Origin of the sequence: Streptomyces sp. Alt3 (genome assembly GCF_030719215.1) — a bacterium.
GTDB classification, from domain to species: domain Bacteria; phylum Actinomycetota; class Actinomycetes; order Streptomycetales; family Streptomycetaceae; genus Streptomyces; species Streptomyces glycanivorans.
This window is the reverse complement of record NZ_CP120983.1, coordinates 4,339,713-4,455,055: the sequence shown is the minus strand read 5'-3', so window position 1 is coordinate 4,455,055 and position 115,343 is coordinate 4,339,713. Positions and strand designations below refer to the sequence as shown.

95 protein-coding genes, 2 tRNA genes and 2 pseudogenes (1 of these 99 only partly in view) are annotated in these 115,343 nt (G+C 70.8%); 37 read left to right on the top strand and 62 right to left on the bottom strand.

Annotation, left to right across the window (positions count from 1 at the left end; all coding sequences use genetic code 11):
• The first annotated feature begins 108 nt into the window (after positions 1 to 108).
• The 3 genes from P8A20_RS19620 (at position 109) to P8A20_RS19610 (ending at position 3,752) form a co-directional block, all read left to right on the top strand.
• The gene (locus P8A20_RS19620; RefSeq protein WP_147958823.1) at positions 109 to 1,815 is read left to right on the top strand and encodes a bifunctional 3'-5' exonuclease/DNA polymerase; all 1,707 of its coding nucleotides are present in this window, start codon (positions 109 to 111) and stop codon (positions 1,813 to 1,815) included.
• A 140-nt stretch (positions 1,816 to 1,955) separates the two neighbouring features.
• Positions 1,956 to 3,011, top strand: a complete 1,056-nt coding sequence (locus P8A20_RS19615; RefSeq protein ID WP_147958822.1) for a DUF2804 domain-containing protein — start codon at positions 1,956 to 1,958, stop codon at positions 3,009 to 3,011.
• 36 nt (positions 3,012 to 3,047) lie between these two features.
• Positions 3,048 to 3,752: a phosphotransferase gene (locus P8A20_RS19610; protein ID WP_147958821.1), complete on the top strand. Its 705-nt coding sequence runs from the start codon at positions 3,048 to 3,050 to the stop codon at positions 3,750 to 3,752.
• On the opposite strand, the gene P8A20_RS19605 is transcribed toward P8A20_RS19610, so the two are convergent.
• Together P8A20_RS19605 and P8A20_RS19600 are read right to left on the bottom strand one after the other, a co-directional pair.
• A complete protein-coding gene (locus P8A20_RS19605; protein ID WP_147958820.1) occupies positions 3,737 to 4,381 on the bottom strand; it encodes a response regulator transcription factor in 645 nt (214 codons plus the stop codon). The two genes, P8A20_RS19610 and P8A20_RS19605, sit on opposite strands and share 16 nt — an antisense overlap.
• A gap of 7 nt (positions 4,382 to 4,388) precedes the next feature.
• Positions 4,389 to 5,678: a sensor histidine kinase gene (locus P8A20_RS19600; protein ID WP_147958819.1), complete on the bottom strand. Its 1,290-nt coding sequence runs from the start codon at positions 5,676 to 5,678 to the stop codon at positions 4,389 to 4,391.
• Between the two features lie 134 nt (positions 5,679 to 5,812).
• Here P8A20_RS19600 and P8A20_RS19595 point away from each other — a divergent pair, with 134 nt between their 5' ends.
• Together P8A20_RS19595 and P8A20_RS19590 are read left to right on the top strand one after the other, a co-directional pair.
• The gene (locus P8A20_RS19595) at positions 5,813 to 6,553 is read left to right on the top strand and encodes an ABC transporter ATP-binding protein (protein WP_147958818.1); all 741 of its coding nucleotides are present in this window, start codon (positions 5,813 to 5,815) and stop codon (positions 6,551 to 6,553) included.
• Complete coding sequence (locus P8A20_RS19590; protein WP_306103948.1) at positions 6,547 to 9,015, top strand: ABC transporter permease; 2,469 nt, start codon at positions 6,547 to 6,549, stop codon at positions 9,013 to 9,015. Before P8A20_RS19595 ends, P8A20_RS19590 begins: the two co-directional genes overlap by 7 nt.
• A gap of 53 nt (positions 9,016 to 9,068) precedes the next feature.
• Here the strand turns inward: P8A20_RS19590 and P8A20_RS19585 are convergent, their stop codons facing one another.
• The 3 genes from P8A20_RS19585 to P8A20_RS19575 form a co-directional block, all read right to left on the bottom strand.
• Positions 9,069 to 10,286, bottom strand: coding sequence for an FUSC family protein (locus tag P8A20_RS19585; protein WP_306103947.1), 1,218 nt, complete (start codon positions 10,284 to 10,286; stop codon positions 9,069 to 9,071).
• 251 nt (positions 10,287 to 10,537) lie between these two features.
• Positions 10,538 to 11,194 carry a response regulator transcription factor gene (locus tag P8A20_RS19580; protein ID WP_306103946.1) on the bottom strand — a complete coding sequence of 219 codons (657 nt, stop codon included), beginning with the start codon at positions 11,192 to 11,194 and terminating at the stop codon, positions 10,538 to 10,540.
• Positions 11,191 to 13,605 carry a sensor histidine kinase gene (locus P8A20_RS19575; protein ID WP_306103945.1) on the bottom strand — a complete coding sequence of 805 codons (2,415 nt, stop codon included), beginning with the start codon at positions 13,603 to 13,605 and terminating at the stop codon, positions 11,191 to 11,193. Before P8A20_RS19575 ends, P8A20_RS19580 begins: the two co-directional genes overlap by 4 nt.
• 304 nt (positions 13,606 to 13,909) lie before the next feature.
• Here P8A20_RS19575 and P8A20_RS19570 point away from each other — a divergent pair, with 304 nt between their 5' ends.
• The 3 genes from P8A20_RS19570 to P8A20_RS19560 all read left to right on the top strand — a co-directional run bounded on the left by P8A20_RS19570 (position 13,910) and on the right by P8A20_RS19560 (position 16,071).
• The gene (locus P8A20_RS19570) at positions 13,910 to 14,275 is read left to right on the top strand and encodes a hypothetical protein (RefSeq protein ID WP_147958815.1); all 366 of its coding nucleotides are present in this window, start codon (positions 13,910 to 13,912) and stop codon (positions 14,273 to 14,275) included.
• Between the two features lie 201 nt (positions 14,276 to 14,476).
• Positions 14,477 to 15,316: a hypothetical protein gene (locus P8A20_RS19565; protein ID WP_147958814.1), complete on the top strand. Its 840-nt coding sequence runs from the start codon at positions 14,477 to 14,479 to the stop codon at positions 15,314 to 15,316.
• 311 nt (positions 15,317 to 15,627) lie between these two features.
• Positions 15,628 to 16,071, top strand: coding sequence for a peptidoglycan-binding domain-containing protein (locus P8A20_RS19560; RefSeq protein ID WP_147958813.1), 444 nt, complete (start codon positions 15,628 to 15,630; stop codon positions 16,069 to 16,071).
• A gap of 139 nt (positions 16,072 to 16,210) precedes the next feature.
• On the opposite strand, the gene P8A20_RS19555 is transcribed toward P8A20_RS19560, so the two are convergent.
• From P8A20_RS19555 to P8A20_RS19505, 11 genes and pseudogenes are all read right to left on the bottom strand, one after another.
• A tRNA-Thr gene (locus P8A20_RS19555) sits at positions 16,211 to 16,284 on the bottom strand.
• Between the two features lie 98 nt (positions 16,285 to 16,382).
• A pseudogene (locus tag P8A20_RS19550) lies at positions 16,383 to 17,913 on the bottom strand (alpha/beta hydrolase).
• A 112-nt stretch (positions 17,914 to 18,025) separates the two neighbouring features.
• Positions 18,026 to 19,231 carry a DNA polymerase III subunit delta' gene (locus P8A20_RS19545; protein ID WP_147958811.1) on the bottom strand — a complete coding sequence of 402 codons (1,206 nt, stop codon included), beginning with the start codon at positions 19,229 to 19,231 and terminating at the stop codon, positions 18,026 to 18,028.
• Between the two features lie 156 nt (positions 19,232 to 19,387).
• Entirely contained in the window at positions 19,388 to 22,498 is a 3,111-nt protein-coding gene (gene tmk, locus P8A20_RS19540; protein ID WP_306103944.1) for a dTMP kinase, read from the bottom strand.
• A 308-nt stretch (positions 22,499 to 22,806) separates the two neighbouring features.
• Positions 22,807 to 25,674: a type I DNA topoisomerase gene (gene topA / locus P8A20_RS19535; RefSeq protein ID WP_306103943.1), complete on the bottom strand. Its 2,868-nt coding sequence runs from the start codon at positions 25,672 to 25,674 to the stop codon at positions 22,807 to 22,809.
• Positions 25,675 to 25,954: 280 nt separating this feature from the next.
• On the bottom strand, positions 25,955 to 26,152 hold the full coding sequence (locus P8A20_RS19530; RefSeq protein WP_030122939.1) for a hypothetical protein: 198 nt from the start codon (positions 26,150 to 26,152) through the stop codon (positions 25,955 to 25,957).
• Positions 26,153 to 26,601: 449 nt separating this feature from the next.
• Positions 26,602 to 28,104 (bottom strand): DUF7059 domain-containing protein, encoded by a 1,503-nt coding sequence (locus P8A20_RS19525; protein ID WP_147958808.1) that lies wholly within the window; start codon positions 28,102 to 28,104, stop codon positions 26,602 to 26,604.
• A gap of 209 nt (positions 28,105 to 28,313) precedes the next feature.
• Positions 28,314 to 28,940 (bottom strand): small secreted protein, encoded by a 627-nt coding sequence (locus P8A20_RS19520; RefSeq protein WP_147958807.1) that lies wholly within the window; start codon positions 28,938 to 28,940, stop codon positions 28,314 to 28,316.
• A 280-nt stretch (positions 28,941 to 29,220) separates the two neighbouring features.
• A complete protein-coding gene (locus tag P8A20_RS19515; RefSeq protein ID WP_306103942.1) occupies positions 29,221 to 31,671 on the bottom strand; it encodes a sodium-translocating pyrophosphatase in 2,451 nt (816 codons plus the stop codon).
• A gap of 788 nt (positions 31,672 to 32,459) precedes the next feature.
• Positions 32,460 to 32,909, bottom strand: coding sequence for an ATP-binding protein (locus P8A20_RS19510; protein WP_147958806.1), 450 nt, complete (start codon positions 32,907 to 32,909; stop codon positions 32,460 to 32,462).
• Positions 32,910 to 33,114: 205 nt separating this feature from the next.
• Complete coding sequence (locus P8A20_RS19505) at positions 33,115 to 33,468, bottom strand: STAS domain-containing protein (protein WP_003967428.1); 354 nt, start codon at positions 33,466 to 33,468, stop codon at positions 33,115 to 33,117.
• A gap of 79 nt (positions 33,469 to 33,547) precedes the next feature.
• Between P8A20_RS19505 and sftH the strand changes: the two genes are divergently transcribed.
• Positions 33,548 to 36,115 (top strand): DNA 3'-5' helicase SftH, encoded by a 2,568-nt coding sequence (gene sftH / locus P8A20_RS19500; RefSeq protein ID WP_306103941.1) that lies wholly within the window; start codon positions 33,548 to 33,550, stop codon positions 36,113 to 36,115.
• 137 nt (positions 36,116 to 36,252) lie between these two features.
• On the opposite strand, the pseudogene P8A20_RS19495 reads toward sftH, so the two are convergent.
• The 7 genes and pseudogenes from P8A20_RS19495 to ssd all read right to left on the bottom strand — a co-directional run.
• Positions 36,253 to 36,486, bottom strand: a pseudogene (locus tag P8A20_RS19495) (Rv3654c family TadE-like protein); the annotation flags it as partial.
• Between the two features lie 47 nt (positions 36,487 to 36,533).
• Positions 36,534 to 36,956 (bottom strand): TadE family type IV pilus minor pilin, encoded by a 423-nt coding sequence (locus tag P8A20_RS19490; RefSeq protein WP_306103940.1) that lies wholly within the window; start codon positions 36,954 to 36,956, stop codon positions 36,534 to 36,536.
• The gene (locus tag P8A20_RS19485; protein WP_187282176.1) at positions 36,943 to 37,179 is read right to left on the bottom strand and encodes a DUF4244 domain-containing protein; all 237 of its coding nucleotides are present in this window, start codon (positions 37,177 to 37,179) and stop codon (positions 36,943 to 36,945) included. The genes P8A20_RS19490 and P8A20_RS19485 overlap by 14 nt, the downstream gene beginning before the upstream one ends.
• 247 nt (positions 37,180 to 37,426) lie before the next feature.
• Complete coding sequence (locus P8A20_RS19480; RefSeq protein ID WP_306103939.1) at positions 37,427 to 38,239, bottom strand: type II secretion system F family protein; 813 nt, start codon at positions 38,237 to 38,239, stop codon at positions 37,427 to 37,429.
• The gene (locus P8A20_RS19475) at positions 38,236 to 39,078 is read right to left on the bottom strand and encodes a type II secretion system F family protein (RefSeq protein ID WP_306105172.1); all 843 of its coding nucleotides are present in this window, start codon (positions 39,076 to 39,078) and stop codon (positions 38,236 to 38,238) included. Before P8A20_RS19475 ends, P8A20_RS19480 begins: the two co-directional genes overlap by 4 nt.
• 23 nt (positions 39,079 to 39,101) lie before the next feature.
• Positions 39,102 to 40,250: a TadA family conjugal transfer-associated ATPase gene (locus P8A20_RS19470; protein ID WP_306103938.1), complete on the bottom strand. Its 1,149-nt coding sequence runs from the start codon at positions 40,248 to 40,250 to the stop codon at positions 39,102 to 39,104.
• Complete coding sequence (ssd, locus tag P8A20_RS19465; RefSeq protein WP_306103937.1) at positions 40,247 to 41,386, bottom strand: septum site-determining protein Ssd; 1,140 nt, start codon at positions 41,384 to 41,386, stop codon at positions 40,247 to 40,249. Before ssd ends, P8A20_RS19470 begins: the two co-directional genes overlap by 4 nt.
• 498 nt (positions 41,387 to 41,884) lie before the next feature.
• On the opposite strand from ssd, the gene P8A20_RS19460 reads away from it, so the two are divergent.
• Complete coding sequence (locus P8A20_RS19460; protein WP_147958801.1) at positions 41,885 to 42,724, top strand: HAD family hydrolase; 840 nt, start codon at positions 41,885 to 41,887, stop codon at positions 42,722 to 42,724.
• Positions 42,725 to 43,185: 461 nt separating this feature from the next.
• Here the strand turns inward: P8A20_RS19460 and P8A20_RS19455 are convergent, their stop codons facing one another.
• A complete protein-coding gene (locus P8A20_RS19455) occupies positions 43,186 to 44,010 on the bottom strand; it encodes a Fic family protein (protein WP_147958800.1) in 825 nt (274 codons plus the stop codon).
• Positions 44,011 to 44,112: 102 nt separating this feature from the next.
• Here P8A20_RS19455 and P8A20_RS19450 point away from each other — a divergent pair, with 102 nt between their 5' ends.
• The gene (locus P8A20_RS19450; RefSeq protein WP_147958799.1) at positions 44,113 to 45,108 is read left to right on the top strand and encodes an ATP-binding protein; all 996 of its coding nucleotides are present in this window, start codon (positions 44,113 to 44,115) and stop codon (positions 45,106 to 45,108) included.
• Positions 45,109 to 45,137: 29 nt separating this feature from the next.
• Here the strand turns inward: P8A20_RS19450 and P8A20_RS19445 are convergent, their stop codons facing one another.
• Complete coding sequence (locus P8A20_RS19445) at positions 45,138 to 46,463, bottom strand: polysaccharide deacetylase family protein (protein WP_147958798.1); 1,326 nt, start codon at positions 46,461 to 46,463, stop codon at positions 45,138 to 45,140.
• A gap of 300 nt (positions 46,464 to 46,763) precedes the next feature.
• Here P8A20_RS19445 and P8A20_RS19440 point away from each other — a divergent pair, with 300 nt between their 5' ends.
• The 6 genes from P8A20_RS19440 (at position 46,764) to P8A20_RS19415 (ending at position 55,224) form a co-directional block, all read left to right on the top strand.
• Complete coding sequence (locus P8A20_RS19440; protein WP_147958797.1) at positions 46,764 to 49,280, top strand: SulP family inorganic anion transporter; 2,517 nt, start codon at positions 46,764 to 46,766, stop codon at positions 49,278 to 49,280.
• A 186-nt stretch (positions 49,281 to 49,466) separates the two neighbouring features.
• On the top strand, positions 49,467 to 51,434 hold the full coding sequence (acs, locus tag P8A20_RS19435; RefSeq protein WP_306103936.1) for an acetate--CoA ligase: 1,968 nt from the start codon (positions 49,467 to 49,469) through the stop codon (positions 51,432 to 51,434).
• Between the two features lie 536 nt (positions 51,435 to 51,970).
• A complete protein-coding gene (gene nhaA, locus P8A20_RS19430; protein ID WP_306103935.1) occupies positions 51,971 to 53,371 on the top strand; it encodes a Na+/H+ antiporter NhaA in 1,401 nt (466 codons plus the stop codon).
• A 39-nt stretch (positions 53,372 to 53,410) separates the two neighbouring features.
• Complete coding sequence (locus tag P8A20_RS19425; protein WP_306103934.1) at positions 53,411 to 53,941, top strand: phage holin family protein; 531 nt, start codon at positions 53,411 to 53,413, stop codon at positions 53,939 to 53,941.
• Positions 53,938 to 54,915, top strand: coding sequence for an alpha/beta fold hydrolase (locus P8A20_RS19420; RefSeq protein WP_306103933.1), 978 nt, complete (start codon positions 53,938 to 53,940; stop codon positions 54,913 to 54,915). The genes P8A20_RS19425 and P8A20_RS19420 overlap by 4 nt, the downstream gene beginning before the upstream one ends.
• A 105-nt stretch (positions 54,916 to 55,020) precedes the next feature.
• Entirely contained in the window at positions 55,021 to 55,224 is a 204-nt protein-coding gene (locus P8A20_RS19415; protein ID WP_015577750.1) for a hypothetical protein, read from the top strand.
• Between the two features lie 408 nt (positions 55,225 to 55,632).
• On the opposite strand, the gene P8A20_RS19410 is transcribed toward P8A20_RS19415, so the two are convergent.
• The 3 genes from P8A20_RS19410 to nth all read right to left on the bottom strand — a co-directional run bounded on the left by P8A20_RS19410 (position 55,633) and on the right by nth (position 58,751).
• The gene (locus P8A20_RS19410) at positions 55,633 to 56,838 is read right to left on the bottom strand and encodes a MarP family serine protease (protein WP_147958794.1); all 1,206 of its coding nucleotides are present in this window, start codon (positions 56,836 to 56,838) and stop codon (positions 55,633 to 55,635) included.
• Between the two features lie 91 nt (positions 56,839 to 56,929).
• Positions 56,930 to 57,667: an NUDIX hydrolase gene (locus P8A20_RS19405; RefSeq protein ID WP_306103932.1), complete on the bottom strand. Its 738-nt coding sequence runs from the start codon at positions 57,665 to 57,667 to the stop codon at positions 56,930 to 56,932.
• 187 nt (positions 57,668 to 57,854) lie between these two features.
• Complete coding sequence (gene nth / locus P8A20_RS19400; protein ID WP_147958792.1) at positions 57,855 to 58,751, bottom strand: endonuclease III; 897 nt, start codon at positions 58,749 to 58,751, stop codon at positions 57,855 to 57,857.
• Positions 58,752 to 59,004: 253 nt separating this feature from the next.
• Here nth and P8A20_RS19395 point away from each other — a divergent pair, with 253 nt between their 5' ends.
• Positions 59,005 to 59,679: a Crp/Fnr family transcriptional regulator gene (locus P8A20_RS19395; protein ID WP_014046869.1), complete on the top strand. Its 675-nt coding sequence runs from the start codon at positions 59,005 to 59,007 to the stop codon at positions 59,677 to 59,679.
• 122 nt (positions 59,680 to 59,801) lie between these two features.
• Here P8A20_RS19395 and P8A20_RS19390 read toward each other — a convergent pair whose 3' ends face one another.
• The 4 genes from P8A20_RS19390 to sp36 form a co-directional block, all read right to left on the bottom strand.
• Positions 59,802 to 60,632: an MBL fold metallo-hydrolase gene (locus tag P8A20_RS19390; protein WP_147958791.1), complete on the bottom strand. Its 831-nt coding sequence runs from the start codon at positions 60,630 to 60,632 to the stop codon at positions 59,802 to 59,804.
• Complete coding sequence (locus P8A20_RS19385) at positions 60,629 to 61,555, bottom strand: NUDIX hydrolase (protein WP_306103931.1); 927 nt, start codon at positions 61,553 to 61,555, stop codon at positions 60,629 to 60,631. The genes P8A20_RS19390 and P8A20_RS19385 overlap by 4 nt, the downstream gene beginning before the upstream one ends.
• A gap of 134 nt (positions 61,556 to 61,689) precedes the next feature.
• On the bottom strand, positions 61,690 to 62,160 hold the full coding sequence (locus tag P8A20_RS19380; RefSeq protein WP_147958789.1) for a RidA family protein: 471 nt from the start codon (positions 62,158 to 62,160) through the stop codon (positions 61,690 to 61,692).
• On the bottom strand, positions 62,160 to 62,318 hold the full coding sequence (sp36, locus tag P8A20_RS19375; RefSeq protein WP_019992579.1) for a Sp36 family protein: 159 nt from the start codon (positions 62,316 to 62,318) through the stop codon (positions 62,160 to 62,162). The genes P8A20_RS19380 and sp36 overlap by 1 nt, the downstream gene beginning before the upstream one ends.
• A gap of 72 nt (positions 62,319 to 62,390) precedes the next feature.
• Here sp36 and bagA point away from each other — a divergent pair, with 72 nt between their 5' ends.
• Positions 62,391 to 63,428, top strand: a complete 1,038-nt coding sequence (bagA, locus tag P8A20_RS19370) for an ATPase BagA (RefSeq protein ID WP_306103930.1) — start codon at positions 62,391 to 62,393, stop codon at positions 63,426 to 63,428.
• Positions 63,425 to 64,861, top strand: coding sequence for an ATPase BagB (gene bagB, locus P8A20_RS19365; protein ID WP_147958787.1), 1,437 nt, complete (start codon positions 63,425 to 63,427; stop codon positions 64,859 to 64,861). The genes bagA and bagB overlap by 4 nt, the downstream gene beginning before the upstream one ends.
• Before the next feature lie 49 nt (positions 64,862 to 64,910).
• Here the strand turns inward: bagB and P8A20_RS19360 are convergent, their stop codons facing one another.
• Positions 64,911 to 65,276: a WhiB family transcriptional regulator gene (locus P8A20_RS19360; protein ID WP_187282105.1), complete on the bottom strand. Its 366-nt coding sequence runs from the start codon at positions 65,274 to 65,276 to the stop codon at positions 64,911 to 64,913.
• Positions 65,277 to 65,674: 398 nt separating this feature from the next.
• Here P8A20_RS19360 and P8A20_RS19355 point away from each other — a divergent pair, with 398 nt between their 5' ends.
• Entirely contained in the window at positions 65,675 to 67,900 is a 2,226-nt protein-coding gene (locus P8A20_RS19355) for a transglycosylase domain-containing protein (RefSeq protein ID WP_147958785.1), read from the top strand.
• An 85-nt stretch (positions 67,901 to 67,985) separates the two neighbouring features.
• On the opposite strand, the gene P8A20_RS19350 is transcribed toward P8A20_RS19355, so the two are convergent.
• A complete protein-coding gene (locus P8A20_RS19350; protein ID WP_147958784.1) occupies positions 67,986 to 68,450 on the bottom strand; it encodes a GatB/YqeY domain-containing protein in 465 nt (154 codons plus the stop codon).
• Positions 68,451 to 68,529: 79 nt separating this feature from the next.
• Here P8A20_RS19350 and P8A20_RS19345 point away from each other — a divergent pair, with 79 nt between their 5' ends.
• On the top strand, positions 68,530 to 69,468 hold the full coding sequence (locus P8A20_RS19345) for a metallophosphoesterase (protein ID WP_147958783.1): 939 nt from the start codon (positions 68,530 to 68,532) through the stop codon (positions 69,466 to 69,468).
• Between the two features lie 110 nt (positions 69,469 to 69,578).
• Positions 69,579 to 69,652, top strand: a tRNA-Pro gene (locus P8A20_RS19340).
• Between the two features lie 354 nt (positions 69,653 to 70,006).
• Here the strand turns inward: P8A20_RS19340 and P8A20_RS19335 are convergent.
• On the bottom strand, positions 70,007 to 70,564 hold the full coding sequence (locus P8A20_RS19335) for an NAD(P)H-dependent oxidoreductase (RefSeq protein ID WP_147958747.1): 558 nt from the start codon (positions 70,562 to 70,564) through the stop codon (positions 70,007 to 70,009).
• A gap of 116 nt (positions 70,565 to 70,680) precedes the next feature.
• Here P8A20_RS19335 and P8A20_RS19330 point away from each other — a divergent pair, with 116 nt between their 5' ends.
• Positions 70,681 to 71,337, top strand: coding sequence for a TetR/AcrR family transcriptional regulator (locus tag P8A20_RS19330; protein WP_306103929.1), 657 nt, complete (start codon positions 70,681 to 70,683; stop codon positions 71,335 to 71,337).
• A gap of 10 nt (positions 71,338 to 71,347) precedes the next feature.
• On the opposite strand, the gene P8A20_RS19325 is transcribed toward P8A20_RS19330, so the two are convergent.
• Positions 71,348 to 72,553, bottom strand: coding sequence for a damage-control phosphatase ARMT1 family protein (locus tag P8A20_RS19325; protein WP_306103928.1), 1,206 nt, complete (start codon positions 72,551 to 72,553; stop codon positions 71,348 to 71,350).
• A 174-nt stretch (positions 72,554 to 72,727) separates the two neighbouring features.
• Here P8A20_RS19325 and htpG point away from each other — a divergent pair, with 174 nt between their 5' ends.
• The gene (htpG, locus tag P8A20_RS19320; protein ID WP_306103927.1) at positions 72,728 to 74,641 is read left to right on the top strand and encodes a molecular chaperone HtpG; all 1,914 of its coding nucleotides are present in this window, start codon (positions 72,728 to 72,730) and stop codon (positions 74,639 to 74,641) included.
• 359 nt (positions 74,642 to 75,000) lie between these two features.
• Positions 75,001 to 75,795 carry an SGNH/GDSL hydrolase family protein gene (locus P8A20_RS19315; RefSeq protein ID WP_147958743.1) on the top strand — a complete coding sequence of 265 codons (795 nt, stop codon included), beginning with the start codon at positions 75,001 to 75,003 and terminating at the stop codon, positions 75,793 to 75,795.
• A gap of 104 nt (positions 75,796 to 75,899) precedes the next feature.
• Here P8A20_RS19315 and P8A20_RS19310 read toward each other — a convergent pair whose 3' ends face one another.
• Positions 75,900 to 76,319 carry a nuclear transport factor 2 family protein gene (locus tag P8A20_RS19310; protein WP_261988603.1) on the bottom strand — a complete coding sequence of 140 codons (420 nt, stop codon included), beginning with the start codon at positions 76,317 to 76,319 and terminating at the stop codon, positions 75,900 to 75,902.
• A gap of 52 nt (positions 76,320 to 76,371) precedes the next feature.
• Positions 76,372 to 77,208 (bottom strand): class I SAM-dependent methyltransferase, encoded by an 837-nt coding sequence (locus tag P8A20_RS19305; RefSeq protein WP_306103926.1) that lies wholly within the window; start codon positions 77,206 to 77,208, stop codon positions 76,372 to 76,374.
• 89 nt (positions 77,209 to 77,297) lie between these two features.
• Between P8A20_RS19305 and P8A20_RS19300 the strand changes: the two genes are divergently transcribed.
• Positions 77,298 to 79,145, top strand: a complete 1,848-nt coding sequence (locus P8A20_RS19300) for a S9 family peptidase (RefSeq protein WP_147958741.1) — start codon at positions 77,298 to 77,300, stop codon at positions 79,143 to 79,145.
• A gap of 80 nt (positions 79,146 to 79,225) precedes the next feature.
• Positions 79,226 to 80,005, top strand: coding sequence for an SURF1 family protein (locus P8A20_RS19295; RefSeq protein ID WP_147958740.1), 780 nt, complete (start codon positions 79,226 to 79,228; stop codon positions 80,003 to 80,005).
• A 334-nt stretch (positions 80,006 to 80,339) separates the two neighbouring features.
• Here the strand turns inward: P8A20_RS19295 and P8A20_RS19290 are convergent, their stop codons facing one another.
• The 7 genes from P8A20_RS19290 to P8A20_RS19260 all read right to left on the bottom strand — a co-directional run bounded on the left by P8A20_RS19290 (position 80,340) and on the right by P8A20_RS19260 (position 87,221).
• Positions 80,340 to 81,836 carry a hypothetical protein gene (locus P8A20_RS19290; RefSeq protein ID WP_147958739.1) on the bottom strand — a complete coding sequence of 499 codons (1,497 nt, stop codon included), beginning with the start codon at positions 81,834 to 81,836 and terminating at the stop codon, positions 80,340 to 80,342.
• A complete protein-coding gene (locus tag P8A20_RS19285) occupies positions 81,833 to 82,408 on the bottom strand; it encodes a SigE family RNA polymerase sigma factor (RefSeq protein ID WP_147960356.1) in 576 nt (191 codons plus the stop codon). Before P8A20_RS19285 ends, P8A20_RS19290 begins: the two co-directional genes overlap by 4 nt.
• A 359-nt stretch (positions 82,409 to 82,767) precedes the next feature.
• Positions 82,768 to 83,832, bottom strand: a complete 1,065-nt coding sequence (locus tag P8A20_RS19280) for an aspartate-semialdehyde dehydrogenase (protein ID WP_147958738.1) — start codon at positions 83,830 to 83,832, stop codon at positions 82,768 to 82,770.
• Complete coding sequence (locus tag P8A20_RS19275; RefSeq protein ID WP_147958737.1) at positions 83,829 to 85,100, bottom strand: aspartate kinase; 1,272 nt, start codon at positions 85,098 to 85,100, stop codon at positions 83,829 to 83,831. Before P8A20_RS19275 ends, P8A20_RS19280 begins: the two co-directional genes overlap by 4 nt.
• Before the next feature lie 375 nt (positions 85,101 to 85,475).
• Entirely contained in the window at positions 85,476 to 86,135 is a 660-nt protein-coding gene (locus tag P8A20_RS19270; protein WP_124277692.1) for a DUF5063 domain-containing protein, read from the bottom strand.
• Between the two features lie 83 nt (positions 86,136 to 86,218).
• Positions 86,219 to 86,818 carry a recombination mediator RecR gene (gene recR / locus P8A20_RS19265; protein WP_014155423.1) on the bottom strand — a complete coding sequence of 200 codons (600 nt, stop codon included), beginning with the start codon at positions 86,816 to 86,818 and terminating at the stop codon, positions 86,219 to 86,221.
• Between the two features lie 61 nt (positions 86,819 to 86,879).
• A complete protein-coding gene (locus P8A20_RS19260; RefSeq protein ID WP_147958736.1) occupies positions 86,880 to 87,221 on the bottom strand; it encodes a YbaB/EbfC family nucleoid-associated protein in 342 nt (113 codons plus the stop codon).
• A gap of 357 nt (positions 87,222 to 87,578) precedes the next feature.
• On the opposite strand from P8A20_RS19260, the gene P8A20_RS19255 reads away from it, so the two are divergent.
• Positions 87,579 to 88,367 (top strand): SLATT domain-containing protein, encoded by a 789-nt coding sequence (locus tag P8A20_RS19255; protein ID WP_147958735.1) that lies wholly within the window; start codon positions 87,579 to 87,581, stop codon positions 88,365 to 88,367.
• Positions 88,368 to 88,471: 104 nt separating this feature from the next.
• Here P8A20_RS19255 and P8A20_RS19250 read toward each other — a convergent pair whose 3' ends face one another.
• From P8A20_RS19250 to P8A20_RS19240, 3 genes are all read right to left on the bottom strand, one after another.
• The gene (locus P8A20_RS19250) at positions 88,472 to 89,122 is read right to left on the bottom strand and encodes a putative DNA-mimic protein (protein WP_306103925.1); all 651 of its coding nucleotides are present in this window, start codon (positions 89,120 to 89,122) and stop codon (positions 88,472 to 88,474) included.
• 99 nt (positions 89,123 to 89,221) lie between these two features.
• Positions 89,222 to 89,935, bottom strand: coding sequence for a GntR family transcriptional regulator (locus P8A20_RS19245; protein WP_147958733.1), 714 nt, complete (start codon positions 89,933 to 89,935; stop codon positions 89,222 to 89,224).
• A 91-nt stretch (positions 89,936 to 90,026) separates the two neighbouring features.
• Positions 90,027 to 91,400 carry an aspartate aminotransferase family protein gene (locus P8A20_RS19240; RefSeq protein WP_147958732.1) on the bottom strand — a complete coding sequence of 458 codons (1,374 nt, stop codon included), beginning with the start codon at positions 91,398 to 91,400 and terminating at the stop codon, positions 90,027 to 90,029.
• Between the two features lie 178 nt (positions 91,401 to 91,578).
• Between P8A20_RS19240 and P8A20_RS19235 the strand changes: the two genes are divergently transcribed.
• The 4 genes from P8A20_RS19235 to dnaN all read left to right on the top strand — a co-directional run bounded on the left by P8A20_RS19235 (position 91,579) and on the right by dnaN (position 95,772).
• The gene (locus P8A20_RS19235; protein WP_147958731.1) at positions 91,579 to 92,202 is read left to right on the top strand and encodes a DJ-1/PfpI family protein; all 624 of its coding nucleotides are present in this window, start codon (positions 91,579 to 91,581) and stop codon (positions 92,200 to 92,202) included.
• Positions 92,199 to 92,693 (top strand): MarR family winged helix-turn-helix transcriptional regulator, encoded by a 495-nt coding sequence (locus P8A20_RS19230; RefSeq protein WP_147958730.1) that lies wholly within the window; start codon positions 92,199 to 92,201, stop codon positions 92,691 to 92,693. Before P8A20_RS19235 ends, P8A20_RS19230 begins: the two co-directional genes overlap by 4 nt.
• A gap of 103 nt (positions 92,694 to 92,796) precedes the next feature.
• On the top strand, positions 92,797 to 94,524 hold the full coding sequence (locus tag P8A20_RS19225; RefSeq protein ID WP_306103924.1) for a serine/threonine-protein kinase: 1,728 nt from the start codon (positions 92,797 to 92,799) through the stop codon (positions 94,522 to 94,524).
• Positions 94,525 to 94,653: 129 nt separating this feature from the next.
• Entirely contained in the window at positions 94,654 to 95,772 is a 1,119-nt protein-coding gene (dnaN, locus tag P8A20_RS19220) for a DNA polymerase III subunit beta (protein WP_306103923.1), read from the top strand.
• A gap of 23 nt (positions 95,773 to 95,795) precedes the next feature.
• On the opposite strand, the gene P8A20_RS19215 is transcribed toward dnaN, so the two are convergent.
• Both P8A20_RS19215 and P8A20_RS19210 read right to left on the bottom strand, forming a co-directional pair.
• Positions 95,796 to 96,284 (bottom strand): hypothetical protein, encoded by a 489-nt coding sequence (locus tag P8A20_RS19215; protein ID WP_306103922.1) that lies wholly within the window; start codon positions 96,282 to 96,284, stop codon positions 95,796 to 95,798.
• 175 nt (positions 96,285 to 96,459) lie between these two features.
• The gene (locus P8A20_RS19210; RefSeq protein WP_147958105.1) at positions 96,460 to 97,344 is read right to left on the bottom strand and encodes a glycoside hydrolase family 19 protein; all 885 of its coding nucleotides are present in this window, start codon (positions 97,342 to 97,344) and stop codon (positions 96,460 to 96,462) included.
• Positions 97,345 to 97,610: 266 nt separating this feature from the next.
• Between P8A20_RS19210 and P8A20_RS19205 the strand changes: the two genes are divergently transcribed.
• Both P8A20_RS19205 and P8A20_RS19200 read left to right on the top strand, forming a co-directional pair.
• Entirely contained in the window at positions 97,611 to 99,143 is a 1,533-nt protein-coding gene (locus tag P8A20_RS19205; protein WP_147958110.1) for a substrate-binding domain-containing protein, read from the top strand.
• Between the two features lie 143 nt (positions 99,144 to 99,286).
• Positions 99,287 to 101,464 (top strand): serine/threonine-protein kinase, encoded by a 2,178-nt coding sequence (locus tag P8A20_RS19200; RefSeq protein ID WP_306103921.1) that lies wholly within the window; start codon positions 99,287 to 99,289, stop codon positions 101,462 to 101,464.
• 75 nt (positions 101,465 to 101,539) lie between these two features.
• Here P8A20_RS19200 and P8A20_RS19195 read toward each other — a convergent pair whose 3' ends face one another.
• Positions 101,540 to 102,823, bottom strand: coding sequence for an adenylosuccinate synthase (locus P8A20_RS19195; protein WP_306103920.1), 1,284 nt, complete (start codon positions 102,821 to 102,823; stop codon positions 101,540 to 101,542).
• Between the two features lie 186 nt (positions 102,824 to 103,009).
• On the opposite strand from P8A20_RS19195, the gene P8A20_RS19190 reads away from it, so the two are divergent.
• Positions 103,010 to 103,846, top strand: a complete 837-nt coding sequence (locus tag P8A20_RS19190) for a diacylglycerol kinase family protein (protein WP_306103919.1) — start codon at positions 103,010 to 103,012, stop codon at positions 103,844 to 103,846.
• Positions 103,847 to 103,859: 13 nt separating this feature from the next.
• Here the strand turns inward: P8A20_RS19190 and P8A20_RS19185 are convergent, their stop codons facing one another.
• Positions 103,860 to 104,276, bottom strand: coding sequence for a GbsR/MarR family transcriptional regulator (locus P8A20_RS19185; RefSeq protein WP_371934439.1), 417 nt, complete (start codon positions 104,274 to 104,276; stop codon positions 103,860 to 103,862).
• Between the two features lie 283 nt (positions 104,277 to 104,559).
• Here P8A20_RS19185 and P8A20_RS19180 point away from each other — a divergent pair, with 283 nt between their 5' ends.
• Entirely contained in the window at positions 104,560 to 104,946 is a 387-nt protein-coding gene (locus P8A20_RS19180; RefSeq protein ID WP_187282100.1) for a hypothetical protein, read from the top strand.
• Here P8A20_RS19180 and P8A20_RS19175 read toward each other — a convergent pair.
• From P8A20_RS19175 to fbaA, 10 genes are all read right to left on the bottom strand, one after another.
• Entirely contained in the window at positions 104,929 to 106,134 is a 1,206-nt protein-coding gene (locus tag P8A20_RS19175; protein WP_147958728.1) for a cytochrome P450, read from the bottom strand. The two genes, P8A20_RS19180 and P8A20_RS19175, sit on opposite strands and share 18 nt — an antisense overlap.
• 9 nt (positions 106,135 to 106,143) lie before the next feature.
• Positions 106,144 to 106,812, bottom strand: a complete 669-nt coding sequence (locus tag P8A20_RS19170; RefSeq protein ID WP_147958727.1) for a response regulator — start codon at positions 106,810 to 106,812, stop codon at positions 106,144 to 106,146.
• On the bottom strand, positions 106,809 to 108,116 hold the full coding sequence (locus P8A20_RS19165; RefSeq protein WP_147958726.1) for a sensor histidine kinase: 1,308 nt from the start codon (positions 108,114 to 108,116) through the stop codon (positions 106,809 to 106,811). Before P8A20_RS19165 ends, P8A20_RS19170 begins: the two co-directional genes overlap by 4 nt.
• Before the next feature lie 73 nt (positions 108,117 to 108,189).
• A complete protein-coding gene (locus P8A20_RS19160) occupies positions 108,190 to 109,062 on the bottom strand; it encodes an alpha/beta hydrolase (protein ID WP_147958725.1) in 873 nt (290 codons plus the stop codon).
• 114 nt (positions 109,063 to 109,176) lie between these two features.
• Positions 109,177 to 110,373: a kynureninase gene (kynU, locus tag P8A20_RS19155; protein ID WP_306103917.1), complete on the bottom strand. Its 1,197-nt coding sequence runs from the start codon at positions 110,371 to 110,373 to the stop codon at positions 109,177 to 109,179.
• The gene (locus tag P8A20_RS19150) at positions 110,366 to 111,214 is read right to left on the bottom strand and encodes a tryptophan 2,3-dioxygenase family protein (RefSeq protein WP_014155398.1); all 849 of its coding nucleotides are present in this window, start codon (positions 111,212 to 111,214) and stop codon (positions 110,366 to 110,368) included. The genes kynU and P8A20_RS19150 overlap by 8 nt, the downstream gene beginning before the upstream one ends.
• Positions 111,215 to 111,372: 158 nt before the next feature.
• Positions 111,373 to 111,786: a DUF3151 domain-containing protein gene (locus tag P8A20_RS19145; RefSeq protein ID WP_147958723.1), complete on the bottom strand. Its 414-nt coding sequence runs from the start codon at positions 111,784 to 111,786 to the stop codon at positions 111,373 to 111,375.
• Between the two features lie 3 nt (positions 111,787 to 111,789).
• Positions 111,790 to 113,298 carry a DHA2 family efflux MFS transporter permease subunit gene (locus tag P8A20_RS19140; RefSeq protein WP_306103916.1) on the bottom strand — a complete coding sequence of 503 codons (1,509 nt, stop codon included), beginning with the start codon at positions 113,296 to 113,298 and terminating at the stop codon, positions 111,790 to 111,792.
• A 113-nt stretch (positions 113,299 to 113,411) separates the two neighbouring features.
• Positions 113,412 to 114,635, bottom strand: coding sequence for a MalY/PatB family protein (locus tag P8A20_RS19135; protein ID WP_306103915.1), 1,224 nt, complete (start codon positions 114,633 to 114,635; stop codon positions 113,412 to 113,414).
• Positions 114,636 to 114,691: 56 nt separating this feature from the next.
• A protein-coding gene (fbaA, locus tag P8A20_RS19130) for a class II fructose-bisphosphate aldolase (protein ID WP_147958721.1) crosses the window boundary here: on the bottom strand, positions 114,692 to 115,343 show its 3' portion. 380 nt of this gene lie beyond the right edge of the window; only the last 652 of its 1,032 coding nucleotides appear in the window; the start codon falls outside the window, past its right edge; its stop codon occupies positions 114,692 to 114,694.

Here is a 115,343-nt window from a genome sequence, read left to right as displayed (position 1 = left end):
CACCGGCCGCGGGGTGAAGGGGAGCGGCACGTCCGCCCGGTGAGCGGGAGCGGCATGTCCGCCGGGTGATCCGGGCCTCCTGTCAGTGCCGGGTGCAAGACTCGGCCCATGACCGAACGTTGGGCTCTGGCCGGTGCGGAAGGGGGCGGCGCACTCCTCGCGCCGCTCACCCGCGACGGCCTGCCCGCCGGTCCGGTCCTGGCCGAGCCGGATCTCGTCGAGGCGGTCCGCTCCCGCCCCGAGGTGACGCGCTGGGTCTGGCGTTCGACCGCCGGGATCTACCCTCAGCTGCTCGCGGCCGGCGTGCGCGTCGAGCGGTGCTACGACATCGAGTGCGCCGAGCTGCTGCTGCTCGGGCACGAGGGACGGCTCGGCGAGCCACGTTCGGCCGCGGCGGCGTGGGCTCGGCTGCGGCACGCCCCGGTACCGCCCGATCCCCCGCCACGCTCCGCGGAGCCGGGCTCCCAGTCCTCCCTCTTCGAACCGCGCTCCGGCACCGACCTGCCCTTCGAGGCCCTGCTCCAGGTCTACGCCGAGCAGCTGCGCCGCCACGCGGCGACGGAGCACCCCGGCAGGATGACGCTGCTCACGGCAGCGGAGTCCGCGGGCATGCTGGTCGCCGCCGAGATGAACGGATCCGGCCTCCCCTGGCGGGCCGATGTGCACCGCGAGGTGCTGGACGACCTGCTGGGCGAGCGGTACGCGGGCGGCGGTGAGCCCCGCAGACTGGCCGAGGCCGCGGACGAGGTGTCCGCCGCGTTCGGCAGACGGGTGCGCCCCGACCTGCCGGCCGATGTCGTGAAGGCGTTCGCACAGGCCGGGATCAAGGTGAGATCGACCAGGCGGTGGGAGCTGGAGGAGCTCGACCACCCGGCGGTGGAGCCGCTGATCCGCTACAAGAAGCTGTACCGCGTCTGGACGGCACACGGCTGGAGCTGGCTCCAGGACTGGGTGCGCGACGGACGTTTCCGCCCCGGGTACCAGCCGGGGGGCACGGTCAGCGGACGCTGGACGACCAACGGCGGCGGGGCGCTGCAGATCCCCAAGGTGATCCGCCGGGCGGTCGTCGCCGACGAGGGCTGGCGGCTGGTCGTGGCGGACGCCGACCAGATGGAACCGCGGGTGCTGGCGGCGATCTCCCGCGACCGGGGGCTGATGGAGGTGGCCGGACACGAGGGCGACCTCTACAAGGCCCTGTCGGACCGGGCGTTCCACGGTGACCGGGACCACGCCAAGATCGCGCTGCTGGGCGCGGTCTACGGACAGACCTCGGGCGACGGACTGAAGAACCTGGCGGCGCTGCGTCGACGCTTCCCGCAGGCCGTCGCCTACGTCGACGACGCGGCGAAGGCCGGTGAGGAGGGGCGCCTCGTCCGCACGTGGCTGGGCCGCACGAGCCCGCCCGCCGCGGGGGCGGGCGAGGACGGGGAGGCGGGGATCCCGCAGGAGAGCGAGGAGCCGCCGGCCGGCGAAGGCACCGGCACGCACGGATTCACCCCGGGCTACGCCTCGTCGAACGCCCGGGCGCGGGGCCGCTTCACCCGCAACTTCGTGGTCCAGGGCAGCGCCGCGGACTGGGCTCTGCTGCTCCTGGCGGCCCTGCGGCAGACGCTGGCCGCCGGGGACATGCGGGCGGAACTGGTGTTCTTCCAGCACGACGAGGTGATCGTGCACTGCCCGGCCGAGGAGGCGCCGGCGGTCGTGGAGGCGATCCGGGAGGCCGGGGAGGTGGCCGGCCGGGTCGCGTTCGGGGAGACGCCGGTCCGCTTCCCCTTCACGACGGCGGTCGTCGAGCGGTATTCGGACGCCAAGTAGAGCGCCCCGGGGGGGCACGTCCCGGAGGGCGGCCTCCGTCTGTCCGCCCCGCACTCCCGCGTCACGGGGCCTGCGGCACCAACGGGTCGGGGCCACGCCGTTTCCGCGGGCGCGGCTCCGTGCGGCTATAGGCTCCGGCCATGGCGACGCACGAGCACGAGATCACCGAGCCCGTCGACCTCTGCCTTCCCGACGGAAGCCTGAATCCGGCGGCGGTCGGCTGGTCCAGGACGCCTCTGCACCGGGCCAATCTGCGCGGCTGGGGCCGGACGAAGCGGTGGGAGTACTGGTGCGTGACCACGCCCACCCATCTGGTGGCCGTGACGGTGAGCGACCTCGACTTCCTGGCGCTGAACACGGTCTACGTGCTGGAGTTCGGCCCGGGGGGACGCGAGTTCGAGTGCTCCTCGATCGTCCCCGCGGCCCGGGGCGTCCGCCTCCCGGACAGCGTCGCCGGGGCGCCGGGCTCGGAGGACGTCGTGGTCGGTCCGGCACGGCCGACCGGGAACAAGGTGCGTGTCGAGATCCGCGACGAGAACGCCGGGACGCGGCTACGGGCCCGCTGCCTGACCCGGGAACGGCTGCCGCTGGAGGTCGACCTCCTGGTCTCACGGCCGGAGGGCCACGAGTCGCTCTCCGTCGTCGTGCCGTGGAGCGAGCAGCGTTTCCAGTACACCTCCAAGCACACCGCTCTCCCCGCCTCCGGCCGGGTGCGCGTCGGCAGCGAGATCGTGAAGTTCGGCGGGGAGGGCAACGAGACCTGGGCCGTCCTGGACCACGGCCGCGGCCGCTGGCCGCGCACGGTCGACTGGAACTGGGGTGCCGCGTCCGGCCGTACGGACGGGCACACGGTCGGCCTCCAGTTCGGCGGCCGCTGGACGGAGGGCACCGGGTCCACCGAGAACGGTCTCTGCGTGGACGGGCGTATCACCAAGATCGGTGAGGAACTGGACTGGCAGTGGTCCGCCACGGGCCCGCTGGCTCCCCTGGCCCTCCGCACCCCCTCCTCCGGCCAGGTGGACCTGACGTTCACGCCGTTCCACAACCGTGCCGTGCACACGGACGTCGGCCTGATCGCCAACCGCACCGACCAGCGCTTCGGGCACTACGACGGCCGGATCCGCACCGACGACGGTGAGGAGATCGCCGTGCGGCAACTCCTGGGCTGGGCCGAGGAGGTTCACATGCGCTGGTGACTCCCCCGGGTGGGACGGCACGGGTAGGTTTCCCCCATGGATATAGGCCCGCTCCTGGGCTCGGGACGCACCGCCGACGTGTACGCACTCGACGGCCCCTGGGTTCTGCGCCGTTACCGCCACGGCTTCGACGCCACCGGTGAGCTGGCCGTGATGTCGTACCTCGCGGCGTCGGGCTTCCCGGTGCCGCGCATCGGCCCGCCGGCCGAGGACGCGCTTCCCACGGATCTGGTGGTGCAGCGGATCACCGGCCCGACACTGGCCGAGGCTCTGCTGGCGGGCACGGTCACCGAGGACGAGGGCGCGGATCTGCTGGCGCGGCTCCTGCGGGAGCTGCACGCGATACCCGCGCGGCTCTCCCAGGACCCCGAGGACCGGATCCTGCATCTGGATCTGCACCCGGAGAACGTGATCCTGGCCCCCGAGGGGGCCAGGGTGATCGACTGGCTGACCACCCGTGAGGGGCCGCCCGCGCTCGACCGGGCCATGACCTCACTGATCCTGGCCCAGGTGTCCCTCGACCCCGCCTTCACCGCGGGCGCCCGGCTGCGGGACCTGCTGGCGGCACTGCTCACCCGCTTCGAGGCCGACGGCGGTGTGCCCGGCGACGCACTCGCGCGCGCCACCGCCCTGCGCGCTCAGGACCCGCAGCTCACCGCTCACGAGACGGCGGTGCTGGACGAGGCCTCCGCCCTGGTCGCGTCGCTCTCGGGCGGAGACCCGGCTCACTTCCGCAGGTAGGCCAGCACGGCGAGGACCCGGCGGTTGGTCGCATCGGTCAGGGAGAGGTCCAGCTTGGTCAGGATCGAACCGAAGTGCTTGCTGACCGTGCCCTCACTGACCGTCAGCGCCTCGGCGACGGAGGCGTTCGAGCGGCCCTCCGCCATCAGGGCCAGCACCTCCCGCTCCCGCGCCGTCAGCCGTGACAGCGGATCGCGCCGGTGCCGCAGCAGCTGGCGCACCACCTCGGGGTCGACGACGGTCCCGCCGTCGGCGACCCGCTGGAGCGCGTCGACGAACTCCTCCACCTTGCCCACGCGTTCCTTGAGGAGGTAGCCCACGCCCGTACCGTCGCAGGAGTCGAGGAGCTCCTCGGCGTACGCGCGCTGGACGTACTGGCTGAGGACCAGCACGGGAAGCCGTGGCCGGGTCTCCCGCAGGGCCACGGCCGCCCGGAGGCCCTCGTCGGAGAAGCCCGGCGGCATCCGCACGTCCGTCACCACGATGTCCGGAGCGTGTTCGGCGACGGCCGCGGTGAGTTCACCGGCGGTGCCGACGGCGGCCACCACCTGATGGCCGAACCTCTTCAGGAGGCCGACGAGACCCTCCCGCAGGAGCACACTGTCCTCGGCCAGCACGACGCGCAGCATCCAACCCTCATTCGACCAGGTGAGCGGGGGCGCGGGGGACATCGAGCCGCAGTACGGTCGGCCCCCCGGCAGGGCTGGACAGTAGCAGCCGTCCGTCCAGCACGGAGAGCCGGTCGGCGACCCCCTGGAGCCCGCTTCCTCCGGTGGTCGACGCGCCGCCCGCCCCGTCGTCCCCCACCTCTACGGTCAGCCGCTCACCGTCGTCCCGGCCCTTCACCCACGCCCGGCCGGCGCCGCTGTGCTTCGCCACGTTGGCCAGCGCCTCGCAGAGCGCGAAGTACACGGCGGTCTCCACCGGTCGGGGCAGCCGTTCCGGCAGGTCGAGGTCCACGTCGACGGGTACGGCCGAGCGGTCGGCGACGTCCTCGACCGCGGCGGCCAGGCCCCGGTCGGTGAGGACCTGGGGGTGGATGCCCCGGATGAGCTCCCTGATCTCCACCAAAGCCTTCCCCGCCTCCTCGTGCGCCGCGGCCAGCAGGCCGCCCAGCGGCTCCGGTGGACTCTCCAGCCTGGCCAGACCGAGCGTCATCGAGAGGGCCACGAGCCGCTGCTGCGCACCGTCGTGCAGATCCCTCTCGATCCGCCGGCGCTCCGCCTCGAAGGCGTCCACCAGCCGCATCCGGGAGCGCCCGAGCTCCTCGATGCGCGCGTCGAGCCCGTCGGCGCCCGGCATCAGCAGCGCGCGGGTCAGGGCCGCGCGCGCCACCGCCGCCCACCCGAGCGGGTAGGCGAACAGCGGCAGCAGCACCAGCCCGAGCAGCGCCGCCGCGAAGGCCTGCGGATAGGAGTGGGCCAGATGGAGCTTCAGCACCCGGACCTCATCGCCGCCGGTGACGGCCGCCATCACCACGGGCGTCGACAACAGCCCGCCGCACACGGCCAGTACACCCCCGACGATCAGGCCCTCCAGCGGCCAGAGCACCCCGGCGAACAGCAGCGCGTATCCGAACTCCCGCCAGGTGGCGCGCTCCCGCAGCCGCGTCCCCAGCCACGACGCCAGACCCGCCCGCGCCGGGGGCCTGTGCGGGTCGCCGAGCGGCACGGGGTCGATCAGCCGCAGCCTGCGCCGCTCGACGGCGGCCACCGGGACACCGATCAGGGCGAGCACCATCAAGAGCGGCAGACCGACGAGTACGACGGAGAGGGCGCCGCCCACCACCGCCAGCAGCAGCACCGACACCAGGACGAGAAGCCCTGCGGGAACGCTGCTCAGCAGATACAGAGCCGCGCGCCACGGCATGGCCCCGAGGAGATACCGGCGCCGCACGAGGGCCTGCCGGAGCGTGAGTGAGCTCATGGCCCGCACGCTAGACACCACGGCCCGGTCACCACCACCCTGCGGGCGGGGGGCCCGAGGTGGAGCCAGGTCCACCCCCAGGACTCCCCCTCGCTGCGATGTGGCCGCCGCGCGCCGCCGGTTGAGTGGGACCCATGAATCAGCCACCCGCAGCCGTCCGCCTCGACACCGTCACCCGGTCCTTCGGCAAGGGCGCCGACACGGTAACCGCACTGGACGGAGTCGAACTCACCATCCCCCGCGGATCCTTCACCGCGATCATGGGGCCGTCCGGTTCGGGCAAGTCGACGCTCCTCCAGTGCACGGCCGGCCTCGACCGCCCCACGTCCGGCCGGGTGTTCCTCGGGGACACGGAGATGACCGGACTGAGCGAACGGCGGCTCACCCTGCTGCGCCGCCGACGGATCGGCTTCGTCTTCCAGGCCTTCAACCTGCTGCCCGCCCTCACCGCCGAGCAGAACGTGGCGCTCCCCCTCCGGCTCGCGGGCCGCAGACCCCGGAGAGCGGAGGTGCGCGCGGTCCTGGAACAGGTCGGTCTCGGATCCCGGGCCCGCCACCGCCCCACCGAGCTGTCCGGCGGCCAGCAGCAACGCGTCGCCCTGGCAAGGGCGTTGGTGACCCGCCCCGAGGTGCTGTTCGGCGACGAGCCGACCGGGGCACTCGACTCCCGCACGGGCCGCGAGGTCCTGGAGCTGCTGCGGTCCATGGCCGACGCCGGTCAGACGGTGATCATGGTGACGCACGATCCGGTGGCCGCCTCCTACGCGGACCGCGTGGTGTTCCTGGCCGACGGCTCGATCCGGGACGAGCTGTACGCCCCCGCCGCCGACCGGGTCGCCGCCCGCATGACCGCCCTGGCGGTGGTCCCGTGCTGAGCTCCGCCCTGCGGTCGATGCGGACCCGCTGGGTCACGTTCGTCGGCTCCTTCATCGCCCTCGCCCTGGGGGTCGGCCTGATCGCCATGACCGGGCTGGCGTTGGCGGCCACCTTCGACGCGCCGGAACGCGGCCCGGAGCGCTTCGCCGGGGCTCCGGTCGTGGTGGCGCCGTCGGACACCCTCCGGGTCCCCACGGCCGTCGGGGAGCGCACGGCCCGGCTCACCGGCCCCCGCCCGGTGCCGCAGCGCCTGGCCGACGGCCTCTCCCGCCTGGGGCGTACGGCCGAGGACCGCACGTTCCCCGTCCGCCTGGGCGGCGCGGAAGCGGTGGGACACCCGTGGTCCGTCGCCTCCGCCACGCCCTACCGCCTCGCCTCCGGCCGTCCCCCGGCGGGGGCCGGTGAGGTGGTCGTGACCACGGGCGCAGGCGGGGGCCTGCGGACCGGCGACCAGGTCCGGATCACCACCCCCGGCACGGCTGTCGGGACACCTACGGTCGTCGGCACGGTGAAGGACGCGGGCTTCGAGACGGCGGTGTTCTTCGGCGACGCCGAGGCCGCCCGCATCCACCCGGCCGTCGACGCGGTCGCCGTGCACGCCGACGCGGACGCCGTGCGCCGCCTGGCCGGGCAGTTCCCCGGCATGAGCGTCCTCACCGGCGACGAGAGGCACCGGGCCGATCCGGACCCCGACCGGGACAGCGAGGCCCTGACCGCAGTCAACGCGCTGCTCGGCACGGCGGCCGGCATCACCGGTTTCGTCTCGGTCTTCGTCGTCGCCTCGACGTTCTCCTTCGCCGTGGCCCAGCGCAGGAGGGAGTTCGGGCTGCTCCGCACGGCGGGGGCCACGCCGGGCCAGGTGCGGCGGACCGTCGTCGTCGAGGCGCTCGTGGTCGGGGTCCTGGCCTCGGCGGCCGGCTGTCTGCTGGGTGAGGCCGCCGCGCCCCTGCTGGCCGGGCTGCTGGCCGACGAGGGTCTCGCCCCGGCCTGGTTCGCCGTCGGCGACGCGACCTGGCCGCTGCACACCGCCTTCTGGGCCGGGCTGGGTGTGGCCCTCGCCGGGGTCGCCGTGGCCTCCCACCGCGCGGGCCGCGTCCGTCCCGTGGAGGCGCTCCGGGACGCGGCCGTGGACGCCGGGGCGATCCCACCGAGCCGCCTGCTGGCGGGTGCGGCCGTCCTGCTGACCGGACTCGGGCTGCTGGGCTGGTCCCTGGTCACCGACCCCGGTGACGCGCTCAAGCGGAAGGCGTACATCCTCCAGCCCATGTGGATCATCGTCGGCTGCGCGCTGCTCGCCCCGCTCCTCGTACGCCCGCTGACGCGCCTGCTCACCTGGCTGCCCGCCCGGCTGCCGGGTGCCACCGGGCTGCTGGCCCGGCAGAACGCCTCGGTCTCCCTCCGCCGGACCGCGGCGGTCGCGGCACCCGTGCTGATCACCGTCGCCCTGACGGGCTCGCTGCTGGGCACCGTGGCCACGATCGACGAGGCCAGGGCCACCGAGGTGGCGGCTGTAGCCGGCGCGGACCTCGTGGCGGGCGGGGACGGCCCGCTCGACCCACGCTTCGTGCATCGCGTACGCAAGCTTCCCGGAGCCGTGACCAGCGCTTCCCGGTCCACCGGGGTCACCGTCCTGGAGGAGGGCACCGCGCTCATCACCTCGGAGGCGCGGGCGGCCGACCCGGCCGGGCTGGCCGCGACCGCGCGTCTGCCGCTCGTCGCGGGCCGGATCAGCGACCTGGACGACGGTTCCGTCATCGTCAACGAGGAGTGGGAGACACGGACGGTGGGGCGGCGCGTGAGCGTCTGGCTGGGCGACGGCCGCAAGGTCTCCCTCCGCGTCGCGGCCGTGATGCGGACCGGCACCGGGAGCAACGGGGTGTACGTGACCCCTGCGAACGCTGCGGGCGCCCCCGTCGACCGTATCGACGTCAAGATCTCTGAGGGGGCCGACCGTTCGGCCGTACGCGCGCTCCTGGAGAAGGCCGGCCGCGACACGGGCACCCCGGTCATGACCCGGGACGCCTGGCTGGACGCACACGATCCGCGCACCGGCGGGAACACCCGGGCCGGTCTGCTGCTCATCCTGGGCATCGCCCTGCTGTACACGGGTATCGCCCTGGCGAACACGCTGGTCATGGCCACCTCGGACCGGGTACGCGATCTGGCGGTGCTCCGCCTCACCGGGGCCACGAAGACGCAGGTGCTGCGGCTGGTGGCGGTCGAGGCGCTGATGGTGGTGGCCGTGGGCGCGGTCCTGGGAGCGGCGGTGGCCGGGCTGAACCTGCTGGGGGTGAAGGGCGCCCTGGAACTCCTCGCCGTGAGCTCCCCGGTGGTCGTCCCGTGGCCGGCCCTCGGCGCGGTACTGGCGGCGTGCGCCCTGGCGGCCACGGTGTCGGCCGTGCTGCCCGCGCTCGCGGCGCTGCGCACCAGGCCGGTCGAGGTCGCGGGCGCCCGCGAGTGAGGGGACGGCCGCTTCCGGCTTCCCCGCCACCCGCCCGCCCGGTCGCGGAGGGCCTACCGGAGGGTGCTGCCCGGAGTACGGTCCGCTTGCTGCGCGACGTCGAGGAGGACCTGGCTGGTGTACCGGAACTCCTCCAGGAGCCGGGTCGCCTCGGTCACGAGGATGCCGTACGGCGCCGAGGGGTCGGCCAGGGACAACGACAGCCGGCGGGTCTCCTCGACCACTTGGTCCCTGCGTGCCTCCGCCTCGTCGGTGAGCCGCTCCAGCCGTTTCGCCTGCGGGAGGAGGGTGGTCTCGTCCAGCGTGATGAGCACCTCGGCCACCGCGCCGACGGACTCCAGGAAAGCCGCGTACCGCTGCAGGAACGGCCCTCGGGCCTCGTCCTCCGTACGGGACCGGTCGAGGCCGCGGGTGAGCGAGGCCACCTGATAGAGCGTGCGTTCCAGGGCTCCGAGCACGAACTCGTAGCCCTGGAAACCGGGGTGGCCACGGTGGCGGCGCAGCAGGCGCCGGGGGTTGAGCAGGGCACTTTCCTTGGATGTCAGGAGCCCCGACCGCGCCTCCCCGATCATTTCCCCGGTGCGTGCCGCGCGTGTCCGCCAGCCGCCGGTGGTCTCCTCGTCGGGGACGCCCTCCGCGAGCACGGGATGCATGTCGGCGAGCAGACCGTGGAGGGTGTGGGCGAGGCTGCGGATGCCGTACTCGGCGCTGCGGTGCCGAAGCGGCGGGGCCACGAGGACGTTGACGGCGGTCCCGATCGCACTGCCGATGAGGACCAGCAGAACGATCTCCCCCAGGGCGCGCAACCGCTGGGGGTCCCCGGACGCCGAGGTGTAGGTCGAGAAGGCGAAGAAGGCCGCTGTGGCGACCTGCGGCCCCTGGACGCCGAGGAGGGTCCAGCGCCCGATCGTCAGGGCGATGAGGGCGACGAGCACGAAGGTCAGCAGGTCCGGGCCGGCGAGGAACCCGAGAGCGGCCTGCACCAGCACCCCGGCGACGACGGCGCCGACGTAGCGCAGTGACTGGACGACCGAACGGTAGACGGTCACCTGCATCATCAGCACCGCGGAGAACGGGGCGAACGCCGGTGACCGGGCGTCCAGGACGTCGTAGGAGATCAGCCATGCCAGGGTGGCGGCGAGGGTGCTCTTCGCGATCATCAGCAGCGTGTCGCGCTCGTCCCCGGAGGAGGACAGGGCGCTGCGCCACCACTGTGCGACGGCGGCGAGCCGCCCCGTGCCCGACCGCTCGGTCGTCGTTCCTCCGGCCATCGGTCCCCGCGTCCTCCCGCTCCGGTCACGCCGTGCGCACCCGGGGTTCCTCGCCGCTCCCCGGCACCCCTGGCCGGGATGCCGCACGGGCCCGGCGAACCGGCTGCGCTGCCGCTCGCGCTCCATTCACGTGCCCGGCGACACCTGATTGAAGCGAATCCGCGAGCGAGGCCGGGCCTCCCCCGCCGAGGGCCGCCATCCGATTTGCGTCGGGTACCCATGCGCTGTTCGCGTGGCCGGAGGTTCCGCGCTCAGAGGTCGTCCACGTCGACCAGCCCGTCCTGGATGGCGCGGGCGACCAGGCTCGCCTTGGTCCGCGCGGGGCGGCCGACGTTCGCGTACTTGATCCGCACCCGGTCCAGATACGAGTTCACCGTCCGTACGGAGATGCCGAGACGCTGCGCGACCAGTTCCTTCGACTCCGACTGGAACCACTCGATGAGCACGTTCTCCTCGCGTACGGAGAGCTGGGGACGGTCGGCGCGGGTGTTCGTCCCCAGCGCACCGGCCAGCGCGGGCGGCATGTAGGGCCGCTCGTCCGCTGCCGCCAGCGTCGCCTCGACCAGGTGGTCCCGTCCCTCGCTCTTGGTCAGAAAGGTCGCGGCTCCCAGGTCCAGGCAGCTGAGCGCTGTCTTCTCGTCGTCCCGCATCGAATAGACGACCACCTGCCGTCCGGCGTCGACAAGTCTTCGAAGGCTGCCGAAGGCGGCACCGCCCTCGCCCAGTTGCAGATCCAGGACGACGACATCGGCCGTGCTGCCGGGCGCGGTCCAGGCTTCCCCCACCGAGCTGCCGGCCGCGACCACGGTGATGGGCCGCCGTGACGCGGCGTACCACGCCTCCACGCCCGCGAGGATGGCGGGATGGTCGTCGACGACGACCACGCTGACCGGTGCGTTGTCAATCATGTCTGGTCAACTCCGGAGACCGCCGGTCTTCTCCAGCCGGCTTCCACCCACACACTTCCGCCGCGCGTCGTTCTCTCCACGGTCACCTCGGCCACCGTGGTGCGGCCGTGTGCCCGAGCCGCCTCTCCCGTACCGGGGCCGCCGGCACAGTCCTCGCTGACCACGCTCACCCGTACCGCGCGGGGTGTCCACACGACGGTCACCCGCGCGGTGGAGCGGGTACGGCCCAGCGTCACCGCCACCGGGTCGACGAGCTCCCTGCGTACCTCCACGGGCACCTCCCCCGGCCGTCCTCGTACGGCCATGTCCACCGTCACCCCCTTGTGCTCGGCCACCTCGACGCACGCCCGCAACTCGTTGAGCAGCGGGTCGGACACGGCGTCCCCCTCGGCGAACAGACGGCGCATACGGGCGGCTTCCACGCCGCACTGGAGCCTGACCTCCTCGTCGTGCGGGCTCAGCGCACCGTGGCCGAGGCCCACGAGCAGCGGCACCGTCGTCGCGGTCAGGGCTCGGTAGCGCTCCTTGTGATCACGCTGCATGTCCTCGTGGATGCGTTCCCGGGTACGCAGTTCCTCCTCCAGCGCAGCCGCGGTCCCCGCTGCCGGCGCCGTGCCCTGGAGCAGGTGGCTCATCAGTACAGCGACGGAGAGCTGGAAACCGCAGCTGGCTGTCGTGGAGATCCCCATGACGGTCCACTGGGTGACGGTCGGCGCCCCGAACAGGAACACGGCGGCAGCGTTGAACAGCACGTGCGCCCCGAGGAACGCCGCGTACGCCTTGACCCGCAGGTCTGCCAACAGGAACAGCGCGTGCCAGCCGACCACTCCGAACGCCCAGTCCGGCGCACCGGTCGACTGCTCCGGCGGCAGCGTGAACGCGCATACCGCAGAGACGGCCAGCACCGAGCCCAGGCTCCACCCTCGCACCGCCGGGGGGATCCGCCTGCCACGCAGCAGATAGGCGGCCCCGAGCACCGCGACGGCGGCAAGGCAGACGAAGGCGGCCGTCTGTGCCCACGCGGGGCGGTACACGTCCTGGTGGACGACGAGCCGGCGCAGCGAGATGGTGAACTGCCACACCAGGCTGATCAACAGCACGGCCAGTTGGGTCCCGTGGAGGAGCCGCCCGCGGATGAAGCGGACGTCGGCCGTGTGCCGCACCCTGGCGCGGGGCCGGCTCGGTACGCCGGGCGTTTGCGCTCCGTCCCCTGCCCGTGACACCCCGGCCTGGCCGTGCCAGCGCCACTGCACGCGGGTCCCGGTGCCCGGACGGGAGGTGACGGAGGCCGAGCCTCCGACCGCGTGCATCCTGCCGATGACGGAACCGGAGATGCCCCGGCGCCGCGCGGGGACGGACTCCGGGTCGAAGCCCCCTCCGGCGTCGGACAGTTCGACGACCGCGCCGCCCGCCTCCGGCCAGGCCCTGAGCTCCGCCTCCCGCACCCCGGCATGGCGTGCCACATTGGTGACGGCCTCGCGGACCCCGTTGAACATCGCGAGCCCGGGGCCGGACGGAATCACGAGCGGCCCCTCGATGTGCGTCCTGAGCCGCACCCTGGTCCGTCCCTCGCCCTCGGGCACGCAGCCGAGGAGAGCCACGAGGTCGACGCTCCCCGTCTCGAATCCGGGCATGGCGGACATCGCCTCCAGATCCTGTCTGGCACGTGGAGCCAGCCACGACCAGTCCCGGCCGTCGCCCTGGGAGACCATCAGCAGCGTCGCGCTCGCCGTGTCGTGCAGGGTCGCCAGGTACTCACGCTCGGTCGCCCTGCGTACGGCGGCGACCTCCGTCTCCCGGCGCGCCGCCGCCCTGACCGCGGCCGCCCGGTCGGCCGCCCTGGCGAGTGCCCGGACGATGAGGTAGGCGGCCCTCGACAGACACACCTGAATCAGCATGCGCAACAGGGGTACGAGGTCGGGGCTGTGCCCGGGCGAGTGGAGGACGTCGCCCAGCACGAGGACGACAGCCCCCAGCGCGGCCAGGGCAGCGCCGGCCACCGGTCGCGTCGCCCACTCGTACTGGAAGGCGACGACGCTGATGCCGACGATCGCCTCCACCATCACACCGGCCCCGTCACCGCCGATCACCGGCTGGGACAGCCCCGCCAAGACCACCACGGCCGCGTCCGACGCCCAGAGCAGGGCGAGCGGGAACAGGCTCGGCCTGCGCAGCGAGTAGAGGCGCACACAGCAGGCGATGAACGCGGGCAGCAGGAGAGACACCGCCAAAGGAACGTCCGCCGCATCCGCCGAGACGGCGCCAAGCGCACCGCACAGGCAGACCACGATGGACCGGAGCCACACCCCGAACCGCTCGAGGGCCAGATTCAGCAGGACCTCACCGGACCCGGGGCCTTCCACCGGTTCAGTGGCTCCGTCCCCGTTGCCCCCGCCGCCCCCGTAGCGCATGCGAACAAGGGTAGTTGATCCGAAAACAAGACAGAGCGTCGATTCGTCTCCTGACCGGGTGCGACGAAGGCGTCGCGGTCGGCCTCCCCGTCGCCGTCTGCCGCCGGCTCGCTCGCATTCCCGTGTGTGCGGCGGCCCTTCTTGTGGGGCGAACGACCGGCACACCCGGCGCCCGGGCCGGACTACCGTGCCGTCATACGGGGCTGACACCAGCCGTGGCGGGCTCGCTCGACCTCACCTGCGGGCGCGGCTCACTTCGAACAGCTCCTCCTCGGAGCACATCAGACGGTCATCAGGAGATCCCATGGCAATCTCGAAGAACACCGTGCGGAAGGCCCGCCGCAGTGCGGGCAGCATCGCCCTTTCCGTGACCACCGTCGCCTGCTCGCTGCTCGGCTTCGCAGCGGTGTCGGCGGGGCCTGCCCAGGCGGTGCCGACCGGGTGCACCTGGACGTTCGAGGACGAGGGCAACCGCTGGACGTGGGCGCAGGTGAAGTGCCGCGGCGGATCCGGCTACTACCGCGCCTGGGTCAAGTGCCCCGGGTCCGGCGGTTACGTCTACAAGTACGGGCCCACCGTGTCGGCGGGACGCGCGTCGAAGGCCGACTGCGGTTCCGCGCTCGGGGTCGACTACGGCAAGAACGTCTACACCTACCCGCCAGGGGTGTGACGGCCGCAGAATGTCGCCGAGAGGTACGACGGAGCCGACCCGGCAGGCCTTCAGGAGATGACGTCGCGTAACAGGAGAAGGCTCCGTGGCGGTGGGCGCCAAGGAGCCGGACCACGCGACGGGACCACCGCATCGCCGACGTCGACGTGAGCACCTGGCCACCGTCCCGAGCGGCGGTGAGCCCGCTGCTGGAGGCCTGTGGTGAGCTCACCCGCTTTCAAGGAGACGACACTGAGAAGAATCAGCCCGCGGTTGGCCGTATCGGTCGTCACGTTCGCACTCGGCCTGACCCTGTCGGCCGGCTGCGCCATCGACAAGGGCACAGCACTCGCCGCGGAATTCGAGGAGGACTGGGCCGGCACGCCGGACGTGGCGACGATCCGCACGACCAAGAACAACACGCTGCCCTTCAAGGGAACGTCGGACGGCACGCTGGTCGTCGAGGACGGCACTCCGGCCGACCGCGTGACCCGGCTGGCGGGCGAGATGAGGGAGTACGTCGCCCGTCACGACAAGATCACCGGCCGGATCATGGCGGACGGCGTCACCTGCACCGTTGTCGCGGACACGAGGCGGACCCACGAAGTACTGGCGCTGTGGCGGTCGCTGACGGCCGACACCCGGGTGGTGAACGCCGACATCGACGACGCGCCCTGGAAAGAGGCCACCGAACGCTGGCGGATCGAGGTCACCGCAGCCGACGCCACCGGCGCCCTGGCGGTCTTCAAGGACATGCTCGCCGGGGGCGACCGGCACCAACCGCTCTCCGGCGTGACGGTCCTGCAGGTGAGAGGGCCGGGGCTGTTCGTGGAGACCGACTTCCACGACGGTTTCCCCGCCGAGGCGATCGCCGCGTACGAGGCGGTACTCGCTCGGTACCCGGTCGCGGGCGCGAGTCTGCGACGCGATGCTGTGGCCGGATCGGCGGTGGACATCGTCGTGGCGGAGAGCGCGGATCAGGACCATGCCCGCGAACTCGCCAGGAAGGCAGCGCCGAATCTCGGTGCCGCCGTCGATGTCACGAGCAGAAGCGCCGGCTGACCGCCGACCGGATCGACCGGCGGGGCCGCTCCCCCGCCACCCCTGAACCATCGCCGTCGAAGAGCCCCGCGGCCGAAGGACGTGTGGGGCGAACGACCGGCGCACCCGGCGACCGGGCCGGGCTGACGTTCCGTCGTACGGGGCTGACACCGACTTCAGCAGGCCCGCACGAATTCACTACCGCTTTCCACATCCGCGTTCGCGGATGACGCCGGCAGGTCCTCGCACCGCTGCCGGCCCGACGACCACACACACCGCGACCGGTCCTCCCGCCAGGGAAGATCAAAACTCGTTCAGGAAAGAGAGAATCCATGCCTTCCCGTTCTGTCCGAAATCAGGCCCTTGCCGCCGTGGGTGCCTTTGCCGCCGCCGTCGCCCTCCTCACCGCCACCGCCCCCACCTCCGCAGCGGCCGGCGGATACCCCACCTGCACCTTCTACAAGACCATTTCCAGTGGCGGCCTGAACATAAAGGTGCCGTCCACGGCGGCTCCCAGCGGGACCACCACGTGCAACCTGGTACTGAACCCCAACGCCAAGAGTGATGACGCGGCCGTCAAGGTTCTCCAGACGAGCCTCAAGACCTGTGAGGGGTACTCGTACCTGGACGTCGACGGCGCTTACGGGCCCCAGACCTTCCTGGCGGTCAAGGCTCTCCAGAGCAAGTACGGGCTGGACGCGGACGGCTACTACGGCCCGCAGACGCGCAACGCGATGAAGCACGCCGGATCCCTGGGCCGCTGCGGCCGCGTCTGAATCCGCACAGGGGCAGGCACTGCGGGCGCGTGTGCCCTGTCCCCGGCCCGGGCCGTCCCGCTCCGACCCATCGGCAGGATCAAGGTCGCGAAACAGAAAAAGCCCCAGGTCACGGCGAGTGAGTCCTGGGGCTGATCCGAGCCGCCTTCGGGATTCGAACCCGAGACCTACGCATTACGAGTGCGTTGCTCTGGCCATCTGAGCTAAGGCGGCACGCTCTGTCACACCATGGTGCGGTCAGCAGCGAGCCCAAGTCTACACAGTTTCCGGGGGTACTCCGCACCACCCGCCCGGTCGGCCGTCTCAGCAGGTCAGGTGCACTTCTTGCCGTCCTTGGGCGGTGTGCCGTCCAGCAGGTAGGTGTTGATCGCCGTGTCGACGCAGTCGCTGCCCCGGCCGTACGCCGTGTGTCCGTCGCCCTCGTAGGTGAGCAGGGTGCCGGAGGAGAGCTGGTCCGCGAGGGACTCGGCCCACTTGTAGGGGGTGGCCGGGTCGCGGGTGGTGCCGACCACGACGATGGGGGCGGCCCCCTCGGCCTCGGTGCGGTGCGCGGTGCCGGTGGGCTCCACGGGCCAGGCGGCGCAGTTCAGGGCGGCCCAGGCGAAACCCCTGCCGAAGACCGGGGACGCCTTCTCGAACTCCGGGAGGGCCTTCTCCACGGCTTCGGGGCCGGTGAAGGCGGGGGCGAGGTCGAGGCAGTTCACGGCAGCGTTGGCGAACATCAGGTTCTGGTACTTGCCGCTCGGATCGCGCTCGTAGTAGCTGTCGGCCAGTGCGAGGAGCCCGGAGCCGTCCCCGCGCTGCGCCGCGGCGACCGCCTCGCGGAGCTGGGGCCAGGCGGACTCGTCGTACATCGCGGCGATCACCCCGGTGGTCGCCAGGGACTCGGTCAGCCGGCGGGCATCGCCCGTCGGCACCGGTTCGGAGTCCAGATCGGCGAAGAGCTTCTTCAGCTCGGTCGCCGCGTTCGCGGTGGACGTCGTGCCGAGCGGGCAGTCGTCCTGCTTCACACAGTCCGCGGCGAAGGACTGCAACGCCGCCTCGAAGCCCGCGGTCTGGTCACGGTTGATGTCGATCGCGGGGAGCGACGGATCCATGGCCCCGTCGAGGACGAGGCGTCCGACGCGGGTGGGGAAGAGGTCGGCGTAGGTCGCGCCGAGGAACGTGCCGTACGAGGCCCCGACGTAGTGCAGCTTCTCGTCGCCGAGCAAGGAGCGCAGAATGTCCATGTCTCGCGCCGTCTCGACGGTGGAGACGTGCGGGAGGATCTTCCCGGAGCGCTTCTCGCAGCCGGCGGCGAACTTCGCGAAGGACTTGTCGAGCGCTGCGATCTCAGCCTTGTCGTCGGGGGTCTGGTCCACCTGTGTGTAGGTGTCCATCTCCTTGCCGGTGAGGCAATTGACCGGTTCGCTGCGGGCCACCCCGCGCGGATCGATGGCCACCATGTCGTACCGGGCGCGGACCGGGGCCGGATAGCCGATGGCCGCGTACCCCTGGAGGTAGCCGACGGCGGAGCCGCCGGGGCCGCCGGGGTTCACCAGGAGCGAGCCGATCCGCTTGCCCGGCCCGGTGGCCTTCTTGCGCGAGACGGCGAGCTGGACGTCTCCGCCGTCGGGCTCGGCGTAGTCCAGCGGGGCCTTCATCGTGGCGCACTGGAAGCCCTCCACACCGCAGTCCCGCCAGCGCAGCTTCTGCCCGTAGTACGGCTCGAGTTCCTCGGAGGCGGCCGAGCCCGTCGCCGACGCGCTCGGCGCCGAACCTCCGCTGCTGCAGCCGGAGACGAGAAAGGCCGGCAGTGCCGAGCGCGGTGGCGAACGTACGGAGCAGGCGCCTGGTGTCCATCCCCGGAGCGTAGCCGCCGTGTGACGACTCGACCGATTCCCTGCTCATACGGGTGAATTCGCTCGGCTCACGGACCGGTCGGGACCGCGTCGCAGCGCGCCGGCTCCGGACGTCAGCCCGCTCGGAGGGCCACCGTCATCGACTCCACCGCAAGCAGCGGCGCGACGTTGCGGTCGAGGGCCCGGCGGCAGGCGAACACTGCCTCGATCCGGCGCAGGGTGCGCTCGGGGGTGGAGGACTCGGCGATCCGGTCGAGCGCGTCCCGTACGTCGGTGTTGGCGAGGGCGGTCCGGGATCCGAGCTGAAGCGCCAGCACATCGCGGTAGAAACCGGTGAGTTCGCTCAGCGCGAGGTCGAGACTGTCGCGCTGCGTACGCGTCCTGCGGCGCTTCTGCCGGTCCTCCAGCTCCTTCATCGCCCCCGCCGTCCCGCGCGGCATCCGACCCCCTGCCACGGCACCGAGCGCCGCCTTCAGGTCGTCCGTCTCCTTGACGTCGATCTCCTCGGCGACCTGCTTGGCGTCGTCCGTCGCCGTGTCGATCAGCTCCTGGGCCGACTTGAGGCAGCCGCCGACGTCATGGACGCGCAGCGGGAGCTTGAGCACCGCCGCACGCCGGGCGCGCGCCCGCTCGTCCGTGGCGAGACGACGTGCCCTGCCGATGTGGCCCTGGGTGGCGCGGGCCGCGGACGCCGCCCGCTCGGGGTCGATGCCGTCACGTCTGATCAGCACATCCGCGACGGCTTCCACCGGAGGCGTACGCAGCGTGAGATGGCGGCAGCGGGATCGGATCGTGGGCAGCACGTCCTCGAGGGAAGGTGCGCAGAGCAGCCACACGGTGCGCGGCGCGGGCTCCTCCACCGCCTTCAGCAGGACGTTTCCCGCGCCCTCCGTGAGGCGGTCGGCGTCCTCCATGACGATGACCTGCCAGCGGCCCACGGCTGGGGACAGCTGGGCCCGGCGGACGAGCTCACGGGTCTCCTTCACACCGATGGAGAGCAGATCCGTGCGGATGACCTCGACGTCGGCGTGGGTTCCGATCAGCGCGGTGTGGCAGCCGTCGCAGAAGCCGCAGCCGGGAGCTCCGCCCAGCGCACGGTCGGGGCTGGTGCACTGGAGGGCCGCGGCAAAGGCACGGGCGGCGGTGGCCCGGCCGGAACCTGGCGGGCCGGTGAACAGCCAGGCGTGGGTCATCTTCGAGCTGGGGGACACCGGCCCCCCGACGGACTGCGCGGTGACCAGCGCATCGGCGTCCCGGGCGGCGGCACCGAGCTGCGCCTGCACTCGGTCCTGTCCGACCAGGTCGTCCCATACGGTCATGGTCACCGCCCTTCCGGTGGTGTGGTGCGGGAACGCCGGGTGTTCCCTCGCCTCCCCATTGTGCGGGAAGGGTCTGACAACCCCGGCGTTCCGCTCCCTCGCCGCAAGCCCCCGGCCACACCGGCCGGTCACGCCGCCGGGGCCGGGATCGGCCCGTCAGCGGCGCGGCTTGCGTCCGCCCCGCCCGGAGCCGCCCTGATCGTCGTCACGGTCACCGAGCAGTTCGTCGGCGAGTGACGGCAGATCGTCGAGCGGCGTCTCCTCGGCCCAGTCGGAACGCGGCCGCTTCTTGCGGCCTCGATCGTCCTGCCCCGCCTGCGGGTCGTCGCTCACCTGCGGCAGTTCACGCGTGCGCTCGTTCTCGCTCTCGGCGCCGGAGGCCCGGCGCCCGTCACGGAAAACGCCCGGCGGCACCCGGTCCGAAGGGTTCTCGTCCCGCACGGGCCGCAGCACCGCGGTCTCGTCGGCGTCACGCACGGGCGGCAGCACGGCCGTCTCGTCGGCGTCGCGCGCCGGGCGCTCGGGCCTGGCGACCGGCACGGGCTGCGTGATCTCGTTCGGATTCACGACCGGCGTCGGGACGGTGAGCTCGTTGTCCGGAACGGTCGGTCCGCCCGACCGGGAACCGGTCCGGCCGGAGTCCTGGGAACGCTGCGCGGCGGCGTCGGCCGCGGCCTCCTCGGCACGGGCTGCCGCCTCGGCCTCGGCGCGGCGGCGGGCCTCCTCGGACCGCAGCAGCGCCTCCTCCGCCTTGCGCTGCTTCTCCAGGCGGAGTTCCTCCGCCTCCTTGCGCAGCCGCGCCTCTTCCTGGGCCTGCCGGCGCAGCCGCTCCTGCTCGGCCTCACGCACCCGCTCCTCGGCTTCGAGTCGGGAGCGCTCCTCCTCGGCACGGCGACGGGCCTCCTCGGCACGCTGCCGGGCCTCCTCCGCCTGCCGTTCGGCCTCGCGCTGCCGCGCCTCTTCCTCCTCGCGGCGCCTGCGCTCCTCCTCCTCGGCCCGGAGCTTGGCGAGCTGAGCCTGCCGCTCGCGCTCCAGGCGCTCCTCCTCGGCCTTGCGGGCGGCCTCTTCCTCGGCCTTGCGCCGGGCCTCCTCCTCGGCCGCCTTCCGCGCCTCCTCCCGGGCCTTGATCTCGGCCTCGGAGAGGGGCAGGAGCCGGTCGAGCCGGTGGCGTACGACAGTGGTGATCGCTTCCGCCTCCTGCCCGGCGTCCACCACCAGGTAGCGGGCCGGGTCGGCAGCCGCGAGGGTGAGGAAGCCGGAGCGCACCCGGTCGTGGAACTCGGCGGGCTCGGACTCCAGCCGGTCGGGCGCCTCGGTGAAGCGTTCCCGTGCCGTCTGCGGGTCGACGTCGAGAAGCACCGTCAGATGCGGTACGAGTCCACTCGTCGCCCAGCGCGAGATCCTGGCGATCTCGGTCGGGGCGAGGTCCCGGCCGGCGCCCTGGTAGGCGACGGACGAGTCGATGTAGCGGTCCGAGATGACGATCGCGCCGCGCTCCAGCGCCGGGCGGACGACCGAGTCCACGTGCTCCGCCCGGTCGGCGGCGTACAGCAGCGCCTCCGCGCGGTTGGACAGGCCGGCCGACGAGACGTCCAGCAGGATCGAACGCAGCCGCTTGCCGATCGGCGTGGCACCCGGCTCGCGGGTCACGACGACCTCGTGGCCCTTGGCGCGGATCCAGTCGGCGAGCGTCTCGACCTGGGTGGACTTGCCGGCTCCGTCGCCGCCCTCCAGGACGAGGAAGAAACCGTTCGTCGCGGGGGCGACAGCGGGGTCGCCGCCGCGCAGCGCCTCACGCAGGTCACGGCGCAGCGGGACACCGGAACGGTCGTCGGTCCTCGCCAGGACGATCACCGCGACGGGAAGCAGCAGCGCGCCGATGAGCATCAGCGCGAAGGCGGCACCGCCGTGCGCGAAGACGAAATCGCCGGACCCCAGCCGGTGCCGGCCGATCGCGGCGGCGAGCAGCGGCCCGCCCACCGCGCCGAGCGCGACCAGCACGCGGACGACTGCCTGGAGGTGCTCGGTGTTCCTGGCCTGCCGGGATGCCTCCGTCTCCTGGTCGATGACGGCGTGCCCGATATGGGCGGCGACCCCCGCGGCGTAACCGGCGAGCAGCGCGATCAGCAGCCCGGTGGCGGTGTCCGGAACGAGGCCGAGCGCCAGCAGCGAGACACCGGTGACGGCGACCGCCAGGGCCAGCAGACGGCGCCGCGACAGGGCGGGCAGCACCTTGCGCGCGGTACGGATACCGAGGGCGGTGCCCCCGGTCAGGGCCAGGATCAGCAGGGCGAAGGTGGCCGGGCCGCCGCCGAGGTCGGAGGCGTGGAGCACGGAGACGGCGGCTGCGGCGGCGATGGCCCCCGCGACCGCGGAGCACGCGGCGACGACCAGCGGGATGGTGCCGGTGCGGCCCTTGTCGGTACCAGAGCCGGCGGTTGGCCGGCGCAGCCCCTCCAGGGGCGAGCGCGGGCGGGGCGTACGGGTTGCCGGGAGTTCGAGGAAGTACAGGGTCGAGACGGAGGCGGAGAAGAGCCCCGCCGCGATGTAGGAGCCGAGGGCCGCCTGGTGGAAGGAGAACCAGTCGAAGCCGGTACCGAGCAGTTCACCGATCAGCGCGGCAACCACCAGCACGGCCGCGGCTGCGGGCACAGCCAGGAAGCTCGTCCGCAGGGAGAGCCTGCGCAGGGCGTCGAGGTGGTCCGGCAGCGGGCGCACGGCGGCACCCTCCGGGGGCGGGGCGGGAAGCAGCGCGGGAGCGGCGCTCTCCTTGGCGATCGCCCACAGGCGTTCGCCGACACCCGCCACGAAGACGGTGATGAGGATCATCATGAGTGCCTTGTCCGGCATCCAGTCGATCCACAGGGGCGCGACGACCAGCAGGGCGAGCCGCAGCCCGTCCGTCCCGATCATCAGCCATCGCCGGTCGACCGGCCCGCCGGGCGCGGTGAGCGCCGTCAGAGGCCCAAGGAGTACGGCTCCGAAGAGCACGGTGGAAAGGATCCGGGCACCGAAGACGGCGGCGACGGCAAAGGCCGCCCCGCGGTATCCGGCGCCGAATGAGCCCTCGACGACCGCCGCTTGCAGCGACAGCAGCACGAGCACGAGAAGGGCGAGTGAATCGCCGATACTTCCGACGAGCTGGGCGCTCCACAACCGCCGGAGCGGGGGAACACGCAGAAGGGCTCGTACGGCGCGCTCGCGTGAGTCTGCGGCAAGTGTGTCGGAGGTGGGGCTCACGACCGGTGGCTGCTCGGCTCGCGTCATCCGCCCAGCCTATCGGGAGCGGCGCGGGACCCGGGGGCCGCGTCCGAACATATGCCCAGTGGATGCGCGGGCCGGTCCCGCGCGACCGCTCCCGCGAACGCCGGAAGGGCCGGGTCACCCCAGCCCTTCCGGTGTTCGAGCACGGCGAACGGCCGGCTCCTCATGCCTGTGCGACCGACGGACGGCCCCGCCCGGCACCCGGCACCCGGCTCCTCAGGCCGGCACCCGGCGCCCGGCTCCTCAGGTCGACACCCGACCCGCCGGGCCGGTGCGTGGCCTTCGGCGCCGCCTGCCCGGGGGCCCGGCGGTCAGCTCTCGTCGGACGGCGCCGACGCGGTCCTCTTCGCGGTGGCGGTCGCCTTCTTCGCCGGCGCCTTCTTGGCGGCCGTCGTCTTCTTCGCGGCCGCCGTCTTGGTGGCGGTCGTCTTCTTGGCGGTCGCCTTCTTGGCCGTCGTGGCCTTCTTCGCGGTGGCCTTCTTGGCCGGAGCCTTCTTCGCCGTCTTCTTCTTCGCAGGCCCCTTGGCCCGCTTCTCGGCGAGCAGCTCGTAGCCACGTTCCGGCGTGATGTCCTCGACGCTGTCGTCGGTCCGCAGCGTCGCGTTGGTCTCACCGTCGGTGACGTACGCGCCGAACCGGCCGTCCTTGACGACCACCGGGGACCCGCTCACGGGGTCCGTGCCCAGCTCCTTCAGCGGCGGCTTGGCGGCGGCCCGCCCGCGCTGCTTCGGCTGGGCGTAGATCGCGAGGGCCTCTTCGAGGGTGATGTCGAAGAGCTGGTCCTCCGAGGTGAGCGACCGCGAGTCCGTGCCCTTCTTCAGGTACGGGCCGTAGCGGCCGTTCTGCGCGGTGATCTCGACGCCCTCGGCGTCCTCACCGACGACACGCGGCAGCGACATCAGCTTGAGCGCGTCGGCAAGTGTCACCGTATCGAGCGACATCGACTTGAAGAGGGACGCGGTCCGGGGCTTCACCGCGTTCTTGCCCGTCTTCGGTGTGCCCTCGGGCAGCACCTCGGTGACGTACGGGCCGTAGCGCCCGTCCTTCGCGATGATCTGGTTCCCGCTGACCGGGTCGGCGCCGAGCTCGAAGTCGCCGCTCGGCTTGGCCAGCAGCTCCTCCGCGAGTTCCACGGACAGCTCGTCGGGCGCCAGGTCCTCCGGCACATCGGCGCGCTGGTGGCCCTCGGAGTCCTTCTCGCCCCGCTCGATGTACGGGCCGTAGCGGCCGACACGGAGCTTGATGTCGTTGCCGACGGGGAACGAGGAGATCTCGCGGGCGTCGATCGCGCCCAGGTCGGTCACGAGCTCCTTCAGGCCGCCGAGGTGGTCCCCGTCGCCATTGCCGGCGTCGGATGCCGCACCGGCACCGGCCGTGTCGTCCCCGGCGCCGAAGTAGAAGCGGCGCAGCCACGGCACGGACTGGGCCTCGCCCCGCGCGATGCGGTCGAGGTCGTCCTCCATGCGGGCGGTGAAGTCGTAGTCGACGAGCCGGCCGAAGTGCTTCTCCAGCAGGTTGACCACGGCGAACGAGAGGAACGACGGCACCAGGGCCGTGCCCTTCTTGAACACGTAGCCGCGGTCCAGGATGGTCCCGATGATCGAGGCGTACGTCGACGGACGGCCGATCTCGCGCTCTTCGAGCTCCTTGACCAGCGACGCCTCGGTGTACCGGGCCGGAGGCTTCGTCGCGTGACCGTCGACCGTGACCTCGTCAGCGGTCAGCGCGTCGCCCTCGGCGACCTGCGGCAGCCGGCGCTCACGGTCGTCCAGCTCGGCGTTCGGGTCGTCGGCGCCTTCGACGTACGCCTTCATGAAGCCGTGGAAGGTGATCGTCTTGCCGGACGCGGAGAACTCGGCGTCCCGGCCGTCGCTCGCCCGGCCACCGATCTTCACCGTGACGGAGTTACCTGTGGCGTCCTTCATCTGGGAGGCGACGGTCCGCTTCCAGATCAGTTCGTAGAGCCGGAACTGGTCACCGGTGAGGCCGGTCTCCGCCGGGGTGCGGAAGCGGTCGCCCGAGGGGCGGATCGCCTCGTGCGCCTCCTGCGCGTTCTTGACCTTGCCGGCGTACGTGCGCGGCTTGTCGGGCAGGTAGTTCGCCCCGTACAGCTGCGTGACCTGCGCCCGGGCCGCGGAGACCGCGGTGTCCGAGAGGGTCGTGGAGTCCGTACGCATGTAGGTGATGAAGCCGTTCTCGTACAGCTTCTGCGCCACCTGCATCGTGGCCTTGGCCCCGAAGCCCAGCTTCCGGCTCGCCTCCTGCTGGAGGGTCGTGGTGCGGAAGGGCGCGTACGGCGAACGGCGGTACGGCTTCGACTCGACCGAGCGGACCGCGAACGAGGAGTCGGCCAGCGCCGCGGCCAGGGCGCGGGCGTTGGTCTCGTCCAGGTGCAGCGTCTGGGCGGAGCCCTGCTTGAGCTGCCCGTCCGGGCCGAAGTCCCGGCCCTGGGCGATACGGCGCCCGTCGACCGCGCTGAGGCGGGCGGTGAGCGTCGAGGGGTCCGACGTGTCACCGGTGCGGCCGGTGGCGAAGGTGCCGGTCAGGTCCCAGTACTCGGCGGAGCGGAAGGCGATGCGCTCGCGCTCCCGCTCGACGACGAGACGGGTGGCCACGGACTGGACACGGCCGGCGGAGAGCCGCGGCATGACCTTCTTCCACAGGACCGGCGAGACCTCGTAGCCGTAGAGGCGGTCGAGGATACGGCGGGTCTCCTGGGCGTCGACCATGCGCTGGTTGAGCTCGCGCGGATTGGCCACGGCGGACCGGATCGCGTCCTTGGTGATCTCGTGGAAGACCATCCGGTGGACGGGGACCTTGGGCCTGAGGACTTCCTGCAGGTGCCACGCGATGGCTTCGCCCTCGCGGTCCTCATCGGTGGCGAGGAAGAGTTCGTCGGATTCGGCAAGAAGCTGCTTGAGCTTCCTGACCTGGGCCTTCTTGTCTGCGTTGACGACGTAGATCGGCTGGAAGTCGTTTTCGACGTCCACACCGAGGCGGCGTACCTCACCCGTGTACTCGTCGGGCACCTCGGCGGCGCCGTTCGGCAGGTCGCGGATGTGCCCGACGCTCGCCTCGACGACGTATCCGGGGCCGAGATAGCCCTTGATCGTCTTCGCCTTGGCAGGCGACTCGACAATGACGAGTCGGCGGCCTGCGGTTTCGCTGGTCGGGGACAACTTCGCTCTTCTCTCCGGTCGGCACTCGTGGGCATCCGGGCAGCGTTCTGACGCTACCCGCGGTGCTGTCGCTGCGGAGTGTGACGGTACAACCCGCCCCCGTGTCAAACGGCAAAAGCCCGCAACGGCCACTCGAACGGTAACCCGACTTCCGCCATTCCTGCCGCCCGGACCACCCGGCCCACTCCTCGCGAGGCTGCCGCCTGCGGGTTTCGGAGGCTAGCCGGGGCAACCTGCCGGGCGGCTGTCCGGCGGCCGCCGGACCTGCCGGAGAAGTGGATCAGACGCGGGTGAGACACCACACGCCGAGGACGAGGAAGAGTACGCCGAAGAGCGTGGCCAGAACGGTGGAGGCGACGGGGCTCACACCGAGCGCCACCGGCGCGCGCTGGATGGTGCGCGCCCCGGTCCAGACGAGGAGGGCGGTGCCGAACAACGCGAATGCCGCACCGGCGAAGACCGCGGTGACGCTCTCCATGTCCGTACCCCTCACGCTCTTCCCCGCGGCTGCCACCGCGGGCCCGTACGCCGTCGTGGCTCGCGTGGCCCACGTGGCCGTCGGACTGTGCGGACGGCTCGGCAGAGGGGAGGCTGCCACCCCGGGGCGTCGTCGTCACGAACCCGGGGTGAACGCCGAGCGGCGGTCCGGCCTACCTGGAGGAGCGGAACCTCGCGCAGCGCGCCGGAGTCGTCATGGATCGCGTGAGAAGGCGCTGGCCAGAGGGGTTTTCGGCGTGGAAAGGAACCATTCCGGCCCGCGGGAGCGGAGCACGGCCACGCACCTGTGCGGACTGCGCCGCCGGGGCGGGCCGGGGCGTTCGGTGCCTGCGGTGACGCGGTACCGCAGCACCGGTTGCCCGGACGCCGGCGGCTCGTCACCGCACGGGCACGGGCCGACTCGTCACCGCACGAGCACGGGCCGACTCGTCACCGCACGGGCTCCAGAAAGCCTTCCTCCACCAGCAGTCGGATCGCCTGCGGGGTGCGGTCGCGCAGCAGCACCGGGTCCTCGGCCATCAGCTGGGCGATGGCATCCAGGATCCTGCCCGCGGGCAGCGAACCGTCGCACACCCCCGCGAACCCCGCGCCGACTGCGTCGACCTTGGTCGCCCGTCGCATTCCACGGTGCTGACGCAGCACCACATGCTCGGGGTCCTCGGCGCCCGGCAACCCGACCTGCTCCTGCACGACCTCCTCGGCAAGGGTGAAATGCGCGGAGAGCAGGGCCGCGTCGTCGTGCTCACGCAGGTAGTCCTGGCGTGCGAAATGGGCCTCCACGGCCGGACCGAGGGGCTGTTCCACCGCGTGCGGCCACTCCTCCGCCACGATCGACGGATTCCCGACGGCAGCCGCGGACTTCCGGAGTGTGATCCATCCGAAGCCGACAGCCCTGGTGCTGCGGGCCTCGAACTCGTCCAGCCAGGCTTCGTACCGCTCGGCGTACAGGGCGGGGTCGGTGCGGTGGTCGCCGCTGTCACGCAGCCACAGTTCGGCGTACTGGGTGACATCCTGCACCTCGCGCTGCACGATCCAGGCGTCGCAGCCGGCAGGCACCCAGGAGCGCACCCGGTCCTGCCATTCCTCACCCTCCACGTGCTGCCAGTTGGCGAGGAACTGCGCGTAACCGCCTTCGCCGAGGTGTTCCCCGGCCTGCTGCACGAGAGTCCGGCACAGGTCGTCACCTCCCATGCCGCCGTCGCGGTACGTCAGCCTGGCGCCGGGCGAGATGACGAAGGGCGGGTTGGACACGATCAGGTCGTACGTCTCCGTGCCGACGGGGTCGAAGAGAGACCCCTCCCGAAGGTCGGCGGGGGCCGCTCCGGACAGGGCAAGGGTCAGACGGGTGAATTCCAGAGCGCGCGGGTTGACGTCCGTGGCGGTGACCCGGGTGGCGTGCTGGGCGGCGTGCAGCGCCTGGATCCCGGAACCCGTGCCGAGATCGAGGGCCGAGGTGACGGGCCCCCGCACCGTGATCCCGGCGAGCGTGGTGGAGGCCCCGCCGACGCCGAGGACGACGCCCTCCTCGTGCGAGCCGATGCCGCCGGCACCTCCGACGGCGCATCCCAGGTCGGAGACGATGAACCAGTCCTGCCCCTCGGGTCCGCCGTAGGGGCGGACATCGACGGTGGCTCCGACCAGGTCGCCGTCGCGGACCACCCAGCCGTCCGCGGCGCACTCCTCCAACGGGAGAGCCGCGGCGGCTGCCGCGACCGGCACGGGGCGCTGCAGCAGGAACAGCCGCACCAGCGTGTCGAGCGGCGAGTCCCCGCGAGTGGCCCGGAGGGCCGGGACGGTCTCGCTGCGGGCCAGCGCGGCATAAGCGGGCGCGCCGAGCAGTTCGAGGAGGCCATCTGCGGTGAACGCGGCGGCAATCAGGGCTTCGCGGAGCCGGGCGGCAGAGTCGGATGCGGGGAGGCTGGTCGTACTCACCCGACCATTGTGGCCGCTCCCGCCGACAACGGCAGCGGCCCGGCACCCAAGAGGGGCCGCCGGGCCACTGTGAGAGCGTCCCCGCGGGGCGTCTCGCCGCCGCGACATATCGCCGTTACGACATCCGCCGCTACGGATTCCCTTGGTACGGATTCCCGCCGCTACGACTTCCCACTGCTACGGATTCCTGCCGCCACAACTTCTTGCTGCTACGACTTCTCGCTCGGCGACGCCGAAGGCGAGGCGGACTCCGAGGCCGGGGCCGACGGGGCGGAGGCGGGCGGCGCCGAGGCCGTGGGCTTCTGGCAGCCCTTCTGCTTCGCCATCGCGGAGCCGACCTCACCGGACTGGAGCTTCTTCAGCGCCTGGTCACCGTTGGTGCTGATCTTGTTCAGCTCGTCGGCAATGCCCTTGAGGCCGTCGGCGAACTTCGCCTGGTCCTTCGTGTCGAGCGCGTCGACCTTCGTCTTCAGGTCCGCGTAGGCCACGGAGGAGGCGTTGAGCTCCTTCACGGCCTCCTTCTGGGTGGTCTCCCCACCGTCCACCGGCGGCGCGCCCGCCGACTCCACGGCCGAACCCAGCGCCTTGTACGCCTGCGAGATCTGCTGGAAGGCGGCCGAGTCGGTCTTCTGGACGTCGGCGGGCTTGCTGTTGTCGGCCGTCTGCTGCTGGATCGCGGCATTGGCGTTCGCGATCTTCTGCAACTGCGGCTGAACCTGGTCGCAGACCTTCTTCGCCCAGTCGTTCACCTTGTTGTCGCTGTCGTCGCTGCAGCCCGACAGCGTCAGTACGAGTACCGCACCGCCGGACAGTGCGGCTGCAAGCTTCTTGTTCACCGGATGGGGTCCCTTCCAAGGCTCTCGGCCCCGGAACTTACACGGCAAGTGGACGACAATCAGGCGCCCTGTATCCGATATGCATTCTTTTGAAGCCATTTGCACCAAGGGAAGTGAGGGAGATACAACTCACCTGTCCACTCGGACGCATGTGCGGATCGTTTACGTGGCCGACGGCCTCCCGGGCACGGGAGCGGCGGACGACACGTCAAAGCGCGCCGCTCACCGCCCTCATGATCGGACGTCACCTTCGGGTCGCCCCGGATCACGACCGCCGGGCTCAGGCAGGAGCAGCCGGGCCGGTGGACGCGGCAGGGCTGTCACCGGCGCCCGAGTCACCGTCACCACCGGTCGGGCCGTCGCTGTCACCCACGGCGATCCCCCGCCGCTTGGACACGTAGACCGCTCCGATGATGACCACCACGGCGATGACGGCGACCAGAGCCCTCACAGCCGGGCTCGCATCGTCGCCGTAGCTGAACTGCACCACCGCGGGGGCGATCAGCAGCGCCACGAGATTCATCACCTTGAGGAGCGGGTTGATGGCTGGGCCCGCCGTGTCCTTGAACGGGTCGCCGACCGTGTCACCGATGACCGTCGCTGCATGGGCGTCGCTCCCCTTCCCACCGTGGTGGCCGTCCTCGACGAGCTTCTTGGCGTTGTCCCACGCGCCACCGGAGTTGGCGAGGAAGACCGCCATCAGGGTCCCGGTCGCGATGGCACCCGCGAGGTACGAGCCGAGCGCTCCGACCCCCAGGGTGAACCCCACCGCGATGGGCGCGAGGACGGCGAGCAGGCCGGGTGTGGCCAGCTCGCGCAGAGCATCCTTGGTGCAGATGTCGACCACGCGTCCGTACTCGGGTTTCTCCGTACGGTCCATGATCCCGGGGTGCTCCCGGAACTGCCGGCGCACCTCGTGGACCACTGCTCCCGCCGACCGGGAGACCGCGTTGATGGCCAGCCCGGAGAAGAGGAAGACGACCGCGGCTCCGAGGATGAGGCCGACCATGTTGTTCGGCTGCGAGATGTCCAGACTCAGCCCTAGCTCCCCCGCCCTGGCACCCACGTCGTCGACCGCGGTGGCGATGGCGTCCCGGTACGAGCCGAAGAGCGCCGCCGCCGCCAGGACGGCCGTGGCGATCGCGATGCCCTTGGTGATGGCCTTGGTGGTGTTGCCGACGGCGTCCAGATCCGTGAGGACCTGGGCTCCCGCGCCCGTGACGTCCCCGGACATCTCAGCGATGCCCTGGGCGTTGTCGGAGACCGGGCCGAAGGTGTCCATCGCGACGATGACGCCCACGGTGGTGAGCAGGCCGGTCCCCGCCAGGGCAACCGCGAAGAGCGCCAGCATGATCGACGTACCGCCGAGCAGGAACGCCCCGTAGACGCCGAGACCGATCAGGAGAGCGGTGTAGACCGCCGACTCCAGGCCGATGGAGATACCTGCCAGCACGACGGTCGCCGGCCCGGTCAGCGAGGACTTCCCGATGTCCCGCACCGGACGCCGGCTGGTCTCGGTGAAGTAGCCCGTGAGCTGCTGGATCAGAGCGGCGAGCACGATCCCGATGGCCACCGCGACCAGCGCGAAGACGCGCGGATCGCCGCCGTGCGAGGCGATGGCCCGGTCCGTGACACCGTCGAGCTCGGCGTAGGAGGACGGCAGATGGACGAAGACGGCCACCGCCACGAGCGCGAGCGAGATCACCGCTGATACGAAGAACCCGCGGTTGATGGCGCTCATCCCACTGCGGTCCGCGCGCCGGGGAGCCACGGCGAAGATCCCGATCATCGCCGTGACCACCCCGATCGCCGGCACGATCAGCGGGAAGGCCAGCCCCGCGTCCCCGAAGGCCGCCTTGCCCAGGATGAGCGCGGCCACGAGCGTCACGGCGTACGACTCGAACAGGTCTGCGGCCATGCCTGCGCAGTCGCCGACGTTGTCACCCACGTTGTCCGCGATGGTGGCCGCATTACGCGGATCGTCCTCGGGGATGCCCTGCTCCACCTTGCCCACCAGGTCGGCGCCCACATCGGCGGCCTTGGTGAAGATGCCCCCTCCGACCCTCATGAACATCGCGATCAACGCGGCGCCGAGACCGAAACCCTCCAGCACCTCGGGCGCGTCGGCCGCGTAGACGAGCACCACGCAGGACGCACCGAGCAGTCCGAGACCCACCGTGATCATGCCGACCACGCCACCGGTACGAAACGCGATCTTCATCGCTCTGTGCGAAACGGCGGTGAGATCTTTCTCCGGTTCACCCTGTGCGGGAGTCGCCTCGCGTGCGGCAGCTGCCACACGCACATTGCTGCGGACAGCGAGCCTCATACCGATGTATCCGGTGGCCGCCGAGAAAAGCGCCCCCACCAGGAAGAACAGCGAGCGCCCCACGCGCTGCGCCCCGTTGTCGGCGGGAAGCAGCAGGAGCAGGAAGAACACGACTACGGCGAAAATGCCGACGGTGCGCAACTGCCGGGCCAGATAGGCATTCGCACCTTCCTGGACGGCTGCCGCGATCTCTTTCATGCGTTCGGTTCCCTCACCGGCAGCCAGCACCTGGCGCGCCAGCAGCCGGGCCACGACCAGCGCGGCGAGAGCGACGACCGCGATGACGACGACGATCAGCCGGTTGCCGTCGGTGAGTACTGCGGCTGCGAGCGAGGTGGACCGGCCGGAAGGTACGGGAACGTGCGCCAGTTCTGCGAGTGGGGTGTTGACGAACTCCGCCATACGTCCTCCTTGACACTGAGCGCTCAAGACGTGGACGGATTGTAGGGAGAAGAGTCTGACCAAAACAGTGGGTGGTCAATGAAATCGTTTTTCGTCCACCCAATGGCAAATGATCTCGCACGCACCTGGGCCCGAATGCAGTAATGGGGCCGACGCATGACACGCGGGAATTATCGGAGATCACCGATGAAGAGCAAGGACGAAATCCTGGCGAGGGCCTCGCCCACCAGGCCCGCCCACCAGGCCCGCCCATCAGCTCGAGGCGGCCATGCGGGAAGGCCGCCGTGCACGAGGGCGGCCATGCGGGAAGCTGGGCGTGCACGAAGCTGGGCGCCGAAGCGGATTGCTCCCGGAGGGTTACGCCAGGAGGATTACGCTGGGGGGATCACGCCGGGAGGAGATCGAGGTCCGAGATCGGGCACGAAGCTGACCGTGCCCAGCAACGCGATCACATGCGTCGGCCAAGCCCTCCTGCGGGGCGAGGCACAGGGCGGAACAGGGCGCGGCACAGGGCGCGGCACAGGGCGGAACGGTGCGCGGCCGAAATGGAATACCGGGGCAGGTAGCTCGAGGTGGTGCACGGGCTGCGTGGGAACGAAGCCTCGCAGGCACGTTGGACGCCGCCGGCCACGGCAGAGGGGCCTGGCAGCGGAGGATGCCGTCTCATCTCGGCATCACGCCGGGCCTGAAAGACAGCGCAGGGCTCGAAGCACAGCACAGGGCGTGAACGACAGCACAGGGGCTGAACCACAGCACAGGGCGGTGAACGACAGCGCTGGCGGGGTGAATCAGGGAAGCACCACGGCCGGACTCGTCGGCCAGGTCATGCGGATCACTCCGCCGTCCGCACCCGTGCGGACTTCGACATCGTCGACGAGACCGCTGATGACCGCGAGGCCCATCTCGTCCTCGCTGTCGGCTTCGGTCTCCGGGACGTCCGGACCTCCGCCACCAGGCACTCCCTGCGCCGAGGCGTCGCTTCCCGTGGCGAGATGCCCGTCGCCGACCTCGATGGAGAACGCCTTCTCGTCCTCGGTCAGAACGACCGTGACGGGAGAGGCGATGCCATGGCTCCGATGCAGCCCTACGGCGCGACTGCACGCCTCGCCGACCGCGAGTCTGACCTCGTCGAGCACCGCCTCGTCGACGCCGGCCCGGCGCGCCACTGCGGCTGCCACGAGGCGGGCCGTCCTGACGTGTTCGGGCTGAGCGCTGAAGCGGAGTTCAACGGTTGGCATGCCATCCCCCTCGAACGTATGGGCGTGCGTCTCAGGGGCCCGGGCTTGGCGCCCGGTACCCCTGCTCTCATTCTCCCCCGGAAACCGACGAAGCCGGCAGCCGACCACTTGGTCGACCGCCTGCTCGTGGCGGCCCGCCTGCTGCCGCCTGCCGGTCCGTCACCGCCATGCCTGCCGACCCTGGAGGGGCCGGCCCGCACCGACTTCAGTCGGTGGCCGCGACAGCCTCGTCGACCGTGGTGTGAATGGGAAACACCTTGGTCAGGCCTGTGATCCGGAAAATCTTGAGAATGCGCTCCTGGTTGCACACCAGGCGCAGCGAGCCCTCATGGGCCCGCACACGCTTCAAGCCGCCAACGAGCACGCCGAGGCCGGTGGAGTCGAGGAAGTCGACGCCTTCCATGTCGACAACCAGGTGGTAGCTGCCGTCATTCACCAACTCGACCAACTGCTCGCGCAGCTTGGGCGCGGTATACACATCAATCTCGCCACCGACCTCGACGACCGTACGGTCGCCACCAGGCCCGGACACATTGCGAGTCGACAGGGACAGGTCCACGGATCCTCCAGCACCTTGCTATCGAGCGGTCGCCCCTCGGTCTCCCCGACGGAGGCCAGGGGACGGATCGCCAGCCGCGATGGCATTCAATCACTTACCAGCAGCCATGCACGACGCCTTGGGACCATTGTCCGTCACGCCAGTGACACACTCGGTGCCGATGGCCAAGAATCACCGCCCCAGTCGACCACCCGGGAACGCAGGCTCGCGCCCCTCTCCCGCAGTGGTTCTCGACCGGCTCGCCGCAGCGGCGGGCCGGGCAGCGCGCATCACTCATACGGAGCACTTGCCCCCGCGCGCGGGAACCCATGCCACCTGGCCTGATCGCATCCGTCCAGAAGTGATCTCCGCAATCGGCAGGGCCGGAATCGACCATCCGTGGACTCACCAGGCCGCCGCAGCCGAGCACGCACTGGACGGCGAGTCCGTCGTGATCTCCACCGGGACGGCCTCGGGAAAGTCACTGGCCTACCTCGCTCCGGTACTGAGTACCCTCCTCGACGGCTCCCATGCCCCGAACGGCCGCGGCACCACCGCCCTGTACCTCGCCCCCACCAAGGCTCTGGCCGCCGACCAGCGCCGGTCGGTGAAGGCGCTCGCGACGCCGCTCGGCTCCGCGATCCGGCCGGCGGTCTACGACGGGGACACGCCGGTCGAAGAACGCGAATGGGTGCGTCAGTACGCCAATTACGTCCTGACGAACCCCGACATGCTGCATCGAGGCATCCTTCCGTCCCACCCCCGGTGGGCCTCGTTCCTGCGCGCCCTCCGCTTCGTCGTCATCGACGAGTGCCACACCTACCGGGGCGTCTTCGGCTCCCACGTCGCCCAGGTGCTGCGTCGTCTTCGCCGCCTCTGCGCCCGCTACGGATCCGACCCCGTCTTCCTCCTCGCCTCCGCCACCGCGGCACATCCCTCCGTCGCCGCAGGACGTCTCACAGGCCTGCCCGTGAAGGAGGTCGCCGACGACGCCTCGCCCAGGGGGGAGATGGTCTTCGCCCTCTGGGAACCCCCCCTGACCGATCTGCACGGCGAGAAGGGGGCTCCGGTACGCCGTACGGCCACCGCCGAGACCGCCGACCTCCTGACCGACCTGACCGTTCAGGGTGTGCGTTCGGTCGCCTTCGTGCGCTCCCGGCGAGGCGCCGAACTCATCTCCGTCATCGCCAAGGAGCGGCTCGCCGAGGTGGACCGCTCGTTGCCCGGACGCGTCGCCGCCTACCGAGGCGGATACCTGCCGGAGGAACGCAGGGCCCTGGAAAGGGCCCTGCACTCAGGGGAACTGCTCGGACTGGCCGCCACGACGGCCCTGGAGCTCGGTATCGACGTCTCGGGCCTGGACGCCGTCGTCATCGCCGGCTACCCGGGCACCCGTGCCTCGCTCTGGCAGCAGGCAGGGCGCGCCGGACGATCGGGGCAGGGCGCCCTCGCCGTCCTCGTGGCCCGGGACGATCCGCTGGACACTTTCCTCGTCCACCATCCCGAGGCGCTGTTCGACCAGCCGGTGGAGTCGACCGTCCTGGACCCGGACAACCCCTATGTCCTAGCCCCGCACCTGTGCGCCGCAGCCGCGGAGATGCCCCTCACGGAATCCGACATCACGCTCTTCGGTCCCGCCGCGCCCGAGCTTCTGCCGCAGTTGGAGGCCGCGAAGCTGCTGCGCAGGCGGACGACGGGCTGGCACTGGACGCGCCGTGAACGCGCAGCCGACCTCACCGACATCCGAGGCGGGGGCGGCCGTCCGGTCCAGATCGTCGAGGCAGGTACCGGCCGACTGCTGGGAACCGTCGACGAAGCAGCCGCGCACACCTCAGTACACGAGGGAGCCGTCCACCTCCACCAGGGCCGGACCTACCTGGTCCGGAGCCTGGATCTGGAGGATGCGGTGGCCCTGGTGGAGGAGGCCGTCCCTCCCTACTCCACCAATGCCCGCGACACGACGGCGATCTCCGTGCTGGAGACCGACACCGAGATCCCGTGGGGTGACGGAAGGCTCTGCTTCGGCTCCGTCGAGGTCACCAACCAGGTCGTCTCCTTCCTTCGCCGCAGACTGATCACCGGAGAGGTCCTGGGTGAGACCAAACTCGACCTGCCGCCGCGCACCCTGCGTACCCGGGCCGTGTGGTGGACGGTCACCGAGGATCAGCTTGACGCCGCCCGGATCAGCCCGGAGATCCTCGGAGGTGCCCTGCACGCGGCAGAACACGCCTCCATCGGGATGCTGCCGCTCTTCGCCACCTGCGACCGCTGGGACATCGGCGGTGTCTCCGTACCCCTGCACCCCGACACGCTCCTCCCCACCGTGTTCGTCTACGACGGCCACCCCGGTGGTGCCGGTTTCGCGGAGCGCGCGTTCCACACGGCCCGCACCTGGCTCACCGCGACGCGGCAGGCCATCGCTTCCTGCGAGTGCGAGGCGGGCTGCCCGTCGTGCATCCAGTCCCCCAAGTGCGGCAACGGCAACGACCCACTGCACAAACGGGGCGCCGTGCGACTCCTGACCGAGCTGCTCAGGACGGCACCACCGGACCCCGGGGACGTGCGTCCGGCGGGAAGTCCGGTCGAGAGCAAGGACGGCCGACGACCGGATGGCCCAGAGTCGGATGGCCCAGAGTCGGAGGGCCCGCGACCGGGCGGCGGCGACTGAGACAGGCTCCGCTCGGCCCCACTTCCCGGGCGGAGGACGGCGCGGACGGCCGCACCGGGGGAAGGCAAGGCCTGTGGTGGCCCCGCTCTCGACCTGACCTCGGGTGCGTAGGGGCCGAAGCGTGCACGAGCCGTCACGTCGGCGATCTCGCCCTTCACCCCGCAGCGCACGATCTCCGCGCCCTGGGCGACAGCGACCGTGGTGGCCGCCCTGCAAGCCTCCTCCACGCCTTGGAGCGCTCGATCGGCTGCGGCAAGCGCTGCCAGGTCCGCGGCGCCCCCGGCCCTGTGTCGGGCGGCCACGGCCTGGCCGAGGGCGAGCACCGTCGCAAACACCGCGCAGAGTGTCGCCGTCGTGACTGCAACCCACACCGTCGCCAGCCCGCGGTCTCCGGGCGCGTCTCCGCTCCTCCTCTGCCTCACGGCCCCACCCCCACGGTGTCTTCCGCCCCCATGCCGGTCTCCGCCCCCACGGTGTCCTCGGCCAACGCGACCGCCTCGGCACTCAGGGTCAAAGCCAGGGGACCCGGCCCCGGCGTCGGTGCCTCCACCCGGACGCTCCACAGCTCACCTGCACGCTCCACAGCGACCCGGGCCCTGTCCGGCGCCGACTCCCGGGCCACGGCCAGCACCGCGGCCTCAGGCTCGGACCGGGCCGCCGCGCGCGCTCCGGCGCGGGCGGCGTCCACACAGCGGATCTGGTCCGCCGCGGCCACAAGCGCCCAGACGAGAGCGAACACGAACGTCACAAGCACGGTGAGGGCCATGGCGGCCTCCGCCGTCACCGCACCCCGGTCGCGGTCGGCGCTCCTGCGCCCGAGCGTCCCCTCAGAACTTCGCATCAAGGGCGTCCTTGATCAGCGACTGCAACGCCGACAGCACAGCTCCACTGGTCACCACCTTGTAGAGCACAGCAGCGAACGCGCACGCGGCGATGGTCCCCACCGCGTACTCGGACGTCGTCATCCCCCGGTCGAGGCCCCCGCAGCGGTTATGCCTTCCGAACCTGGCACTCCACACACGACGCAGAGCGCTCAGCGACCGCTCCATGAACTTCCCACCCATTTCGACCACGATCTCAACCACCATGTCTCAGACCTCACGTTGTTCCACTCAGAACTCTTGATTCAGTACTTCCGGCCGACATGAAGCCGGTCGGGCTCCCGCTCCCCGCTCGGGAGCCATCGGCGATCCGGCTTTTGCGCCGTGCCGGGTCCACGACTCGGACCGCGCGAAAACTCGGCCCGGTCCCCTGCCCGGTCGTCGGATCGACCCGCGTCAGAACAGGCCGGGGTCGAGTGCCTGCTGAGTCTCAGCCGCTTCGCGAGAGACCGGTCGCCAGCCCGATCACCACCGGTGCCACTCCCACCGCCAGAAAGGCGGGCAGAAAGCAGAGCCCCACCGGCGCGGTGATCAGCACACCGGCCCGCTGAGCACGTGCCACGGCCGCGCTCGCCCGCTCGGCGCGTATCTCGTCAGCCAGTCGGGAGACCGGCTCCGCCGCGGGTGCGCCCGTCGACGAGGCACGTGCCAGGCAGCGGGCGAGTGGCGCGGCACCCGGCAACTCCCCGAACCGGTGCCACGCCTCGTCGGGTTCGCCGCCGAGGAGAATCACGGCTGCGGTCCGGGCCAACCGGTCACCGACAGGACCGGCGACGGTTTCCCCGACCGCCTCCGCCGCCTCCCGCGGCCCGGCGCCCGCCGCGAGGCAGGAAGCCAAGAGGTCTGCGGTGATCGGCAGTTGCCGCGCGACCAGAGCAGCCTCGGCAACCTGGCCGGCGGGGGCGCGCCCCCTGTCGGAGCTCCACCACCGCCGCACTCCGTACGCCGGCAGAAGGCCGGCCGCGCATCCGATGATCCCGCCGACAAGCACCCACCCAACTACCCAGACGGCCAGGGGCATCGCCCACAGGCGTGCGCAGCCCCGGCTCGCGACCCGCAGGTCCGGCCACCCCCGTCTCCGCCTGCTCTCAGCGGACTTGGTCAGCTGCGCTCCCCGCCCGCGTACGCACCGAGCACGCCGCCGGCCGGTCAGCACCAGGGTGAGGTAGGCGGCTGTGCCCAGGGCAGCCCCCACGGCCCCGGCCGTCGTCGGCCAATCCCCCGACGCAGGCATCCCGCTCATCCCGCCTCCCCCGACCGCACGATCCGCGAGGCCCAGAACAGACCCGCAGCTTCCAGAAGGCCGCCGGTCACCAGGCAGACAAGCCCGCCCGGACTGTGCAGCAGAACCCTCAGCGGGTCCGCACCGAGCGCCGCCCCCAGTCCCAGCCCCAGCATCGGCAGCAAAGCCAGTACCGCCACCGTCGACCACGCGCCGGCAAGCTGCGCACGCAACTCCTCCCGCCGCCTCCTCTCGCCGCGCAGTGCGCCCTCAAGCCGGGCGAGACCTGCCCCGAGTCCGGCTCCGCCGTTCACAGCGACCCGCCAGCAGGCCGCCATCCCGGCGAGACCATCGAGACCCGGCCCCGTCGATGCCTGCAGCAGAGCGGCCGGGACATCGCCGCCGAACCGCGCTGCGGCCAGTACGGCGGGCCCGGCGAGGCCCAGTGCGTCGGCGTCGCGCTCGGCAACGAGCAGGGCTTGCCCGGGCTCACGTCCGGCCCGCAGTTCGCCGATCACCGCCCCGCAGAGCGCCGTCACCGCGTGGGCTGCCCTCTCGCACTCGCGCCGCCGCTCCCGCCGTCCCAGCCAGCGCCTCGCGAGAGGTACCGCCACAGCACCCAGGACCAGCGGCAGCACCGATTCCCCCAGCAAGGCGAGCAAGGCCGCCACAGGGGCACACAGCCACTCCCGCCGCCGGTCCGCCAGATCGCGGACCTTGGCCCATGCAGTCGGCCACGGCTGTGCCTTCCGCCGTCGGCCCATCAAGGCCCGAGCCCGCCGCGCCCCTGTGTCGCGTGCCACGACCAGACCGCCCGCCAGACCCGTGAAGCCGGCCATCACCCACTCCGGCACGTGCATCAGCGCGTGATGGCCCGTCGCCGTCACTGCTGCTCCCCGATCAGCGCGCCGAGCCGCTCCCAGCCCCGTTCCGGAACGAACCCGCGCGCACTCCAGCTCAGGGCAGGCACAGTGACGACCAGGCCGGCTGAATCACGTTCGAGCACATGGACCTCGGCCAGACGCCGCTGCCCGCTCCTGTCCCGTGCGAGGTGGACGACTACGGAGAGCGCGGCGGCCAACTGACTGTGCAGAGCCGCCCGGTCGAGGCCGGCAAACGTCCCCAGTGCCTCCAGACGCGCCGGAACATGCTCGGCCGCGTTCGCGTGGACTGTGCCGCACCCGCCTTCGTGTCCGGTGTTGAGAGCGGCCAGCAGCTCCGTCACCTCAGCGCCCCGGACCTCGCCCACCACCAGGCGGTCAGGACGCATACGCAATGCCTGGCGTACGAGATCCCGCAGTGTCACCCGCCCGGCACCTTCCTGATTTGCGGGGCGCGACTCCAGGCGTACGACATGCGGATGATCTGGCCGCAGCTCCGCCGAATCCTCGGCCAGCACGATGCGTTCCCGCTCTCCGACCACCCCCAGCAGACTCGACAGCAGCGTCGTCTTCCCTGCTCCGGTTCCTCCGCTGATCAGATACGAGACCCTGGCCTCGACCAGCGCCTTCAGCAACCGGTCGCCGCCTGGCGGAACCGTCCCCGCCGCTACGAGCTCCATCAGCGTGAAGGCTTTGGGCCGCACCACACGCAGCGAGAGGCACGTCGAGCCGATGGATACCGGCGGCAGGACCGCGTGCATGCGTGTTCCGTCCGGCAGTCTGGCGTCCACCCACGGCCGGGCGTCGTCCAGTCGGCGCCCCGCCACCGCGGCAAGCCTCTGAGCAAGCCGCCGGACGGCGGCCGCATCCTGGAAGACGACCCGCGTCAGCTCGAGTCCACCGCCGCGGTCCACCCACACCCGGTCCGGAGCCGACACCAGCACATCGGTCACCGCAGGGTCGGCCAACAGCCGCTCCAGGACGCCTGTGCCGACCAGTTCGCCCCGCAGTTCCTCCGCCGCACCGAGAACTTCCGCGTCACCGAGCAACCGGCCCTGCTCCCTCAGTGCGGCTGCCACCCCGGCTGGAGTGGGTGCCACACCGCTGCGGGCCAGTCGCTGTCGCACGGCATCGAACAACGCGTCGGTCATCGCGTCCCTCCCACCCGGTGCCGGGACGAAGCGCCGTCCGAGCGCGCCGGGGCATCCGCCAGTTCCCAGAAAGCGGTGCAGAAGCGAGCCAACACCCCACGGGAACTCGCTCCGGGGGGCGCACCGCTGTCCTGCCCCGAGGACAACCCGGCCTCCGGGGGCAGATCGCCGACGAGAGGCAGCCCGAGAGCCTGCGCCACCCAGTGCTCGTCCAGACCTGCCGTGTACGGGCCCCGCGCGACGACCCGCAGGTCCTCCAGGACCGTGCGGACGGACGACGCCACGCGCTGCGCTGCCGCGACAGCTCTGAGTTCCCCTGGCACGACCAGCAGTCCGACATCCAACTGCGCCAGCGCCTCCGCCATGCTCTCGTCCACCTTGCGCGGCAGATCGACGACCACCACACCGCCTAGCCGTCGTGCTGCGGCGAGGACCGATCGCATGGCCTGTGGGGGAACGATCACCTCGTCGTCCCGGCCCCAACTGAGCACCCGCAGCCCGTGCAGCGCAGGCAAGGACTCCTCCAGCGCACCTCCGCCCACTCTCCCCTTCGAACGGGCGAAATCCGGCCACCGCAAACCTTCGGACGTCTCGCCGCCCAGCAGCACGTCGATCCCACCGCCCAGAGGATCGCCGTCGATCAGCATGGTCCGCCGGCCCGACCCCGCCGCCGTCACGGCGAGCGCACAGGCCAGCGTGGACGCACCGGAGCCACCGCGGCCTCCGATCACTCCCACGGTGAGTGCGGGCCTGCCCACGCCTTCCGCCGCATTGGCGATCTGATCGACGAGCCACCCTTCGGAATCGGGCAGCCGCAGCACGTATTCGGCCCCGATCTCCACCGCTCGGCGCCATACATCAGGATCGCCCGGATCCCTGCCGACGAGCATGACCCCGGGCCTGCGGGCAGTCCCTTGGCATCCGCGCGCCGCGTCGTCGCCCACCAGAATCATCGGGGCCCTCTCCCAGCCGCCCCTCTCTCCCGGAGGCCCGTGATGGACTTCCGGAACGGCCCCCGCCGCCGCGCACAGCCTGAGAAGATCGTCCAGCAACTCGGCGTCCTCGGTCACGATCAGCGGTCCACTCCGGCGCCCTTCGATGCTCGACGGACCTTCGCCCGTGAAAGATCCAGCCACGATCTCCGCCCCTCTCACTGCCCCTTCAGTGCGGTTTCGCGGCGATCTCGAACGCTTCCGAGAGACGCGATTCCGGAACCCGCGGACTTCGCGGGTGGAATCACCATGCAACTGCACGGAAAAACATGTGGATCTTGCTCAAAAACTGTGGACAACTACGACGTTGTGAATAACTCGGTACCTCGTACAGGGGACTTTCACAGCGCAGCACTTCCACTACACAGAGTGACAATGGATGATCGAGTACGTCATCGCGAGAGGCGCTTGACGGCGGCAGGCAGGGGAGAGAGTCTCTCGATCCTCTGCCGAAAAATGCGTCTGGACATGCGACGACCCCCGCCGGGGGGGAGAGCGGGGGTCGTCCCCACGGCCGACTCGGGGGGGGAGGAGTCGGACCGGGTTAGCACGGTCGCGAACGATCCGTGACTTCCATGGTGTACCCGAGCCCCTTCTCAAGCAAACCCACCCGCCGGACTTTACGCCGAATGGCGGGCCCCTATGCTCACCTTTGTGGAAAATTGCTTCTCGCCGCGTACAGCAGCCTTCTTTGATCTGGACAAGACGGTCATTGCGAAGTCATCGACACTGACCTTCAGCAAGTCCTTCTACCAAGGTGGGCTGATCAACCGACGTGCTGTACTGCGCACCGCGTACACACAGTTCGTGTTCCTTGCCGGAGGTGCCGATCACGACCAGATGGAGCGGATGCGCGAATATCTCTCAGCGCTCTGCAAGGGATGGAACGTCCAGCAGGTCAAGAACCTCGTCGCCGAGACCCTGCACGACCTGATCGACCCCATCATCTACGACGAGGCGGCGACCCTCATCGAGGAGCACCACATTGCCGGGCGCGACGTGGTCATCGTTTCGACCTCGGGCGCAGAGGTCGTCGAACCGATCGGAGAACTGCTCGGCGCCGACAGAGTGGTGGCGACCCGGATGGTCGTGGGCGACGACGGCTGCTACACGGGCGAAATCGAGTACTACGCCTACGGCCCCACCAAGGCTGAGGCAATCAAGGCTCTGGCCGAATCAGAGGGTTACGACCTCTCACGCTGCTACGCCTACAGCGACTCTGCCACCGACGTACCAATGCTCGAGGCCGTCGGTCATCCGCACGCCGTCAACCCGGACCGGTCCCTGCGGCGCGAGGCCACCCTCAGGGAGTGGCCGATTCTCGTCTTCGACCGACCCGTCCGGCTCAAGCAGCGCCTGCCTGCGTTCTCGATGCCGCCGCGCCCCGCACTGGTGGCCGCGGCCGCGCTGGGCGCGGCCGCCGTGACCGCCGGACTGGTCTGGTACACCAACCGCCGTCGGGCCTCGACACTCGCCACCTGACAGGCCGCACGGCAGGGGACAGCCTCGTGCCCGTTTCCGGCAGCGCGGCTCACCACCCGGGCAACCGACCTCCCAGCAATGCCCCAATCGACTTCATTTGAATACAAAAGTAAAGAAATCCAGCCAAGCCTTCCGCTCCACCTGGTCCGGGAGTACAAAGGAGTCAACGGCCCGCGAGACCAAGGACATCCGCGAGGATCACCTTTTACGCACACGAGGCCCCACGGACCGAGCACGGAAGTCGAGTACCCACGCGACGTCGACCCGTCGATTACGGGCCAGCCGCACCAGGTGACGGGCAAAGAACCCGACCTGATGGGCACATATCGAGGACGCTTGGTAACTGGGCGGACGTGCCAGCGGCGGTACCGGAACCGGTACCGCCGCAACCCTTTTCCGAGCCTCCCGACGCACGCGCTCAGCCCTCGCCTGCGCGACCGACAGCCTCCTGGATTTCGGGCCTACGCCGCGCCGCGCTGCAGCGCCTCACACACCGCCGTCGACTCCCTGACACCGAGTTCTACCGAGCGGCCGCAGTGAGCGATCCATGCGGCCATCCCCTCAGGGCTCCCCGACAGGTACCCCTCGAACGCGGCCACATAGGCCGCGCGCCCCTGCTCCGCGTGGCCGACCTCGGCGGGACAGATCGACTTCGGGTCGAGGCCGCTGCCGATCAGCACGATGCGCTCGGCGGTACGGGCGACGAGGCCGTTGCGCGAACCGAAGGGGCGCAGCGCCAGCAGTTCACCGTGCACCACCGAGGCCGTGACCAGCGCGGGTGCGGAGCCGCCGGCGATGATCAGCTTCGACAGCCCCTCAAGGCGCCCGGACACCTCGTCCGCGCTGGGGACCGGCGCCTCGATGAGCGGTTCGTCGACCGGCTCACCGGCCAGCCGGGGCCTGCCGACCGTGTCGTCGGGGGTTGCGCCGCCTGCTGCGACCAGGTGAAGCCTGGCCAGGACGCGAAGCGGTGACTGCCGCCAGATCGAAAGCAGTTGCCCTGCCTCCGCCGTGAGCCTCAGAGCGGCTCCGATGATGCGGGCCTCGCCCTCACCGCTGAAGTCCGTGCGCCGGCGCACCTCCTCGAGATTCCAGTCGGCACCTGAAAGAGACGCCGAACCGCGGGCTCCGCGCAGGGCTGCCTCCGCTGTGACCTCGTTGCTGCGGCGCCGCATGACCCGGTGTCCGTAGACCCGGTCGACGGCCTTGCGTACGGAGTCCACCGCGTCGGCGACCCCCGGCAGGTCTCCCAGTGCGGCAAGAGGGTCCGAAGGAGTCGTACTCATAAGTAGGGAGGCTACGCGCCCCGGGGTCGGATGCCGCCAGGGAGTGGCGTTCTTCACGAAGGATGACAGCAGTGAGCGACGCTACCGCTACCCTAGGTGAACATGAAGATCGCTTTCGTGGGGAAGGGCGGCAGCGGCAAGACAACGCTGTCCTCGCTCTTCATCCGCCACCTCGCCGCCAATGAAGCCCACGTCGTCGCGGTGGACGCCGACATCAACCAGCACCTGGGCGCCGCCCTGGGCCTGGACGAGAACGAGGCCTCCGCCCTGCCCGCCATGGGCGCGCAGCTGCCACTCATCAAGGACTACCTTCGCGGGACCAACCCCCGCATCACCTCCGCCGCAACGATGATCAAGACGACGCCACCCGGGGAGGGGTCCCGGCTCCTGCGCGTCAGGGAGGACAACCCCGTCTACGACGCCTGCGCCCGCACGGTCCGGCTGGACGACGGAGAGATCAGGCTCATGGCCACCGGCCCGTTCACCGAGACCGATCTCGGTGTCGCCTGCTACCACTCCAAGGTCGGGGCGGTGGAGCTGTGCCTCAATCACCTGGTCGACGGCCAGGACGAGTACGTGGTGGTCGACATGACGGCGGGGTCGGACTCGTTCGCGTCGGGCATGTTCACCCGCTTCGACATGACCTTCCTGGTCGCCGAGCCGACCCGGAAGGGCGTCTCCGTCTACCGCCAGTACAAGGACTACGCACGGGACTTCGGCGTCGCGCTGAAGGTGGTGGGCAACAAGGTGCAGGGCGAGGACGATCTCGATTTCCTGCGCTCCGAGGTCGGCGACGACCTTCTGGTCGGAGTCGGCCAGTCCGACTGGGTCAGGACGATGGAGAAGGGCCGCCCGGCGCCGTTCGAGTTGCTCGAGGCTGACAACCGGATGGCGCTGCAGGCTCTGCAGAACGCCGCGGAGGACTCGTACGAGCTGCGCGACTGGGAGCGTTACACCCGGCAGATGGTCCACTTCCATCTGAAGAACGCGGAGAGCTGGGGCAACGAGAAGACGGGCGCCGACCTGGCTGCCCAGGTCGACCCCGCCTTCGTCCTGCATGAACACCTCTCGGAACCGGACGCCGCACAACCGGCCTGAGCCGGAGGGGCGATGCCGCAGGGTGGCCCCTAGCCCGCGCTGCCGTCGGCCGCCCTGCCTGCCGGCTGGTCGGCCGGCTTGGCGGGCACGGGGCTACCCGCAGGCTTCTCAGCCGGAGCAGTCCCGGCAAGGAACGCACCCCAGCCCGGCTTCGGCGCCTGCCCCACCTTCAGCGTCCCGAGCTTGTCGAGCGTCGCGGGGTCCTGAGCGTCCAGCCAGTCGGCGAGCTGGCGGAAAGACACGCACTGCACGTCCCGCTGGGTGCAGACCGTCTTGATCGTCTCCTCGATCGCACGCATGTAGGTACCACCGTTCCAGGATTCGAAGTGGTTACCGATGATCAGCGGAGCTCGGTTGCCGTTGTAGGCGCGACTGAACGCCTGAAGCAGACCGTCCCGCATCTGGTTGCCCCAGTACTCGTGCTTGTCAGGTTCCCCCTGCGTCGTTCCGGACTGGTTGAACATGAAGTTGTAGTCCATCGAGAGCGTCTCGAAAGCTCGTCCCGGCACCGGGACGAGCTGCAGGGGAAGATCCCACAGACCGTCCTTCTTCGCGGGCCAGACCTGGTTGCCGACGCCACTCGAGTCGTAACGGAACCCCATGGTCCGCGCGGCCGCGACCATGTTCTTCTGTCCCTCCAGACACGGGGTGCGGGCCCCGATCAGCTCCTTTTCGTAGTCGAAGGGAAGCGGCGCCTCACCCTTGAGGGCCGGGGTGTTGGTCTTCCAGCTCTTCACGAACGACTTCGCCTGGCTGATCTCGCTCTTCCACTCCTCGACCGACCAGGTGCCGACGCCTCCGTCCGGCCCGCAGAAGTGCCCATTGAAGTGAGTGCCGATCTCGTTGCCGTCCTGCCACGCGGCCCGCAGCTCCCTGAGCGTGTGGCGGATTCCCTCGGTGTCGTTGAAACCGATGTCGGAGCGTCCCGCCGCATGCTGGGGCGGGTCGTAAAGCCCCTTCTTCTCCTCCGGAAGGAGGTACACGCCGCTGAGGAAGTACGTCATGCTCGCGTCGTACTTCTTCGCGACCGCACGGAAGTGCGAGAAGAGCTTCTGGCTGTCCTCCCCCGCACCGTCCCACGAGAACACCACGAACTGCGGGGGCTTCTGGCCAGGCTTGAGACGCTTGGCAACGGGGAGTTTCGGCTGGACTCCCGTGAACGCGGTGGAGCCGTCACCGATGAGGTTGACCGGCCCCTTCGGTGCTGCGGCAGGAGAGTTGCCCTCCGCCCCGGGGGCCGACTTCTCGCCCGCTCCGGGGGCGGCCCCGGTACCGGCACCCGAGCAACCGGCCAGGCCGGCGACCAGTGCCGCGACCACGGCACCCAGTGCGATCCGCTTCGTGGCGGCCATCATCCGTCCACCCTCTTCCTTGCAGGATTCGTGCGTTTGAAGTGCCGACACGGCGCCGTCAACCTCACACGCAGCCCCGACGGAATCGGTACGACAAGCCGAATGAAAAGCTGCTTATTCACTTGAAGGGGTGACTCGCTGGGCTATTTGCTCGAAAACATGGACACCTTTCTTTACTCTCCATTACGATTCGTTTACGGAGAGTTGGAAATCCCGCCGCTGCACCCCCACCGCTGCACGCCGTGCTCAACGGCCGCCGTCACACACATACCGCGACCGCGCTGCCCCGGAGGAGACGGGAACATGTCTGCCTGCGTCCCTACCCGCAACGACCACTCGTCCCGCAGTTCGCGCCCCTCGAGCGACTCGGGAGTCAAGCGTCCACACAGTCCGCCGCCACCGCCCCACCGCAGGCGCTTCCGCGTCTCGGGAGCGGATCTGTCCGCTTCGATCACCGTCTTCCTGATCGCCGTTCCCATGTCTCTCGGTCTCGCCGTCGCCATGGACGCCCCACTTGCCGCCGGCCTCGTCTCGGCTGCGATCGGCGGGATCGTCGCAGGGCTGCTGGGCGGGACGCCGCTCCAGGTGAGTGGTCCGTCCGCCGGACTGACCGTAGTGACAGCCGAGTTGATCCAGATCTACGGCTGGCGCACCACGTGCGCGATCACCATCGGTGCGGGACTCCTGCAGATTCTGCTGGGCTCGCTGAGAGCCGCCCGCAGCGCACTCGCCGTCAGTCCGGCCATCGTGCACGGCACACTCGCGGGTATCGGCGTAGCCATCGCCCTCGCCCAGCTGCACATCGTGCTCGGCGGGGCGCCGCAGAGCTCAGCCCTCGACAATGCGCTGTCGCTGCCCTCGCACCTGGCGCGGGCCGAGCCGGCTGCCCTCTTCATCGGAGCACTCACGATCCTGCTTCTCATCGTTTGGCCGCGCTTGCCCGGCCGGATCGGTGGGTCGCTGGGCAGAATTCCTGCCGCGCTCGCCGCGGTGGTCATCGCCACAGCTGTCGCAGCTGCGGCAACACCCGAAATCGCCCGCGTGGACCTTCCCTCGTGGCGCTCGCACGCACTGCCCGAGCTGCCCCAGGGCCCGGTGGCCGCGCTGGCGGCAGCAGTGTTCACGGTCATGCTCGTCGCCAGCCTCGAATCCCTGCTCGCCGCGGTCTCCGTGGACAAGCTCGCCGCGGACCGGTCGACAGCGACGTCGAAGGGCGGGGCGCCACCTCCCCCGCCGGTCAAACGGTCCGACCTCGACCGTGAGCTTCGGGCCCAGGGCATCGCCAACGCGGTGTCAGGACTGGCCGGAGGACTTGCCGTGTCCGGCGGGGCCGTGCGCAGTTCGGCGAACGTCCGGGCGGGCGCGGAGAGCCGCGCCTCCACCGTGCTGCACGGAGTCTGGGTGCTGCTGGCCGCCTTGCTGCTGGTGACAGCCCTTGAGTGGATCCCCCTGGCCGCGCTCGCCGCCCTCGTGATGGTGGTCGGCATCCAGATGGTCAGCTTCGCCCACATCCGGAAGGTCCACAGGCACCGGGAGTTCCTGGTGTACGGCGCGACCATCAGCGGAGTGATCCTCGCCGGGGTACTCGAGGGCGTGGCGATCGGCATCGTCGTCGCGGTCGCCGTAGCCCTGCACCGGCTGGCTCGCACCAGGATCACCGTGACGGAACAGGACGGCCGCTACCTGGTGACCGCTCGAGGGCAGCTGACCTTCCTGGCCGTCCCCCGGCTCAGCCGCCTGCTCGGCAGACTCCCCCACGGGGTGGACGCCGTGGTCGAGTTGGACGGCTTCTTCATGGACCACGCCGCCTACGAGACGATCCAGGACTGGTACGCGGCGCAGACCGCGATGGGAGGCCACATCGAGTTCACCGGGCGCTCCGGTGGCCGGATCGCCGAACCGGCGTCAGCGGCCCACTCCTGCTGCCGTCCATGGACACCCTGGCGCAACCACCACTGCCACGACGGTGGACAGGACGCCACAACGGCCGCGCCCGCTCCCCCCTCGCACATCATTTCCAAGGCGGCCACACATACGGCCACGTCCCCGGCAGGCTCATCGAGCCGCAGGCACGGGGCCCATCGGCTCCTCAGCGGGCTCAGTTCGTTCCAGCGCACCACCGCCCCACTCGTCCGTGAAGAGCTGGCCCGGCTCGCCGCCGAAGGGCAGCGGCCGTCGCAGCTGTTCCTGACGTGCGCCGACTCCCGACTGGTCACGAGCATGATCACCGCGAGCGGCCCGGGTGATCTCTTCACCGTGCGCAATGTCGGCAACCTGGTGCCACCGGCGAACACCGAGGGCTCGACAGGTAACGACGATTCCGTGGCTGCCGCGATCGAGTACGCGGTGGACGTGCTGGAAGTCGAATCCATCACCGTCTGCGGACACTCCGGATGCGGTGCCATGCAGGCCCTGTTGGGGGCAGGGCCAGAGACACCCCGCACCCCTCTCTGGCGCTGGTTGCGGCACGGACTGCCGAGTCTGGAGCGCATGCGTTCCCGTCACCACTCCTGGGCACGCATCGCCGGCAGACTGCCCACCGACGCGGTGGAGCAGCTCTGTCTGACCAACGTGGTCCAGCAGTTGGAGCACCTGCGTGCCCATGAGGCGGTGGCGCGCCGGCTGACGGCGGGAACGCTACAGCTGCACGGCATGTACTTCCATGTCGGCGAGGCTCAGGCCTACCTTTTGACCGAGGGCGCCAGTTCAGGAACCGGGCCCGACGAGGTCTTCGCCCGAGTCGCACCCGGTGCGGTATGGGGTGCGGAGTCCGAACCCGGAGCACTGGAAACTGCCCCCGGCACCGCGGTAGGTGCCTGAACCACTCCCTCATCCGGTCCGTGAGACCTTGTGGTCCCGCTTTCGCACCGCGCAGCACTGCTTGCGGAAGCGGGACCTGCGAGTCCCCCGCAGGGGACACAGGTCTAAACCAATTCCCGGCAGACACTTGTCACCTGGCCCGCGGCCTGATGAGCTGTCCTCCGGGACACAACGGACACCCTGGGAATGGGAGATGTCGTGAGCAACGAAAGTCTGGCCAATCTGCTCAAAGAGGAGCGGCGGTTCGCACCGCCTGCCGATCTGGCCGCGAACGCCAACGTGACTGTGGAGGCGTACGAGCAGGCCGAGGCGGACAGGCTGGGCTTCTGGGCCGAGCAGGCCCGCCGCCTCAGCTGGGCCACCGAGCCGACGGAGACGCTCGACTGGAGCAATCCGCCCTTCGCGAAGTGGTTCGCCGACGGCAAGCTCAACGTCGCGTACAACTGCGTGGACCGTCACGTCGAGGCGGGCAACGGCGACCGGGTAGCGATCCATTTCGAGGGCGAGCCCGGCGACAGCCGCGCGATCACATATGCAGAGCTGAAGGACGAGGTCTCCCGCGCGGCGAACGCGCTCACCGAGCTCGGCGTGGGCAAGGGGGACCGGGTCGCGGTCTACCTGCCGATGATCCCTGAGACCGCCGTGGCGATGCTGGCCTGCGCCCGTATCGGCGCAGCGCATTCGGTGGTCTTCGGCGGCTTCTCCGCGGACGCCATCGCCGCCCGTATCCGGGACGCCGACGCCAAGGTCGTCATCACCTCCGACGGCGGTTACCGCCGCGGCAAGCCCTCGGCGCTCAAGCCGGCCGTGGACGATGCCGTCTCCCGTATCGACAGCGTCGAGCACGTCCTCGTGGTCCGGCGCACCGGTCAGGACACCGCGTGGACCGAGGGCCGGGACGTCTGGTGGCACGAGATCACCGGGCGGCAGTCGGCCGAGCACACTGCCGAGGCTTTCGAGGCGGAGCAGCCGCTCTTCATCCTGTACACCTCGGGGACCACGGGTAAGCCCAAGGGCATCCTGCACACCTCCGGGGGTTACCTCACCCAGGCGGCGTACACGCACCACGCGGTCTTCGACCTCAAGCCCGAGACCGACGTGTACTGGTGCACCGCCGACATCGGCTGGGTGACCGGGCACTCGTACATCGTCTACGGCCCACTGGCCAACGGCGCGACTCAGGTCATGTACGAGGGCACACCCGACACGCCCCATCAGGGACGATTCTGGGAGATCGTCCAGAAGTACGGCGTCACGATCCTCTACACCGCGCCGACCGCGATCCGTACGTTCATGAAGTGGGGGGACGACATCCCCGCGAAGTTCGACCTGTCGTCCCTGCGCGTCCTCGGCTCGGTCGGTGAACCGATCAACCCGGAAGCCTGGATCTGGTACCGCAAGAACATCGGTGCCGACGCCTGTCCGATCGTGGACACCTGGTGGCAGACCGAGACCGGCGCCATGATGATCTCGCCCCTTCCCGGAGTCACGGCGACCAAGCCGGGTTCGGCGCAACGGGCCCTGCCCGGCATCTCCGCCACCGTGGTCGACGACGAGGCCAATGAGGTACCGAACGGCGGGGGCGGCTATCTCGTCCTCACCGAGCCGTGGCCGTCGATGCTCCGCACCATCTGGGGGGACGACCAGCGCTTCATCGACACCTACTGGTCCCGTTTCGAGGGCAAGTACTTCGCGGGCGACGGTGCCAAGAGGGACGAGGACGGTGACATCTGGCTGCTCGGCCGGGTCGACGACGTCATGCTCGTCTCCGGGCACAACATCTCGACCACCGAGGTGGAGTCGGCTCTCGTGTCGCACCCCGCGGTCGCCGAGGCTGCCGTGGTCGGCGCCAACGACGAGACGACAGGTCAGGCCATCGTCGCCTTCGTGATCCTGCGTGGCACCGCCACTGCGTCCGAGGAACTGGTCGCGGAGTTGCGTAATCACGTCGGCACCACGCTCGGGCCGATCGCGAAGCCCAAGCGCGTCCTGCCGGTGGCCGAGCTGCCGAAGACCCGGTCGGGCAAGATCATGCGCCGCCTGCTCCGGGATGTCGCCGAGAACCGCGAGCTCGGCGATGTCACGACGCTCACCGACTCCTCGGTCATGGCCCTCATCCAGACACAGCTGCCTTCCGCTTCGTCCGAGGACTAGAGCCGGAGAACAGGCACGGCCGGCACGGAGAGAGCAGGCAGGGTCGGCGCGGACGAACGGACCGGAAGAACGAGTCCGGGCGGCCATGCCGAAGTGTCCGCCCGGACGCCGTCGAGGGGCACCCGGAGTAACCCGGGTGCCCCTCCCGGCCCCCTCCTGGGCGAGGCGCCTCCGAAAGAACTGTCGGAGGGCGCGTGGTCGGGGAACTCACAGAGGGAGACGCCCTCCGGGAACCAGCGCCGGGCGGCAGCATCGGATCCGGATACGTTTCCGGCACCCCGGGTAGAGTGGTGATCACGTCAGGCGAAGCGCTTCGGCACGAACACGTGAACGCCGATGCATGATGCCGGTGCATAACGCCGATGCATGATGCCGGTGCGTGACGTCGATGGGTGACGTCGATGCGTGACGCGGTCCGCCAGCACGAGGACTCAGCCAAAATCACATAGAAATCTTCACAGGGGCGCCGGGAAGTCTGGTCGGCATGTGTATCCGCCATGCCGTCACTGCCGTAATCCGCCCCGGAGGTCTCTCTCGTGGTCCCGCCCCCTCCCTCTTCCCCCCGCCGCACCCTGCTCGGCCGGCTCTCGCTTCCCGAGCGCAACTACGTCGCCGAGGCCCTGCGCACCGAGACGGTGGGCGGCGTCATCCTGCTGGCCGCCGCTGTCACCGCGCTGATCTGGGCCAACACCTTCGGCGCCGCCTACGCCTCCGTCAGCGATTTCCACTTCGGCCCCGAAGCGCTGGGGCTGCATCTCTCGGTGTCCCACTGGGCGGCCGACGGACTGCTCGCCGTGTTCTTCTTCGTGGCGGGCGTCGAACTCAAACGCGAGCTGGTCGCCGGGGAGCTCCGCGACCCCCGGGCAGCGGCCCTCCCCGTCGCAGCGGCTCTCTGCGGCATGGCCGTACCCGCCGTCGTCTACACGGTGACAGCAGTGCTGGGCAACGGATCCCTGGCCGGCTGGGCCGTGCCCACCGCCACCGACATCGCGTTCGCCCTCGCCGTCCTCGCGGTCATCGGCACGTCGCTGCCTGCGGCGCTGCGTGCCTTCCTGCTGACGCTCGCAGTCGTCGACGACCTCTTCGCCATCCTGATCATCGCGGTCTTCTTCACCGACAGCATCGACTTCCTGGCGCTCGGCGGCGCGCTCCTCGGCCTCGTCGTGTTCTACGCGCTGCTGCGCACAGGCGTGCGAGGCTGGTACATCTACCTACCCCTCGCCCTGGTCATCTGGGCGCTGATGTACAACAGCGGAGTCCACGCGACGATCGCGGGTGTGGCGATGGGTCTCATGCTGCGCTGCACCCGGCGCGAGGGAGAGACGCGTTCCCCCGGGGAACACATCGAGCACCTGATACGCCCGTTGTCGGCCGGTGTAGCCGTCCCCATCTTCGCCCTCTTCTCCGCCGGTGTCACCCTCAAGGGCGATGCTCTGGCCGGCGTCTTCAGCCGGCCCGAAACGCTCGGGGTGGTTCTCGGCCTGGTCGTCGGCAAGACCGTCGGCATCTTCGGCGGTACCTGGCTCGTCACCCGCTTCACCAAGGCCGAGCTGAACAAGGACCTCGCCTGGGCGGATGTCTTCGCGGTGGCCACGCTGGCCGGTATCGGCTTCACCGTTTCACTGCTCATCGGGGAGCTCGCCTTCGCCGGCGACGAGGGCATGATCAACGAGGTCAAGGCCGCGGTCCTCATCGGATCCCTGATTGCGGCCGTACTCTCCGGTGTACTGCTCAAACTGCGGGTACGCAGATACAGGGCGCTGTACGAGGCCGAGGAACTCGACGCGGACGCGTCGGGGGTCCCCGACGTCTACGAACAGGACGACCCGGAGTACCACCTGCGCATGGCCGCGATCCACGAACGGAAGGCGGCCGAGCACCGCCGCCTTGCCGAACGGGCGGGGGCAGCGAGCAGCAAGCCCGACAGTCCGGCATGATCTGACATCGGATGTACGGAAGAGAAGAGGGAGTCAGGGATGAGCGACCCCGGCAACTACGCGGGCAGCACCGACCGTAGTCTCGGACAGCTGTTCGCTTCGGCAACCGCTGAGATGTCCGCGCTGGTGCACGACGAGATCGCGCTGGCCAAGGCCGAGGTGCGTCAGGACGTCAAGCGCGGCGTGATCGGCAGCGTGGCGTTCATCGTCATGGGTGTGCTGTTCCTGTTCGCGATCCCCGTGCTGAGTTTCGCCGCGGCCTACGGGATCCACAATCTCGGGCTCGGGCTTGCATGGTCGTTCCTGATCGTGGGCGGTGCGTTCATCCTTCTGGGGTTCCTGCTCGCCCTCTTCGGGCGCGCCAAGTTCAAGAAGGTCAAGCCGCCGGAGAAGTCCATCGCCTCGGCCAAGCAGACCGCGGCGGTCCTGCAGGGTGCCAAGCCGCACCCGCGCCCCGCCGTCGGCGCGCTCGCGATCGAGCAGGCGCAGGGCAGCACACTCTCGGACAGGGCCATCGAGAACCGTCCTGTCCAGGACAAGGCGGTCTCTGTGACACGCTCGTCCACATGACCGACCCCGATTTCAGCACATCCGGCCCGGTGGGCCCGCTGGGGCCGGCCGCCGGTTCCGGCGGCCCTGTCCGCATCGACGGACCGTGGACCCACCGCGATGTGGCAGCCAACGGCGCACGCTTCCACATCGCCGAGCTGGGTGACGGGCCGCTGGTGCTGCTGCTGCACGGCTTCCCGCAGTTCTGGTGGACCTGGCGCCATCAGCTGACCGCTCTGGCCGACGCCGGCTACCGCGCCGTCGCGATGGACCTTCGCGGAGTCGGCGGCAGCGACCGTACGCCCCGGGGCTACGACCCCGCGAACCTGGCGCTCGACGTCACCGGCGTGATCCGCTCGCTCGGCGAGCCGGACGCGGCGCTCGTGGGACATGACATGGGCGGATATCTCGCCTGGACCGCTGCCGTGATGCGGCCGAAGCTGGTGCGGCGGCTCGTGGTGTCGTCGATGCCGCATCCGCGCCGCTGGCGTTCCTCGATGCTCTCGGACCTCGCGCAGTCACGCGCGGGTTCGCACATCTGGGGCTTCCAGCGCCCCTGGGTACCGGAACGTCAGCTCGTCGCGGGCGAGGCGGCGTTGGTCGCCCGGATGATCCGTGACTGGTCGGGACCCCGCACCCAGGAGTTCCCGGACGATGCGACGGTGGACGTCTACCGACGCGCGATGTGCATCCCGTCGACGGCGCATTGCTCGATCGAGCCGTACCGCTGGATGGTGCGCTCCCTGGCGCGTCCCGACGGCGTCCAGTTCAACCGGCGGATGAAGCGCCCTGTGCGCGTACCGACGCTGCATCTTCACGGATCGCTCGATCCGGCCGTACGGACCCGCAGTTCGGCGGGATCCGGCGAGTACGTCGAAGCTCCGTACCGATGGCGACTTTTCGATGGTCTGGGGCACTTCCCGCACGAGGAGGATCCGGTCGGCTTCTCGACCGAACTCATCAACTGGCTCAAGGACCCTGAGCCCGACCGGTAGTCGAGGCGCACACGCGTCCGACGAGCGGCCAATTGCCTGCCGCATAAGCCAATTGGCTGACTCGCGCACGATTACCGACCTTGGGTCGGGGGCAGACGTCGGGGTATGGGCTGGACGCGCGACTTCAATGACGCAGCACGCAACCGCCGCTCGACCGCTCCTGCCGGTCCGAGCATTCACGAGGGGGGCGGCTCGCTGAGCCGGGTGCACGATGTGAGCGATTTCCATGAACTCCGGCTGGGCATTCCGCGCATTCTCCACCGCCGGGCCCGCTGGGTCTCGGCGCGTCTGCGCCATCCCCGTGGATGACGCGGGGGCCGTCGGACGACACTCCCACACGCCGGGAACCGGATCCGTCGAGGCCCGGTACCCGGCCCCTACACTCCGTGAACCTGCCCGTACGCAAGGACGGTACGGCAGCAGCAACCGGTGGCCCGAAGCCGCCGGTACCCGCCGGACAGCCGCTCCGCGCGTCGGTTGCGATCGCACGACAGTAGCGACCCCGCGACGCTGGCAACCCGCTTACGGCGGCCTCCCCGTGGCAGGTGCGGCCGCATGACAGCTCCGGCCGGCTGACAGCCTTCGCCGTCGGGCCGTCGTACCCACCGGTCGTCGGAACCACTGCCCGTCGGCATCAGGCGGCTGCCCTGCTCGCGCAGGGCCACCCTGCGCGAGCCCCTAGGCGGCGGCGTCCGGACGGAGCCCGGACGCCGGACCTCAGAGCGCGCACCCCTGGCTGTCGACCTCCTGTGCGGAGGACTTGCCCAGTTCGATGTCCTCGCGGATCTCGTCGGCGGTCAGCGCGTAACCCGTGTCCGGGTCATCGAGCGACTTGGCGAACACCACGCCGTACACCTTCCCGTCCGGAGTGAGCAGCGGGCCACCGGAGTTGCCCTGTCGGACGGTCGCGAACAACGAGTACACGTCACGCCGCACGGTGCCCCGGTGATAGATGTCCGGGCCGTTGGCATCGATGCGGCCCCGGATGCGCGCGGAGCGTACGTCGTAGGCGCCGTTCTCCGGGAAGCCCGCGACGATGGCGCTGTCGCCGCTCCCCGCGTCCTTGTCCGCATCGGTGAAGCGCAGCGGCTGGGCGTCCAGGTCCGGAACGTCCAGCACGGCGATGTCCCGCTGCCAGTCGTAGAGGACGACCTTCGCGTCGTACAGCCGGCCCTCACCACCGATCTGCACGGTGGGTTCGTCGACGCCGCCGACCACATGGGCGTTGGTCATGATCCGACGGTCGGAGAAGACGAAACCGGTTCCTTCGAGGACCTTGCCGCAGCCGGGGGCCATGCCGACCACCTTGACGATGGACTTCTTGGCGCGGGCGGCGACAGGGCTTCCGGCCAGCTCCGGGTCGGGGGGCTCGACCTCGGTGATGGGCTCGTTGGCGAAGGGGCTGAAGACCTGCGGGAAGCCGTTCTGGGCCAGGACGGAGGAGAAGTCCGTGAACCAGTTGGAGGCCTGATCGGGCATCACCCGGGAGACTCCGAGCAGGACGGAGGAGCTCCGGACCTCCTTGCCCAGCGTAGGCAGCGACGTGCCCGCCAGCGCCGAGCCGATCAGCCAGGCCACCAGGAGCATGGCCACCACGTTGACCAGGGAGCCGCCCGTGGCATCCAGTGCACGGGCAGGCGACCACGTGATGTACCGGCGGAGCTTGTTGCCGAGGTGGGTGGTGAACGCCTGGCCCACGGAGGCGCACACGATCACGATCACGACCGCGACGATGGCGGCGGTCGAGGAGACTTCGGACCCGTCGGTCGCCTTGTCCCAGATGGTCGGCAGCAGGTAGACGGCCACGAGGCCACCGCCCACGAAGCCGATCACGGACAGGATGCCGACGACGAAGCCCTGGCGGTACCCGATGACCGCGAACCACACGGCGCCGACGAGCAGCAGGATGTCCAGCACGTTCACCGTCTATAGCCTCGCAGATTCGTCACCTGGCCCGTCCGGTTCGACGGGGTCCGGGCCAGGCCCGGAACAGCGCAGCACGGGAGTCAGCCTGTCATGGGCGCCGGCCGAGCGGCACCTGCCTGGTCCTGTCCCAGGGGCGTTCCCACCCGGCGTAGTGCACAATCCTGTCGATCACACCGGCTGTGAACCCCCAGACCAGTGCGGATTCGACCAGGAACGCGGGGCCTGGATGGCCGCTCGGGTGGACGACCGTGACGCGGTTGGCCGGATCCGTGAGATCCGCCACGGAGGCGGTGAAGACTCGGGCCGTCTCCGCCGGATCGACGGCGCCCACCGGACTCGGCGTCCGCCACCAGCCCAGGACGGGAGTGACCACGAAGCCGCTCACCGGAATGTAGAGCCGGGGCAGCACCCCGAAGAGCTGGACTCCGCTCGGGTCGAGTCCCGTCTCCTCCTCGGCCTCCCGCAGGGCGGCTCTGAGCGGTCCGGTGGTCGTGTGGTCGCCGTCCTCGGGGTCGAGGGAGCCTCCGGGGAAGGACGGCTGGCCGGCGTGGGAGCGCAGAGAACCGGAACGCTCCATCAGAAGCAGCTCGGGGCCGCGCTCACCCTCGCCGAAGAGGATCAGGACGGCGGACTGCCGTCCGGCCCCGCTCTCGGGCGGCAGGAAACGGCTGAGCTGCTGGGCCTTCACCGTCCGCGACGCCCGGGCGACGGGCTCCAGCCACTCGGGCAGGCCGTCGGCGGAGACGGTGAGCGCACTGTCGTGGGGCTCGCCCGTCCCGTTGCCGGCCGCGTCCACCGCGGCCCGTGTGCTCTGTGCGTGCGTCATGGGCACCCCCGTCGTTCCAACGCCTGTCGTCGGCCATTTCGTTCCGCGCGGCCCCGCACCGGGGTCCTGCCGCGTCGCCGGTCACCCGCGTACGACGGCGGAACCTTCTCGGCCCGCGTGCCGGCCGCAGGCAAGGGCAGCGCCCTGCCGGCGGCCGGAAGGGACAGCGCCCTCGCAGGGCGGCCCCTCACCCGGCTCCCAGCGGCGGGGCTGGGCTGCCCGGGTAGTCCGGGGGCGGGCTGAGGCGCTGGCCCGGATAGCCGCCCATCTCGTACTTCAGGAGCTTCTTCGCCTTCTCGGGATCCGTCTCCCCCTCCCCGTATGCAGGGCAGAGGGCCGCGATCGGACAGGCGCCGCAGGCGGGCTTGCGGGAGTGGCAGATGCGGCGGCCGTGGAAGACGACGCGGTGCGAGAGCATCGTCCACTCGCTCTTCGGGAAGATCGCGGCGATCTCGGCCTCGACCTTCTCCGGGTCCTCCTGCTCGGTCCACTTCCAGCGGCGGACCAGACGGCCGAAGTGGGTGTCCACCGTGATGCCGGGCACGCCGAACGCGTTGCCGAGGACGACGTTCGCCGTCTTGCGTCCCACTCCCGGCAGCTTCACGAGATCCGACAGCCGGCCGGGGACCTCCCCGCCGAAATCGTCCCTCAGGGCGGCCGACAGCCCCATGAGGGACCGCGCCTTGGCCCGGAAGAAGCCGGTGGGCCGGATGATCTCCTCGAGCTTCTCGGGGACGGCGGCAGCCATGTCCTCCGGCGTCGGATAGGCCGCGAAGAGCGCCGGAGTGGTCTGGTTGACCCTCAGGTCGGTGGTCTGGGCTGAGAGGACCGTGGCCACCAGGAGCTCGAAGGGATTGCGGAAATCCAGCTCGGGGTGGGCGTACGGGTAGACCTCGGCGAGCTCGCGGTTGATCCTGCGGGCGCGGCGGACCATCGCGAGGTGCGACTCCTGCTTCGCAGGCTTGGACGACCGCTTCGTGGGTTTGCCGGACTGCTTCGCGGGCCGGGGTACCTCTGTTTCCGCCGCCGCTCCCGTCGCGCGCTTTGCGGCTTTTTTCGTACTGCGTACACCCTGTTCGCCCACAGCGGAATTCCTGTCTCCCGACACCCCATCAGCCCCCTCGGCCTGCACTGTCACCGGCGTTCCGGACACCCGGCCAGCCTAGAGCCAGGGGCTGACATCCGCCCCGGTCACCATGCATCCACGCCCGATCGGCCCCCTGCCGTAGGGTCCGGCACGCCCGTGCGTCAAACTGGTTTGTGATCGATCGCACTGTTTTACCGTCCGGCATCATGGAAACGACGCTTCCCTGAACAGGCCGACAAGGAGAGAACTCGTGGACGACGTTCTGCGGCGCGCCCCGCTTTTCGCGGCGCTCGATGACGAGCAGGCCGCGGAGCTCCGCGCCTCGATGAGTGAGGTGACCCTCGCACGCGGCGACGCGCTGTTCCACGAGGGGGACCCGGGCGACCGCCTTTACGTGGTCACCGAGGGCAAGGTGAAGCTCCACCGCACGTCTCCCGACGGGCGGGAGAACATGCTGGCCGTCCTCGGCCCCGGCGAGCTGATCGGGGAGCTGTCGCTCTTCGACCCGGGCCCGCGCACCGCGACCGCGACCGCACTGACCGAGGTCAAGCTCCTCGGCCTCGGCCACGGGGATCTCCAGCCCTGGCTGAACGCGCGCCCCGAGGTGGCCACCGCGCTGCTGCGCGCCGTCGCCCGGCGCCTGCGCAAGACGAACGACCAGATGTCCGACCTGGTCTTCTCCGACGTGCCGGGACGCGTCGCCCGCGCGCTCCTCGACCTGTCGCGCCGCTTCGGTGTGCAGTCGGAGGAGGGCATCCACGTCGTGCACGACCTGACCCAGGAAGAGCTGGCCCAGCTGGTCGGCGCCTCCCGCGAGACGGTCAACAAGGCGCTCGCGGACTTCGCCGGCCGCGGCTGGCTGCGGCTCGAGGCACGCGCCGTGATCCTGCTGGACGTGGAGCGGCTGGCGAAGCGCTCGCGCTGACCCCCGCACCCGTCCGAGCCGTCGCCGCGCGGCCGCGGCCGCCTGCCGACGGGCTCGGCCGTCGAAAAGGCCCCACCACCCGGTGGGGCCTTTCGCGTGTGCCCCGGGCCGCCGGGACCGGATCAGATCAGGCCGTGCTCGGTCAGGTACTCCATCTGGGCCCGTACCGACAGCTCCGCCGCGGGCCAGAGGGAACGGTCCACATCCGCGTACACCGCCGCCACGACCTCGGCGGGCGTCCGGTGTCCCGCCTCCACGGCCGTCTCGACCTGGGCCAGGCGGTGGGCCCGGTGGGCGAGGTAGAACTCGACGGCGCCCTGTGCGTCCTCCAGCACCGGCCCGTGTCCCGGGAGCACCGTGTGCACCCCGTCGTCGACCGTCAGCGAACGCAGCCGCCGCAGGGTGTCCAGGTAGTCGCCGAGGCGGCCGTCCGGATGGGCGACGACGGTGGTGCCGCGCCCGAGGATCGTGTCGCCCGTCAGCACGGCCCGGTCGGCGGGCAGATGGAAGGAGAGCGAGTCCGCGGTGTGTCCAGGCGTGGGGACGACCCGGAGTTCGAGCCCACCCGTGGTGATCACGTCGCCTGCCGTGAGCCCCTCGTCGCCCAGGCGCAGCGCCACGTCCAGCGCCCGCACCTTCGTCCGCGTGAGTTCGGCGAAGCGGGAGGCGCCCTCCGCGTGGTCCGGGTGCCCGTGGGTGAGCAGGGTGAGACCGACGCGCCGGCCCGCCTTATCCACGGTCTCGACGACGGCCCGCAGATGTGAGTCGTCGAGCGGCCCCGGGTCGATCACGACCGCGAGGTCGGAGCCCGGTTCCGCGACGATCCAGGTGTTCGTGCCGTCCAGTGTCATCGCCGAGGCGTTGGGCGCCAGGACGTTGACCGTGCGGGCGGTGGCCGGCCCGGAGAGGACCCCACCGCGGGGCTGCCCGGGCAGTGCGGCCGCGTCGCTCATGCGGGGCTCCCGTCCTTGCCGTCGTCCTCGGCGGGAGCGGCGGAGCCACCGGCTGCCGGAACGTGTTTGGTGAACTCGTCGTGCCCGGGCCAGCTCAGCACCAGTTCGTCGCCCTCCATACGGGCCTCAGCCAGCACGGGGACCATGCTCCGGGAATCCGCCGCCTTCAACGCCTCCGCGGCCGTCCCGTACGGGCTCAGAGCCCGCAGGGTGGCCACGGTGGGCGGCATCATCAGCAGTTCGCCCCGGTCGTAGCCGTCGGCGGCGTCGCCGGGCCGGATCCACACCGTCCGGTCGGCCTCGGTGGACACGTTCCGGGTGCGCTGCCCCTCCGGGAGCACGGCCACGAAGAACCAGGTGTCGTAGCGCCGCGGTTCGAACGCCGGGGTGATCCAGCGTGCCCACGCGGCCAGCAGGTCGGAGCGCAGCACCAGGCCCCGGCGGTCCAGGAACGCCGCGAAGGACAGGTCCCGGGCGACGAGCGCCTCCCGGTCGGCCTCCCAGTCCGCGCCCGTGGTGTCGCTCACGACCGTGTCGGCGCTCGGCCCGGCCAGCAGGACACCCGCCTCCTCGTACGTCTCACGGACCGCTGCGCAGACGACGGCCTGCGCCTCGGCGGACGTGGCAACTCCCAGACGGCCGGCCCAGGTCTCCAGGGACGGCCCCGCCCAGCCCACGAGGTGGTCGTCGTCCCGCGGGTCCACCCCGCCACCCGGATAGGCGTACGCGCCTCCGGCAAAGGCCATGGAGGTCCGCCGGCGCAGCATGTGGACGGCGGGGCCCACCGCTCCCGGTTCCGACGGGTCGTCCCGGAGCAGCATCACCGTGGCCGCGCGCCTGGGGGTCACAGCCGTCAGCTCGCCGCTGTCGAGGGCCCTGATCCGGGCGGGCCATTCCGGTGGGTACCACTGACCGTTGGGCATGGCCGGAGGCTATCCGGAACCGCGCCGATGTTCGAGGGGCCCCCGGTTCAATGACTGCCCCTTACACGCAAGATCCCGCCCGGTCGCGGGACCGGACGGGATCATGGACGTACGGGGTCATGGGACGAACGGGATCAGGCGTCGACGAGTTCCACCTGGACCTCGACCTCCACCGGTGCGTCCAGCGGCAGCACCGCGACGCCCACAGCGCTGCGCGCGTGCACGCCCTTGTCACCCAGGACCGCCCCCAGCAGCTCGCTCGCGCCGTTGACGACACCCGGCTGCCCGGTGAAGTCGGAGGCGGAGGCCACGAAGCCCACGACCTTCACGACCCGGGCGATCCGGTCCAGGTCACCGGCGACCGACTTCACCGCCGCCAGTGCGTTCAGCGCGCACGTCCTGGCGAGCTCCTTGGCCTCGTCGGCCGTCACCTCCGCACCGACCTTGCCGGTCACCGCGAGCTGGCCGTCCACCATCGGGAGCTGGCCCGAGGTGTAGACGTACGCTCCGGACCGCACGGCCGGCTGGTAGGAGGCCAGCGGCGGCACGACGTCCGGGAGCGTCAGGCCGAGCTCGGCGAGCTTCGCCTCGACGGCGCCCGCCACTACGGCTTCTCCCGCTTCAGGTAGGCCACGAGCTGCTCGGGGTTGTTCGGGCCGGGAACGACCTGGACCAGCTCCCAGCCGTCCTCGCCCCAGGTGTCCAGAATCTGCTTGGTCGCGTGCACGAGAAGGGGCACGGTCGCGTATTCCCACTTGGTCATGCAGCCGACTGTAATGCCTGGCACACACGGCCTCGTGCGTAGCCTGCCTGCCGACTGGTTAGGCTCGAAGACGTGAGCAGGTTCCAGGTCGTCAGCGGCAAGGGCGGGACCGGTAAGACCACGGTCGCCGCCGCACTCGCGCTCGCCCTCGCGACCGAGGGCAGGCGCACGCTCCTCGTCGAGGTCGAGGGCAGACAGGGCATCGCCCAGCTCTTCGAGTCCGATGCCCTCCCCTACGAGGAACGCCGGATCGCCGTGGCACCCGGCGGCGGCGAGGTCCACGCTCTGGCGATCGACGCCGAGCGCGCCCTCCTGGACTACCTCCAGATGTTCTACAAGCTGGGCAGCGCGGGCCGGGCGCTGAAGAAGCTCGGCGCGATCGACTTCGCGACCACCATCGCCCCGGGCGTCCGGGACGTCCTGCTCACCGGCAAGGCGTGCGAGGCCGTGCGCCGCAAGGACAAGCAGGGCAGGTTCGTCTACGACCACGTGATCATGGACGCGCCCCCCACCGGCCGCATCACCCGCTTCCTCAACGTGAACGACGAGGTGGCCGGACTGGCCCGGATCGGCCCGATACACAATCAGGCGCAGGCCGTGATGCGGGTCCTCAAGTCCCCCGAGACCGCGGTCCACCTGGTGACACTCCTGGAGGAGATGCCGGTCCAGGAGACCGCCGACGGCATCGCCGAACTGAGGGCCGCCGAACTGCCCGTGGGCCGGGTCGTGGTGAACATGGTCCGGCCCCACCTGCTGGACGAGGACGCGCTGCGAACCGCCTCGGGGGGCCGCCGCAAGGAGATCGCGAAGACGCTCACCCGGGCCGGGGTGAAGGGTTCCGCGGCGCTGGTCCGGCCGCTGGTCGAGCAGGCCGCCGAGCACGCCCAGCGGGTCGGCCTGGAGCGCGAGCAGCGCGCGGTGCTGACGGGGCTCGGGCGGCCCCTGGCCGAGCTCCCCCTGATCAGCGAGGGAGTGACTCCGGCTGCGCTGAACGAGCTGGCGGAGGAGTTCCGCAAACAGGGCGTGGGCGACGAGACCGCGGACGCGGCGGGGCAGACGCCCCGGGGCGGGAAACGACGCGGCTCCGGACGAGGGGTGGTGGGGTCATGACGCGGATCACGGACGTCAGCCCGGGGCTGGAGACGGACGCGCTCCTGGACGACCCCGGGATCCGCATCGTCGTGTGCTGCGGATCCGGTGGGGTGGGCAAGACCACGACCGCGGCCGCACTCGGTGTGCGGGCGGCCGAGCGGGGCCGCAAGGTCGTCGTCCTCACCATCGACCCGGCCCGCCGGCTCGCCCAGTCGATGGGCATCGACCGGCTGGACAACGTCCCGCGCCGGGTCGAGGGGATCGAGGGCGACGGCGAGCTGCACGCCATGATGCTCGACATGAAGCGCACCTTCGACGAGACCGTCGAGGCGCACACGGATGCCGAGCGGGCCCGCGCGATCCTGGAGAACCCCTTCTACCAGTCCTTGTCGGCCGGGTTCGCGGGCACGCAGGAGTACATGGCGATGGAGAAGCTCGGGCAGCTGCGGGCCCGCGACGAGTGGGACCTGATCGTCGTCGACACTCCTCCGTCCCGCTCCGCGCTGGACTTCCTGGACGCGCCGAAACGTCTCGGCTCCTTCCTGGACGGGAAGTTCATCCGGCTGCTGATCGCCCCCGCGAAGATCGGCGGACGGGCCGGGATGAAGTTCCTCAACGTCGGCATGTCGATGATGACGGGGACGCTCGGGAAGCTGCTCGGCGGTCAGTTCCTGCGCGACGTGCAGACCTTCGTCGCGGCCATGGACTCCATGTTCGGCGGCTTCCGCACCCGGGCCGACGCCACGTACAAGCTGCTGCAGGCGCCCGGCACGGCGTTCCTCGTGGTGGCGACACCTGAACGGGACGCGCTGCGCGAGGCTGCGTACTTCGTGGAGCGGCTGGCCGCCGAGAAGATGCCGCTGGCCGGCCTGGTCCTCAACCGGGTGCACGGCAGCGATGCCTCGCGGCTCTCCGAGGAGCAGGCGCTGACGGCAGCGGAAAATCTTGAAGCCGTCGGCATTGTGGATCAGGCCACCGGGAAGGCTGGCCTTGGTGACCCGGCGGACCCGGCTGCCGCCACCTCTCCCGAAGCCCCGCAGTCGCCGCCCTCCCCCGAGCGCAGCAACGATCCCGCACCGCACGAGCCGCCACAGCAGGAGCCGCCCTCGCACGACCGGACGTCGCGCAGCCCCGAGCCGCACAGCCCTGGCCGGAAGTCGACTGACCCTTCCGTGCCACTCGCGCAGACGGAAGCGGACAGGCAGGACACCCCCGTCACGGACGACGTGTCCACGGAAGTGTCCGTCGAGCAGCTGACCGCAGGTCTGCTCCGACTGCACGCCGAGCGCATGCAGGTCGTGGCGCGTGAACTGCACACGCGCGACCGTTTCACCGCGCACCACCCCGAGGTCCCCGTGACCGAGGTGGCCGCACTGCCCGGTGACGTGCACGACCTCTCAGGCCTCAGGGCCGTCGGGGAACTGCTTGCGACCGGTTCCGCTCCGGCCTGAGCTGCCCCGGACCACTCCAGGGCATCCCCCACGGGCTGCCCACGAGGCATCACCCCACGGCGGCGAACCTCTCGTGCAGTTCGTCGTCGTGCAAGGTGTCGTCGTCCAGACCCACCGCTGCGGGCAGCATGCCCGTGGACCGCTCGTACTCACTTCGCGCGGTCTCCAGCAGGCGACGCCAGGACGTCACGGTGGGCCGCCGGCGCAGCAGCGCACGGCGTTCCCGCTCCGTCATCCCGCCCCACACGCCGAACTCGACGCGATTGTCCAGCGCGTCGGCCAGGCACTCGGTACGCACCGGACATCCGGTGCACACCGCCTTGGCCCTGTTCTGCGCTGCCCCTTGTACGAACAATTCATCCGGATCGGTAGTGCGGCAGGCTGCCTGCGCACTCCAGTCGGTTACCCAGCCCATGCCGGCGCCGTCCTCTCCCGAATCGAGGCTCCCCCACGGCGGTAGCGGCATATTCACCGCTGCCAGTTGAGGACGTTACGGAAGGTGGCGACAGCACAACACCCCCTTCGGGCCCAATCTTGAATGGCCCGAACGGACTATGCGTACGCGGCAGATCACCCAGAGGAGTGACGCAGGGACATGCGTGATCATCCCGACGGAATCGGGACAGAAACCCCAAGCCGCAACGGACATTCAATGACGGATGAGGCGAATTCGGGAGCGCCTCGACGTGTGGCTGAATTCCATTGAGAGGCATGCAGGGGGGTTGATGCACAATCGGACTGCTGTGACAGTTGAGAGGAGCTTAGGCCAAGGCCTATACCTGTGTCCGGCGAATGAGAACGTAGGCTGCCCCCATGCCAAAGAAGCGCTCAGGCGGGGGTCTGACGACGACCCAGCAGGCCGCCAAGTTCCTCGGTGTCGCCGCGCTCTCCGGAGCTGTGCTGGCGGGCATCGCACTGCCTGCCGCCGGCGCACTCGGGCTCGCGGCCAAGGGGACGGTGGAGGGATTCGACGAGATCCCCTCCAACCTGAAGACTCCGCCGCTGAGCCAGCGGACCACGATCCTGGACAACGAGGGCGGCGCGATCGCCACGGTGTACTCGCGTGACCGCACCGTCGTCCCGCTCAAGAACATCTCGCCGTACATGCAGGACGCGATCGTCGCGATCGAGGACTCGCGCTTCTACGAGCACGGCGCGATCGACCTCAAGGGCATCCTGCGCGCGATGAACCGCAACGTCCAGGAGGGCGGCGCCGCGCAGGGTGCCTCGACTCTCACCCAGCAGTACGTGAAGAACGTCTTCGTCGAGGAGGCGGGCGACGACCCGGAGAAGGTCGCCGAAGCCACCCAGCAGACCATAGGCCGCAAGGTCCGGGAGCTGAAGTACGCGATCCAGGTCGAGGAAGAGCTCGGCAAGAAGAAGATCCTGGAGAACTACCTCAACATCACCTTCTTCGGGCAGCAGGCCTACGGCGTCGAGGCGGCGTCCCAACGCTACTTCTCCAAGCACGCCAAGGACCTGAAGCTGGAGGAGGCCGCCATGCTGGCCGGCCTCGTGCAGTCGCCGACCCGCTACGACCCGGTCAACGACGCGGAGGAGGCGACCAAGCGCCGTAACACCGTGCTGACCCGCATGGCCGCCGTCGGCAGCATCTCCCAGGGCGAGGCCGACAAGGCCATCACCGCCCCCATCAAGCTGAAGGTCAGCAAGCCGAAGAACGGCTGCATCACGGCCGTCAGCGGCGCCGGGTTCTTCTGCGACTACGTCCGCAAGACCATCCTGTCCGACACCGCCTTCGGGAAGACCGCGGAGGACCGGACCAAGCTGTGGAACCTCGGCGGTCTGACCATCAGGACCACCTTGTCGCCGCGCGCCCAGGAGGCGGCCAACGAGGCGGCCACCTCGAAGGTCAACAAGGACGACAAGGTCGCCGCGTCGGTGGTCCAGGTCGAGCCCGGCACCGGCAAGATCCTCTCGATGGGCCAGTCCCGCCCGTACGGTCTCGACCAGACACAGCACGAGACGGTGCTGAACCTCGCCGTCAGCAACAAGCTGGGCGGCAGCACCTACGGCTTCCAGGTCGGTTCGACCTTCAAGCCGATCACGGCCGCAGCGGCACTGGAGAAGGGGATCAACCCGGCGCAGAGCTACAGCTCCGACTGGAAGATCTCGGTGCCGATGAACTCCTACCGCAACTGCGCGGGATCGCCCGTCGGGAGCGGGAACTGGGACCTCCAGAACGAGTTGGAGTCCGAGAAGGGCGCCTTCGACATGACGAGCGCGCTCGGCAAGTCGATCAACACCTACTTCGCCAAGCTGGAGCAGCAGGCCGGACTCTGCGAGACGGTCACCATGGCGAAGAAGCTCGGCTACGAGCGCGGTGACGGCAAGCCCCTCTCGGACAGCCACCCTTCGATCACCCTGGGCGGCACGGAGAGCACCCCGCTCGGCATGGCCTCCACGTACGCGGCGTTCGCCAACCGCGGCACGTTCTGCACGCCGATCGCGATCGAGGCCATCAAGGACGCGAACGGCAAGAAGGTCGACGTGCCCAAGTCCTCGTGCTCACGGGCGATGAGCGAGAAGACGGCCGACACCATCAACCAGATGCTCAAGGGCGTCGTGGAGGACGGAACCGGCACCCAGGCGGGTCTGATGGACCGCGACAACGCGGGCAAGACCGGTACCACCAACGACCGCGTGGACGCCTGGTTCGTCGGCTACACGCCGAACCTGTCCACAGCCGTGTGGGTGGGTGCGGACGTCGGCAAGAAGGTGCCGATGTACAACATCACCATCGGTGGCCAGTACTACGACAAGGTCTGTGGCGGCTGTCTCCCCGGTCCGATCTGGAAGACGGCGATGACCGGCGCGCTGAGCGCCTCGGAGACCCCGTCCTTCAACCCGATCTCGGTGCCGCGCGCCAAGGAGAAGGAGAAGGACAAGGACAAGGGCCGCGGCGACAACAACGGCGGTGGCAACGACGACTCCGAGGACGACTCCATCGGGGGCATCACCATCCCGCCCGGCTTCATCGGCGGGAACGACGGCGGCCGGAACGGCCGCAACGGCCCCTGATCGTCCGGGTCGCACGACCACGTCATGAATGAGGAGGGGCGCCCCCGGACCGGGGGCGCCCCTCCTCATTCACGTGTGCGGCCCCTCAGCCGGCGAGCAGCCTCTTCACCGTGGCGGCGACCCGGCCGCCGTCGGCGAGGCCGGCCACCTTCGGGTTGACGATCTTCATGACGGCACCCATGGCCCGCGGCCCCTCGGCACCCGCGCCCTTCGCCTCCTGGACGGCCTGCGCGACGATCACGTCGAGCTCGTCGTCGGTCAGCTGCTTGGGCAGGTACGCGTCCAGCAGTTCGCCCTCCGCCCGCTCACGCTCGGCCTGCTCCGTCCGGCCGCCCTGCGCGAAGGCCTCGGCCGCCTCGCGGCGCTTCTTCGCCTCCTTGGCGATCACCTTCTGGACCTCGTCGTCGGAGAGCTCACGCGACGTCTTGCCGCTGACCTCTTCCTTGGTGATCGCGGTCAGGGTGAGCCGGAGGGTGGACGAGGTGAGCTCGTCACGCGCCTTCATGGCCGTGGTGAGGTCTTCCTTGAGCTTGGACTTGAGCGTGGTCATGTGGAGATTGTGACAGGTACGGGGCACCTGCCGCCCTCCTGTTTTCGTCCCACCGCCCCGTTTCTGCGACGATGGGCCCATGCGCGCACGCTACGGAGTACCCCTGAAAGTCACGGCAGTCGGCGCAGCGGTCGGCGCCGCCGGCCTCGTGTATGCGGCCGGATTCGAGGCACGCTCGTTCCGCCTCCGCCGGATCACGATCCCTGTACTCCCGCACGGGGCCCGCCCGTTGCGCGTGCTCCAGGTCTCCGACATCCACATGGTGAGCGGCCAGCGCAAGAAGCGCGCCTGGCTGCAGTCGCTGGCAGGCCTGCGCCCGGACTTCGTGGTGAACACGGGCGACAACCTCTCCGACCCGGAAGCGGTGCCGGAGCTGCTCGACGCGCTCGGCCCGCTGATGGAGTTCCCCGGGGTCTACGTCTTCGGTTCGAACGACTACTACGGGCCGAAGCTCCGGAACCCGGTCCGGTACCTCCTGGAGAAGACCCAGGGCAAGCACGGGCTCAACGGGAACGCCCCGGCCGTCGACGTCGTCCACAACCCGTGGGAGCCGATGCGGGACGCCTTCGACGAGGCCGGCTGGCTCAACCTCTCCAACACCCGGGGACGGCTCAAGGCCGACGGGCTCGAGATCGCCTTCACGGGCCTGGACGACCCCCACATCAAGCGGGACCGCTACGCCGAGGTCGCCGGTGGACCCGAGACGGGCGCGGACCTGTCGATCGGCGTGGTCCACGCGCCGTACCTGCGCTCCCTGGACGCCTTCACCGCGGACGGTTACCCGCTGATCCTGGCCGGTCACACCCACGGCGGACAGCTCTGCATCCCCTTCTACGGCGCACTGGTCACCAACTGCGACCTGGACACCGACCGGGTGAAGGGCCTCTCCGGGCACACGGTCGGCGAACAACGCTCCTACCTCCACGTCTCTGCCGGCTGCGGCACGAACCGCTACACCCCGGTCCGCTTCGCCTGCCCGCCCGAGGCGACCCTGCTGACGCTGACGCCGCGGGACTGAGCCCTCCGCCCCGCGTCGTGCCGGGGCCTCGGCCCCGGCACTAAACCGGATTTCGCCTCCGGGCGCGGGTGGGTTAAAGTTATCGATGTCGCCGGGAGACCGGTGGGCATCGGGGTGTAGCGCAGCTTGGCAGCGCGCTTCGTTCGGGACGAAGAGGTCGTGGGTTCAAATCCCGCCACCCCGACAGCTGAAACACCAGGTCAGGGGCCTGATTCACTTAGTGGATCAGGCCCCTGAGTGGTTTCCGGGGGGCGTCTTGGGAGCCGATCCCAGGCTCCGGCTCCGGTTCGGTCACCGCCGCCCTGACGCATGCCGGCCCGAGTCCACCGAGCCGCTCGGCGAGCTCGTTCTCCACCAGCCACCGGTTGGGCGCCGTCCCGCCGCGCAGAATCGCCCGCCTCATCCATTGCCGGCAGTGAGTCGCGTCCAGCCCCCTCCATGAACGCGTGTGAGCCCGACCCCTCTTCGGGAAGAGGGGCCGGGCTCACACAAGCACCTGGCGGCACTGCGGCATGGACGCACCGCCACCGGTGGTCGGTCAGGCGGCCACCGTGGTGCCCTCGACGACCTGGCGGAGCACCTCGGTCAGCGAGGTGACGACCTCGGCGTCGTCCGCCGGGTGGAGCTCGGCGAAGCGGGTCACGGAGCCGGGGATGGAGAGCTTGACGTCCGCGAGGACGGCTCCGCCGGCGATGCCTGCCGCCTTACGGGCGTCGTCCTGGGCCCACACGCCACCGAACTGGCCGAAGGCGGTGCCGACCACGGCGACCGGCTTGGCGGTGAGCGCGCCGGCGCCGTACGGGCGGGACAGCCAGTCGATGGCGTTCTTCAGCACGGCCGGCATGGTGCCGTTGTACTCCGGCGAGAACAGCAGGAACGCGTCGGACCGGCCGGCCACGGCGCGCAGCTCGGCGGCAGCAGCCGGGACGCTGCCCTCGACGTCGAGGTCCTCGTTGTAGAACGGGAGCTCGGCGAGGCCCTCGTACAGCTCGACCTCGACACCCTCGGGTGCGTGCTTGACGGCGGCCTCTGCGAGCTGACGGTTGTGAGAGCCGGCGCGGAGGCTGCCGACGAGGGCGAGGATGCGTACAGACATGGGGGAAGCTCCCGGGAGACGGAGACTGCAGAAGTGGCGGACCACGGTCCGTTTAAAGTTGTACCACCTAAGCGGACCGTGGTCCACTTATGGCCGTACGGGGCTACCCTGAAGCCATGACCGCTCCTTTTCCCCCGCTGCCCGGGCCGCCCGACCCCGGCGAGGCGCGAACGAGTCTCACACTCGCCGCCGCCGACGACGGCCCGGAGATACTGCGGGCGGACGCGGCCCGCAATCGAGCGCTCCTGCTGGACGCCGCCTCCCGCCTCCTGGCCGACTGCGGGGCGGCGGACCTGACCATGGAGTCGGTGGCCGCGGCCGCCGGGGTGGGCAAGGGCACCGTCTTCCGGCGCTTCAAGGACCGCACCGGCCTGCTCATCGCCCTGCTCGACCACCGCGAGGCCCTGCTGCAGGCGGCCTTCCTCTCAGGGCCGCCCCCCATGGGTCCGGACGCCCCGGCAGCCGAGAGGCTGCACGCCTTCGGCCCCGCCGTGATGCGCCATGAACGCGATCACCACGAGCTGATCCTGGCCTCCCGCACCGATCCTCTGCGCACCTACACCGTCCCCGCGCAGCGGCTGAGGCTCAGCCATGTCGCCCTGCTGCTGGGCCAGGCGCACGCCGCCGGTGAGCCGGATCTGCTCGCGCACACCCTGCTGGGGTCGATCGACGCTCCCCTCGTCCACCACCTGACGTGCGAAGGCGGCATGCCGGTCGAGCGGCTGGAGCGTGGCTGGCACGACCTTCTCACCCGGTACGGGGTGGAACGCTGACGGTGGCGCCTCAGGGCCGCACCTGCACCAGGGCGTGCGTGCCGCTGGTACGCCACGCGCGGCCGGACCGCTCCAGGCCCTCCAGGACCCCCGGGTCCAGCCCCACGACGACATCGGACTTCAGGGTCCGCAGCGCGGCTACGGGCCCGGGGAAGTAGGCGGTGAGGTCCGCGAACGACGTGGTCCCGGGCCACAGGCGGTCGCCCACCAGGCGCCGGTAGTTGAGGTCGCCCTTCAGGATCGTCAGCGATCCCGATCCGAGCTCCGCCCGGAGGTCGTCGGGCATCCGTTCGTACGGAAACGGGGCGCAGAAGAAGGCGTGGGCACGCAGGTCGAGCCGGCCGGCACCCATGGCCTCCCGGATACGTCCGCCGATGACGCCCGCCTCCCCCGGGGCCTGGCCCAGCCTTCGCACGCAGTCGACGACATCGGCCGTCATCGCGTCGGAGACGAAGTACGGGCCGGGTTTCACATGGAGCACCACCCGGTCCGCGTGACCGTGCAGGAGCAGATGGTCGACCAGGACGAGGTCGGGGATCAGCTCCCGCCCGGTGTTGTCGGCGATCACCGCGACGGTGCCACGGGCCCCCGGCGGCAGGATCCCCCACAGCACAGCCCTGTCGTCGGCGACCAGACCGGAAGCGGTTCCACTCGCCGGTTCGCCCGCACCCGCCGGTCCGCGGAAGCCCAGGTCGGCCCGGTTTCCCCAGAGCGAGGCATCCAGAAGCGCCGACGCCCTCTCGGCTGCGGTCACGACGGCGAGGTCGTCCAGGGCCCGGAGCTCCTCCTCGACCGTGTCACCGCTCAGTTCGGCACGCTTGAACGGGGCGAAGGGGTCGATGCCCTGCCACGGCCCCTCACCGAAGTAGCCGACCGCGTCCAGGAGCCTTCGGTAGAAGTAGCTCTCGGCCCAGAGGAACGGGGCGTCGAACCACGGGCGTCCGATGTGCTCACGCCCCCACTCCAGCCAGAGGTCGCGGTCAGGGCTCCCGTGACCGAGTGGCTCGACGACACCGTGGGCGATCTCGTGCAGCAGGGCGTCCAGGGCCCGGAGCTGCTGAGGGCCGTACGGAAAGGCCTCGCGCACCTGCTCGATCAGCGCCGGGTGGCGCTCGGCCATGACGCCCCGGGCGAAGCTGCCCGGCTCCCGGCACGTGATCACAGGGGGAAGGCCGGGGCCCTGCCCGGTCCCGGAAGCCGCTCGCGTATCGCCCATCCGCCCAGTCTGCCTGGTGGGAGGCCGTGCATCGTGCGGTGGTGCGCGTGTCCGTCCGGCGCGGGTCACCGGTCGGTCAACGGCCCCGAGGGAACCGGCACATGAACGGCCCGGGCCCTGGCTACGATATACAGCGACTCAGATGACTTACCCCAGGAAAGGGACCCCGCACCCATGCCGGCCGAGACATTCGAGTTTCAGGTAGAAGCGCGCCAGCTCCTGCAGATGATGATCCATTCGATTTACTCGAACAAGGATGTATTCCTGCGTGAGCTCATTTCCAATTCTTCTGACGCGTTGGACAAGCTGCGACTTGAGACTCTGCGTGACGACTCGCTCCAGGCGGACTCGTCCGACCTCCACATCGCCATCGAGGCCGACCAGGAGAAGCGCACGCTGACCGTGCGCGACAACGGCATCGGAATGTCGCACGACGAGGTCGTGCAGCTGATCGGGACGATCGCCAATTCCGGTACCGCGAAATTCCTCCAGGAACTGAAGGAAGCCAAGGACGCCACCGCTTCCGAGGAGCTCATCGGACAGTTCGGTGTCGGTTTCTATTCGAGCTTCATGGTCGCCGACGAGGTCACCCTGCTGACCCGGCGAGCGGGCGAGGACACCGGTACGCGCTGGCAGTCCAGCGGTGAGGGCACCTACACCGTCGAGTCCGTCGACGACGCGCCGCAGGGCACCTCGGTCACGCTGCGGCTCAAGCCCGAGGACACCGAGGACAAGCTCTTCGACTACACCTCGCCCTGGAAGATCCGGGAGATCGTCAAGCGGTACTCCGACTTCATCACCTGGCCCATCCGCATGGCGGCGGCGGGGGGCGAGGAGGGCGAGGAGCCCGGGACCGAGACGGTCAACTCGATGAAGGCCCTGTGGGCCCGGTCGAAGGACTCCGTGACCGATGAGGAGTACAGCGAGCTGTACAAGCACATCAGTCACGACTGGACCGACCCGCTCGAAACCATCCGCATGCAGGCGGAGGGGACGTTCGAATACCAGGCATTGCTGTTCCTGCCGTCCCATGCACCGCAGGACCTGTTCATGCAGGACCACAAGCGTGGAGTGCAGCTCTATGTGAAGCGCGTATTCATCATGGATGACTGCGAAGCGCTCATGCCGACGTATCTCCGCTTCGTGAAGGGCGTGGTCGACGCCCAGGACCTCTCGCTCAATGTGTCGCGCGAGATCCTGCAGCAGGACCGCCAGATCGAGATGATGCGGCGCCGCCTGGTCAAGAAGGTGCTCTCGACGTTGAAGGACATGAGGTCCAGCACCCCCGAGAAGTACGGCACGTTCTGGAAGGAGTTCGGCCGCGTCCTCAAGGAAGGCCTGTTCCAGGACTTCGAGAACCGTGACGCGATCCTGGAGATCTCCTCGTTCGCCTCGACCCAGGACGAGGAGGGGCTGACCACCCTGCGCTCCTACGTCGAGCGGATGAAGGAGGGCCAGGAGCAGATCTACTACATGACGGGCGAGTCGCGCGCGGCCATGGAGAGCTCTCCCCACATGGAGGCCTTCCGCGCCAAGGGCTTCGAGGTCCTCCTGCTGACCGACCCCGTCGACGAGGTCTGGGTCCAGTCCGTCCCCGAGTTCGACGGCAAGCCTCTCCAGTCCATCTCCAAGGGCGAGGTCGACCTGGACACCGACGAGGAGAAGAAGGAGGTCGAGGCCGAGCGCGAGAAGCAGCAGCAGGACTACGCCGGCCTGCTGACCTGGATGACGGAGCAGCTCGGTGACACCGTGAAGGAGGTGCGTCTCTCCTCGCGGCTCACCGTCTCGCCCGCCTGCATCGTCTCGGACACGCACGATGTCACTCCGGCCCTGGAGAACATGTACCGCGCCATGGGCCAGGAGGTGCCGCACATCAAGCGCATCCTCGAACTCAACCCCTCGCACGCGCTCATCAGTGGACTGAAGAAGGCGTACACCGAGCGGAGTGACGAGGAGGGCGCCGGAACCGAACTCGCCGAGACGGCCGAGCTCGTCCACGGGCTGGCGCTGCTCTCCGACGGCGGCGAGCTGAGTGACCCCTCGCGCTTCAGCAGGCTGATGGCGGACCGCCTGGAGCGCACGCTCTGACGCCTCCCGCCCTCCACGCACCGCGGCCGCCAGGCTTCCTGGCGGCCGCGGTCGTATGTGGCGTCAGGAGGTGTGAAGGCGGGACGAGCACGCGCGACGCTCGAACATTCGAACAGATGGCCCTCCCCCCAAAGTGACGCAGAGGAGTCGCACCGTGCGCCTCGGCGCCCCGTAACTTCACCGTTTTGAGGGCCTGTTGGAGGTTTATCTACGCGCGGAGCATCGACTACCGAACGATCCTTCGGGCATATCAGACGACTTTCCGCGCGGCCATTACCGCCGGGTACCGGAAGCTGCTAAAAACGTGCTCGCCCCACGAACTCCCCACTCGTCCCCCACATTTCGAAGGGCTGGCAGCCATGTCAGTACGAACCTTCCGGGCGTCCGTCTTCACCCTCGCGATCGCCGCCGTGGCCGCGCTCGGCGTCGCACAACCGGCATCCGCCGCCGGCGAGAACTACGTCGCTCTCGGTGACTCCTACTCCTCCGGAGTGGGCGCCGGGAGCTACACGTCGGAGAGCGGCGACTGCAAGCGCAGCACCAACGCCTACCCCTACCTCTGGAAGAACGCGAACGCCCCGTCGTCCTTCGCGTTCGTCGCCTGCTCGGGCGCGACGACGACCTCCGTGTCCAGTGGCCAGCTGGGCGCGCTCAGTTCGTCGACCACGCTCGTCAGCGTCACGGCGGGAGGCAACGACGTCGGGTTCGCGGACGTCATGCAGACATGCGTCCTGCAGAGCGAGGCGACCTGTGTGAGCCGGGTGAACACGGCGGTCTCCGCGGTCCAGAACACGCTGCCGGCCAAGCTCGACTCCCTCTACGCGGGCATCCGTTCGCGGGCTCCGCAGGCCCATGTGGTGGTGCTCGGCTACCCCCGCTTCTACAAGCTGTCGGGTACCTGCATCGCCGGCCTCACCGAGACCGAACGCGGAGCGATCAACAACGCCTCGGACGTGCTCAACGGGGTGCTGGCCAAGCGGGCGGCCGACTCGGGGTTCACGTTCTCCAGCGTCGTGGACGAGTTCACCGGGCACGAGCTCTGCTCGGGTGACGCGTGGATCCACAGCGTGTCCATCCCGGTCACCAACTCCTACCACCCCAAGGCGATCGGACAGTCGAACGGCTATCTGCCGGCCTTCCGCTCTGCGGCGTAACGCGCGTGGAGCCGGCTCGCCCGGCGCACACGGCGGCACCACCGGTCGGGCCGGTGGTGCCGCCGCACGACGGGCGGGCCGCCCTCCCCCGCACGTCTCCGGGCTCAGTACCGCTCGACCAGGTGCTCACGGCCTGCTGGAGGTTCGTAGGCTTCGGGCCAGAAGTCCGTGACTCCGGCGATCCTGCCGTCCTCGTCGAACGTGAAGAAGTGGATGGCGTGCATCTCCTCCGGGCCGAGGGTGACCAGCGTCCTGGCGGCGGCCTGACGCCCTTCCCCGTCGGCCACGATCCGCTCGATCCGCACCTGCCGGCCCCCCGGGTACTCACGGTTGAACCGGACGTAGCGCTCCTTGCCGAGGATGCGCTCACGGCTCTGCGGCAAGTCGTACACCATGTCGTCGGCGAGGGTTGCGGCGAAGGCGCTCCAGTCCCGGGCACCGGCCGCGGCCCAGTACGCCTCCACGGCGGCCCGCACCTGAGCCGCCACCCACGCCACGCCCTTGCCGCCGCTCATCACAGTCATGCCACCGAGTGTGGCGCCCGCCACTGACATCGGCGGTGGCACCGGGCACCGGTCAGCCCCTGACCGGCCGCGATGCCTTGACCGAGTACATCATCGGGATGCGCGGACGGTCCGGCGGGAACCGGTGGTACCCGTCCTCTCCCCGCTCCAGCACCTGGTACCGCGGGAAGAGCGAAGCGTCGTGCTCGTGCAGGAACTCGATCCGGAGCCCCGCCGCTGCCAGCGCCGAGACCACCTCGCCCACCGGGTGCTGCCACTCGACACTGCGGTTGTGGACGGTCACGGCGTCGCGGTCGGCATAGGTGCCGGGCGAATCGTCCACCCAGGCCTCCCGGCTGAAGTAGTCGTACGTGACCTTCGAGCCGGTCTCGTCGTCCAGGCAGTCGGTGAGCGGATGGAACTCGGCGAGGTAGAGGAATCCTCCGGGTGCCACCACCGAAGCGGCGACCTCCGCCCAACGCGTGATGTCGGGGAGCCAGTTCAGCGCTCCGAGCCCGGTGTAGACGATGTCGTACGCGGAGTCCGGAACCGCCTGGGCCGCGTCGTACACGTCGGCTGCGACGAAGGCGGCGCGCTCCGGTGGCAGCTCGAGCGAGCGGGCCAGGCCACGGGCGGTCCCGACGGCCGGCTCGGAGAAGTCGAGGCCCACGACACGGGCCGCTCCGTGGCGGGCCCAGGACAGGGTGTCCAGGCCGATGTGGCACTGGAGGTGCAGGAGTGTCCGGCCGGTCACGTCACCGACCTCCGCCAGTTCGAAGTCACGCAGGGCGTCCCGGCCCGCCAGGAAGGCGTCCAGACCGTAGAAGTCGGCGGCCGCGTGGATGGGCACGCGCTCGTCCCAGCGCGCGCGGTTGATCTCGTGCCAGTCGTCGGGCGTCCGTGCGTACATGCGGGAAAGTTACCCACAGGCTGGGGGTGCGTGCGAACAGTTATCCACAGACCGCACGGCGTTGTGGCCACATCGGGTTGGATGGGGGCATGAGCGACACACAGAACGACGCGTCCGTACCGGAGCGGGAGCAGGAGCCGCCGCAGTGGGAGCAGCGCTTCCGCGCCGCGCGGGTGTCCCTGCCCGACTGGGCCGAGGACGCTCCCGACCGCGCGCTCTTCGTCTCCAACGCCACCGGTACGTACGAGCTGTACGCCTGGGACAGGGCGACCGGGAAGCAGCGGCAGGTCACCGACCGGCCCAACGGCACGACCGACGGGGTCCTGACGCCGGACGGCCGGACCGTCTGGTGGTTCGCCGACACCGACGGCGACGAGTTCGGCGTGTGGAAGCGGCAGCCCTTCGAGGGGGGCCCGGACGAGCCGGCCACGCCCGGCCTGGAGCCGTCCTATCCGGCCGGCCTCGCGATCGGCCGTGACGGCACGGCCGTGGTGGGCCGCTCGACCGACGAGGACGGCACGACCGTTCACCTGGTGCCCCCGGGGGCGGAACCGGTCGAGATCTACCGGCACCGTGAGTCGGCCGGGGTCGGCGACCTCTCCCACGACGGGACGCTGATCGTCCTGGAACACACCGAGCACGGCGACGCGATGCACTCCGCGCTGCGTGTGGTCCGCCCCGACGGCTCCACGGTCGCCGAGCTCGACGACACCGAGGGCGGCACGAAGGAGCTCGGCCTGTCGGTGCTGGGCTTCGCCCCGGTGGCGGGCGACACCCGGCTGCTGGTCGGGCACCAGCGGCGCGGCCGGTGGGAGCCGATGATCTGGGATCCGGTGGCGGGGACGCAGACGGACCTGCCGGTCGACCTGCCCGGTGACGCGGGAGCGGAGTGGTATCCGGACGGATCCGCGCTTCTGATCGAGCACGGTTTCGAGGCCCGCAGCGAGCTCTGGCGCTACGAGCCGGGCGCCGCGGGGCTGGTCCGGGTCGAGACCCCGTCCGGCACGGTGTCGGGCGCCACGGCCCGTCCCGACGGCACGGTGGAGTACCTGTGGTCGTCGGCCGCGCAGCCGCCCGCCGTGCGCTCCACGACCGGCTCCGTCGTGCTCGACCCGCCGGGCGCCAAGGCTCCGGCATCGGTGCCGGTCCGGGACGCCTGGGTGGACGGCCCCGGAGGCCGCATCCACGCCCTGGTGCAGTCCCCGGCCGGCGACGGACCGTTCCCCACGGTCTTCGAGATACACGGTGGGCCCACCTGGCACGACAGCGACGCGTTCGCTTCGGGTCCCGCCGCCTGGGTGGACCACGGCTTCGCCGTCGTGCGGGTCAACTACCGCGGCTCGACGGGATACGGCCGCGCCTGGACCGACGCGCTCAAGCACCGGGTCGGTCTGATCGAGCTGGAGGACATCGCGGCCGTGCGCGAGTGGGCGGTGAAGTCCGGACTGTCTGACGCGGAGCGGCTCGTGCTGGCCGGTGGCTCGTGGGGTGGGTACCTGACACTGCTCGGACTCGGTACGCAGCCGGATGCCTGGGCCCTCGGGCTGGCAGCCGTGCCGGTCGCCGACTACGTCACCGCCTATCACGACGAGATGGAAGCGCTGAAGGCGATGGACCGCACATTGCTGGGCGGTACCCCGGAGGAGGTGCCCGAGCGCTTCGAGGCCTCGTCCCCACTGACCTACGTGGACGCGGTGCGGGCCCCGGTCTACATCTCAGCCGGCGTCAACGACCCGCGCTGCCCCATCCGTCAGGTGGAGAACTACGTGAACCGCCTCGCCGCCCGGGACGCCGTCCACGAGGTGTACCGCTACGACGCGGGACACGGCTCGCTCGTCGTGGAGGAGCGGATCAAGCAGGTGCGGCTGGAGCTGGACTTCGCGCTGCGCCACCTCGGGCAGGCGCCGGCCGAGGGCCGGGGGAAGGACACCAAGTAGGCGAGGACGACGGCGTAAGGGCCGGATAAATGGTGCACCCCGCTCCGGGGGCCCGGAGCGGGGAACCGTACCGTGGAGGGGTGTACCGGTTCCTGCTGACCCCGCGATGGTGGGGGATCAACCTCTTCGTCGTGCTGGCCATCCCGTTCTGCGTGTTCATGGGCACCTGGCAGCTCGGCCGTTTCGAGGACCGCGTGCAGTCGCACGAGAAGGCCGAGAAGCGCCCCGACCCCGGCACCCGCTCCCCGAAGCCGCTCGGTGACCTGCTCCCCGTGAGTACGGAGACCTCCGGCCGCCCCGCCGTGGCGACGGGTACGTACTCCGACCAGTTCCTGGTTCCCGGCCGCAAGCTCGACGACCGTGACGGCTTCTACGTGCTGGATCTGCTGCGTACGGACAGCGGCAAGGCGCTGCCCGTGGTGCGGGGCTGGCTGGCCGGCAGCCCGGGCAGCACCCAGGTGCCCGCCGCGCCGGCCGGCGAGATCACCGTGACCGGCGATCTGCAGGCCTCGGAGAACAGCGGCACCACCGGTGTCGATGTCAGTGGCGGACTCCCCGAGGGCCAGCTGGGCATGATCAGTGCGGCATCCCTCGTGAACCTCGTGCCGTACGACGTCTACGACGCCTGGGTGACTCTGTCCGAGCCGGACGCCGGCGGGGCGAGCGGCGGCATGAAGCCGGTGCCCGCGGCAGCCGCGCAGGGCAGCGGGCTCGACCTGAAGGCCTTCCAGAACCTCGGTTACACCGGCGAGTGGTTCGTCTTCGGCGGCTTCGTGCTCTTCATGTGGTTCCGCCTCGTGCGCCGTGAGGCGGAGGCGGCACGCGACATACAGCTGGGGCTGGCGGCCGACGCCGACTGACTTGAGCCTCGCGCCACGTCCGGGCGGACGCCCGGTCGGCATCGGCGGAGCGGATACGGGCAGGGGCCCGCCGGAACCCGAAGTTCCTGGCGGGCCCCTTCCCGTATCCGTATCAGCTCCCCGTCCGCGGTCCGTGAGCCGGGCCCCGTCCGCGACCTCTGGTCCATGGGCACGGGCCCGTCCGCGATCCGTGCTGAGCGATCCGCGGTCCGTGCTGAGCGATCCGCGAACCGTGGGCACGGACCCGTCCGTGAGCCCGCACGTCATCCGTCGCCGTGGCCGCGGCCACGTCCGAATCCGGGTGCGGGACTGCGAGCGTTACGGGGCGACCGGGCTACGAGGCGTTCAGTACGCCTGTGCGGTAGATCGTGCCCGCGCATGCGTTGGCGATCGTGGTCTCCGCCGTCGGCGCGCCCACCTCGGGGGTGTGGGTGACCGCGATGCTGCCGTCGGCCGGGCCCTCGTCGCCGCTGCCGAACTGCGCAGCCACGTCCGTCGTGCCCGCCTCGCTCCCGGTGCCCTCGCTGCCGCCTCCGCTTCCACTCCCGACGCCGTCCGTGGGCGTCGGGCTCGGCGAGCCGCCGGTGGTCGGGCAGGTGGCGGACGGCACCCACGCGAAGCGGACCTCGTACGTCATCGTCGGCTTGAGGAACACGGTTCCCGGCTCCGCCGACGGGTCGGGCAGTCCGCCCGCGGGGTCGCCCGCGGTGTGCTGCACAACCGTGATCTTCTGCGGGTCGGCAGCGCCCGCCGCCTGGAAGCTGACCGTGCCGTTGCTGGTCACCGAGCAGGCGTTGCCGGACACGTTCGCGATCCTGAACGTCCCGTAGACCGTGCCGTCCGAACCGGCCGCACCTGCCTGGGCGGAGGCGATGCCCAGCTGGTCGGGAGAGCATGCCTTGCTGACGGCCGTGTCGGAGCCCGGGGGGTCGTCCCTGCCCGTGGTCCCGCCGGTACCGGCATCGGGGTCGGACCCCCGCGAGGGGGACGCCGAGTTGCCTGCCTCACCCTCCGAACCCTCGCTCTGGCTGTTCGCGGGGCCGGCCGACTTTCCGCCGTCCTCCTCGCCGCCCACGTCCTCGCCGCTGCCTCCCTGAGCCTGCTCGCCGTGGCCGGCGATGGCGGGGTTGGCGGCAACGGACCCGTTCGAGTTCGCCACATGGACGAAGGCGGGGACCGCGGTCCCGATCAGCAGTGCCGCGGCCGCCGCCCCCACCACTCCTTGACGCCGCCTGGTACGACGTGCGGGCACCGCGCGCTGCAGATGGTCGAGGGTGCCGTCCGAGGGTTCGAGATCCCGCACGGCACCGTGCAGCAGGCGGCGCAGCGTGACCTCGTCCATGTCCCCGTCGCCTGGTTCCTCAGGACCACCCGGGCTACTTGGACCACCGGGCGCACCGAAGCCCTTGCCCGCCCCGCTGCCACCGCCGAAAAGCTCGGTCAGCGTGCCGCCACCGAACACCGCGGCGTCACCGTCCGCCGAGTCACGAAGATGCGCATCACGAACGTCCGAGGCACCAGTGTCCGAGTCACGAGCGCCCGAGTCACGAGCACCCGAATCACGACCGTCCGGCCCCTGGGCGCCCCGCTCAGGGCTGCCCGGATCCGGCCTGCCCGGGTCGCCCCCGTCCGGCCGGTCGGCACCCGGCCCACGAGCGCCCGAACCCGCCTCTGGAGCGGTGGGCCCTGAGGCGGCTTCCGCGCCGTCGAGCGCGTCCTGCGTCCCTTCACCGTCCTGCTCCGGATCGGTGTTCGGGGTGTTCTCCGGCCCGTGGTTCACAATTCCGTTTCCAGTCCGGTCTTCGTCGTGCCTGTGCTCGGGACCGCTCATGCCTGCGCCTCCATCACGACGCGCAGAGCGGCGATACCCCGGGAGCCGTACGCCTTCACCGAACCGAGCGATATCCCCAGCGTCTCCGCGACCTGGGCCTCCGTCATGTCCGAGAAGTAGCGCAGCACCAGCACCTCACGCTGACGGCGCTGCAGCCCTTTCATCGCCTTGATCAGCGCGTCCCGTTCCAACTGGTCGTACGCGCCCTCCTCCGCGCTCGCCATGTCGGGCATCGGCTTGGAGAGGAGCTTCAGTCCGAGGATGCGCCGACGCAGCGCGGACCGGGACAGGTTGACCACGGTCTGGCGGAGGTAGGCCAGCGTCTTCTCCGGATCGCGCACCCGGTTCCGCGCCGAGTGCACCCGGATGAACGCCTCCTGCACCACGTCCTCGCAGGACGCCGTGTCATCCAGCAGGAGCGCCGCGAGGCCCAGCAGCGAGCGGTAGTGGGCGCGATACGTCTCGGTGAGATGGTCGACCGTCGTTCCTGCCGCCACCGCCTCCTCAGCGCCCTCGCGCTGCGAAGGCAGCCGGGTGGGCCGAGCAGCGGGCATGGGCGCGATCACCGGCATACCGCCGGCCGCGCGGGGCCGCCGGAGCGGACGCACCGAAGCGCCTCGCAACGGGCCCACCACTGTGATGTCGAGAACCTCTGCCACGCCAGTTGGACACTCGTCCCCCCGTCAGGGTTGTACGCGTACGGCACCGCGTTCGATGCTGTGCGACATGCCCTCATTCGTACCTGCTCTTCCCCGAACGCCCCGAAAACACATCCAGCCATGCAAGAAGTGACGACATAGACGCGTCGCATCCGCTCAGCGGTTGCGGAGGGCCAGGAGATCATCGTCGGATATGGCAACGCCCCAGCTCAAGGGGTTCCGACTGGCAAGTTACCCACAGGGCGCACACAGATCCTACAAAACAGATTCGATCAGGTACGAGGAAATTCCCCGGCCACCGATTCGGCGATCTGGGCCACATTGAGAGCTGTGCCTTTTCGGAGATTATCGCCGCAGATGAACATTTCGACGGCATGTGGATCGTCCATCGACTGCCGCACCCGGCCCACCCAGGTGGGATCGGTGCCCACGACGTCGGCAGGGGTGGGGAAGTCGCCGGCGGCCGGACTGTCGAAGAGCACCACCCCGGGCGCGGTCGCCAGGACCTCGTGCGCCCGGGCCACGTCCACCTCGTTCTCGAAGCGGGCGTGCACGGACATGGAGTGCGCCGCGACCACGGGCACGTACACGCAGGTCGCCGTCACCTTCAGGTCCGGCAGACCGAGGACCTTCCGGCACTCCGCCCGGATCGCCAGCTCCTCGGACGACCAGCCGTCGCCGGCGTCGGTCCCGGCCCACGGCACCACGTTCAGCGCCACGGGAGCGGCGAAGGGGCTCTTGTCACCGTCACCCAGTGCCCGGCGGACGTCCCCGGGACGTGTGCCCAGCTCCGTACCCGCCACCAGGGCGAGCTGCTCGCGGAGCACGGCGACACCGTCGTTCCCCTCGCCGCTCACCGCCTGGTAGGACGAGACGATCAGCTCCCGCAGGCCGAACTCGGCGTGCAGGGCACCGACCGCGACGATCAGCGACAGCGTCGTACAGTTCGGGGACGCGACGATGCCGCGCGGCCTGCGCCGCACGGCATGGGGGTTGATCTCGGGGACGACGAGGGGGACGTCGTCGTCGAGCCGGAAGGCCGCCGAGTCGTCCACGACCACCGCGCCCCGGGCGGCGGCGACCGGACCCCACTGTGCGGACACCTCGTCCGGCGTCAGGAACAGGGCAACGTCCACCCCGTCGAACACGTCCTCGGAGAGCGCGAGGACCTCGGCCTCCTCGCCGCGCACGACCAGCTTGGTGCCGGCCGCGCGCGAGGAGGCGATCAGTCTGACCTCGCCCCAGACATCCGCGTGCTGCGAAAGGATCTGGAGCATGACGCCACCGATCGCCCCGGTCGCACCGACGACCGCGAGCGAAGGGCGGCGCCCTGTCATCGGCCGCTGCCCCCGTAGACGACGGCCTCGTCCGAGTCGCTGTCGAGGCCGAAGGCGGTGTGCACGGCGCGCACGGCCTCGTTGACGTCGTCGGCACGGGTGACCACCGAGATGCGGATCTCGGACGTCGAGATCAGCTCGATGTTCACACCGACGTTCGACAGCGCCTCGAAGAAGCCCGCGGTGACCCCCGGGTTGGTCTTCATGCCCGCGCCGACGAGGGAGATCTTGGCGATCTGGTCGTCGTAACGCAGGGACTCGAACCCTATGCCGGCGCGGTTGCGCTCCAGGGCGTCGATGGCCTTGCGGCCCTCGGCCTTGGGCAGCGTGAACGTGATGTCCGTCAGGCCGGTCGACGCGGCGGAGACGTTCTGCACCACCATGTCCATGTTGATCTCCGCGTCCGCGATGGCGCGGAAGATCGCGGCGGCCTCGCCCGGCTTGTCGGGAACGCCGACGACCGTGACCTTGGCTTCGGAGACGTCGTGGGCGACTCCGGAGATGATGGCGTGCTCCACCTGCTGGTCCCCTTGCGGCTCGTTGCTGACCCAGGTGCCGCGCAGTCCGGAGAAGGACGAACGGACGTGGATCGGGATGTTGTAACGGCGTGCGTACTCGACGCAGCGGTGCAGCAGCACCTTGGAGCCGGACGCCGCCAGCTCCAGCATGTCCTCGAAGGAGATCCAGTCGATCTTCCGGGCCTTCTTCACGACCCGGGGGTCGGCGGTGAAGACACCGTCCACATCGGTGTAGATCTCACAGACCTCCGCGTCCAGCGCGGCGGCCAGCGCGACAGCGGTCGTGTCGGAGCCACCGCGACCGAGGGTCGTGATGTTCTTGCCCTCCTGGCTCACACCCTGGAACCCGGCGACGATGGCGATGTTGCCCTCGTCGATCGAGGTCCGGATGCGCCCGGGCGTGACATCGATGATGCGCGCCTTGTTGTGGACCGAGTCGGTGATGACACCGGCCTGGCTGCCCGTGAACGACTGTGCCTCGTGGCCCAGGTTTTTGATCGCCATCGCCAGAAGGGCCATGGAGATCCGCTCTCCGGCGGTCAGCAGCATGTCGAACTCACGCCCGGCAGGCATCGGGGATACCTGCTCGGCGAGATCGATCAACTCGTCCGTCGTGTCGCCCATCGCGGACACCACGACAACCACCTGGTTGCCGTTCTTCTTGGCGTCGACGACTCGCTTGGCAACACGCTTGATGCCTTCGGCATCGGCTACGGAGGAGCCTCCGTACTTCTGCACGACAAGGCCCACGTGCGCTCCTCGCTCAATAATGGTGCGGTCGGCTCAGTTTAACGAGCAGTCCGGAATCGACCCGTCGGTACCGGATGATGAGATGTCCCGCCCACCACCCGGCACGAGCGCCGTCCCGAACTGCTCGTACCGGGCTGCTGCCCTCTTCTGTCGGACCGCAAGCCTCTTTGTGGCCCAGGACACAACGGTCGCAGGCCGCACAGCGGACACGGACGACGCGGCGGACACGGGGGTGCGGAGGCGCCGCGCACCCTCGGGGACACCGGGAGAACGCGGGGCGCGGAAGCCGGGAGGCACACGACCGTTCGTGGGACCGAGGGCCCCGGAAGGGGGCGCGGTGGCTGCCCCGGATCCGGGCGCACGGGCCCCGGGCCGTTACAGGACCGGGCGCAGTCCCAGGGGCCCGGCGATCTCCTCGGCCATCACACGCCCAGCCTCCTCGGCCAGATCACCGTCACCCGGGTCCTGGTCCGTGTCCAGGCCGTCGAGCTCCTGGAGCGGCTGGTTCAGCCGGATGTGGGCGATCAGCGACTGGAGTGCGCGCAGGGCCGCCGAGGCGGTGGAGCCCCAGTTGGAGAAGTACGAGAACTGCCACCACCACATGGCCTCCGCCGTGCGGTCCGCCTCGTAGTGCGCGAGGCCGTGTCCTAGGTCCGTGACCAGATCGGCCAGGTCGTCGGAGATGCGGTGGGGCACGGGGGCCTTGCGCGGCTCGTACGGGTCGAAGACCTCGGAGTAGACGTCGATGGGCTCCAGGAGCTCCGCGAAGCGCTCACGCAGCCCGTCGGCGTCCGGTTCGGCGCCCAGGTCAGGCTCGTAGCGCTCGTCCGGGAGGATGTCCTCGTAGGCGCCGAGCCTTCCGCCGGCCAGCAGGAGCTGCGAGACCTGGAGGAGCAGGACCGGGACTGCCTCCTCGGGCTCCTCGGCCTTCGACACCTCGGTCACCGCGACGATGAACGTCTTGATCTGGTCCGCGATCTGGACGGCGAAGTCGTCCGGGTCCTGCGTGACGGAGTTCAGCGTGGCGTCAGACATCGAGGGGACCTCCCGTGGGCACGGTCGCGAACGGTGGGTAGAACATAACGCCACCACGTGTAAAGCCGCGGTGAGATGACGGGTCACACATCGAGCAGCCGCCTTCCCTCGAAGGCGCGGCCGAGGGTGACCTCGTCGGCGTACTCCAGGTCGCCGCCGACGGGCAGCCCGCTGGCCAGCCGCGTGACCCGCAGGCCCATCGGCTTGACCATCCGGGCGAGGTACGTCGCGGTGGCCTCGCCCTCCAGGTTGGGGTCCGTCGCCAGGATGAGCTCCGTGATGGAGCCGTCCGCGAGCCGGGCCAGCAGCTCCCGGATGCGCAGATCGTCGGGTCCGACGCCCTCGATGGGGCTGATGGCGCCGCCCAGCACGTGGTAGCGGCCGCGGAATTCGCGGGTCCGCTCGATCGCGACGACGTCCTTGGGCTCCTCGACCACACAGATGACCGAGCGGTCGCGGCGCGCGTCACGGCAGATCCCGCACTGCTCCTGCTGCGCGACATTGCCGCAGATCTCGCAGAACCGGACCTTGTCCTTGACCTCGAGCAGGGCGTGGGCCAGACGGCGCACATCGGTGGGCTCGGCCTGCAGGACGTGGAAGGCGATCCGCTGCGCGCTCTTGGGACCGACGCCCGGCAGCCTGCCCAGCTCGTCGATCAGCTCCTGAACAACGCCTTCGTACAACGGAACGCCTTTCCTTTTTCCTGCTCGTACCGTAGCCGGTACGCCCGGGTAGCTACAGGGGTCAGAACGGGAGACCCGGCATGCCCCCGCCGCCGAGGCCCTGGGCCAGCGGGCCCAGCTTCTGCTGCTGGAGCTGCTGCGCGTTCTCGTTCGCCGCCTGGACCGCGGCGACCACGAGGTCGGCCAGTGTCTCCGTGTCCTCCGGGTCCACCGCGCTCGGGTCGATCACCAGGGCGCGGAGCTCGCCGGAGCCGGTCACGGTGGCCTTCACGAGACCGCCGCCCGCCTGTCCTTCGACCTCGGTCCTGGCCAGCTCCTCCTGGGCCACGGCAAGGTCCTGCTGCATCTTCTGGGCCTGCTGGAGCAGCTGCTGCATGTTGGGCTGGCCACCACCGGGAATCACGGTCACTCCTGGCATTTCGACGACGGATTGTTTCGGTATGCCGAGCCTACGTGTTCGCCGGACGCCGTGCCCCACCCGCAGGCGACCAACTCTTTCGGGTGAGTTCTGAATAGCCCCTGCCGTGTTCCTATACCTGACCAGAGGCCGTGCACACCCGGGAATCCAGCGATTTCGACCCCGCGGCCCACCATTCGGCGGTAGGAAGAGGATGCGTTTCCGTACCCGTACGCATGCTGAGGGTAACGCAGAGTTACACAGTGGGGGCCCGGTCATATGCCGGATCCGCCCCCTCCATGACCGAGACCGTGCCGATCCGTGTCGACACGCGCCGAGCGCAGAGTGCAGAGGAGTGCCCCGGTGAGTCAGCCGGAGATGCAGCCCGAGGGGCCGCCCCGCAAGGAGTCAGGCGCGGGATCCGGTGCAGGCACCGGAACCGAGCCTTCCGGTTCGCGCTACGTTTCGAGCCCCCGGGATCTGACCGGTCGCGCCTTCCCTCTCGGCGACTGGGGCGAACCGGCCGAACGGCTCGACGAGCTGTACCGCTGGGTCGAGGCCGGCGCGATCGAGACCGCCGACTGGTACCTGCGCGACCGCATCCGTAAGCGGCGTACGGCCAGACTGCTGCGGGTCGGTACCGCGGCGGGAGTGGTCGCCGGTGCGGCGCTCCCCCTGCTCGACCTCACCGGGGAGCTGCACGGATCGGCGGGCTGGGGCTATCTGTCGCTCCTGCTGGGCGCTGCCTGCATGGCGTGCGACCGGTACTTCGGACTGACCTCCGGCTGGATAAGGAACCTCGCGACGGCACAGGCCGTGCAGCGGCGCCTCCAGGTGCTCCAGTTCGACTGGTCCTCGGAATGCGTCCGCGAGGTGCTCGGGCCCACGGAGGGCACCGCCAGCGAGGCCGCGGAGCGGTGCCTGGGGGTGCTGCGCCGGTTCTCGGAGGACATCACCGAGCTCGTCCGGATGGAGACGGCGGACTGGATGGTGGAGTTCCGGGCCGGGCCCGCGCCCATGGGGATGCAGTCGCTGGTGACGGGCGGGCCGGGCGGCCGTCCGGAGCCCGGGTCCGCGCCCGGCCGGTTCACCATGCCCGCCGTGGCGCGTCCGAACATGCCGCGCCAGCGTCCACCGGAGCCGCCCCGCTGAGGCCGGAGCCGCCCCGCTGAGGCCAAGGCCTCCGAAGTTCGGAGCCGCCCCGCCGGAGAACCGGAGCGGGGCGGCCCGGGCGGAGCGGGGCGGTGGACCAGGCCTCAGCTGAAGATGATCATCGAGCCCTGCGCGAGGCTGCGGGTGGCAGCCGCGTGCAGGCCCAGCCAGACGTGCCGCTCCCGGGCGAAGGGGCTGTTGTCGTACGGAACCGGGGCGGCCGGTTCCTCCAGCGTGGTCGGGCCGGCCGGCGGCACGGGAGCGGCCGGCGGGTTGGCCGGGTCGATCCCGATGGACGGGGCGACGAACTCCAGCTCGCGCAGCAGACCGTGGGAGGAACCCAGCGGGCCACCGCCCTCCAGGAGCTGGTCGTCGGAGAGCGGACGGGGGAAGTCCACCGGGACGTACGCCCCGGCGTGGTCGTAGTGCCACACCAGGTGCGACTCCTGCGCGCTCTGCTCGAACATCTCCAGCAACTGCTCGTAGTCCCCGCCGAGTTCGTCGACGGGTGTGACCGCGAGGCCGCTCAGCTGGAGCAGGTAGGCGCGGCGCAGGAAGTGCAGGGCGTCGTAGTCGAAGCCCGCGACCGGGGCGACGTCCCCGGTGAGTCCTGGCATGTAGGCGTAGACGGGCACGGGCGGCAGCCCCGCCTCGGTCAACGCCTTGTCGTAGACGGCGATCTCTTCGGCGAACGGGTTGTCGGGGCTGTGGCACAGCACATCGACGAGGGGGACCAGCCACAGGTCACAGGCCACGAAGTCTCGCTCTCCAACGGGTTCGTGCGATGGTCGGGACAGCGTAATGCGGCCGGGACCCCGCGCACAGGGTGCGGGGTGCCCCGGGCCTCCCGGCGCTCAGCTGTGGCCCGGGTGCGGGGGGTTGCCGGCGGCCAGCCTGTCCGCCCAGTCCATTCCGTGCGCGTAGTAGGCGTCCAGCACCGCGCGTACGGCGGGGCCGTCCGCGGCCGTGATCGCCTCCACCAGCTCCCGGTGGCCGTTCCACAGCCAGTCGCACACGTCGGCGTCGCCCCGGAGGTACGGGACGGCGAAGATCCACGCCTGCATCCGGAGCCGTTGCAGGAAGTCGTTGATGTAGGGGTTGCCGATGACCGCGCCGAGCTCCCGCCAGAACCTCAGGTCGTAGCCGATGAGGATGTCGAGGTCGCCGCTGAGCGCGGCCCGGGTGGCCTCCTCGGCCCGGCGGCGTACGGAGACGAGGGCGGGGAGGTGGGCGGCCGGCACGGTGGGCGCGGATCCGGTCCCGTCGAAGATCCCGCGGAACACCCCGTCTATGACCAGGGCGCGGGCCTCGACCATCGACCGGTAGTCGGCGACGGTGAATTCGCGGACCCGGAAGCCTCGGTGCTGGTCGGATTCGAGCAAGCCCTGGGCGCTCAGGTCGAACAGCGCCTCGCGTACGGGGGTCGCCGACACCCCGTACTGCTCGGCGATCTGCTTGACGGTGAACTCCACCCGTGGCTGCATACGCCCCGCGAGGACCTCGTCACGCAATGCGTCGGCGATCTGCTGCCGCAGCGTACTGCGGGTCACGCCTCCGCCCGCACCCATGACGCCCCCTCCCGTTCTCGGCTTGGGTCACCATAAGCCAGGTCAGGTGCCCGGTTCCGGGCACGGGGGAGGGCGTCGCGTCCGAGGGCGTCTACACCGTGTACTCGTCGGCGACCGAGAGGGCCGTGTCCAGGGCCGCGAGGCCCTCCTTGGCCTCGGCCTCGGTGATGTTGCAGGCGGGGACGACGTGGGTGCGGTTCATGTTGATGAACGGCCAGAGGCCGTTCTTCTTGCAGGCCGCGCCGAAGGCCGCCATCGGGGCGTTGGCCTCACCCGTCGCGTTGTACGGGACCAGGGGCTCCCTGGTCTCCCTGTCACGGACCAGCTCCAGCGCCCAGAACGCGCCGAGCCCCCGCACCTCGCCGACGGACGGGTGGCGCTCGGCGAGCTCGCGCAGGCCGGGGCCGAGGACGTGCTCACCGAGGTGCGCGGCACCCTCGACGATCTTCTCGTCCTCCATCACCTCGATCGTGGCGACGGCCGCGGCACAGGCCAGCGGGTGGCCGGAGTACGTGAGTCCGCCGGGGTAGGGGCGGGTGTCGAAGGTGGCGGCGATCTCGGCGTTGATCGCGACACCGCCGAGCGGTACGTAGCCGGAGTTGACGCCCTTCGCGAACGTCATGAGGTCCGGCACGACGTCGTGGTGGTCGGCGGCGAACCACTTCCCGGTGCGCCCGAAGCCGGCCATCACCTCGTCCAGGACGAAGACGATCCCGTGCCGGTCGCAGATCTCACGGACTCCCGCGAGGTAGCCGGGCGGCGGGGTCATGATGCCCGCGGTGCCGGGGATCGTCTCCAGGACGACGGCGGCGACGGTGGCGGGACCCTCGAAGGCCAGCGTGTCCTCGAGGTGCTGGAGCGCGCGGGCGCACTCCTCCGCCTCGGTCCGCGCGTAGAACGGCGAGCGGTAGAGGAACGGCGCCCAGAAGCGGACGACTCCCGCGGACCCGGTGTCGGACGCCCAGCGGCGCGGGTCACCGGTGAGGTTGATCGCGGTGGCGGTCGCTCCGTGGTACGAGCGGTAGGCGGAGAGCACCTTGTGGCGTCCGGTGTGCAGACGGGCCATCCGGACGGCGTTCTCGACGGCTTCCGCACCGCCGTTGGTGAAGAAGATCTTGTCCAGGTCACCCGGGGTGCGCTCGGCGATGAGACGGGCCGCCTCGGAGCGCGCCTCGATGGCGAAGGCCGGTGCGAACGTGGCCAGTTTTCCGGCCTGTTCCTGGATCGCGGCGACCACGACGGGATGCTGGTATCCGATGTTGGTGAAGACGAGACCGCTGGTGAGGTCCAGGTAGCGGTTGCCGTCGTAATCCCAGAAGTACGCCCCCTCGGCGCCGGCGACGGCGAGCGGGTCGATCAGGCCCTGGGCGGACCAGGAGTGGAACACGTGCGCGCGGTCGGCGGCCTTCACGGCCGCGCCCGCTGCGGGGTCGGTGTACGGGGCGCGAGGGGCATCGGGGCTCATGCGGCGAGCGTATGCGGCCGTCACGGCCGATCTCCATGACCACTGTGTACGGCGCGGGCCGCCCGGCTCGGCAGGGTGTCGGGTTCCCTCCCGGGAACAGGCCGAACAATTGACAGCATGCTGTCATCAATGGCAGCCTTCTGTCATAGGGATCCGTGCTTCGCCACCGGAGGTCACCATGACCCGCACGACCGTCCACCTGGCTGTCTACGACACCTTCGCCGACTGGGAACCGGGCTTCACGACGGCCCAGCTCACCGGGCACGGCTACACCGTGCGGACCGTCGGCCTCACCGCGGCGCCCGTCACCACCATGGGGGGACTGCGCCTCGTGCCGGACCTCACGCTCGACGAACTGGACCCCGGCGACAGCGCGTTGCTCCTCCTCACGGGCGCTTCCCTGTGGGACACCGGCGACACCCTGGCCCCGTTCGCCCGTGCGGCGCGGACCTTCCTGGAGGCCGGTACACCCGTGGCGGCGATCTGCGGGGCGACCGCGGGGCTGGCCCGGGAGGGGCTCCTCGACGACCGCGCCCACACGAGCGCCGTCTCCTTCTACCTCGCGGCCACGGGGTACGCGGGAGGTGCGCGCTACGTGGAGGCGGACGCGGTGACGGACTCCGGGGACGACGCCGGTGGGGCGTCCCGTGGCGCGCTCGTCACGGCGGGGCCGACCGAGCCGGTCGCCTTCGCCCGCGAGATCTTCGGGCTCCTCGGGGTGTTCGAGGCGGAGAAGCTGGACGCCTGGTACCGGCTCTTCCACGACTCGGACGCCAGCGCCTACGAGGTGCTCGAAGGATGAGTGCGACGGGCGCCGGAAGCGCGGACAACCCGGACCGGTTCAGCCGTACCGCGATCGGGGTGTTCCGCCTCAACGGCCGGTTCCTGTCCGTCGCCGAGGAACTGGCCTCTCCCGTCGGCCTCACCGCGGCGCGGTGGCAGGTCCTCGGCGCTGTCCTGGGCGAGCCGCTCCCCGTGGCCGGGATCGCCCGTGCGATGGGGATCACCCGGCAGAGCGTGCAGCGGATCGCCGATCTGCTGGTGGGCCAGGGCCTCGCCGAGTACGTCACGAACCCTGCCCACCGGCGGGCCAAACTGCTCCGGCCGACCCCGGAGGGCAGGGCGGCGGTGGGCCGGATCGACCCCGCCCACACCGAGTTCGCGGAGCGGCTGGCCGGGGAACTGGGCGAGGAGGAGTTCGCGCGTACCGTCCAGGTGCTGGAACGGCTCTCGGCCGCCATGGACGCCCTGACGTCCCCGGCCGGACAGCCACCGGAATCCTCCCGGGGATGACCGGACCGGCCGGCCCCCACGGGACCGCGGGCGGCCGAGGCGCAGGTCCGCCGCTATCCTCGACCCACGGCCCGACACAGCCGGTACGGGGAGGAAGCGCACCATGGAGAAGCTGGGCTCCGGCGATCCGCAACGCATCGGCAGCTACCGGTTGTTGGGGCGGCTCGGCGCCGGCGGGATGGGCCAGGTGTTCCTGGCCCGCTCGGACCGGGGCCGCACCGTCGCCATCAAGCTGGTCCGCCCCGAGCTGGCCGAACAGCAGCATTTCCGCGACCGTTTCCGGGCGGAGGTGCAGGCCGCCCGGAAGGTCGGCGGTGCCTGGACCGCACCGGTGCTCGACGCCGGAGTGGACGCCGCGGTGCCGTGGGTGGCCACCGGTTACGTCGCCGGCCCCTCGCTCCACCGCATCGTCTCGGGCCGCCCGGGCGCCCCGGTGGCCGAGTCCGGGGCGTACGGTCCGCTCCCCGGACGCTCGGTCCGGATCCTGGGCACCGGGCTCGCCGGGGCCATCCAGGACATCCACCGTGCCGGGCTGATCCACCGCGACCTGAAACCGTCCAACGTCCTGGTGACGATCGACGGCCCCCGGGTCATCGACTTCGGCATCGCCCGGGCTCTGGACACCGTCGCGGACGGAGGACTCACGCGCACCGGCGCGATGATCGGCTCACCGGGCTTCATGGCGCCCGAGCAGGTGCGGGGCGAACGCGTGACGACCGCGTGCGACGTGTTCTGCCTGGGCTCCGTGCTCGCCTACGCGGCGACCGGACGGCAGCCGTTCGGTGCGTCGGACAGCAGCATCCACGCCCTGATGTACCGGATCGCGCAGGAGGATCCGGACCTCGACGGAGTGCCCGCCGACCTGGTCGACGTCATCCGGGACTGCCTCGAGAAGGACCCTGCCGCGCGCCCCTCGCCGGAAGCCGTCCTGGAGCGGCTGGGCGACGCGGACACGACGGAGCCGTGGCTGCCCGGTGCGCTGATCGCCCAGTTGGGCCGGCACGCCGTGGAACTGCTGGACTCCGAGGACCCGGAGGAGCACGGTCCGGAGCAGGGCGGCCCGGAGCAGCCCCCGCGAACGGCACCGCCCGCGCCCACGCCTCCCGCCGCCCAGCAGCCCGCAGCCGCGCACCAGGCCCCCACCCGGGTCGGCCCGCCCGCGCCGCACCCGGTCCCTCCGCCGCAGCACGCGTACGGGTACCCCCGGCCCCAGGCTCCCGCCTACGGATACGGCTACAACCCCACGCCCCCGCACGGCCAGGCGGCCACCTTCGCCCCGCCCGTACCCGCGCGCCGCCGCGGAGCGGGCTCGACCCTGCTGCTGGTCGCCGTGGCGCTGCTCGTCGCCGCGGGGGCGGGCTGGGGCGTCTACGCCTTCACGCAGAGCGTGGGCTCGACGGCATCCTCCACCGGCGGAACGTCCGAGGGCGGCACGGGTAAGGACGACACGGAGCACGACGGCAAGAACGCCGACGGCACGGTCCCTTCCGGACTCCTGGGGACCTGGTCCGCGCAGGTCGGCGGAGAGGGCACGTCCACCCGGCAACTCGTCGTCCGGCAGGGCGAGGTGGGCGAGAGCGTGCTGACCCTCACCGCCGAGGGCCCGCTCGACACCGGAGGTTCCTACCGCTGCGTGTTCCAGGCCGACCTGGAGAGCGCGTCCTCCTCGGAGGAGTCCGTCCGCGTCGGGGCCTCACGGATCACCGAGGGCGAGCCCTTGACCTCGTGCAGCCCGGGGAAACCCACCATCCTGACGCTGCTGCCCGACGGCAGCCTTCGCCGTGAGATCGCTTCCTCCGGCGAGAGCCTGACGTACACGAAGACGGGCTGAGGCAGCCGCGGGGTGAGGGCCGTGCGGGCCCGGACCGCGGTCGCTGTCGCCGGTCCGCACCCGATTGTCAGTGGCTCCGCCTAGCGTTCGTCCCGACCGTGACGCACGCCGGACGAGAGGCACCCTGCCGTGGAATTCCGCATGGAACGTGGCGCACTGACCGATGCCGTCTCGCGGGCCGCCCGGGTGCTGCCCGCGCGCTCGCCCGTTCCCGTCCTCGGCGGGCTCCTCCTCGACGCGGACTCGGGCCGGCTCCGGGTGTCCGGGCTGGACTTCGAGGCCTCCGCGCGCGTGGAGACGGAGGCACACACCGTCCGGCCGGGGAAGGTGCTGGTCATGGGGCGGCGGCTGCTCGACATCTGCAAGGTGCTGCCCGAGGGGCCCGTGGAGTGCGTGGTGGAGGGCTCACGTCTCACGGTCACCGGAGACGGCTCCCGCTTCGGCCTCTCGGTCCTTCCCCTCGACGACTACCCGGCGCTGCCGCCGCTGCCGGACGTGTGCGGGGCGGTGGACGCCGGGGAGTTCGGCGCGGCGGTCGCCCAGGTGGCGGTGGCCGCGGGACGGGACGACACACTGCCGACACTCACCGGTATCCGTCTCGGCCTGGACGGCTCCACGATGACGCTGGCGGCCACGGACCGGTACCGCTTCGCGGTGCGCACGCTGCCGTTCGAGGCGAAGTCGCCGGACGTGGCGGCCGACGTCGTCGTGTCGGCCCGCCGGCTGACCGAGATCGCCAGGTCGCTCGGCAGGTCCGGACAGGTCGACGTCTCCGTGGACGGGGGCTCGGCCGGCTTCGAGCACGCCGGGACGCGCACGACGGTGCGGCTGCTGGACGGCAGACTGCCGCGTCACGACAAGCTGTTCGCACTGGCGGACCCCGCAGTCGCGGTGCTGGACCGGGCGAGTCTGGTGGAGGCCGTCAAGCGGGTCTCCGTGGTCGCGGACGGCGGGAGCCCGCTGCAGATGACCTTCTCCCCCGGGCCGGACGGCTCCGCACTGCTGCAGGCGGGGTTCGAGGACGACGTGGCCTCGCAGCGGATTCCCGCTGCCTTCGACGGCGCCGCGGAGATGACGGTGGCCTTCAACCCGGCTTATCTGACGGACGCCTTGTCCTCCTTCGAGGACGCGACGGTGAGGATGATGCTGATGGGGCCGGGACAGCGCGCGATGATCACCGGCGGGGAGGGTGCGGGCACGCCCACCCACCAGCACCTGCTGATGTCGGTGAAGCCGTCACTGCTCTGACCACCCCCGTCCAGGGCCCGGTCTCACCCCGGAAGGGTCGCCGACTCCCCGACCGCGGCCAGCAGCCAGATGGGGAATTCGGGGTCGGCCTGTCCGACGGCGAGACCCAGCCACCGCGTTCCCCCGGGCACACGCCAGACCTGCATGCTGCCCGCCAGGTTGCAGAGCTGCCCGATCGGTTCCGGGGCGGCGCCCGCGTCGTCGTCCCGCTCCAGGAAGGGCCAGAGGTCGACGGTCTCCGGCTCGCCCCACCGCTCGCTCAGCGCGGTCGCCAGAGCGCTGAACTCGACCTCGATCTCCTGCTCCGCGGGCTCGACGACCTCGGGGGAACGGTCGTCCCAGAAGTCCTGGCTCGCCCGCAGGATCAGCAGGTGGTGTCCGGGTCCGCTGCTGCGCGCACCGCTGTCCTCGCTCTCCTCCCCCTCGGGGAAGGGCAGCGTCAGGACGTCGTCGATCCGGGCGAGGCGGTCCGCGGTGGTCGCGGGCGGGTTTCCGGTGCTGTCCGTGTCCATGGTGGGTGATCCTGCCAACCCCCGTGCCGAAGCACGAATCGGGGACGCGCCGGGGCCGGCGGAGGCGCCGGCCTGCTGCCGGACGCGCGAAACGGAGGTGCGAAACGGGGACGCGAAACGGGGGCGCGTCCGGCCGCTGCCGGGCGCGCCCCCTCTCCCCGGGGTGGGGCCGGGCTCAGCAGCTCAGGTTCGAGCCGGGCGTGGTGCCCAGGATCTGGACGAACGCCTGGTACTTGTCGATGCGGCTCTGCACCTGGGCGGGGTTGCCGCCGTTGCACTCGATGCTGCCGTTGATGGACCGGATGGTCTCACCGAAGCCGGCACCGTTGACGATGGCGTTGTGCGGCGTCATGGTGCCGGGGCCGGACTGGGTGTTCCAGTACCAGAGCCCGGTCTTCCAGGCCACGGACGCGTTCTGCTCCACCTGCCAGGGGTTGCCGAGCAGGTCGATGCCCAGCGCGTCACCGGCGGCCTTGTAGTTGAAGTTCCAGCTCAGCTGGATCGGGCCACGGCCGTAGTAGGCGGCCTGTCCGGCGGGGCAGCCGTACGACTGGCTGGTGTCGCAGTAGTGCGGGTAGTTCGCCGTGTTCTGCTCGACGATGTGCACGAGGCCGCCGGTCTCATGGCTGACGTTGGCGAGGAACGCCGCCGCCTCCTGCTTCTTGACCGTGTCGCTGCCGGTGTTGGCGAAGCCGGGGTAGGCGCTCAGCGCGGCGGTGAGGCCGCTGTAGGTGTAGAAGGAGTTCCGGCTCGGGAACATCTGGTTGAACTGGGACTCGCTCACGACGAAGCCCGTGGGGTTCGGCTCCTCCGTGCCGCCGGACCCGCAACTGCCCTGGTCGGCCCAGACGTCGGCCGTGCCGGGGCGCTCGTTCTGCGTCCACCACTTCGCGGACCAGTTGTGCCCGTTGTACGAGGCCGAACCTCCGCCCACGTAGACGGAGGAGGCGTTCCACGCGGGGGCGCAGGCGGCGGCCGAAGCGGAGGAGGCGGGGAGGAAGACGAACATCGCGATGACCGCGCCCAGCGCGGCAATCAGGCTCATGACACGTTTGGCCACGTGATCACTCCTTCGTCGCGGCGCCCGCGCCGAGCGTGCGCCGCCATGGGGGGTTGCACCAACTCAAGCGTCGATGGTCTGGACCTGTCAAGGTCTAGACCAGAACTCGCCCCTCGGCGACGAGTTCCCAACTCCGGCTCCAGGCAGCCTTGTTGAACGCAGGACGAACTTCTCCCGAAGCTATCCGGAGGCGCCCCCACCTCCCCCTCCCCGCCCGTACGGTGACGCCGTCCGGCCCACCTCACCCACGGGGGAGCACGAGGAGCATGGAGTGGTTCAGCCCGGAGAACGTCGTCGCGCTCCTCACCGCCGTCCTGGGCGTCCTGACCTCGGCGGGAGTGCTCTGGTACGAACGCCGGGTCCCCCGCCGCAAGCGCATCGGCTACCGCGTGCAGATGGACACCCCCATCGGCAGTGAGGTCAGCCAGGGACGGGCCAACGTGCGGATGGGGCTCTTCGACGAGACCCCGGACATGGCCGACGCCACGCTCGTCCTGCTGCGCGTCGAGAACGACGGCTCTCAGTCGATCGCCGACGAGGACTACACGGGGCGCGGTGAACTCCACGGGCTGACGGCGGAGTTCACGGGGCGAACGGTCCGCGGGATCGCCGTGACCCATTCACCGGACGCCGATCACCTGATGGACCACTTCACCCCCGCCGCCGGGCTGCGGCACCAGGGCTCGGTCATCCGGCTGCCGCGCGTGCCGCTCAACCGCAACGAGCACTTCAAGCTCCTGGTGCTGCTCACCGGTTCGCACGTGGGCGGCCCGATCAAGGTCACCGGAGGCATCAGGGACGGCGCGGTGGCGCGGAACAAGGCCGCCCGCCCGGACGAGAAGCCCCCGCTGTTCGGCCCCGCTGCCAGGATCGTCACCGTGGCGCTCACCGCCTGCGTCGTCACGCTCGCCGGGATCATCGTCGTCCGGGACGACTCCCCGCCCCCGATGGACTGCGCGGCCGGCACCCTCACGGTCACCGGATCCACGGCGTTCAAGCCGGTCCTGGAGGAGCTGAGGAAGAAGTACGAGGAGGAGTGCGAGGGCGCCACGATCCGTCTGGACGTCCACGGCAGCAATGCCGGGGTGCGGAAGCTCGACGCGCTGGGCGGCGAGGCCGGCTCCGTCGGTTCCCCGTCCATGATCGCCCTGTCCGACGGCCCCAGGCCGGCCGCGCTCACGCAACTGCGCGAGAAGCGGGTCGCGATCTCGCTGTTCTCCCTCGTCGTCAACGACTCGGTGCCGGTGACCGACCTCTCGCTCGACCGGATCAGACGCATCCACCGCGGCGAGATCCGCAACTGGAACCAGATCCCCGGCGGCCCCGACCTGGAGATCCGGCTCGTCAGCCGGGACGCCAACTCCGGTACCCGCGAGGTCTTCCAGCGCCGGGTGCTCGACGCCAACGAACTCGCCACGTCCTCCCGCGACTGCGTCACCAAGGACTACGCCGACGCCCCGGTGCTCCGCTGCGAACTCGACGGCACGGACCAGGTCCTGGCCGAGGTCGCCGAGCTGGACGGGGCGATCGGCTACACCGAACTGCGGGGCGGCGAGGTCCCCGACGGGGCGCACCGCGTGTCCATCGACGGCATCACGCCGTCCGTGGACACGATCGACACCAGCAGCTACCCGTACCGGGAGATCGAGTACGCGTACACCTACGGATCGCCTCCCGCGAACTCCCTGGTCGCCGGCTTCCTGAACTACCTGGACAACTACGGCGAGGAGATCATGCGCACCAACGGCCACCTGCCGTGCGCCACCCCGAAGGGGATGCGGCTCTGCGGGGAGGACTGAACCCGCGGCAGGACGCGGAACCCGCCGCACCGGACACCGTTCCCGCGCGCCCGTCGCGGCCGTGCGCACCGCCGCGTAACGGAACTGCACCACAGCGTGCTGCCCCCACCCCGGGGCCCGGTCCTCTGTGCGAGGATCCGATGGTGGATCAGCTGACACATGACGACCCGTCACACATCGGTCCCTACCGCCTTCTCGCCCGCCTGGGTGCTGGCGGCATGGGTGAGGTGTACCTGGCGCGTTCGGCCGGCGGGCGGACCGTCGCCGTGAAGCTCGTACGCTCCGAACTCGCGACGGAACCCGAGTTCCGCAGGCGCTTCGCGCAGGAGATCTCGGCGGCCCGCCGGGTCGGCGGTCTGTGGACCGCGGCCGTGCTGGACGCGGACACCGACGCCCCGGCGCCCTGGGTCGCCACCGCGTACGTCCCCGGCCCGTCCCTGCACGCGGTGCTCGCAGGACGGACCGAGCCGCTGCCGGAGCGTTCGGTGCGCATCCTCGCCCACCGGCTCGCCCAGGCACTGACCGCGGTCCACACCGCCGGGCTGATCCACCGCGATCTCAAGCCCGCCAACGTCCTGGTGACCATCGACGGGCCGCGTGTCATCGACTTCGGGATCGCCCGGGCGCTGGACGCGGTGACCGCCGACGGCAAGCTGACCCGGACCGGCGCGGTGATCGGGTCTCCCGGCTACATGTCCCCGGAGCAGGTGCGCGGCGAGGCGCTCACGCCCGTCAGCGACGTCTTCTCCCTGGGATCGGTGCTCGCGTTCGCGGGGACGCGCCGGCATCCGTTCGGATCCTCCGAGAGCGGCATGCACGCGGTGATGTACCGGATCGCCCAGGAGCAGCCCGACCTGACCGGCCTCCCGGCCGGCCTCACCGAGCTGGTGGGCGCGTGCCTGGCGAAGGACCCGGCCGACCGCCCGGCTCCGGCGGAGGTCGTGGCGCGTACGGAGGAGGTGTCGCAGGACACGGAGCCGTGGCTGCCGGGCGCGCTGATCGCCGAGCTCGGCCGCAAGGCCGCCGAACTGCTGGACTCGGAGGGTCCCGGACAGCGCGTCCCCGCGCGGCCGGCCGGTCCGCCCCCGGGCGCGACGCCCCCGCCGCCGGCCACGGCACCCCGTCCGACCGGGGTCACCCCTCCGCTCCCGGCAGGACCCCCGACCCCGCCGCCCTCCGCGCCGCCGCGGCAGGACCCGCCGGCGCAGCAGGAGCCGTCCGGAGCCGCGGCCGCCACTCCCGCCCCGCCCGCCGTGCCGCTCCCCGGACCCGAGCCGACGCCGCCCCCGCCCGCCGCACCCGCCCAGCTGGGCGTGTTCGGCGCGCCCCTGGCCGGCCCCGCGGACCTGGGGCCGCAGGCGGGCACCCGGCCCGACGTCCCGCGGTCCCCCGGCAGCCGGCCGCGGCGTACCGCGCTGATCGTCGGCGCGGCGGTCGCCGCCGTCGCCCTGATCGCGGGCGGGATCACCTACGCCTCCATGAGCGGCGGTTCGGACGACACGGACGGCAAGGAGTCCGCGGCCTCGCCGGGCCCGTCTAAGCGGAGCGGGAAGCCGTCCACGGATCCGGCCACGGACGACGCCTCCCCCTCGGAGGTCTCCTCGGACCCGTCCGCCGCCGTCGAGGGTGTGATCGGCGAGGAGTACCTGGGAATCTGGGAGGGCGCGGGCAAGGACAGCGACCAGCAGCCGTACTCCTTCCGCCGTATCACCATCACCCAGGGCGGGGTCGGCGCCGATGTCGCCACGACGTTCAACTCGTTCGACGAGGCGCTGTGCAACGGCGCCGCCAAGCTGGTCTCCTTCGACAACCTGATGGTGCTGGAGTCCCGGGCACTCAGCAGCATCCCCGAGGAGGCCTGCTCCGACGGCGGCCGGCAGACGATCCGCGCGGCGGGCGACGGCACGCTCATCTGGACGGACGACGACGGCGAGACCGCGGTCCTCACCAAGGGCGTCGAGAACGCCACCCCCATCCCCGCCGGGTTCCTCGGGAAGTGGGAGTACGTGGAGACCGGCGGCTCGCCGTCCCCCGACAGCTCGACACTGGAGCTGAGTCAGGGCGCGTACGGCGAGGTCGTGGCCAGGTACGTCAGCGACGGGCCCTCGTACCACTGCGAGGACGAGAGCGTCCTCGTCTACGCGAACAGCAAGGAGCTGCGGCTCGGCCCGCAGACCGTGACGGCGGCCGAGCCCGCCGACAAGTGTGTGGACGCCGGGACCCGCACGGTGCAGATGAAGGGCGCCGACGGTCTGTCGCTGGCCTGGACGGACTCCGACGAGGAGGAGGACGCGCCGTCCACCTACCGGCGCGCCGACTGACCCGGCGTGAGCTGGACGGGACGCGCGGCGGCGGCCGGCACTGCCTGGGCAGACCGGCCGCCGCCGCGGTGACTCCTACAGGAAGGAGTTGATCTCGATCGTCTCGGTCCGGCCGGGGCCGACACCGATCGCGGAGATCGGGGCGCCGGACATCTCCTCCAGCGCCTTCACGTACGCCTGGGCGTTCTTCGGCAGGTCACCGAAGGTCTTGGCCTTCGTGATGTCCTCGGACCAGCCCGGCAGGTTCTCGTAGATCGGCTTCGCGTGGTGGAAGTCGGTCTGGTTGTACGGGAGCTCCTCGACGCGCTTGCCGTCGATCTCGTACGCCACGCACACCGGGATCTGCTCCCAGCCGGTCAGCACGTCCAGCTTGGTGAGGAAGAAGTCGGTGAGGCCGTTGACCCGGGTCGCGTACCGCGCGATCGGGGCGTCGAACCAGCCGCAGCGACGGTCACGGCCGGTGGTGACACCGCGCTCCCCGCCGATCCGGCGCAGCGCCTCGCCGTCCTCGTCGAGAAGTTCCGTCGGGAAGGGGCCGGCACCGACGCGGGTGGTGTAGGCCTTGAGGATGCCGATGACCCGGCTGATCTTCGTCGGGCCCACGCCTGCACCGGTGCAGGCGCCGCCCGCGGTCGGGTTCGACGAGGTGACGAAGGGATACGTGCCGTGGTCGACGTCCAGCAGGGTGCCCTGGCCGCCCTCGAAGAGGACGACCTTGCCCTCGTCGATGGCGTCGTTCAGGATCAGCGTCGTGTCCGCGACGTACGGCTTGATCTGCTCCGCGTACTGGAGCATCTCCTCGACGATCTTGCCGGACTCGATCGCGCGCCGGTTGAAGACCTTCGCGAGAAGCTGGTTCTTCTGCTCCAGCGCGGCTTCGACCTTCTGCTCCAGGATCGACTCGTCGTAGAGGTCCTGGACGCGGATGCCCACGCGGTTGATCTTGTCGGCGTAGGTCGGGCCGATACCGCGACCGGTCGTACCGATCTTGCGCTTGCCGAGGAAGCGTTCCGTCACCTTGTCGACGGTGACGTTGTACGGAGTGATCAAATGAGCGTTGCCGCTGATCAGGAGCTTGGACGTGTCGACGCCTCGCTCGTTGAGGCCGCTCAGCTCGGAGAGCAGGACCGCCGGGTCGACGACGACACCGTTACCGATGACCGGAGTACATCCGGGCGAGAGGATTCCGGAGGGGAGCAGATGCAGTGCGTACTTCTGGTCGCCTACGACGACCGTGTGGCCGGCATTGTTGCCGCCCTGGTAACGCACCACATAGTCAACGGATCCACCGAGGAGGTCGGTGGCCTTCCCCTTGCCCTCGTCACCCCACTGAGCACCGAGCAGCACAAGTGCGGGCACAGGCGTACACCCCTTCCGGGCGGGGCATGTCCAAGGTCAGGGGGCGTACGTAAAGGTCGTACCTGCCGCACGACGATGTACGGCAAAGCCTGAGCCGTCGAACCGGGTGCCCCGGAATAGACCAAGCCCCTGGCGCAATAGCGCAAGGGGCTCTTGCACCAAGATGCTACCCGAGGAAGGACCGAGGTGTCGGCTGCAGAGCCCCCCGGCGACGGCGACCACCAGCTACTCGTGCTCATCGACCCCCTTGCCCGCCGCTACGACGGGGAGTCCGTGCGCATCGCGAAGGACGTCCTGAGCGCGGGCGCGCACGCCAAGATCTGCTTCGCGGACGGCCCCGACGAGTTCGCCAGGGCCCTGTCCCGGCGCGGCTCCAGACGTCCGGTCGTCGTCGGCGACGACCACGCGCTGCTGCGCGCCGTGTCCCAGCTCCACCGTGAGCGGGAACTGGCCGACAGCGTCCTCTCCCTGATCCCGGTCGGCGCGGCGCACACGCTGGAGCTGAGCTACGCCCTCGGCGTGCCCCGGGGAGCGGTCGCGGCGGCGCGCACCGCGCTCGACGGGGCCCGCAGGCGGCTGGACCTCCTCGTCGACGACAGCGACGGAGTGGTTCTCGGCGAGCTCCGCATCCCGGCCGCCGCGCCCTCCACCGGCCCGCCACACACGGTCTGGGACACCTGCCGCACCCTCGTCGCCTCGCTGGTGAGGCCCGCCCCTGCCTCGCCCTCCGGCCCCGCACGGGCCCACCGGCTGCGGGTGGAGGCGGACGGGGTCCTGCTGAACGACCTCGACCAGCCGGTCGAAGGGCTCTCGGTGGCCGCCCAGGGAGACGGCGGCCTCGCGGACGTGGTGGTCCGCACGGCCTCCGGTGAGACGCGCGCGGCCGAGGCCAAGGCGGTCACGGTCTCCGGGCCCGACTTCCGCTACCGCGCGGACATACAGGTGGCGGGTCCCGTCAGGACCCGCACCTGGACCGTGCACGCGGACGCCTGGGGGCTGGTGCTCCCGGCTGCGGACGTCTGAGCCCCGCGCAGCCTCAGCCGGACGTCCTGCGGCTCTCCCGCCACCGGTCCAGGACGCCGACCAGTTCTGCCTGCATGAACTCGAAGAACTCGGCCGTCTCCCTGAGCCGGGCGCCGGCCGGGGTGTCCTCACCCAGGGAGCGTGCGCCGTCCCGCAGGGTGCGCTCCCACCGGGTCAGCACCTGGTCGCGGTCGGCGAAGGCGCCGTACCAGATCTCGTCGTGCAGGCGGTAGCGGTCCCGGCGTGAACCCGGGTCCCGTTCGCGGCCGACCATGCGGACCTGGCTGAGGTGGTTGATCGCCCCCGACACCGCGGCCGGGCTGATCCTGAGCTGTCTGCCGAGCTCCGCCGAGGTCATGGAGGCGTCGTCGGCGGCGAGGAGCGAAGCGAAGACGCGGGCGGCCATCCGCTGCATCCCGGCCTCGGTCATCTCGGCCGCGAAGCGCTCGACGAAGCGCGACACCGCGTCCTCGTCGCGGCCGGCCCCTCCTCCGCCCCGGGCTCGCCCGTCCCGCCGGTCATGTCTTCCGCCGCCTCCTCCGATCCGGTCACGGCCCGACTTTATACGCTTCCTTAATTTCATAAATTTGTGAAACTTCGTTGCCGGGTCCTTCGCCTCGGCACCGGACCTCATCGGGCCGGCGGGCCTCCGGCGCCGGGACCTGGAGACGAAGTCGGGAACCGGCCGCAGGCGCGCGCCCGTCCTGAGGATCATGGAGCAGCGTGACGCGGCAGGGTACGGAGGATGTGCGACGGCGGCACTCGGGGCCGCCACGGCCCTGTACGTCTGGGGCTCCTCGGGGCGTACCCGGCGGCACATGGGCGGCGGCTTCGAGGGGCAGGGCAGGGACCTCTCCGTCCTGTGGACGGAGCTGCCCCTCGTCCTGCTCGCCGGGCTCCTGGTCCCCACGGCCGTCTGGCTGCTGACCATGCGTCTGCTGCACGGGCACGGCCCCCTGCGTCACCGGGCCCTCGTCGCGGCCGTGTGCACGGCGGGCGTAGTCGCACTGTCCGCATGGGGCCTGCACACCTGGGCGAACCCGCACGACCCGGACCACGTACGGCTGTCCGACGCCCCTGTGTCAGATCTCGACGCGTAGCTCGCGCAGCCCCCGGATCACGTACCCCGGATTCCACTCCGGCTCCGCCGCCAGCCGCATCCCCGGCGCCTTGCGCAGCAACTCCCCGAAGGAAGCGGCCAGTTCGATACGCGCCAGGGGTGCGCCCAGGCAGTAGTGGATGCCCGCGCCGAACGAGATGTGCGGGTTGTCGCGGCGCGAGAGGTCCAGGGTCTCCGCGTCGGCGAAGCGCTCCGGGTCACGGTTGGCCGACGCGAAGAGCAGCGCGACCTGCGAGCCGCGCGGAATGACCGTGCCGTCGATCTCGATGTCGTCCAGGACCCAGCGCGCGAACATGGGCACCGGGGTGTCGTATCGCAGCAGTTCCTCCACCGCGGTCGGCAGCAGACCGTGGTCGCCACGCAGCGACGCCAGCTGCTCCGGGTGCCGGAAGAGCATCCACCAGCTGTTGACGGTGGCGTTGACGGTCGCCTCGTGACCGGCGTTGAGCAGCAGCACACAGGTGGAGATGATCTCCTGCTCGGTCAGCCGGTCCTCCTCGTCGTGGGCGGCGATGAGCCCGGAGATCAGATCCGCCCCCGGGTCCGCGCGCCGGGCGGCGATCAGTTGGCGCAGATAGGCGGAGAACTCGACCGACGCCTGGACCGCGGCCCGCGCGGTCTCCTCCGGCGGGTTCAGCTCGAACATCCCGCAGATCGCCGCCGACCACGGCCGCAGCAGCGCCCGGTCGGCCTCCGGGACACCCAGCATCTCGGCGATGACGGCCACCGGCAGCGGCTCCGCGACCGCGCTCAGCAGGTCACCGCCACCCGCCACGACGAAGTCGTCGACGAGCCCGGCGGCCAGCCGCTCCACGGTCGGGACGAGCGCCTCGACCCTGCGGGGGGTGAACGCCTTGGCGACCAGCCGCCGGATCCGGGTGTGGTCCGGGGCTTCCAGGTCGAGGATCCCGTGCCCGTTGAGCGTGTGGAACGGCTCGTGGGCGGCGGGCGGGGCGGTGACGCCGAACTCGTCGTGGCTGAAGCGGTGCAGATAGGTCCGCCCCAGCCGCCGGTCGCGCAGCAGCCCGGACACGTCGGAGTAGTGCGGGACGAGCCACTGCCGCGTCGGCTCGAAGTAGTGCGCCCGGCCGGTGGCACGCAGCGCGGCGTAGGCGGGGTACGGGTCGGCGACGAACGCCGGGGACCAGGGGTCGAAGGACACGTGCATGAGCCGACGCTATCCGGGCGTGACCAGCCGCGCCTCGTAGGCGAACACGGCCGCCTGGGTCCGGTCCCGCAGCCCCAGTTTCACCAGGATGCGGCTGACGTGCGTCTTGATGGTCGACTCGGCGACCACCAGGTGCGAGGCGATCTCCAGGTTCGACAGGCCCTGGGCGATCAGCACGAGCACCTCCGTCTCCCGCTCGGTCAGGTCGCCGATCCTGGCCATCGCGGGCGGCCGCGGCGCCTCGGCGATCTTCGAGAACTCCGTGATCAGCCTGCGGGTCACCGTCGGAGCGAGCAGCGCCTCGCCGGACGCCACCACCCGCACACCGTCGGCGAGCTGCCTGGCCGAGGCGTCCTTCAGCAGGAAGCCCGAGGCACCCGCCCGCAGAGCCTGGTACACGTACTCGTCGAGATCGAACGTGGTCAGGACGAGCACCTTGGCGTCCGCGTCGGCTGCGACGATCTCCCGGGTCGCCTCGATGCCGTTGAGCTCCGGCATGCGGATGTCCATCAGCACCACGTCGGGCCGCAGGACCCGGACCTGGGAGACGGCCTGCCGGCCGTCGACGGCCTCACCGACGACCTCGATGCCGGGCATCGCGTTCAGCAGCACGGAGAAGCCCTCGCGGACCATCGCCTGGTCGTCGACGATCAGTACCCGGATGAGTGCCTCGCTCACGCGCCCTCACCGGCCTCGGCCCGCTCCGCCTGCACCGGAAGGAACACGGCGACCTCGTAGCCGCCGTCCTCGGTGGACCCGGCCGTCATCTCGCCGTTCAGCATCGCGACCCGCTCCCGCATCCCCGTGATTCCGTGCCCGGCCCCTGGCGACGGCTTGACCAGCCCCCGCGCGGGGCCGTTGACGACCCGCACCCCGAGCCCGCCGAGCACATAGCCGATCTCCACCTTGGCCGCGGCGCCCGGCGCGTGCCTGAGCGTGTTGCTCAGCGCCTCCTGGACGATGCGGTACGCCGACAGCTCGACACCCTGCGGCAGCACCCGCACCGCACCGGTGACCGTCTTCTCCGTCTCCAGCCCGGTCTCCCGGACGTTGTCCAGCAGCCGGTCGATCTCGGCGAGGGTGGGCTGCGGGGCGTCAGGCGCCTCGTAGTCCTCCGCACGTACGACGCCGAGCACCCGGCGCAGCTCGGTGAGCGCGGCGACGGCGTTCTCCCGGATGGTGACGAAGGCCTGTTCCAGCTCGGGCGGCGGATTCTCCACCCGGTACGGGGCCGCCTCCGCCTGGATCGCGACGACCGACATGTGGTGGGCGACGACGTCGTGCAGCTCACGGGCGATGGTGGTGCGCTCCTCCAGGAGCGTCCGCCTGTCCCGCTCGACGGCGGTGACGGTCCGCTGCACGGTGACCTCGTGCTGCGCCTCACGGCGTACCTGCACCATGGCGACGAGGAGCAGCGCGAAGGCCGAGGTGACGGCCATCGGCGCGGTGTTGGAGAAGCCGGGGCCCATGTTCCCCAGGGCGCTCCCGACGAGCAGGGTGATCAGCCACATCCAGGCGGCGGTACGCGGCCGTGTCCTCGCCGCGACCACGACCAGCACTCCGAGGTGGCAGGCGAACGCGCTCGGCTGCCACGGCCAGTCGCCACTGCCCACGATCGCCACCACCGGCGTCGACACGATCGACACCCAGAACGCGAGGACGGGACGGACCAGCGTCATCAGCAGCGTGCCGGCCGGGAGGAACGCGGTGATGAGGGTCGCGATGCCGAACGGGGAGTAGGTGTTCGCGGCGAAGACGCCCTCCAGCAGCGAGATCAGCGCCACCAGGCCCACCACCGCGTGCGGGAACCAGACGGCGCCCTTGCGGAAGGGAGCCGGGAGGCGTCGGACGACCGGCCCGCCCGTGCCCAGCGGGTCCAGCGGGCGGTAGTCGAAGACGTTGTGGAACAGGTCCTGCCGAAGGCTGTCTATCGCCGTCGCGGCTGCCCGGCGCTCCGGGCTCTGGGTCTTGGTCTCGGTCACGCTTCCACGGTAGGGGCCCCGCCCGCCGGGGTCGTCAGCAGTGAAGCGGATCCTTCGGCGTCCGTCGCAAGTACTACCAGGCCAGCTGGGCGATCTCCTCGGCCACCACGGCGCAGGCGTCCGCGGCCGGGTCGATCAGCGGGAAGTGGCCGACCCCGTCCAGCAGCGTCAGCCCCACCATCTCGCCGGCCTTCGCCGCGGCATCCACGAACGCCTCCGTCACGGCCTGCGGGACCGTGGTGTCCTCCACCCCCTGGACGACGGCCGTCGCGATCCCGGTCGGCAGCAGCAGAGCCGGATCGACGTGCGCGCTCCGGGCCTCGAAGTCGTCCGCGCCGAGGAGCTGGTGCAGCGCACCCGAGCAGACGTCCAGCTCCACCGCGCTCGCGAAGTCACCGATCGGCGCCAGCGCGACCACCCCGCGCAGCGCGGGCGCGGCGGGGAGCCGCCACGGGGAACCCTTCGGGAGCACGTGCCGGGCGGCCGCCCACAGGGCGAGCTGCCCGCCCGCCGAGTGCCCGGTGACCACGGTCTTGCGCGGATCCGCCCCCGGCAGCTCACGGGCGGCCAGCGCCGGCAGGGCGTCCATCGCCGCCGCCACGTCGTCGAAGGTCTCGGGCCAGCGCCCCGCGACCGGGCCCGCCGTGCCCTGCCGGGGGATCTCACCACCGCGCCGGTACTCGACGCTGGCCACCGCGAAACCGCGCCGCGCGAGGAAGTCCGCGAACGGCGACACGTGCTGCCGGTCGTAGGGCGCCCGCCAGGCCCCGCCGTGCAGGAGCACCACGAGCGGCGCACCGGCCCGGCCGTCCCGCGGCGCGAAGAAGTCGATCACCTGGTCGGGGTGGCTCCCGTAGGACGCGGACCCGTCGGGGGCGACCTCGGGATGCGCGAACGCCGACTCGGTCTCGGCGGCCTCGCGGTCACGCCCGGCAGAATCCGACATGCTGCTCCAACCGTCCTGGCCCGCGCCCAACTGGACTGACCTGCGGGGACGGTACCAGTACGGAACACCGCCGCCGTACCGGCCCGGATCATGGACCGGGCCGGCGGCGGACGCTCAGACCGCCAGCACCTCGGCAAGGATCCGCGCCGCCCGTTCCGCGTCGGCGAAACCGACGTACAGCGGGGTGAAGCCGAAGCGCAGGACGTCCGGACGACGCAGGTCGCCGACCACACCGCGCTCGATGAGCGCGCGCATCACCGCTTCCGTCTCGTCCGCGTTCTCGCACCGCAGCGAGACCTGGCTGCCGCGCTCCGCGTGGGCGGCCGGGGTGACCGGTACGACCCGGCCCTCGGGGACGTACGCGGCGACGCACTCCAGGAAGAAGTCCGTCAGCGCCAGGGACTTGGCCCGCACGGCGTCCACCGGCACCCCGTCCCACACGTCCAGCGCCGCCTCCAGGGCCAGCATGGACAGGATGTCCGGGGTGCCGACCCGGCCCCGCACGGAACCGTCCGCGGGGGCGTACCCGGGGGTCATGGCGAACGGGTCGGCATGCGAGGTCCACCCGGGCAGGGGCGAGTCGAAAGCCTCCTGGTGGCGCGCGGCGACGTACAGGTAGGCGGGCGAGCCGGGGCCGCCGTTGAGGTACTTGTACGTGCAGCCGACGGCCAGGTCGACACCGTGCGCGTCGAGGCCCACCGGCAGCGCGCCGGCGCTGTGGCACAGGTCCCAGACGGCGAGCGCACCCGCCTCGTGGACGGCGGCGGTGAGACCGGGCAGGTCATGGAGCCGGCCCGTGCGGAAGTCGACGTGGTTCAGGAGCACGACCGCCGTACGGGGGCCGAGCGCGTCCCGCACGTCGGCCGGGTCGACAGGGACGACGCGGTGGCCCGTCATCCGGGCCGCCGACGCGGCGATGTACCCGTCCGTGGGGAACGTCGTCGCGTCGACCAGGATCTCGTCACGGCCGTCGCCCGCGAGACGGCTCGCTGCCACCACGGCCTTGAAGACGTTCACGCTGGTGGAGTCGCCCACCACGATCTGTCCGGCACCCGCACCGACCAGCGGGGCGATCCGGTCGCCGATCCGCTCGGGCGCGGTCCACCAGCCGCTCCCGTCCCAGGAGCGGATGCGCAGGGAGCCCCACTCGCGGGTGATGACGTCCTGCATGCGCGCGGGGACGTGGCGGGGCAGCGCGCCCAGCGAGTTGCCGTCGAGGTAGACGGTGTCGTCGAGTGTGAACAGCTCGCGCAGTGCGGCGAGTCCGTCGGCGGAGTCGAGCGCCTCGGCGCGCTCCTTGAAGTCAGACATGGCTGCGCGCCGTCCAGAGCTCGGGGAACACACTCTTCGTCGCCCGCTTCTCCAGCCAGGCGACCCCGGCCGATCCGCCGGTGCCCGTCTTCGATCCCATCGCCCGCCGGGTGGCGGTCAGGTGGTCGTTGCGCCAGCGCCACACGAGCTCGCCGACGTCGGTCAGCACCTCGCCGAGCCGCACGAGCTCGGCGTTCTGGTCGGCGTCGGCGTAGATCTCCGCCCAGACTGCCTCGACCGCGGGGGACGGCTCGTACTTCTGCGACAGGTCACGCTCCAGCACCGACCGGGGCACGGCGTATCCGCGCCGGGCCAGCAGGGCGAGCGTCTCGTCGTACAGACCGGGCTCCTGGAGCGCCTTCTCCAGCTCCGCGTGGACACGGGGCGCGCCCCGGTGCGGCACGAGCATGGAGGCGGACTTGTCGCCCAGCAGGAACTCCATCCGCCGGTACATCGCCGACTGGAAGCCGGACCCCTCGCCGAGGGAGCCCCGGTAGGAGTTGAACTGGGCGGGGGTGAGGCCGGCGAGCGGCTTCCAGGACGCGTTCAGCGCCTCCAGCTCCCGCAGCGAGCGCTTCAGGGCGTCGCGGGCGACCGGTATGCGGTCCTCGCGCAGGGCGTGCGCCGCCGTCTCCCACTCATGGACGATGACCGTGAACCACAGCTCCATGACCTGGGTGGTGACCAGGAAGACCATCTCGCCGGGATCGTCCGAGCGCAGGTGCTGGAGGTGGGTCAGGACGTCCGCCTGGACGTAGTCCTCGTACGGCGTCGTTCCCGCGAAGTCCAGGTGCGGGGTCTCCGCACCGGTGGCTTCGGGGTCGGGGTGGAACGTAGACATTGCTGTCTCCTCGACACGAGCTTCCGGGTAGCGGTCCGCCCCTTCCTCCGAGGGTGGGTGGAGCTCCGGTCCCCTGCTCGGCATCCTAACGGCCTTCCGGAGAACGCGTCGGGCCCCGCGGGCTGCTGCCCGCGGGGCCCGGAAGGCGGGGCCGGACCTCAGCCCAGGATGTCGGCGGCGGTCTGCGAGGAGTCGCGCAGGAACGTCGAGCAGCGCTCGTACTCGTCCTGCTCACCGATCGCCTGCGCGGCGCGCGCGAGGGCGTGCAGGGCACGCAGGAAGCCCCGGTTCGGCTCGTGCTCGAACGGGACGGGGCCGTGGCCCTTCCAGCCCGCGCGGCGCAGCGCGTCCAGGCCGCGGTGGTAGCCGGTGCGCGCGTAGGCGTAGGACTCGACGACCCGGCCGCCCTCGAACGCCTCGTCGGCGAGCTGCGCCCAGGCCAGCGAGGACTTGGGGTACTTCGCCGCGACATCGGCGGGGGCGGTGCCGGCCGCGAGCAGCTCACGCGGCTCCGGGTCGTCGGGCAGGTGGGTCGGGGCAGGGCCCCCGAGCAGGTTCTCGTGGATGGACATGGCTCAAGTGTGCCCGGACCCGGGCTCCGGCTCCAAGGGCGGGGCCGTGACCCCGCAGTGCGTCGAACACGCGGGCCGGGTCTCGGGCCGGGCCGCGGGAGACGCCCGCACGGCCCACCAGGCGATCACCGATCCCGCCACCAGCAGACCGGCGCACATCGGCATGGCCCGCCGGAAGGTCGAGGCGAACTCCCCCGCGTCCCGGTACGCCTCCGGGCCCATCCCGGCCAGCAGGGGGAGCGCGGCCACCGCGAGCAGCCCGGCGGCCCGCGCCGCCGCGTTGTTGATGCCGCTGGCGAGCCCGGCCCGCCCGGTGTCCACGGCGGCCAGCACCGTCGCGGTGAGCGGGGCCACCAGGGTGACCATGCCGACCCCGAGGACCAGCACCGCGGGCAGTACGTCCAGGAGGTAGGAGGCGCCGGGACCGACCCGCAGCATCAGCAGCATCCCGGCGGCCGCCAGCAGCGGGCCGACGGTGAGCGGGATCCTCGGTCCGATGCGCCGCCCGAGATCCCCGGCCGACGCTGAGAAGAGCAGCATCAGCACCGTGGTGGGCAGCAGCGCGGTGCCCGCGCCGAGCGCCGAGTAGCCGGCGACCACCTGGAGCTGGATCGCGGACAGGAAGAAGAACCCGCCGAGGGCCGCGTACACGCAGAACGTGACGATGTTGACGGCGGTGAACTGCCGCGACGCGAAGATCGAGGGCGGCACCATGGGGTCCGCCCGCCGCCGCTCCACCCGTACGAAGGCCGCTCCCAGCACCACGCCACCGAGAGCCGCGCCGATCACCAGGACGGACGCGCCCTGCTCAGGCACCTCGATCAGCGCGTAGGTGACCAGGGCGAGTGCGAGCGCCGCGAGGGCGGCGCCGAGGACGTCGAAGCGGCCGTGGGCGTCCGGGTCCCTGGATTCCGGCACATGGCGCAGGGCGACGGGCACGCAGACGGCGGCGAGCGGCAGATTGAGCAGGAACACCCACCGCCAGCCCGGCCCGTCCACCAGCCATCCCCCGAGGAACGGCCCTACGGCCGCCCCCACCCCGCCGAGCCCGGACCAGAGCCCCACGGCGCGGGCCCGGTCGTCGGGATGGAAGCTGGCCTGGATGATCGCCAGCGATCCGGGTGTGAGCAGGGCGCCCCCGACCCCCTGCAACGCCCGCGAGGCCACCAGCACCTCCGCGTTCGGCGCGATCCCGCACAGCAGCGAGGCGGCGGCGAACCAGACCACGCCGACGACGAACACCCGGCGCCGTCCGAACCGGTCCCCGAGCGCGCCGCCGAGCAGGATCAGCCCCGCCAGGGTGAGCATGTAGGCGTTGACGGTCCACTGCAGGGCGGCCAGATCGGTGCCGAGGTCCTGGCCGATGCGGGGGAGAGCCACGTTGATGACCGTGGAGTCCAGCAGGGCCATGCTCGACCCGAGCACGGTGGTCAGGACGACCCAGCGCCCCAGGGGCGAGGCGACCCGGATACCGCCCTCGTCCGTACCGTCCGTACCGTTCGCGTCAGTCATACGAGCAGCATCATCGCTGCCCGGCCCGAGGGCCATCCACCGCGCTCACCCGGCCGTGGGACACGGCGCGTCCGACGCGGGACGGCGGGCCGGAGGGGCCGCACGGCTCCCGCCTACGCCCGCACCGTCCTCAGCCCCCGCACCAGGGCCGACACCCCCGCCTCGGCCTTGCTCCGCGGGCATCCCACGTTGAGCCGCAGGAATCCGGGCGCCCCGTACACCGAACCCGGCATGATCGCGACCTTCTCCCGCTCGATCAGCACCCGCTGCAGCGCCTCCTCGTCCACACCCAGGGGACGCAGATCGATCCACGCCAGGTAGCCGGCCTGCGGCGCGACCCACGCGAGCTCCGGGAACTCCGCGTCCAGCCGCCGCGCGACCATCGCCAGATTCCCCGCGACGTACGCGCGGACCGCGTCCAGCCAGGCCGCGCCCTCCCGGTACGCCGCGATGTGGGCGGTCAGCGAAAGCACCGCGGGCGAGGCGAGTCCCTCGGCCGTCTCCATCCGGCGCAGGTACTCCGCACGGTCCGCGGGTTCGCCGACGATCCCGTACGAACCGGTCAACGCCGGGAAGTTGAACGACTTCGACGCGGAGGTGATGACCGCCCAGCGCCCGCCGGCCCGGCCTCCACCGTCACCCGCGTCGGCATCGTCGGCGATCCGGGCGTACGGGACGTGCACATGGCCGTCATGGACGAAGTCCGCATGGATCTCGTCGCTGATCACGGCCACACCGTGGCGACGGGCCAGCTCCGCCATCTCCCGGAGCTCGGTCTCCGTCCACACCCGCCCCGTCGGGTTGTGCGGCGAGCACAGCACCAGCACCTTCGAGTCGGCCCGCGCCAGCTCGCGTTCCAGGGCTGCAGTGTCCCCCACCGGCACGCCCCGCAGCTCCCGCCCGAGCCCGAGGATCGCCTTGCGGAAACCGTCGTACGTCGGGGTGTGGACGACCACGCCCTCGCCCTCGGACGTCCACATCTGCAGCAGCTGCGAGAGCTGGCTGAGCACGGACGGGCCGTAGACCAGCCTGCCGGTGTCGAGGTCCGTGCCGTACCGGGTTCCGTACCAGTGGGCCACGGCCGACAGGAAGTCGTCCTGCTGCCAGGTGGTGTAGCCCAGCACCCCGTGGTCCAGGCGGGCACGCAGCGCGGCCAGGACCTCGGGCGCGGTCTCGAAGTCCATGTCGGAGATGGTGAAGGGCAGCAGCCCGTCGACCCCGAAGCGGTCCGCGACGCCGTCCCACTGGACGCACCAGGTACCCCGGCGGTCGATGACGGTGTCGAAGTCGTAGCGCGCAGACGTGCTCACAGCGGTTCCCTCACTCCCTTCGGACATGGGGCGGGCCCGGTTCCCCGAAGGGAGACCGGGCCCGCCGTACGTCCGTGACGTACTTACTTCAGCTTGGTGCCGGCGGAACGCAGGTTGGCGCAGGCCTCCGTGACGCGCACGGCCATGCCGCCCTCGGCGGACTTGCCCCAGCTACGCGGGTCGTAGACCTTCTTGTTGCCGACCTCGCCGTCGACCTTCAGCACGCCGTCGTAGTTGCGGAACACGTGGTCCACGATCGGGCGGGTGAAGGCGTACTGGGTGTCGGTGTCGAGGTTCATCTTCACGACGCCGTTCTCCAGCGCGGTGGCGATCTCCTCGGCCGTGGAGCCCGAGCCACCGTGGAAGACGAAGTCGAACGGCTGGCTGCCGGCGGGCTTGCCGTACTTGCCGGAGACACCCTCCTGCAGGTCCTTGAGGAGCTCCGGACGCAGGACGACGTTGCCCGGCTTGTAGACGCCGTGGACGTTACCGAAGGACGCTGCCAGCAGGTAGCGGCCCTTCTCGCCCAGGCCAAGGGCCTCGGCGGTACGCAGCGCGTCGTCGACGGTCGTGTACAGCTCGTCGTTGATCTCGTGGGTGACGCCGTCCTCCTCGCCACCGGTCGGGGTGATCTCGACCTCAAGGATGATCTTGGCGGCGGCGGCCTTGGCCAGCAGCTCCTGGCCGATGGACAGGTTGTCGGCGAGGGTCTCGGCCGAGCCGTCCCACATGTGC

Excerpts from the sequence above, each read along its gene's own strand:
- P8A20_RS19620 (WP_147958823.1), top strand. The coding sequence starts at position 109 with ATGACCGAACGTTGGGCTCTGGCCGGTGCGGAAGGGGGCGGCGCACTC.
- P8A20_RS19615 (WP_147958822.1), top strand. The coding sequence starts at position 1,956 with ATGGCGACGCACGAGCACGAGATCACCGAGCCCGTCGACCTCTGCCTT.
- P8A20_RS19610 (WP_147958821.1), top strand. The coding sequence starts at position 3,048 with ATGGATATAGGCCCGCTCCTGGGCTCGGGACGCACCGCCGACGTGTAC.
- P8A20_RS19605 (WP_147958820.1), bottom strand. The coding sequence starts at position 4,381 with ATGCTGCGCGTCGTGCTGGCCGAGGACAGTGTGCTCCTGCGGGAGGGT.
- P8A20_RS19600 (WP_147958819.1), bottom strand. The coding sequence starts at position 5,678 with ATGAGCTCACTCACGCTCCGGCAGGCCCTCGTGCGGCGCCGGTATCTC.
- P8A20_RS19595 (WP_147958818.1), top strand. The coding sequence starts at position 5,813 with ATGAATCAGCCACCCGCAGCCGTCCGCCTCGACACCGTCACCCGGTCC.
- P8A20_RS19585 (WP_306103947.1), bottom strand. The coding sequence starts at position 10,286 with ATGGCCGGAGGAACGACGACCGAGCGGTCGGGCACGGGGCGGCTCGCC.
- P8A20_RS19580 (WP_306103946.1), bottom strand. The coding sequence starts at position 11,194 with ATGATTGACAACGCACCGGTCAGCGTGGTCGTCGTCGACGACCATCCC.
- P8A20_RS19575 (WP_306103945.1), bottom strand. The coding sequence starts at position 13,605 with ATGCGCTACGGGGGCGGCGGGGGCAACGGGGACGGAGCCACTGAACCG.
- P8A20_RS19570 (WP_147958815.1), top strand. The coding sequence starts at position 13,910 with ATGGCAATCTCGAAGAACACCGTGCGGAAGGCCCGCCGCAGTGCGGGC.
- P8A20_RS19560 (WP_147958813.1), top strand. The coding sequence starts at position 15,628 with ATGCCTTCCCGTTCTGTCCGAAATCAGGCCCTTGCCGCCGTGGGTGCC.
- P8A20_RS19545 (WP_147958811.1), bottom strand. The coding sequence starts at position 19,231 with ATGACCGTATGGGACGACCTGGTCGGACAGGACCGAGTGCAGGCGCAG.
- tmk (WP_306103944.1), bottom strand. The coding sequence starts at position 22,498 with ATGACGCGAGCCGAGCAGCCACCGGTCGTGAGCCCCACCTCCGACACA.
- P8A20_RS19530 (WP_030122939.1), bottom strand. The coding sequence starts at position 26,152 with ATGGAGAGCGTCACCGCGGTCTTCGCCGGTGCGGCATTCGCGTTGTTC.
- P8A20_RS19515 (WP_306103942.1), bottom strand. The coding sequence starts at position 31,671 with ATGGCGGAGTTCGTCAACACCCCACTCGCAGAACTGGCGCACGTTCCC.
- P8A20_RS19510 (WP_147958806.1), bottom strand. The coding sequence starts at position 32,909 with ATGCCAACCGTTGAACTCCGCTTCAGCGCTCAGCCCGAACACGTCAGG.
- sftH (WP_306103941.1), top strand. The coding sequence starts at position 33,548 with ATGGCATTCAATCACTTACCAGCAGCCATGCACGACGCCTTGGGACCA.
- P8A20_RS19490 (WP_306103940.1), bottom strand. The coding sequence starts at position 36,956 with ATGCGAAGTTCTGAGGGGACGCTCGGGCGCAGGAGCGCCGACCGCGAC.
- P8A20_RS19485 (WP_187282176.1), bottom strand. The coding sequence starts at position 37,179 with ATGGGTGGGAAGTTCATGGAGCGGTCGCTGAGCGCTCTGCGTCGTGTG.
- P8A20_RS19480 (WP_306103939.1), bottom strand. The coding sequence starts at position 38,239 with ATGAGCGGGATGCCTGCGTCGGGGGATTGGCCGACGACGGCCGGGGCC.
- P8A20_RS19475 (WP_306105172.1), bottom strand. The coding sequence starts at position 39,078 with ATGCACGTGCCGGAGTGGGTGATGGCCGGCTTCACGGGTCTGGCGGGC.
- P8A20_RS19470 (WP_306103938.1), bottom strand. The coding sequence starts at position 40,250 with ATGACCGACGCGTTGTTCGATGCCGTGCGACAGCGACTGGCCCGCAGC.
- P8A20_RS19460 (WP_147958801.1), top strand. The coding sequence starts at position 41,885 with ATGCTCACCTTTGTGGAAAATTGCTTCTCGCCGCGTACAGCAGCCTTC.
- P8A20_RS19455 (WP_147958800.1), bottom strand. The coding sequence starts at position 44,010 with ATGAGTACGACTCCTTCGGACCCTCTTGCCGCACTGGGAGACCTGCCG.
- P8A20_RS19450 (WP_147958799.1), top strand. The coding sequence starts at position 44,113 with ATGAAGATCGCTTTCGTGGGGAAGGGCGGCAGCGGCAAGACAACGCTG.
- P8A20_RS19445 (WP_147958798.1), bottom strand. The coding sequence starts at position 46,463 with ATGATGGCCGCCACGAAGCGGATCGCACTGGGTGCCGTGGTCGCGGCA.
- P8A20_RS19440 (WP_147958797.1), top strand. The coding sequence starts at position 46,764 with ATGTCTGCCTGCGTCCCTACCCGCAACGACCACTCGTCCCGCAGTTCG.
- acs (WP_306103936.1), top strand. The coding sequence starts at position 49,467 with ATGGGAGATGTCGTGAGCAACGAAAGTCTGGCCAATCTGCTCAAAGAG.
- P8A20_RS19425 (WP_306103934.1), top strand. The coding sequence starts at position 53,411 with ATGAGCGACCCCGGCAACTACGCGGGCAGCACCGACCGTAGTCTCGGA.
- P8A20_RS19420 (WP_306103933.1), top strand. The coding sequence starts at position 53,938 with ATGACCGACCCCGATTTCAGCACATCCGGCCCGGTGGGCCCGCTGGGG.
- P8A20_RS19415 (WP_015577750.1), top strand. The coding sequence starts at position 55,021 with ATGGGCTGGACGCGCGACTTCAATGACGCAGCACGCAACCGCCGCTCG.
- P8A20_RS19405 (WP_306103932.1), bottom strand. The coding sequence starts at position 57,667 with ATGACGCACGCACAGAGCACACGGGCCGCGGTGGACGCGGCCGGCAAC.
- P8A20_RS19390 (WP_147958791.1), bottom strand. The coding sequence starts at position 60,632 with ATGAGCGACGCGGCCGCACTGCCCGGGCAGCCCCGCGGTGGGGTCCTC.
- P8A20_RS19385 (WP_306103931.1), bottom strand. The coding sequence starts at position 61,555 with ATGCCCAACGGTCAGTGGTACCCACCGGAATGGCCCGCCCGGATCAGG.
- sp36 (WP_019992579.1), bottom strand. The coding sequence starts at position 62,318 with ATGACCAAGTGGGAATACGCGACCGTGCCCCTTCTCGTGCACGCGACC.
- bagB (WP_147958787.1), top strand. The coding sequence starts at position 63,425 with ATGACGCGGATCACGGACGTCAGCCCGGGGCTGGAGACGGACGCGCTC.
- P8A20_RS19360 (WP_187282105.1), bottom strand. The coding sequence starts at position 65,276 with ATGGGCTGGGTAACCGACTGGAGTGCGCAGGCAGCCTGCCGCACTACC.
- P8A20_RS19355 (WP_147958785.1), top strand. The coding sequence starts at position 65,675 with ATGCCAAAGAAGCGCTCAGGCGGGGGTCTGACGACGACCCAGCAGGCC.
- P8A20_RS19350 (WP_147958784.1), bottom strand. The coding sequence starts at position 68,450 with ATGACCACGCTCAAGTCCAAGCTCAAGGAAGACCTCACCACGGCCATG.
- P8A20_RS19345 (WP_147958783.1), top strand. The coding sequence starts at position 68,530 with ATGCGCGCACGCTACGGAGTACCCCTGAAAGTCACGGCAGTCGGCGCA.
- P8A20_RS19335 (WP_147958747.1), bottom strand. The coding sequence starts at position 70,564 with ATGTCTGTACGCATCCTCGCCCTCGTCGGCAGCCTCCGCGCCGGCTCT.
- P8A20_RS19330 (WP_306103929.1), top strand. The coding sequence starts at position 70,681 with ATGACCGCTCCTTTTCCCCCGCTGCCCGGGCCGCCCGACCCCGGCGAG.
- P8A20_RS19325 (WP_306103928.1), bottom strand. The coding sequence starts at position 72,553 with ATGGGCGATACGCGAGCGGCTTCCGGGACCGGGCAGGGCCCCGGCCTT.
- htpG (WP_306103927.1), top strand. The coding sequence starts at position 72,728 with ATGCCGGCCGAGACATTCGAGTTTCAGGTAGAAGCGCGCCAGCTCCTG.
- P8A20_RS19315 (WP_147958743.1), top strand. The coding sequence starts at position 75,001 with ATGTCAGTACGAACCTTCCGGGCGTCCGTCTTCACCCTCGCGATCGCC.
- P8A20_RS19310 (WP_261988603.1), bottom strand. The coding sequence starts at position 76,319 with ATGACTGTGATGAGCGGCGGCAAGGGCGTGGCGTGGGTGGCGGCTCAG.
- P8A20_RS19305 (WP_306103926.1), bottom strand. The coding sequence starts at position 77,208 with ATGTACGCACGGACGCCCGACGACTGGCACGAGATCAACCGCGCGCGC.
- P8A20_RS19300 (WP_147958741.1), top strand. The coding sequence starts at position 77,298 with ATGAGCGACACACAGAACGACGCGTCCGTACCGGAGCGGGAGCAGGAG.
- P8A20_RS19290 (WP_147958739.1), bottom strand. The coding sequence starts at position 81,836 with ATGAGCGGTCCCGAGCACAGGCACGACGAAGACCGGACTGGAAACGGA.
- P8A20_RS19285 (WP_147960356.1), bottom strand. The coding sequence starts at position 82,408 with ATGCCGGTGATCGCGCCCATGCCCGCTGCTCGGCCCACCCGGCTGCCT.
- P8A20_RS19280 (WP_147958738.1), bottom strand. The coding sequence starts at position 83,832 with ATGACAGGGCGCCGCCCTTCGCTCGCGGTCGTCGGTGCGACCGGGGCG.
- P8A20_RS19270 (WP_124277692.1), bottom strand. The coding sequence starts at position 86,135 with ATGTCTGACGCCACGCTGAACTCCGTCACGCAGGACCCGGACGACTTC.
- P8A20_RS19245 (WP_147958733.1), bottom strand. The coding sequence starts at position 89,935 with ATGGGTGCGGGCGGAGGCGTGACCCGCAGTACGCTGCGGCAGCAGATC.
- P8A20_RS19240 (WP_147958732.1), bottom strand. The coding sequence starts at position 91,400 with ATGAGCCCCGATGCCCCTCGCGCCCCGTACACCGACCCCGCAGCGGGC.
- P8A20_RS19235 (WP_147958731.1), top strand. The coding sequence starts at position 91,579 with ATGACCCGCACGACCGTCCACCTGGCTGTCTACGACACCTTCGCCGAC.
- P8A20_RS19230 (WP_147958730.1), top strand. The coding sequence starts at position 92,199 with ATGAGTGCGACGGGCGCCGGAAGCGCGGACAACCCGGACCGGTTCAGC.
- P8A20_RS19225 (WP_306103924.1), top strand. The coding sequence starts at position 92,797 with ATGGAGAAGCTGGGCTCCGGCGATCCGCAACGCATCGGCAGCTACCGG.
- P8A20_RS19215 (WP_306103922.1), bottom strand. The coding sequence starts at position 96,284 with ATGGACACGGACAGCACCGGAAACCCGCCCGCGACCACCGCGGACCGC.
- P8A20_RS19205 (WP_147958110.1), top strand. The coding sequence starts at position 97,611 with ATGGAGTGGTTCAGCCCGGAGAACGTCGTCGCGCTCCTCACCGCCGTC.
- P8A20_RS19185 (WP_371934439.1), bottom strand. The coding sequence starts at position 104,276 with ATGACCGAGGCCGGGATGCAGCGGATGGCCGCCCGCGTCTTCGCTTCG.
- P8A20_RS19180 (WP_187282100.1), top strand. The coding sequence starts at position 104,560 with ATGGAGCAGCGTGACGCGGCAGGGTACGGAGGATGTGCGACGGCGGCA.
- P8A20_RS19175 (WP_147958728.1), bottom strand. The coding sequence starts at position 106,134 with ATGCACGTGTCCTTCGACCCCTGGTCCCCGGCGTTCGTCGCCGACCCG.
- P8A20_RS19160 (WP_147958725.1), bottom strand. The coding sequence starts at position 109,062 with ATGTCGGATTCTGCCGGGCGTGACCGCGAGGCCGCCGAGACCGAGTCG.
- kynU (WP_306103917.1), bottom strand. The coding sequence starts at position 110,373 with ATGTCTGACTTCAAGGAGCGCGCCGAGGCGCTCGACTCCGCCGACGGA.
- P8A20_RS19150 (WP_014155398.1), bottom strand. The coding sequence starts at position 111,214 with ATGTCTACGTTCCACCCCGACCCCGAAGCCACCGGTGCGGAGACCCCG.
- P8A20_RS19145 (WP_147958723.1), bottom strand. The coding sequence starts at position 111,786 with ATGTCCATCCACGAGAACCTGCTCGGGGGCCCTGCCCCGACCCACCTG.
- P8A20_RS19140 (WP_306103916.1), bottom strand. The coding sequence starts at position 113,298 with ATGACTGACGCGAACGGTACGGACGGTACGGACGAGGGCGGTATCCGG.
- P8A20_RS19135 (WP_306103915.1), bottom strand. The coding sequence starts at position 114,635 with ATGTCCGAAGGGAGTGAGGGAACCGCTGTGAGCACGTCTGCGCGCTAC.